The following is a 113846-nucleotide window of genomic DNA, read 5'->3' as shown; positions in this document are numbered from 1 at the left end:
GCCTCGACTTGCAGAATGCCTTCCGAGTTTCCCTGGCATCCACGTTTTCTGCCGAGAAGAAGCGTTGCCTTCAATGGTTGAAGCGCATCAATGAACTGGTCGAACGGCTGGAGTCAGGGGCGGCACGTTGATGGCAGGCCTTCCCTTGGCGCCGATTGACAGGTGCGCGCACACAGCCGAACCCTCTCCCGCAACTCGCGGGGAGGGAAATCTCCCTTCCGATTTTCACCCGTTGAGCCCCACGATGGACTGTTGCCCACGACACTTTCACCGCTGCCTGTGCGTGGGCGAAGACAGCGGGTTGCGCGGCATGGCATCTGCGGGCGAGATTTTCGTTTAAAGAAACTGAAAAAATGAAGCGCACTCGAACATCCATCGCTTGTTTCGTCATCATGGCCGCCGCCGGAGCCCATGCCCAGGCCGGTGTCCATCATGGGTATCTTGCCCCATCGGAGGCGCCGGACAGCCTGTTTATCCTGCCGCCCCCTCCGGCGGCGGATTCGGCGGCATTTTTGAACGATGAGGCGCATTACAGACGTGACAACGTGCGTGCTGGCCGGTCGCGAATGGCGATGGCGATCAAGGACGCGGACTATCTGCATATCGGCGCAATATTTTCCCAGGCGTTCGGCCATACTATCGACCGGAATGCACTGCCGGCGCTTTCCGCTCTGATGGAAAAAATGCTCGCCGACAGCCACGACGCCGCGGTTTCTTCCGCCAAGAAGCATTACCGGCGTATCAGGCCGTTTGTTTTCTATAATGCCCATTCCTGCACGCCGCAGCGCGACGCGAAGCTCGCCCGGGGCGGTTCCTATCCGTCAGGCCACGCGACATACGGGTGGGCGATAGCGCTGGTATTGGCGGAAATCAACCCGGCGCGGCAGGATGCATTGCTAAAGAGAGGATATGACTACGGCGAGAGCCGTGTGGTATGCGGCGCGCACTGGCAAAGCGACGTGGAGGCCGGCCGTGTGATGGGGAGCGCCATCGTGGCAGCCTTGCATGGCAACCAAGAGTTCATGGCCGCGTTGGCCGCGGCCAAGCAGGAGTTCGCGGCGATCAGGGCGCGGTAATGGAATGTCATAATGGCACGTTGATGAGGGATTCGGCCTGCTGGATCGCTAGTGCGGCCGCAAAGCGAGGAAAAATGATTATCGGTATATTGGAAGACATCGAGTTGCAGGCGACGGCGGTTGCGCAGTGGGTCACCAAGGCCGGCCATCATGCAGAGGTGTGCCATGACGGGGACAGCTTCATCGACCTGGTGCGCAGGCAGCGCATCGACTTGCTCATGCTCGATTGGGACGTGCCAGGTAAATCGGGGATCGAAGTGCTGAAATGGGTTCGCGCTTCGTTTGCGGACGTGATGCCGGTCATCATGGTGACGCAACATGACAGCGAGGTTGACATTGTCCATGGCCTCAACTCCGGCGCGGATGACTATGTGATCAAACCGCTGCGTGAGCGGGAGCTGATGGCCCGCGTGCAGGCGCAATTGCGCAAATATTATCCGCAGGAGCAGGCCTCACAAGTGATCCGGGTCGGCATGTTCGCCATCGACATCGGAGCCCGAACCGTTTCGGTCGGAGGGGAGGCGGTCGAGTTGGCCCAGCGTGAGTTCGACCTGGCCACGATGCTGTTTTCGAACGCCGGCCGTATCGTGACCAAGGATGTCCTGATGAAAAAGATATGGGGATCGGTCGACCGGAAGTACGACGCGACCTTGGCCACTTATGTCAGCAAACTGCGCAGCCAGTTGGGATTGCGGGCCAAAAATGGGATGGTGATATCTACCATCTATAATTATGGTTACCGCCTTGAGTTCGCCTGAAAGGGGAGCATGTCGATGTTGATGTTGAGGTCTGTGACGGGGGCGGCGGCGCCACATTTTTCTGTGGATTAGCTCCGCAAATGGCAGAGCGAGGGTGTCAGGGAAGATCCCTTTCTAATTCTAAAAAATGCCAACTCCCCCTTATTTTTTGTTGCAATTTTTGCAAAGAATCGCCCGTGGCGGATGGAGGCTCATTTCGGTGACGGCGCTGCTGTCCATCGTCGCCGTCCTGCCGATGACCGAGGCGGCTTTCGCGCCGCTGGACCGACTCTATCGCCAGTCCGTCGCCACCAACGCCATTCATAGCGGCCTCAGCCAGACGGCGGTGATTATTATCGACAAGAAAACGGTCGATGCACTGGGTGCCGGCAAATGTTTCATCAACTATTCGCATGCCCAGGTACTCGATCGATTGCAAGGCGCGGCAAGTGTCGTGCTCGATCTGGTCATTCCTTGTGCCGGCGAAAGCGAGAAGGTGCTGGTCGATGCGATCGCGCGCCGAGGGCGAGTGGTATTGCCGGTGCACATCCTGCCTCATACGCTGGAGCCGGAGATCGCGCAGTTCCCGGCTCAGGAATTGCAGGCCGCCGCCGCGGCTGTCGGGCAGCGGGCGATCGTTATCGGCAGCGATCACCTGGTGCAAGGCATCTTGCCTTATGTGAAACTGCCGGGAACGGGCGCTGAATTGCCGCATATTGTGCTGCAGGCGATCCGGCAAGCGGGGATGGCCTTGCCGTTCGGGGACGTGCGGGACTACATACAGAATAGCGTCTCCAGATTGGGGCAGGTCAAGCAGGGTGTGCTTTCGGTGTTTATGCCGCCGCGTATCGACGTTGACCGGTATTCCTATATCGACGTGCTGCAAGGGCGCGTGCCCGACACCGCATGGAAGGGACGCATCGTCTATATCGGCGACGGCGTCTCCGACAGTGCCGGCACCTTCAACCTTTCCCTCGATCCCGGCACCCGTGTGCGCGGCACCGAAGCCAGCGCCATGCTTACGGAGGCCCTGTTGGACGGGCACGTATTGCGCAATCCTTCTTTCTTGGTGAAATTTGCGGTTAATGCGGGGGTGTTGGTGGGGATGCTATTGATTTGCGTCCTGCTGACCGGCTGGCCGATGTATGCCATGGCCGTGATTTGGCTGGCCTTGTTTACGTTTGGCGAGCTGGCGTTCCTGTTGTACTGGAGGTATTGGTTTTCGCCTGGTGCGGTGATCGCCGGTTGTTGCTGCATCTTCGGATTGTGCGGTTGGCAGCGCGCCCATGGCTGGCGTAATTTCCTTAACGATGAATATGCGGTATTGAAGGGAAAGATAGGCACCGGCAGATTTGCCGCCATGGCGCCGGCGCCGCAGCAAGATGCAGTGACTTTCGTCGATGAACAGAAGGCGGTTGCGCAGGTGATGCAGCAGATCTGGGGGTGGCAGTCCGGCTACATCGAGATGATCGAAACCTTGCCCTACGCCGTGTTCGTCGAGGAGAGGGGGCAACTTGTCCTGTGTAACGAAAAAGGACGAATCCTGCTAGAGTCGCTCGGGATTCACGCTACGGCGCCTATCCGCTACCCCCCCGACCTTGCCAATGTCCTGCAGGAGATAGTCGAGGCGAAGGTCGGCGGCACGGTGCGCTCGTTCGAGCGCGAGCTCAATGGGCGGATGCGCATGGTGATTGTGACGCCTTTCATGAATGGAGAACGCTACGATTCCGACGCCAGCATGATCAGCGTGGTGGATATCCATGATATTCACTCCGCGGCGCAGAGCGATCGCCTGACCTTGCGGCATATGGCGCATGACTTGAGGAGCCCGCTCGCTACCGTGTTGTCTCTGCTGGAAGAGCGCCTCAAGGCAGGCGTGGCGGCCGATCCAAGCCTCTTTGAGAACATTCACAAGCTTGTCGATTACAGCCTGAGCGTGGCCCAGAATTTTACCCAGCTCTCCCAGGCGGGGCACCTGGACCGTAGCACGTATGTCCCGGTTTCCGTGAATGACTTGGTGTCCGAAGCCGTCGACCATGCATGGCATCAGGCGCTGGCGAAGAAAATAGAAATCGATGCCCCCGCCGTCTCCGACGAGCTATTCATATGCGGCAACCGGCATATGCTGCTGCGCGCGCTGGCCAACCTGCTCGATAACGCGATCAAATACTCCGGCAACGGCACCGTGATTGCCATCGGTCTTTCAACGATGGCCGGGCAGGTCAGGATATCTGTCCGGGATCAAGGCATCGGCATACCGGAAGCGGCCATCCCGCGGCTGTTCGAGCCGTTCTTCCAGGTTGATGGCGGCCACGGCGATCCGAGCCGCGGCGTCGGGTTGGGGCTGCCCTTCGTCATGGAAGTGGTCAGGCAGCATGATGGCGCGGTCGATGTCGAATCGACGCCGGATGCGGGAAGTTGCTTTACCATCAGTTTTCCGGTGATCGTTCCCGCCTGGCCCGATGCCGGGGAAAATCATGATGAAATGACATGAAGTCTTTCAATGGAAGGGCCTTGGAGTAACGCCAGCCCTGTACCAGGTCCACGCCATTTTCGATCAGGTAGTTTTCCTGCCAGCCTTCTTCGACGCCCTCGGCCACGATGTGCAGCTCCAGGCTCCTGGCCATGCCAATGATGTGTTCGATCAATGGCGTATCGCTCTTGCCGATCATGCCGACGAATGACTTGTCGATTTTCAGGATGTCCACCGGCAGGGTCTGCAAATACTGCAGGCTGGAATAGCCGGTGCCGAAATCGTCGATGGCGATGACGTAGCCTTGTTCCTTGGCCGCCGCGAGGGTTCTTCGCGCCTCGTCGATATTGATGAAGCCGCGTTCGGTGGCTTCCAGCCAGATCTGCCGCGCCTCGATTGCAGTGTTTTCCAAGGCACGGGCCAGGGTCGCCAGCATTCTTCCGGATTTCAGGTCGTCCGCGCTGATGTTGAGCGAAACGTGAAACGAGCGATCGCTTGAAAGCAGCGGTTCAAGATCGCGAACGGCGCTTTCGATGGCGTGCTCCGTAAGATCCTCAATCATTCCGTTGTCCTCCGCCATCGGAATGAAAATATCGGGCTGGACCATCTCCCCATTCGATCTTTTCCACCGTACCAACGCTTCTGCACCCAGGCAGCGTCCGGTGCGCAAATCGATAATGGGTTGGTAGTGGAGCATCACGTTTTTCGTCCTGATCGCGGCGCGCAGTTCTTCCTTCGGGGAAGGGGTCTTGTTGGAGAAACGGACGAACAGGATGGCGAGCGCACAGGCGATCAAGGCGCCAATGGGCAGGATCCATTTGGCTTCGGCCCTGACTTGCCCATTCACTATGTGCCTGGGGAAGGCGGCGATGGCGGTCCAGTCGCCGAGTGCCCTGGTGACGATCAAATAATCCTTCCGCAGGTCGCCCAAGCGAGTGGGGTTGAGGGCTATCGGCGCTCCTTGGGAACTCTTGAGAACTGAATTCTCGATCAGCAATCCATCCTTGCGCGCCAGCGCCAGATGAACGCCGCCTTTCACCGGGATATTCAGCAGTTCCCGGGCATTGATCAGTGCGTTGTAGTTTCCATACCTTATGGCCACCACCTGGTCGATCCCAAGCAATTGCGTTCGCAGGGGCGTCACCGCCGGTTCGCCATCCTGTATGGGCGACTCGGAACGTCTGGCGCGAATATGTTGGTCGACTGCGCCCCACGTCGTGCATTGCAGGACGTCGTCTCGGTCAAAATAGCCGATCTCCCTGACCGCATCAATGTCGAACATGGCCTTGCGCATGGCGATGATGTGCCGCGGCGAACATGCGTTGAAGGAGTCGGCCGAGAGTTTCGTCAATGTGCGAGTTATCTCGGCGACTGCACTCTGGGTATGGATAAGCGCCTGGCTTGTGTAGGAATCGAGATGGGTATCGAGATCCCGGGACTTGACGTGCCATGACAGCCAGGTCATGGTCAGCATTGAAACGGCACCGACGAAAATGCCAAGGAGGATGCCGAGCGCAATGTTCCTGGAATTTGCCGTCGGCATGATTGGGCTCAATCGCATGCTGTGAATTTAGATTGAAAATAAAAATAGATAACTTCTAAAAAAACGAACCCTAACCGAATTCGGGTTTCTGCAGTTATATGAAAGGCGGAAGAATTTCAAAGACACGCCAATAGAACTCCAAGAAGAATTGAACTTCGTGGAGCTGATCTCGTCCATGGATACGCATTTTCTTGCAGATGCGATGTCCGTCGTACATGTGCGCAGGCTGGAGGGAGTTGGCCGTGTATCAGTCTAATACGGCGCCCTGTCCCGTGCCTGAGATGAATCCCGGGCAGCAGCGATTAATAAAAATTTAGTGATATCGCTTGTCTAATTTTAGGTGTTTGGCCTATTCGCTGGCTTTCCGTGAATCGATAAACTGACTCCAGGCTTAGTTATATTGGTAACGCGCTCCAGGTAAATCGTGTAGTACAGCTTTGCCCACTACCCCACCCCTCCCTACGGGTAAAGTTGTTTCGCCGCTGCCGCGAGCCTTTCGTGGCAGCGGCTTTTTTGAGGGACTCAGGCGGAGAGGCGTATTCCGTTTTCACCTTTTTCGATAGAAGTTGGGGGTGCCATTCTTGGCGTGGCGGCTAAATCATGGAGTCAATTTTTATCGAGTTTGATTGTCTCGAATCTTCTTTCCAGGGCCAATATTTCTTAATTATTTCTTAACGAGCTTCCTGCGTCTTTGGCATGGCAAGCTGCAATAATCCGGTCGGCCGGGTGGGCGAGGAGCCGTCATGCATTCGCAGTCGAGTGAATGGCAATAATGCACAGGGGGGGGGGCTGCTTGCATCACGTTGTCCATCGCTATCATCGTGAAGGTCATTGCAACGACCGTGCTGAAATCGTTAAACGACTTCAGCCGCGCTTTCAGCGGCTTTCGTTGCTGGGGGATATGCCATTCCTTCTATTGCCTGTCCCATGCCTTGAAGCCAATCGGCGCCGCTTACGCGATCTGGGCCGGGGGGGGTGTTCTCATTACCCTTGCCGCCCGGTTTTCGCACAAGCAGAAGCTTGATGCGTATGTCATGTCGGGAATTGCCTTGAATGTGATCGATGTATTGATCATCAATATTTTCTCTAAAGGTATTTCCCGCTAATTGGTGCGCATAAGGGGAGCGATGGCGTGTCCGGACCTGGTTCCGCTGGCCGGGGAGTCGTCTGCGTTTTAATCCTTCGCATAAGCCATTCAAAAAAATTAGGAAAATAGCCCGTTCATTTTGGGAGGGTGGCCTATTTCCCGGTTTTCGGGTAATCGCTAGACTGGTGCCAAGTTTCAAGGATTTCTAACTTGTTTGCGCGAGATTCTCTTGGTGATGTCGCTGCGGCTTCCAGCATTTCTCCATTTTTTCTCCTTCTTTAAGGGCGGGCATTGCGAAAGACGCGATGAAATTGCCGGGCAGATTCGGTCGCGCTTCTGGCGGTTGCCGTTCAACGAAGCAAGCTTGATTGGGTGGCTCTCCAAGCGCCTCGGGAAATCCGGTCGTCCGTAGAGCAAGTTCTTCTTCGAAGTAATGATGCGCTGCAAATCGCCGGGTTTGGCTGCGGCAGCGATGGCATTTTGAAAAGATGCCTCCGGCATCGGGCCCTGCGACGTTGAATGCGCGCTCAATAATGGGCGTTCGTCTCAAAGAATGGGCATGCTTTTCCTTCCTGTCGGATTGGCCCCGGATGAGCGCCGCGTGGGCCGCGCAGATGTTACTTGTATTGATCTTATTGTGTTGATTGGATATTCGTTCGGGCCGTGTTGCCTGATGGTCTCTTGCGGCATGAGGTGCTGTCTGTCCGGGTTGAGGTGGCGCGTGATGGATCTGACGCATTTGATCTGCCGCCTTGGGAGGGCGCGATGGCTTCTTGCCTGCGGTTTGGCGCTGGCATTTTCTCCTTTGTTGGCTCATGCCGATTGCTTTGAAGCGGCGGGGAAGAAATATGCCATCGACCCGCTCATGCTCAGAGCCATCGCTGCGGTGGAGTCTTCAATGAATTCGCGGGCGCTTCATCACAATGGCAATGGCAGCGAGGATGTGGGACTGATGCAGATAAACAGCATGCATTTTCCATATCTGGCGCAACGAGGCATCACGCGGGCGCGCTTGAAGAAAGACGCCTGCCTGTCTGTCATGGTGGGAGCGGAGATACTGGCCGGTTTCATCGCGCGGTTCGGCTATACCTGGCGCGCCGTTGGGGCATATAACGCCGGCGGCGGCCAGGCGCGCGAGGGATTGCGAGAACGCTATGCCGCGCGCGTGGTACGCCGTTATCGGTCCCTGGTGCTGCATGCAGCCGCCGTGCGCATGGAAGGGCGAGGTCGGCCGAAGCGAGGAGTTTCCCACGCGAGCCTTTGCCCCCATCCCGATTGATTGACGTTTGCTTTGGTTCGGGTTTTATCTTGGATAGGTCGGGGCCGAATACATTTTTTCATTTCGGGGCATGTAATGAACCGCGCCACTTATTACGGAGGTTGTCCCATGAATGGCCCGGAAATCAGGGCTCTGGCCAAGTTACAAGTGTTTATCGATCATGCTTTTGGCATCCCGTCCAACTCGGGTGAAGGGGAGGAGGACGGCGGCTTTGCCGACGGGCTGCTGGATGGCAATCCGAAGCGGCTTACCGCAGGTTTCCTGCGCATGGCCATCGAGGATACGCCTGAGTATCGGTGCATCGCCGCCGGTCTGCGTCGCACAGAGGTTTATTCCATGGTGTCGTTCTTGTTGCAGCAGGGAAAAGATGAAAAGCTGGCGGCCTTGAGCGAGCGATATGGTATCTCCGCAGGGCATTTTCGCAGGATCTTTCGCGCCAGCCTGGGCGACAGTCCGAAGGCGACTCTCACGGGCTGGCGCCTGGCCAGCGCGGTGCTCGATGTGATCGAGCGCCGCCAATCCGTCACTGATGTGGCCATGGCCCACGGTTATGCATCCCCTTCGCATTTCTCCAGCGAGGTCAAGAAATTGACCGGTCTGAGCCTAACGCGTCTGTTCGACGCGCAAATCAAAAAATAGAGGAAGTTGGTGTGAAAAAATGGAGTTGGTTGAGCCCTGTATGGTGGCTCGGGGTAGTGTTTTTTCTGTCGATCTGCCAGGTCTCGCTTGCGCAGGACCTGGGCAAGACCAAGGGGGCCGGCTATGTAGCGCATCAAGAAGGCCTGCGCGCTTTCTTTGGCGGCGTCTCCGCCTATCTTGGCAAACCTATCATCGTCAGCAAGCTCGCTGCGGGCATGCAGGTGTCGGGCGAGTTCGACTTCGAGGACGGTGACATTGTCGGCAAGATCAGCCGGCAGTTGGGGCTGATCACCTATTACGATGGCAATGCCATTTATGTCTATGACGCCAGCGAGACCAGAAACAGCATCATCCGGCTGCACCATATTTCAACCCGGACCCTGGCCGACTTCCTGAAGAAGTCCGGCTTGTCCGATGGGCGCTATTCCTTGCGTTCGGACGACATCCGTACCTTCTATGTCGCCGGTCCGCCAATCTATGTCGACCTGGTCACGCAGGCCGCGCAGTTCCTGGATGCGCAGGAAGGCGGCGTGGACGACCAAAGCGTCGAGGTCATCAAGTTGAACAATACCTTCGTCACCGACCGTTCCTATACCCGGCGCGACGATACCATCGTCATTCCCGGCATTGCCACGGTGATCGAGAAACTGCTGGCCGGCGAAGCACGGAAGGCTTCACCCGCGCCGGTTGTGAACAAGACCACCACCGCATCGCCCTGGCTGGATACCCGCATCGACCGAACCGTCATTCCTTCGCCTGAAAGTTCGGCAATCAAGAAGGCAGCCGACGCTACCGCATCTTTGCAGGCCCAACCGCAGGGCACGGGCAATGTTCGCATCCTGGCCTATCCCGAAACCAATAGCTTGCTGGTCAAGGGCAGTTCCGAGCAAATCCGGTTGGTGCGAAACCTGGTCGAGGCGCTGGACGAGGAGAAGCGTCACGTCGAGCTGGCCTTGTGGATCATCGACCTGGAAAAGGATGACCTGGATCAGCTGGGCATAAACTGGCAAGGGTCGGTTTCTCTCGGCAACCGCTTCTCCGCCAGCCTCAACGCGGGTAGCGGCATGGGCGCCTTCAGTACGTTGGAAGGCAACAGCTTCATGGCTACCGTTCTCGCGCTCGCGCAGGAGAACAAGGCCCAGATCGTCTCTCGCCCGATCGTGCTGACCCAGGAAAACACGCCGGCCATGTTCGACAACAGTCGCACCTTCTACACCCCCCTGGTGGCCGAGCGCGCCGTCGATCTGCAGAAGGTTACCTACGGCACGCTGGTGAACGTGCTGCCGCGTTTCACCAGCAAGGGAGAGATTGAACTTTCCCTGAACATCGAGGATGGCAGCGAGGTGCAACGTAACGAGGGCAGCTCCAAAAACGCGCTGCCGACCATTGGCCGCACCAAGATCAGCACGGTGGCCCGCGTGCCAAAGGGCAAGAGCCTGCTGGTAGGCGGATATACGCGCGGCGAGAACGGCGAGCATATCGGCAAGATTCCGCTACTGGGCGATCTTCCCCTGGTGGGCAGCCTCTTTCGTTACCACCAGGCCCTCAGCAAGAACACCGTGCGGGTGTTCCTGATCCGTCCCCGCGAGATCACCGAGGGCATCGACATGAATGCCGACAACCTGCAAGAAGAGATGGAGATGGAAAAGCTCATCCGGGCCAAGGACAAGACGCGCCAAACGGTCAACCAATCTTCGGAGGATTTGTACCATGGTAGCTAATGTACATGGCGGCAGCGTGATCGTCGCTGCGCGCCTGCTGAACGAAATGCGCCACAAGGAAGAGGTCAAGGCCGCCAGCGATACGCAGGCGGCTCCGGACGACGGCGAGATTGCCGATACCGACACGCCGGCTGCCTTGCAGCAGAAGCTGGCCGACATGGCCGATGACATGGCCAGCGTGGCAACCCAGTTTCGCAACCGGCGCGAGTTGGAGAAGAAGGAAGCCGGTTCGGCCGAAGGACTGGAGCGCGTACTCGACGAGGAGGCCGGTCCCAAGGCGCAAAAACTGGTGGCGGTGACGGCGGTGCAGGACCTGGCCATCGATACCTTGCTGGTCCGGGCGCGCAGCCTGTTCCCCGACGACAGCGACCTGGTCGTGGTGCTGCGCGAACTGCTCAGGCGCAGGCAACTCGAGGCGATCCAGCGCCGCCGAATCGAAAAGCTCCTGGAGACGGTGATGGACCAGGCCGATCCCAAGCGGCTCAAGGCCGGTGTCAACTGTGCGATCAAGGCGCGCCTGTTCGGCGCCGCGCTGGGTTTCGAGGCACAGTTGTTACGCCAGACTTACCGCCGCTTCCTCTGCAGCGATGGTCGCGCCATCGACGATTACCAGGAGTGGATCTCCAGCTACGGTTATCGGGTGCGCCACCAGGTACTGGCATTCGTCGAGGAATCCCTGGGCTGCGACATCCGTGCGGAGGACCCCAGTTGCAGCCACGTGGAATTCGGCTACCTGTTGGAGCAGGTGCGCAAGTTGCGCCTGCTGCGCAGTGCCGACCGGGAGTTCGTGGGCGGACTCATGGAACGCAGGCTGGTTCCGCCGCGCGAGGAAGAGGAGGCTGACTGGTTACTGCTGCTGTGCGCGCTGGTGGAGCGCGACATCGTGCCTGAAGAGGTGGTGCGCGAAGCGCTGGATGCCTGCCTGTTGCTGACGCATGCGCAGCGTTCGACCTGGCTTGATGGCGTGCGCAGCGCCTGCAAACGGCTGCCGACCGAGATTTTCTTGCATCCCGGGGAGGCGCCTGACCAGGCCGAGATCATCCGTGACGATATCCAGCATGCCTTCGCGCGCCTGCTCGACCACAGCTATGCGGCCGAACTGGCGCAGCAACGCCGCCAGGCAGAGTGAGCGCTGCATGATTACCCGACTTTTCGAGCAGGTGAGATCCCGGCCTGAATTGATCATCGTCATGCTGATGGTGATGATCATCGCCATGCTGATCGTTCCGTTGCCGACGGTGCTGGTGGATTTCCTGATCGCTCTGAACATCGTTATCGCGATCCTGCTTTTCATGGGGGCGTTCTACGTCGACAAGATCCTTAACTTCTCGACATTCCCGACCATCCTGCTGATCACCACGCTGTTCCGGCTCGCGCTCTCGATCAGCACCAGCCGCCTGATCCTGACCCAGGCCGATGCCGGCCAGATCATCGCGACCTTCGGCCAATACATCATCGGCGATATGCTCATCGTCGGTTTCGTGATCTTTGCCATCGTCACCATTGTCCAGTTCATCGTCATCACCAAGGGCTCGGAGCGAGTGGCTGAAGTGGCTGCGCGCTTTTCCCTGGATGGCATGCCCGGCAAGCAGATGAGTATCGACGGCGACCTCAAGGCAGGCGTCATCGATGCCGAGGGCGCGCGCGAACGGCGCAGCATCCTGGAACGCGAGAGCCAGCTGTACGGTTCCTTCGACGGCGCCATGAAATTCATCAAGGGCGACGCCATCGCCGGGATCATCATCATCCTGGTGAACCTGCTGGGCGGCATTACGGTAGGGATGGTGCAGCATCATATGGATGCCTCGGAGGCGCTGCAGACCTACACCATGCTGACCATCGGCGATGGGCTGGTGGCGCAGATCCCGGCCTTGCTCATTTCGATCAGCGCGGGCTTCATCGTCACCCGCATCAGCGGCGACGACGCCAATCTGGGGCGCAACATCATGGGCCAGTTGCTGGGGATGCCCTTCGCCGTGGCCATCGCTGCCGTGCTGGCGGTGATAGTGGCCTTCCTGCCGGGGTTCCCGACCGCGGCTTTCCTGGTCCTGGCGCTGGCATTGGGCGTGTTTCTCTACTTTGGCAACCGCCGCAGGAAAGGGATGGATGGGGCGTCCACACCGGGGAAATCGTCCGAGTCGGCGCTCGCGGCCGGCGAAGAGGGACAATCGGCGTCCCGGCAGTTATCCCTGATCAACGATCTGGACAAGGTCGCCCAGGAGACCGTGGAGTTCATCCTGCTGGTGCCGAAGGGGAAGTCGCCGATCTTCGCCGACCAGCAACTGGCGCAGCGCCTGCGCAGCCAGTTCTTCATCGACTATGGCGTGCGGCTACCGGAGTTCATGGTGCGGGAGTCGGCCGTCCAGCAGCACGACAGCGTGAGCCTGCTGATCAACGAGATTCGCACCGAGGTGCTGCAACTGCGTTGGGGCAAGCTGCGCGTGGTCAACATATCTTCGGAGATCGAGCAACTGGGAATCGCTACCGAGATCGTGCCTGATTCCGCGCAACAGGAGGCCCACTGGGTCGATGTCGCGCACCACGAAGCGCTGACGCAACTGGGATTTCAGTTGCGTAGCGCCGAGGACGAACTTTACCAGTGCCTGGCGGCGATCCTGGTCAAGCATGTGCCGGAATTCTTCGGCATCCAGGAAACCAAGAAGATGTTGGACCAGATGGAGTCGCGTGCGCCCGACCTGCTCAAGGAAGTGCTGCGTAACGTCAGCGTGCAGAAGATCGCAGAAGTGTTGCAGCGGTTGCTCTCCGAGCGCATATCGATCCGTAATTTCAAGCTGATCCTGGAAGTGCTGGCGCAATGGGGCGGCCGCGAGAAGGATGTCATCGCGCTGGTGGAACACGTGCGCGGCGCGATGGCCCGTTACATCTCGCACAAGTTTGCCGTGGACAACAAACTGCGCGTGGTGATGCTCTCGGCCGAGATGGAAGAACAGGTCCGCCAAGGCATTCGCCAGAACTCCAGCGGCGCTTTCCTCAATGTGGAACCTGCCGTATCCGATGACATCATCGACAAGTTCGCGATGGTGTTCCAGAGCTTCCCGATCGCGCAGAAGGACCTGATCGTACTGACCGCCGTGGACGTACGTCGCTTCGTGAAGAAACTCCTGGAGGTGCGGTTCCGCGACCTGGAAGTCATCTCGTTCGGCGAGGTCGCCAGCAACGTCGAGGTCAATGTCCTCAAGGTCATCTGACTTATTTTAAGGAAAGGAATATCCCATGATCCCGCAAGACACCTGGGTGAAACTGGTCAGGAAAACATTGGTTGAAAGCGGTTGCAATCCAGCATTGATTCGCCCGCTCGACCCTGGCGCCACCGTGGAGATCACACTCAAGGATGGGCCCCCCTTGTTCATCACTTGCCTGGAGGAGCAGGTCATGCTCTGGAGCGACCTGTGCGAATTCCATGTCAGTCTCGTGAGATTGCGCTCGGAGGCGCTGCAGCAGGAAGTGATGACGCCGTTTCCCTACAGTGCCAGCAAGCAGCTCGCATTGCGCGAAAGTGAAGGAAATTTGCAGCTCTACACCGACCTGGACGACATCGACCTGAGCGATACCAAGGATCTGGGCCAGGCGCTGGAAGCCTTCCTGACCCGCCAATTGCGCCTGCTGGACATCATACGGCAATGAGTTCGCAGCCACTCCGATTGCTGCGCCGCTTCGTGCATCCGCATTGCCTGTCCGGCCCCATCATCGAAGCGCCGTTACGCGACGTCGCGGTAGGCGAAGTCTGCGAGGTGCGGCGCCACTGGCAAGACGATGCCTCGGCCGCGCGCGCGCAGGTCGTCGGCTTTCGCGGCGATATGGCGGTGTTGAGCCTGTTGGGCAATCCGCGCGGGTTGTCGCGCCAGTCGCTGCTGCTGCCCACCGGCGCCTCTCTCACGGTGCCGCTGGACGACAGCGTGCTCGGCGCCGTGCTCGATGCCAACGGCCAGCAGGAGGCCCGCATGGCGCCGGTTGTTGCGTCCGGTCTCGCGCCGCATTGGCGCGCGCTGGATGCGGCGCCGCCGTCCCTGGCGCAGCGCCGGCCCATCAGCGAGGTCTTCCACAGCGGTATTCGCGTGCTCGACGGGCTGATTACTTGCGGCGTGGGCCAGCGCATGGGCATCTTCGCCCCGGCCGGCACCGGCAAGACCAGCCTGGTCTCGATGCTCATGCGACAGGCGCGCGCCGATGTGTTTGTGGTCGGCCTGATTGGCGAGCGGGGACGCGAAGTGACCGAGTTCGTCGAGCAGATGAAGTCCTCCGCCCACTGCGCCCGTAGCGTGGTGGTCTATGCGACCTCGGATGCCTCGTCCATCGATCGCAGCAATGCAGCCTTGCTCGCTACCACGGTGGCGGAGCATTACCGTGACCAAGGCTGCCAGGTCGTGCTGATCCAGGATTCGCTGACCCGCTATGCGCGGGCCTTGCGGGACGTCGGGCTGGCCGCCGGCGAGCCGCCGGCGCGCCGCGGCTACCCCGCATCGGTATTTGAAGCCTTGCCCCGCTTGCTGGAGCGGCCGGGCGTCACCGCCGAAGGCAGCATCACCGCCTTTTACACGGTACTGATGGAAAGCGATGAGGAAGTCGATCCCATTGCCGAGGAAATCCGCTCCATCCTCGATGGCCACGTCTACCTGAGCCGCAAGCTTGCGGCGCGTAACTATTACCCGGCCGTGGATGTGCTGCGCAGTCTGAGCCGTGTGGCTGGTCAGATATGTTCGCCAGGCCAGTTGCGGGCCGCAGGCGTCTTGCGCGAGAAGCTGGCCCGGCTGGAGGAGTTGCAGATGATGCTCGATCTGGGGGAGTACCGTCCCGGCGAGCACGCAGGCAATGATCGCCTGCTGGAGCAGCGGCCCGCGCTGGAGGATTGGCTGCGACAGGGCAGCGGGCAGGTCGTGCAGCACGAGGCCATGTTGACGGAGATGATGAATCTTGCCGCATAAATACCACGCACTGTTGCGGCGCCGCCAGCAGCGCCTGCGGACCAGCTTGCAACACCTGGCAGGCGAGCGCCAGCGGCTGGCCTCGATCGAAGATCACTGCCTCCAGCTCCAGGGCCAGTTGCAGCTCCAGGAGCAATTGGCTGGCGCCGGCGATCTGGAGGGAATGAGCCTGGATCGCCAGAAACTGTTCGGCTGGCTGCGCAGCAGCGCCGTCGACCGTCGCCGCAGCCAGGCCCTGCGCCTGGAATTGGGGCAACAGCAGGAGTCCAGGCAGCAATGCCAGCAGCAAGTCGACACGCAACAGGTGCTGTGCCGGAAGCAGGAACAGCAGCTGGAGCGCTACCGCGAGTTCATGAAGGAAAGAAGCCGCAAGCAGCATTTGCGGCAGTTGGAAACCGAAGAATGTGAAGTGGAGGAAAGATGGTCATGGCCCCGATAAGGATAGCCCATATCCAACCAATGCAGGACGCCGGCAGGCTCGACGAGGGGCTGCGGGACCTGCACGGTCGCCTGGCCGACAAGCGCGATAGGCGCGATGAGCATATGCACGAGCACGACGAGGTGCGCGAAGTCTTGGCCCAGTATGGCCAGTGGATCTGGGGCATGCCGGAGAACCGGCCGCCATTGACGCCGCTGGCGCAGCCCACCAGGGCGAACGGCAGCATCGATGCGCTAGCCGCCATGCCCGAAGAAGGAGGGCAGGGAACGCGCGGCTCGGCGCAGGATGGTGGGGCGAGGATCTTGTCCGGTTCGAAAAATCCACGGCCGTTGGCGCCATTGACGCCGCTGGCGCGCCCCGCGAAGACGGACGGGGGCATCGGCGCGCTCGTTGCCATGCCCGAAGAAGGGGCGCAGGGAACCCGCGGCTCGGCGCAGGATGGCGGGGACATCGGCGCGCTCGTCGCCTTGCCCGAGGAAGGTACGCGGGGAACGCGCGGCTCGGCGCCCGCACGGGCCGGCGCGACGAGCGCGAGTCTCGTTGCGCATGGTGTCTTGTCCGGGCCGGAAAATCCGCCGTCGTTGGCGTCGGGAGCGCAGCTTGCGAAGGCGAACGACAGTGTTGGCGCGCTCGCCGCCTTGCCGGTTCAGGTAGCGCCGGACAAGAAGAGCGCCGAGGGCGGGGCCGATCGGCCAGACGCGGCACAACACATGGTGGCAACACGCAAGCGCGCGACGGGTGTGGCTGGCGAAGCCGCGCCGGCAGTGCACGCAATGCCGGCAGCCGCGCGCGACGCCAGTCATGGCGCAGCCGCGCCGGCGGCCACGGCGCAGCAAGCCCGCGCCGGGCTCGCCACCGGCACCCACCACGTCGCGGAGCCGGCAGCGCCGGCCCGGCAGGAATGGACCTACAGCTTCCGTTCCTGGGGGCAGCAGCATACCGTCAGCGTGACCGCCGGCACCGGCCAGACGGGCTCAGTGCAGATGGCGAACGCGCCGTTGTTGCTGCATCCCGGCAGCGCTTTGGTCGAACAACGCCTGGGGGCGCATGTCGACACCGCCGGCACGCCGGGACCCTGGCTCGTGCAGGAGCGCGAGCAAGGCGAGCATGGGCATGACCGACGGCATGGCCGGCACGCAAGCCAGGATGAGGAGGCTCAGTGAGCCATCCTCGTCTGCCAAACCTGCGCGCCGTGACGATGCGCGAAGCGATGGCGCGCGCGGCGCTGGCGAATTGGCCCCGGCGCAATCCGGCGCTGGCCGGGAAACTGGCCTATGGGCCCGTTCCGAAGACGCCGGCTTTGGTAGCGCTTCAAGCCTTCGCGGATGGCCTGTGCTGGGAGGGCTTTCTCGACCTGGACGAATGGCTGGCCAGCGTGGCGCCCGAAGTCGCCGCGCTGGCGGTGCGCCAGGGCGATGCCACGCAGTATGCGCGCAGCCTGTTCGAGCTTGCCGAGCAGCCTGTGGAGTTGCCCCTGCCCGAGCTGCGGTACGCCACCTTGTGCTTTTCAGGTACGGAACCGGCGCCGTCCTCTCGACTGTTGTCCGTCAAAACCCCGCAAGGGCGCGTGTGGCTGGACCGCTTCCCGGAAGTCTCGGCCATTCCGGCTGCGCCATTGTCGGCGGCTGCCGGTCAGCTGCCCGTGGCGCTGGCCTGGCGCCTGGGATATAGCCGGGTCAGCGTCGCCCTGCTGGCGCGCCTGGAGCGCGGCGATGTCTTGCTGATCGCCACCGAAACTTTTGAACTGAGTAGCGCCGACAAGGCGATTGCGCGCTACAGCATCAATGAAAATGGAGAAATATTCGTGAATTCAGACAACCCTATCGACAATCCGGCTGCCGCGAGCCAGGACGCGGGCAGTGCGTTCGCCATCGGGCACGATCCCGCACCGCACGCCGAGGCCAGCACTACCAGCCTGAGCGAGATTCCGCTACGGCTGGACTTCATCCTGCAACGCCGCGTATACACCGTTGCGCAGCTGGACGCCTTCTATCGTGGCCAAGTGCTGCAGCTCGATCCGCAAGCGGAAAAACAGGTGGAGATCGTGGCCAATGGCATGCGCCTGGCCATGGGGGAACTGGTCGAGATCAATGGCCGCCTGGGGGTGGAGTTGCATGAGCTTGGGGGTAAGCAGGCATTGTCCGGGGCGCCTCGTGTCTAATGACATTTCGCTCATTGGGTTGCTGGCATTTGCCACACTGCTGCCTTTCCTGATGGCGGCCGGCACCTGCTACCTGAAATTCTCCATCGTCTTCGTGATGGTGCGCAATGCGATGGGCTTGCAACAGGTTCCTTCCAACCTGGTGCTCAATGCGGTGGCGCTGATGATGTCGGCCTTCGTGATGCTGCCGGTGGCGCAGAAAGTCTATGACTACCAGCGTGAGAATCCGGTTGATTATTCCAGTCTGGCATCGGTTGGTTCCTTCGTCGACAACGGTCTGGATGCTTATCGCGACTATCTGAAGAAGTACAGCGACCTCCAGCTGACCGAGTTCTTCGATCGCATCCAGTCGGACCGTCAGCTGGAGCAGGGAGACCCGCGCATGCAAACGGAGCGCGTCTCGGTGTTCGCGCTGCTGCCGGCTTATGCGCTCAGCGAGATCAAGAGCGCCTTCAAGATCGCCTTCTACCTGTACCTGCCCTTCGTTGTGATCGATCTGGTGATTTCCAGCATCCTGTTGTCGCTGGGCATGATGATGATGAGTCCGGTGGTGATCTCGGTGCCGATCAAGCTGATCCTGTTCGTGGCGCTGGACGGCTGGTCCATCCTGAGCCAGGGATTGCTGCTGCAATACATCAAGCCGGCGGCGGGAGGCTGACTGATGGGCGATATCGTTTATGCCGGTAACAAGAGCCTGTACCTGGTGCTCATGCTGGTCCTGTGGCCGGTCGTGGTCGCCACTGTGGTGGGCTTGCTGGTCGGCCTGTTTCAGACGGTGACGCAGTTGCAGGAGCAGACGCTGCCGTTCGGCATCAAGCTGCTGTGCGTGAGCTTGTGTCTGTTCCTGCTCTCAGGCTGGTACGGCGAGGTCCTGGTCAATTTCGGGCGCGAAGTCATCCGCCTGGCGCTGAATTGAGGCAAGCGTAGCGGCAACATGCGGACCTCCCTGTTTTTCGACGTACACACCTGGATGTTGGGTGCGACGCTGGGTTTCGCCCGGCTGGCGCCCGTCTTCTTCATGCTGCCGTTCTTCAATAGCAGCGTGTTGAACGGCGTCGCCCGCAGCGCCGTCATCATGCTCGTGGCGCTGGCCTTCTGGCCGGTTCCCATCGAGGCCATGGCGCGCATCGAGACCGCAAGCTATCTTGCGGCCATCGTCCAGGAAGTGCTGGTGGGCGTGATCCTGGGCGCGCTGTTGGCCTGGCCCTTCTGGATTTTTCATGCGGTGGGCAACTTTATCGATAATCAGCGCGGGGCCACGCTGAGCAGCAGCATCGACCCCGCCAATGGCGTGGATACGTCCGATCTGTCCAATCTCTTCAATCTTTTCGCGGGTGTGGTCTATCTGCAAGGCGGGGGACTGATGGCCTTCGTACGGACCATTGGAGACAGCTACCGGCTGTGCGATCCGCTGCAGGGATGCCGGTTTTCCGAGGCGCCCTTGCTGAGCATGATCACCGGCCTGGTCACGCATATGGTGGTGCTGTCCAGTCCGGTGATTGCCGTGATGCTGTTGTGTGAATTCATCCTGGGGCTGCTGTCGCGCTTCGCGCCGCAGCTCAATGCCTTCTCGGTGTCGCTCACGGTCAAGAGCCTGGTGGCCATGGTGGTGCTGCTGATCTACTTCGGACCGATCTTCCCGGACGAGATCCTGCGTCTGGGCGAGATGGCGCGCAGCTTGCCCGACTGGTTCCGGAGCAACTGAGCATGGCCGAGAGCAAGACCGAGAAAGCCACGCCCAAGAAACGCCGCGACGCCGGCCGCCGCGGGCAATCCTTCAAGGCGCGTGACCTGGTGGTGGCCGCGCTGATGTTGTGCGGGGTACTGGCAGTGGTGTGGCTGGGCTCCCTGTTGCGACTGGGGGCGGCCTTCATCGGCGCCACCCGCAGCGGCTTTACGCTGGACCTGCATGACTATGTGGCCGAGGTGCTGTTGTTGGGCCTGCAGGTCATTCTGCCCATTCTGGCGGTGAGCGTGGCGGCCACGGTTTCGGTTTCGTTGCTGCAAAGCCGCGGCATGTTGGCCACGCAGGCCATCAGGTTCGATCTGGGCGTGCTGAACCCGATGAAGGGATTCAAGAAGATCTTCAGCGTGCGCACGGTCAAGGAACTCGTCAAGACCCTGTTGTACCTGGCCGCTTTCTGCGCCGCCATCGTGCTGGTGTGGAACGAACATCGCGAGCAGATATTCGCCCAGGTCCATGCATCGGTCCCGGCCATTATCGCGCTGTGGCGCAAGATGATCGTGGACATGGTGTTGGCGTGCCTGGGCTGCATCGCGGCCATCCTGGTTCTGGATGCGCTTGTCGAATTGTTCATTTACCTGCGCGACCTGCGCATGGACAAGCAGGAGGTCAAGCGCGAGCGCAAGGAGAACGAGGGGGACCCGATGATCAAGGAAAAGCGCAAGGAAGTGCGCATGGAATTGCTCACGGCGCAGGACAAGTACGACATCGAGAACTCGCGCATGGTCATCGCCAACCCGACCCACGTGGCCATTGGCATCTACTTCAAGCCCGAGCTCAGCCCCATTCCGCTGGTGTCGGTGCGTGAGCGCAACCAGCGGGCCCTGGCCGTGCGTCGCTATGCCGAGCAGGTCGGCGTGCCGGTGATCGTGGACGTGCCGCTGGCGCGTCGTCTGTATCGCACGCACCGACTCTACGACATGGTCAGCCTGAAGGAGATCCATGCTGTGGTGCACCTGCTGCTTTGGCTGCAGGAGGTGGAACAGGCCGGCATGGGCGAGGAAAGTTGAGTGTGGCGGAGAAGGAATTTTTTGGAGCCGTCCGCATGCGCGTTTTTTTAATGCGCGGCGCGGACGGTCATTTGATACTGACGTTGTCGTTTGATGACGCGAAAGGAGCAGCAACATGAGTCATCAATATGGCCAGGCCGAAGAGAAAGACCTGGAAGTCATTCTCGATGCGGTCAACCAGGGAGTCACGCTCAAGGAAATCCATGGGATCTCCGACGAGCAAATGGACGGGCTATACCGCCTGGCCTACGACTTCTACCAGCAGGGGCGGCTGGATGAGGCGGAGAAGTTTTTCCGTTTCCTGTGCATCTACGACTTTTATTGCGTCGATTTTCTCATGGGACTGGCCGCGGTCTACCAGTTGAAGGAGATGCACCAGAAAGCCGCCGATTTGTATGCCGTCGCCTTCGCCCAGGGGCATGACGACTACCGGCCGATGCTATACGCCGGCCAATGCCAGCTGGCGATGGGTAAATCGGGAAAGGCCAGTCAATGCTTCAAGGCGGTGCTGGAGCAGGCCGACGACGAGGCATTGAAGGACGCAGCCCAAGCCTATCTGACGGTCTTGAAGCGCTACCGGTCCGGTGGGGCGGCAACCAAAAAACACAAGGAAAAGTGAGATGAGTACGGTCAACGCAAGGGCGCAGGGAAGCATCGATTTCCTCGCCAATCACGTCATGAATGAACGCGCCGGTCAGCTGGGGAAGATACCGCCCACAGTGCTTTGGAAGGCGCAGGAGGTTACCGCGGAACTGGCCGCGGTGGTTGCCGACGCGGCCGCTGAAACTGGCGGCACATCAACGCAGCACCGCGTCCAGGCCGGCGCCATGATCGATCGCCCGCAACTGGCGGCGCCCCGGTCTGGTGGCGGCGCCGCGACCGATACCCGGCAGGCTGGGCAGCTGCTGGCTTCGATGGCGAAGGCGCTGGAAAGCGCCAATCTGAGCAAGCTGGCCTTCAATGCGCATTCGGCCGCCGTGCGCGATGCCGTGCGCAACGCCGGCAGCGCGCGGCTGGCGATGGAATACGAGGCCGCCCAAGGCAAGGTGGCAGAGGCGCTCGATCAGCTCGAAGCGCTGAGCAGCAAGCTGGAGCAATCCGGCCAAGCCCTCGAGGAGGCGCAGCAGGAGCTGCTCAAGGCCGAGGCGCAACTGGCGGCGATGGATCCTGAGGCGCCCGGGTACGAGGCCGTTCGCCAGCATCGGGATGCCTTGCGCGAATCGGTGGCCGCGGCCATGGTTGACGTGACGCATGGCAAGCAAGCGGTGCAGGCTCAGCAGGGCCATGTCCTGGCTTTGCAATCGAAGGTCGACGAGTTGCTGGAAAAGGCCAATGTGCAGAAGGTTGCCGTGCGCGGCGAGACCATGAAGAGCGACGCCAGCAACATCGCCCGCATGCTGCGCTTGATGACGAAACTGGGAGAGCTTCTTTTCAAGGCTGGCGAGACCCGTTCGGAGGCACAACGGGAACTGCTCCAGGTGCAGGCGGACATCCGCTCCAAGAAATTGCTCAAGGATGCCGAGAAGGCCGAGAAGGATCTGGCCAAGGCCGAGGCGATGAACAAGGCGATGGGATGTGTCGGCAAGATCCTGGGCGCGGTGGTGACGGCGGTGGCCTTCATCGGCGCTGCCTTCACCGGCGGCGCCAGCCTGGCCCTTGCCGGCATCGGCCTGGCGCTGATGGTGGCGGACGGGATTTATCAGGCGGTCACCGACAAGTCCTTCATGCAGGAAGCGATGGCACCCGTGATGAAATTGCTGCAGCCTGTGCTGCAGTTCGTCATGGACAAGGTCGCGGGCATCATGACGGGCCTGGGGGTGGACGAGCAGACGGCCCGCATGGCAGCCATGATCGTGGTCTCGGTGGTGATGGCCGCCGCCGTGGTGGCATTGGCGGTGACCGGCGCGGGCAGCGCCGTGGCCAGCGCGGTTTCCAACGTGGTTGGCCGGTTGGGCTCGGTGCTCGGCAAGGTGATGGAAAAGACCATCGGCAAGCTGATTCCGGAGATGCTGAAGAAAGCGGTCACGCAAATGGCGCGCCAGGCATCCAATGGGGCGAGCCGCATGTTCGATGCCGTCAGCCAGCGCCTGGGCTTGTCCACCGATGGGGTCAGCAAGCAGATATATTCCCAGAATCTTGGGCGCCTCGCGGCTGGCGTCAACTTCGGCAAGACCGTCATTACCAGTGGCCTGGATGTCGGCGTGCAGGTGGATAACCGCAAGGTCGCCGAGATTGTCGCCAGCATGAAGCTGACGATGAGCGAGCAGGAACTGATCAACGACATGTCTGCCAATCTGCTCGAAGCCCTCAAGAAATCATTCGAGTCTTCGCAACACTTCTTCGCTTACGCCAGTCAAGTCATCAAGCAATATGCCGACACCGGCGTCGTCGCCGCGCGCGCCGTGCGCGGCGCTCATGCGGCCTGAGCGCCGTACTTTACGAAAAGGAGTTCATCATGGAAATTACATCGCAATCGGCCGTTTTGCGCGCCTCCCTGAATCTGACGGATGTATCCATCCAGGGAAAACAAGCGCAGGACTTGCACCCGATGTCGGAATTTCTCCAGGATCTGGAGTTGGACGATACCGCTCAATCGGCGCAGAGGCGCGAGTCGCTCAAGAATGATCTGGTCGGCATGTCGTCGGAGCAGCGCACCGAGCTCATCGGTATGCTCAAGCAACTGGCCGACGAGACCAAAGGCACGAAGATCGGCCAGATGCTCGACAGCAAGCTGCCTGGCGTGGAGGATGAATCGCGCAAGGGATCGGGTGTGGATCGCCTGTTGGAGCTGCTGTTCATGCTGATGGTTCTGCTGGGGCAGGTCAACACCTCCCGCAGCCATACCGCGGCCGAGTTCGGCAAGATTTCGGTGCAGCAGGCCCAAGCCTCGGGCGCCAATGGCATCAGTGCCGCCAATGCCAACCTGGGAGGGGCGATCAGCGGAATGTTGCTCAGTACGGCTATGTCTGGCGTCGGACTTTTCCAGCACGCCAAGGGTACGACGGAGCAGATAAAAAATCTCTCCAAAAATGGCCGAAGCTTGCGGCAGATGCACCAAGAGAATGCCGAGTTGAACAATGCGCTGAACCGTCAGGCCTCGCCCCTCAATAACGTCAACGCGCCGGGGCACGTGAACAAGCTCAATACCAACGGCAAGATCGCCTCATTGACGGACCAACAGCGCCATCTGACCGCAGAAGAACACGCGGTGCTGCGCCAACCGGGTTTGAGCCAGGAACCACATGCAGGCGAATTGGGGATAGCGCAGTACGAAAATCAGCAAAAGCACGGGCATCAGCAATTCAGCGGCCAGGTCGTCACTTCATTCGGACAGCCATTGTCCAGCACGGCGCAGGCCGGAGCGGGTACCGCCGCGGCTGCGGATAATGCCGTGGCCAAGCGCAACGACGCCGAAGGCGGCGTGGCCACGAATGTACAGCACAACGAAGAGCAGGCAGCGGAACGCTCGCAACAACTGTTGTCCAGGATATTGTCTTTGGTCGATACGGCATCGAATCGAAATCTCAGCACGATTGATTCGATCGTTCAGGCGATCAGGGTCTGACGGACGCGCATATGGAAATCACACAACACGCGCAACGATACATATCGCCCGCCAAGAACGATGCTGTCGACCCCGATTCGGTTGGTCAGGAAAAAATCGAGGCCGGCGAATCGCTTGCCAGCGGCGCTGATGGCACTCGGGCAGCCAGCTACAAGACTTTGTTGGGGGCTGCCCTGGCTATGCAGGCAGCTTTTGAGAAACCCGGCCATGCGCGTACCAAGGTTCATGAGGCGATCCAGTCCGCACTGAAGAGAGGGCCAGCCGGCGGCATAGATCAACGTAAGCTGCCGGCCCTGCGGGAGGCGCTGGCGGACGCCATGCTGAGCGACAAGCTGGACCTTCCGCGCACAAAGGCGGCCGTGCAGCGTTTCGCCGGCCTGATGCAAAACGACGGCGCCGGCGATTCCAATGAACGGCTTCAGTCATTTGGCGCGTCGGCCGGGCCGGGGCAAGCAGGCACAGGCAACAGTCTCAACGAAATATGGAAGCAGTTGTCGGACGCGATTAGCCAGTGGGAAAACGGCAATCAGGACAAATATGCCGCCGCACTGGATCAATACACCAAGATGTACCAGGGAATCTCGGACATCCTCGGCAAATTCGGTCAATGGGTGCATTCCGATAACGAAAACTACATGAAGGTCGACTTCGGCGATATCAAGAAGGCGCTTGAGGGCCTGCTCAAGAAGTACGATCCGCCGTCGCAGAGCCAGCTCATCGCCGGCAAGGCGCCCAGGGGCGGGTTGACCCAGGACGAGGCCAAGGCGGTGTGCAAGCTCCTTGGCCTGGATGAGGGGCAGTGCTGTTACAAGAACTCCGCCGACGGCACATATTGCGTCATCCCCGATCTTAGCCAGGTGCGCAAGATGCGCGATGGCCTGCCTGCGCAGGAAAATGGCCACCGTATTTCGATTGCGTCCTATAACGCATGGAAAGCAGGCTTCGATTCGCAGATGAGTCGCGTGGAGGACAGTTTGCAGGCCCGCGGCCAGAAGGAGAACAATGACTATGGCAATTTCCAGAATTTCCAGAAGACCATCGTTGAGCTCATCAAGTCCATGACCGACATGCTGCGCCAGTTCCTGCAATTCTGATCCATCTTTTAAGGAGTCTTTCCATGTTCCCTTGGATTACTAATGGTGTGTCCATCAACATAGGGGATACCCCATATCAAACGGTTTCGTCGAATACGATGCTGGCTGCGCAGATCGTCGGGCTTGAAAGTTCGAATCGTCGGTATGAGGAGATGAAGACGACCTGGCCGGGTTCGAATTTTGAGCAAACGGGGCCGCAATTTCCCGCGGTTCGTCCTGCCTTTGAGCAATGGGTGATGGGAGCCACGGCAGGCCCGTACCCTGAGCGAAGGGGGACGGCGTCCACGGCAGGTCCGGCCCTTGCGCGAAGGGGGACGGCATCCACGGCAGGTCCGGCCCTTGAGCGAAGAGCGACGGCAGCCACGGCAGCCACGGCAACCACGGCAACCACGGCAACCACGGCAACCACGGCAGGCGCAGTTCTTGAGCAAAAAGGAGCGGGACTCGACCTGAATAAGGCGATGGATTCCCTCTTCACCGACCCCGTCCAACTGCGGAGGGTGCGCGATATGTGCGAACGAAGCACACCGAAAGCGCTTGGCGTTTTCGAGAAAATGGTCAACCGCCTGCTAGATATACGCAAGAGCGTCAATGGATCCGACACTTGTGATGCGCTCACACATGAACTGTACGCCCTGGTAATGCACGAGGGGCTGGGGAAGTATTCGGGTTTTGCCGGCGACAGGTCAGGCAATCTCCATGACGAGGTAGTGAAATTGGGTAAGCGCATTGCCAAGGCCCGGGAAGGCCACTCAAGGAGCAAGTCCTTCTGGAAATGGCGATGAAGCGCGATAGCCGTTTCGAGGATTTCCGCAAGATATTTGCTTGAATCACCAAGGGCATGCCGGGCATGCGGTTCAACTTCCTGCAATTCTGATTAATTTTTTTTAAGTTTATTTTTATGACACCTTTGAGTTCTGTTGGCACGTCCCCTGTTGAAAGCATTTTTATGCGTGGAGCGGATGAGCCGCCTACGCTATTGGGGCAGCAGTTCATTGGCGCCGGCAGTTCGAGCCGTTCGGCGGAAATCCAGGCCAGTAAGCCAGGCGTGCTGAGACTCTTTGATACGGTCCGGGATGAGGCAGTGGCCGCTCTCTTCGACAGCGCCGCCGATGGCGGGAAGGCGCGCCAGATTTACGACGCCGCATACGACGTTGCGCGTACCTCTGTCGAGGACATCGCCCTGGTCTTGTTGGCGCTGCGCCAGGAAGGCAATGACTCCGTCAATTGTGACGAGCTTGGGCGTAAGCTGTGCGCCCTGATGGTCAAGGATAAATTGGGGGCTGGATCGGGTTTTATCGCATACCGCCAAGGAAATCGCTATGACAAGGTGCAGGCCGCGCTTGCTCCCATCAACCGCGCCGTGCAGGGCGACAAGGCGATCTACGACAGGTTCCTGACGTCCCGTCTGGAGCCGGCCCTTCGCCAGTGTCTGGAAGCCGGCTCAGATGGCGCCAGCCAAAACGAGGAACAGCGCACTTTGGAGATATCGACACGCGCAGCCTATGCGGTCGAAAGCATGAGCGCCCCTTCTCTTCGCAAAGTCGGGAGCAGCGAGGCCGATATCCTGCGCGGAGCGGCTACCCGGTTGCGCGTGCTGCTGTACTCGGCCGAACTATACAAATTCCCCGCTGCGGTCGCGGCAAAGCCCCCGACGTTTGCCGATGCGGAAACGAACACGGCAGCCATGCCGCGGCAGGGTATAAGGCGTGGCGATAGCTATGGCTCGGATGGCGGCACGCTGTCCGATCAATCAGACGTAGCGTCTGAGATTGGGGAGGAACGCAATGGGCCAGGCGTATTCTCGCAGAGGGACTCTTCTTCCAAAATTACGATTAACTGGCCCGGAGATCCCAAATTTCCCGAGCAAAAACCCAGTGCCAATGTCAGTCTCAACGTGAATGTCAATGTCAACGTCGAAAACCCTGTTGAGAAGAAAGAGGCGGGGGAACCGGTGCCATCACAGCCCCGCGATAACCTCGCGGGTACGGGCGTTCCTCCAGGAATGGAGAATGTTCGTCATCCGCAGGGTGTAACGGCCGACGCCGGCGATACCAAGGCGCACGGCCCGGCGAGCGAGGCAGCCGCCAGGTTGACGAGTTCATCGGCAGGATCGCCGCCGGATTCTTCGGCCAGTGCCGCAGCTTCCAATTCAGGGTGGGACGAAGTTGTCCAGAAGTACGAAGCTGACCATCGCGGTGAGGAAGACAATGCTGCCGGTTTTAGCAAGTTTGCCCGGGAGTTCGTACGTGACAATCCCGGGAAGTTGAAAGAAATTTCCAAGGAGTTTCAAGCTGTCCGATCCGGGGTGGATGTTTCGGATGAGTTCCAACGGGTGCGCGATAAGTGGGAGAGCCTTGGTGGCGGTGCGCCGGATTTAAAGAATATCGCATTCCAGGGGCCCAATGGCACGCTAAAGCGTGGCGCGTCGACGCCTCATGCACGACTGTCCACGACCAATCGGCCGGTGCTGGTCGGTCCCGCCTTCTATCCGACAAGTCACGAAGAGGGCGCCAACGGGACGGGGGGAGCCGAACCGGTTCCAGCACACTCCGACGAGATCGTCATGCAGGCGAGGCAGGATGTCCAAGGGCCGCAAGTGGCCGTGGTCAAGGCGGAAAACGCCATGGGGCACGGCGCGGTGAACGAGGCATCAGACACAGCGTCGCAGACGGCTTCTCAAGAACGCAGCGCGTCGCTCGAAATACCACAAACATCAGCGCAGCCGGTTTTGCCGCCGAAAGCCGAGGTGCCGACAGACGCGCCACAGGAGGTTTCTTCGTCGGAATCCATGATTGGCTCGCCTGGCGTTTCCGACTCTGGCGTTTCCGACTTTGCCGCGCAACAACGCAATGCCCGCCCTGGCGATCTCAAAGCGGAAATCAATAAGATGCTCGATGAGGCGGAGTCACTTCAGCGAGACAGTGCGCTGTTCAAGGCGCAAGCAAGATCAGCGCAGCCGGTCTTGCCGCCGAAAGCTGAGGTACCGACAGAAGCGCCGCAGGAGGTTTCTTCGTCGGAATCCATGATTGGCACGCCCGACCTTTCCGATTTTTCCTGGCAACAAATCAGTGCTCGCCGTGCGGGTCTCAAAGAGGCAGTCAATAAGATGCTCTATGGGGAAGAGCCATCCCAGGGGATCAGCACGCTGGACAAGGCACAAGAAACGCCAGCGCAGCCGGATTTGCGGCAGAACACCGAGGCGCCGACAGAAGCGCCGCGGGAAGTTCTTTCATCGGAATCCACGGCTAGCTTTCCTGGCGCTCTCGGCACTTCCGTGGAGCAACGGCGCACGACTCCGGCCAGTTCCGAAGAGCTTGCCAAGAAGACAGAGGTTGATGAACCGGTTCCGGCACCCCGCCGCCAGAACAGCGGGAATACGGGCGTTTCGTCCGCGATGGCGAATAACTTCCATCCGCAGCAGGCTGTCATCCAGGCGCTGGGCACGGAGACTGAGGTAGCGGGCACCTATGAGATGCTCACTCCGCTTCAGTTAAGCATGCCGCTCAAGGCGCAAGCAACAGCGGTACAGGTGGATTCTCGGCCGGCAGCCGAGGAACAAGTAGCTGCGTCGTCGCAGGTTCCTTTGGCGGAATCTTCGGTTGGCTTGCCTTACGTTTCCGGTACTGTTGAGGAACAGCGCCTCGATAAGGTCAATCTGGATCATCAGAAAAGCTTCGAACGGCTTGACGGGTTCTTGGACGAGGGGCTGAAGGAAACGAAGAAGATCGATGCGGATCTCCAAGAGATGATCGATGAGTTCGAGTCACTCAAGGAACGCACCAAGCCGGTCGAGGAAGAGAAAGGCTCTGCGCGGTCGGATTTCCAGCCGGAAGCTGAGGTAGCAACAGCAGCGTCGCCAAAGTATGCTGAGCCGGTGCCTGCACCGCGCTTGTCACCCGCCACATTGTCACTGACGCAACCAGAGTTGCTCTTGACAGGGGGGGCGACTATGTTCAGGAACATGCTTCCCAGGAACTTGTCGGAAACCAGTTCCCGGCTCGAACCGCCAGCGGAATCCCTCTCGACGAGGGCCATGGCTACGCTCCGAGCCAGCGCGCTTCGCCAGGACTTCTCGCAAGGAAGCCCGCAGTTCGAACCACGAGCAACATCTTCGCAGGTGAGTTCCCCGCGGGAGCCTTTGGATACCGAGCCTGGCGCTCGCGGCCTTTCCGGGCACCCATTGCAAGCAGGCCCTGTCCCGAGCGTTTCTGAAGGTCGCGACATCGTCGGACGTGACGCCAAGACAATTGATGGCAAGCGTCCCGGGATGCCGGCTTATGTGCCGCTGTCCACGACCAACCGGCCGATACAGATCAGTCCCTCCATCCGTGCGTTCGAAGTTCCCGCTCCCACGTTCCAATATGACAAGTGGAAGGCGGCGGTATCGAGTACACCCAGAGGCCGCGATGGCGCGATCGGAAGTGACGCGCCGCTGCCGGAGGATGCCAATGCGACGCTGGAGCCTGACCAGTTCCAGTCGTTGTCTCCCGAGGGCTACTATAAGCTCGACCAAGGCCATGAGATGGAAGTGCGGGAGGATGGCAGTGTCGAATGGCGGCGATAAAAGCGGGAGGGGCCAGGCGTCGCCTTATCTAACGTGGCCCACGGTCGCCCGGCCGGCGTTGGCCGGCTCCGCCTCGAGGTGGGTGTCCGGCGCCGGGAATGAGCCAGCGGTCGCTGGAGGAACATGATGCCTTGCGGTGAATTTTGCCCCTAAGTGCGCGGCTTTCCGCGGGTATGTTTCATGACCGCCGGGCTGTCGGCCGTACAGGCGTAACCGGTCTATGACCTGGGCGCTGACCGGCCGGATCTGCTGCAGGTCGCGCACATGCGTAAGTCGCAATGCCTGTGGCCGTTCGGGAATGATCGCAAGAGCATTATTTCCATGGGTGACATGCGCCGGGCCCAGCAATTTTGATTAATTTTTTAAAGAGGCTTTGCATGAGCGCTTTGAATAATGTTGATGTATCCCTTGTCTCAATGAAAGCCAGGTATCAGGCGACTGAGCCATCTACGTTAGTGGCTGAGTTGCTCTGTAATGTCGGGAGTACGAGATGTCGGTTCGAGAAATCTTTGGATGAGAGCCTTGATGGCGCTGGCAGTACGAGCCCTTTGTGTAAGGATTTTCTGGAAAAGTACCATGGTGGCCCTGGCGGTTCTAGCCGTTCGTCGGAGGCCGTTTTGGCGAGGTACGCCAGTAGCAACGTCGCTCGCAATAACCGCGCGTTATTGGTTGGGTTTGGCCTGGAAGATGGATCGGACGGTTTCAACCGAGGCGTTCTTGGCCATGCAGGCGAGGAGCGTCCCGGCATGGCGATTTCGTCGGATGGCGCAGCCAATCCAGTCGAACGTCTGATCGCCGATTGGCGTCGCGATGTTCCGAGCAGCGTTGCAGAGCAGCGGCGCGTGACCGAAGACCTGAGCAGCATTGCAGAGCAGCAGCGCGTGACCGATGACCTTCCGAAAGTGGTAGGCGTTGTTCTAAAACCTTTTGCACCGATGGTTGTCGATGCAGAGGCGATGATGAAGACCGTCCAACCAAAGAACGTCATGGGCGACGAGGGAAATGTCTGGCGCGATATCCAGATGGTCGAGATGCGGTCAGCATCGCCTCAGACGGATTCTCAGCCGGAACCTGCAGCCAGCTTGCCTGGCGCTTCCGGCTTTTCCGGATTTTCCGGGCAAAAGATCGAAGGGGGCAATGTCGCCAAATCCAAGGCCGGCAGGAATGTTTCTCCTCTGATCCAGAAATTGACGGCCGATCTTGAGGCCCTCGGTGTCAATGCATCGGATTCGGCACCTGCCAAAAAGATCGGAGGGGGCAATGCCACCAATATCAATGCCGGCCGGAATGGTTCGGATACGATCCAAAGAACGATCGCGAGGCTCAAGGCTCTTGGTGTCGGTGCGCCGGATTCGGCATCCGCCAAAAAGATCGGAGGGAGCAATGTCGCCAATATCAATGCCGAAAGAAATGTTTCGGATGGAATCAGAAACGAGAACCGTGCCTCGAGTGGCAGCGTGCTGCTCAATGACTCAGGCATATTGTCGCTGAGCGGGTCGGAAGGCGATGAATCAGACATATCGTCGCTGGGCGAGGCGGAAAACGCTGAATCAGACATAGTGTGGCTAATGCCGCTGTCGAACCCCATGAATGTCCCCCCGGTTTCTCAGCAACACCTCCAGGACGATGGGCGTATCCCGGAGGGCAGCGGGTTGGGCGAGACAGGAGCAACATCGTCGCAGACAGGGTCTCCGCACGCGCTTGAGGTTGGCTTGCATAGCATTTCCGACTCTTCCGGACAACGAGGCAATGACGATGGGCCGCATCTGGAAACGCGTCAACAAGAGTTCTCAAGCTCTGATCGGATCACTGAAATTCTTCGTGGTTGGCAGCCGGGTGTAATGGGCTCCAAGGGATATCGCTCAGAGGGCAACATGCCGCCCAATGAGCCGGACAGAGTGTCTCTGAGTGGGGAGAAAAGCATTGGGCCATACATAAACCTCAGGAATGTATCTGGGGTGCTCCGGCCATACCTCCTGGAACACTACGATATCTCGATCGGAGAGGGCGGTATCCATCACATCAATGCCGGCAGGAAGGTTTTGAACAGGATCCGAAAATCGTTCAAGGTTCTCTGGCAGCGGATTCGGCACGTATCCCAAAGGATATGGCATCCCAAGGCCACAAACGGCGCGGCCGAACGTGGGCGCTGACACTTTGTACACCGTGGTCCACGACCGCCCGGCCCCGGCTCGGGGAGGGGCGGCGCCGGGGAGTGAACCAGGTGCATTCGCGGGAGGAGCATGATGACTCGCGATGAATTGCGCACTCAGGTGCGCAGCTTTCTGGGGGAATATTTCATGACCGCAGGGCTGCCGGACGAACAGGCGCTATTGGTCGATGACCTGGGCGCTGACTCGCTGGATCTGCTGCAAGTCGCGTACATGCTCAACGACATGTTCGATATAGAGATCGATGCCGAGGCGTTGCCCCAGCTGCTCACGGTGAGCGGCGCCTGCGACGTGGTGGAGCGTTTGCGCGGTAAGACGATTATGGTAACGAGGGAGTAAGCATGATCACCATCGCCGAAAAAGAAGTGCCTGCCAGGGAATTGGCCGGCGCGCAGGCGGATGCGAAGTTTGAACCAAAGATTGAAGCAGCTGCCAAACGGGCTGTCTTGCGGCTATTGAATGGCCCCTTGTGCGGCTGCGAGTACGCGTTGCCGGAAGGCGCGACACTTGTGATCGTGGGGCCGTCGGACAAGCTGATGGAGCAAGGGGGCGATTTCCCAGAAGGCACGATCGTTTTGCCGATGGAGGGCGGTAGCAATTTTGAGGTACTCATTGATGCCGATGCGGGCGATGGCTTTCGCCTGCGCACGCTGCATCCGCAGCCGCAGGAGCGGGCTCAGGACTTTCAGCAGATCTGCCATGTCGGTCCGCTGGATTTCGCGGTGCGCGCTGCGGACAGCGAATGGGAGCCTGGCATCGTTGGCGCCGAAGCATCGCTGGCGGAGGTCGCCGCCACAAAGCCGCGTCGTCAATCCAGGCTGTTGACCGCGCTGGCGGGCTTCATCGTGCTGGCCGCGCTGTTGGCTTCCGGCCTGCTGTACTGGATGCATCTCCAGGGTGAGCGGCGTGTGGCTGATGCGGCGACCGTCGTGGCGGGCAATAGTGGCCAGTATCGCTTGCTTAAAGGGCATGACGATTTGGTTTATCTGTTCGCGCAGAACGAACGAGATGCCTTGTGGGCCCGGCAGGCGCTCGCTCGCGAGGGCATGGCTGCCTCGGTTCAGGTGGCCACGCTGCGGACGGAGGAGCAGCGCATCGACAAGCTGTTGCGGGAAAACTGTCCTTCCTTGGTTTTCCATCGTCTCAAGCTGGACGATCCGGCGCGGCCGCTGCTGATACTGAGCCAGGAGCGCACCCACCTCGACCAGCAGACGCAGAAATCACTGCTAGGCAGCCTGCGCAGTTGGATGCCTTATGCCCAGAGCATCGGCATGGCCAACTGGTCCGATGAGCTGATTGACAACCAGGCCCGCAGCGGCCTGGACCGCTTCGGGATCGACTACCGACGCCAAAGCAATGCCGACAGCGTCACATACACGATCGCCAGCGGGCTGAGCGACGTCGACCTGGCCCGGCTGCAGGAATTCACCGAGGCGTTTTACCACGACTTCGGTCATCGCTATGTCCATTTCTCGGTGGTACTCAAGGACAAGCAATTCAAGGGCAAGTCATTCAAGTATGGCGGCCCGGAGTATTTCAAGCTGACTCGTCAGCATTGGTTTTTCCCACATACACTTTAAACAGGAGGTTTTATATGGCAGATGCAACAACGCCTTACCAAGGCGGCGGATTGATGGTGGAAACGGCAGAGAGCTTTGAGAAGGGGGGCAGTCTGCTCTTTGCCCGGGAGAAGGACCTGCGTAGCCAATTGGCCGGCAACGGCACTACAGGTTCCGGCAGCACCGACCCGGCTTTGCTGGCAGAGTACCAGGCGGTGATTTCCGAAGTCAGTATCTTGCGCAATGCCCAATCGTCCACGGTAAAGGCGTTCAAGGACACGGACGCCACCATCCTGGCTAACTTCCGCTGATATCGGAAGGCCATTCAAGTATGCATCAGACAGTTATTACAGCAATCCAGCCCGGCGACTCCCCGCAGGCGGTCGATATCACGCCGGAAGAGGTCTCGACGACCTCGCTGGACGATCGCCTGCGCGACGCCTATGCCTCCACCTCGGTGCAGGTGCAGGCCGAATACGCTCACATCCTGGCCAAGGCCAACGACCCCGTCTACCTGTCCGAGCCGGGAAGCTTGTTTGCACTGCAGGTGCGCGTGGGTGAATACAGCCAGAAGGTGCAAACCATCGGCGTTATCACGCACAAGGTGACGGGTACCGCTGAGACCCTCATGCGAGCATGAAGCGGCTGGCCATTTCCGTACTGTTGTGCCTGCTGCTGGCGGCCTGCGGGCGCGAAGGATTGCTGCAGGCGCTGGACCAAGGACAGGCCAACGAGGTGTTGGCGGTCCTGTATCGCCACAACATCGATGCGACCAAACGGGACAATGGCAAGAACGGCTACAGCATTGAGGTCGACAAGCCCGACTTTGCGGCGGCCGTCGATATCCTCAAGGCCTATGACCTGCCTTCGCGCAAGACCGTGCAGATCGCCGACATGTTCCCGGCCGACAGCCTGGTGACTTCGCCGCGTGCCGAGAAGGCCCGGCTCTATTCCGGGATCGAGCAACGACTGGAGCAGTCGCTCCTGACCATGACCGGCGTGGTCACTGCGCGGGTGCATGTAAGCTATGACATGGATGCCGGAGAGGGCGGCCGCAAGGCACAGCCCATTCATCTGTCGGCCCTGGCCAGCTATGAAGGGGAGGTCGATTCGCCGACGCTGATCAACGATATCAAGCGCTTCCTCAAGAACAGTTTCGCAGAGGTCGAGTACGACAATATCTCGGTCGTGCTTTCTCGACGAGGCGAGTTGCAGCATGAAGCGCCGCGCTTGGCGAGCAAGCCTGGTCAGCCGCTGCCCGTCATGATCGCTGCACTGGCGGCGGCGATCTTGGGTGTGCTGGCATGGTTGGGCTGGCGCTATCGCGGGCCGCTTGCCAACCTGCGGCCGCAAAGACCATCCGGTAGAGACCAATGAATCTTCAGTTGCCTGATCGGCCTGCGTTGCACGACGCTCCGGCGCGGCTCTTGCTGGATCCGTTGGCCTATGTGCATCCCGATCGCATGCGCCTGGCGGCCGGGTTGGGAAATCCGCGCCAGCGCGCCGTGGTCAATCGCCTGCTGCTGGACCAGGTAGCGACCGTGGGCAGCATCCGGGACGTGCCGGACCATCTCTTGCTGCGGCACTGGCAGCAATGGCCCTACATCTGCGCGCTGCTGGGGGCCCAGGTGCTGAAGGCAGAACTGGTCTGGCGTGGGAGATTGCTGCGCCTGCCGTTGCCGGTGCGCCGGTTCATGGCCTTGTCATGGCCGGTCATGCCGTCCACTCCGATGGCCGCGGGCGGCGCGAGCATGGGAGGCGACTCGCTGCTGGCGGTTCAGGCTACGGGCCTGGCGTTGGTATTGGCATGGCAGCAGCAGGCGCCGGCCGACTTGCAGGCGTGCATGCGGTTATTGTTTCCCCCGGATCTGGACGCTTGTTTCGATGCGCCGCGCCGGCCTGTGACGGTGGGCGAGCTGTTCCTGATTTCTCAAGCAATTGACTATGCCAAAAATTATCCATACCGTCTGTGAAGTCATTCCTGAAGAAGGAGTGCGCATCCGCAGCGCTTATTTGCGCAATAATCTGCGCGCCTCGGCGGTGCTGGACCATGCCCGTCGGGCAGCCGGCGATCTGGTGGCGCAGGCACAGGAGGAGGTCGCCGACCGATACCGGGAGGCGCGCGCCGAAGGTTACGCGGCGGGAATCTTGCAAAGCCTGACGGTGGTGGCGGATTACCTGGCCGACCACGCCGTGCTGGCGGCACGGCTGCAAGAGCGGCTGCGCGATGAAACCGAACGCTTGCTCAGGTGCAGCGTAGACGACCCGGAAGTGGTGATGGCGGCCTTCGAGGAATGCCTGCGCGAGCAGTCCGGCGGCACGGCGGAAAACGTCCCGCTGGAACTGTTGCTGCCCGATACCTTGCGCGCCGGGCATCGCTGCCTGATGGCACGGTTGCAGCAGCGTATCTCGGCGCCGATCGGCATCGACTATCACCCTCACGATCGCTTCGTGTTACGGCATGGCGACTACGTCGCCGAATTCTCTGCGGAGGACTTTGTGGCTAGCGCCAGCTCCCGCGTCATGGCCAGACTACAGTCGCTGCACGCTGCCTGCGCCGCTGCCGCCGACATCGGCCAGGAACGCTTGGCGGCGATGCTCGAACCGGCATCCTCACCTATTCCAAGATCGTCACCGGAGCATCCATGATTTCCCCATTGTCTGGACCCCATCAGAGTATCCTGTCGACCAATGAGCCGTCGCCGGTCAGCCTGGAAAGCCGTCTGGCCAACCAGGCGCAGCCCGAGGCCGAGGATGGCGCCATCGATCAGCTTTATGCGGAGCTGAAACAGCGGTGGGAGGCCAATCCTGCCTTGAGCAGCAATGAGATCATCGATTGCCTGCGCAATTTTGTGGCTGCCGATGGCAGCACGCCCTACAAGGCAATTCCTACCCACATGAAGGCGCTCAGGGCTGTAATGGAGCGGCTCAAGGAAGACGGCGGGGAGGGCAGCGAGGCCTATGCTGCGCTGTACAAAGGCATGGGCCTGGCAGTGGTGTCGAACGGGATTTTCAACAACTTTATGATAAAGATGATCTTGCAGCCGGAAACCCCCGAGGCGTGGTAAGCCATCATTGCGCCACTTTGAATTGATGAGAGCGCGCGACAGGACCAGCGCGGCCAAACCGTTCTTGCCGCAGCAGTTTGCTGATGATCATCAGGGTATACAGCCGCGGGCAAGCGCGGCTGTATTGTTTTGGGAATCGTATTTGTTGTCAGGGAAGGGATGCCAAAACCAGGTTCGAAGGCAGCTCTTCAGTCATCTCGTCCCAAGAAGAGCTCAAGCGTCTTCTCCCTCACTCACTCACTCACTCACTCACTCACTCACTCACTCACTCACTCACTCACTCACTCACTCACTTACTCACTTACTCACTTACTCACTTACTCACTTACTCACTTACTCACTTACTTGCTGCATTCACCGGACTTTGCTGATACATGACCGTACGCGGCTCATATGGCCGTCCATTGATGCGCCGCAAGCCATTGACGAAATCCTGGCTGTGAAAATTCTCGCTGAGGATATCCCGCGAGGCTTCGTAGTAAATCGAGCGCACGCCGAGAAGGCCCAGCACGGTGTGCTCGAAATGGTCGGTCTGGTAGGCGCGATGTTCGAGCATGGCTTTCTCTTCCGGATTTTTTCCGGCAAAAGACTTGGTCCACAATAGCATGGGGATTTCGTAGCCGGTGGCGTCCGAAATGGATTGGCCGGCATGGTTTCTCGTGTGGCCGACTTCCTGGCCGTGGTCTGAGCTAAAGACCAGGCTGGCGTGATCCTGGTGCGTCATCTTCATCGTCAACTGGAGCATGCTGCCGACAACATAGTCGTTGTATGCGATGGCGTTGTCGTATTCATTGCGCAGCTGGCGAATCCACACCGGGCGCTCGGCCCTGGCGAGTTGTTCTGAAATGTGGTCGAGGGCGCCATCGAACTTCGCATATTCCCTGGGGTAGCGCATGTCGTACGTTGGGTGAGCGCCCAGGAGATGGACCACGATCAGCTTTTTCGGGGCGGGATTCTTTAATGCGGCTTCCAAGCCAGGCAGCAGGTTGCCATCGAAATTGTTTTCGCCGCGCCCGGCGCCCTTGTTGATGAAGAGCTTTTCGCTGGCGCGGTTCGACACCAATCCCAGCCAGCCATCGTTGGGGACCTGGTTGGAAATCCAAAACGTCTTGAAGCCGGCTTCCTGGGCCAGCATCAGCACGTCGGGTTTGCGATTCCACTCGTCTGGGTCATCGATGTCGGCCGGCGTGAACATCTTCATTAGCGAAGCCATGGTCGCCGGCTCTGACGACACGACATCCCGGAAAACGATCAGCTCCTTGCGCATCGAGTTCAGCAACGGTGTCGTGTTGCGCGGATAACCGTACAGGGACATGTTGGCGCGGTTGATGCTTTCTCCAATCACCCACACTACGGTGTTGCGATCCGGTCCCGCGTACTGAACCTGCCAGTCGGATTTCTTGGCCATGTTGCGCTCGATGTCCCTCGACATGTTCTCGGCCCGGACTACCTGTGCGCGATAGTCCAGGTAGCGAAGCGGCCAGAACAGGAGCGGATTTTCCTTGGCCATCGTGGGATTGAAGTGCAGCGCAAGGAACACCGTGAGAAGCGCGCCAATGCCGACGAGGCTGCGCCGTTTCAGCGGCGCGGCGCTGGTATCGGGCTCGATGCCGGCAAGTTTTCGTTGGGCCAGGAATGCCAGGAAACAGGATGCGAGAAAGACGAGTGCGGCCTCTACCACGTTGCGCCAGTTGTGCCGAAAGAATTCCCCTGTTTCACTCGGATTCGAGTTGAAGATGGCCTGTAAGACCAGGATCGGATTGGGGCGCAGTCCAAAGTAATCGCGCAAAAATCCTTTCAGCGTCGCATCGAGGAAAAAAAGCAGGAGGATCAGGAACGTGCTCGCCGACAACCAATGGGGGCGCCGACGGAAATAGGGGATGGCGATGAACATTCCCGTAATGCCGGGCAGGGCGCTCGCCATCAGGATGCTGCTCTTGGCCAGCTCATTCGTGCTCACCATGCCAAGCATCCAGAACATGCCCAGGCCGACCAGACCGATGCAAAGCCGATTGCGCAATTGTTTCAATTTTGCTCTTTCTGCCGCCCTCGTCGGCAAATCCGTCATGCGCCTTGGGCGCATCCCTTCGAACCCTGGTTTCTGTTGTGCGGCCTCGTTCTGGAAAGCGATTTATTGTCGGGACGTTGTGCAGTGAACGCAGGCTGCGCGGTATGACACGCTAACCGCTAATTTGTTTCGTTGAAACCGCAAGTCTTGGGATGGGTGACAGGGCGGATCACTTGCCCGACGCAACACGTTGCCCCTGCGCGTCGATGACGGCTTCACCGTCTTCTTTCGTGAAGGCTCCCTGTTGCGGATGCGGCAGGATCTCCAGCACCACTTCGGATGGCCGGCACAGGCGCGTTCCCTTGGAGGTCACCACAAACGGCCGGTTGATCAGGATCGGGTGGGCCAGCATGGCATCGAGCAACTGCTCGTCGGTCAGCGCCGGGTTGTCCAGGCCCAGCTCGGCATAGGGCGTTCCCTTTTGGCGCATCGCCTCGCGCACGCCCAGGCCGGCATCCTGGATCAGTTTGGCCAGGGTTTCGCGCGAAGGGGGATGCTGGAGATAGTCGATGACAATCGGTTCTTCGCCGCTGTTGCGGATCATCGCCAGGGTGTTGCGGGAGGTTCCGCAGGCAGGGTTGTGGTAGATCGTGGTCATGGTGTCATCCTTGTGTGAAATCGGCTTGGAGCCCGTCGGCCGGGGAGCGTCGCCAATGGGAAAGCGGCCGGGGCCGTCTCAACCGCCCAACCGGAGCGCCAGGGCGCATAGCGTCGCCAGCAGCACCGGCAGCGTCAGCATGGCGCCCACCCGGAAATAATAACCCCAGGAGATGTGGATGCTCTTCTTGTCGAGGACGTGCAGCCAGAGCAGGGTGGCCAGGCTGCCGATCGGCGTGATCTTGGGGCCGAGGTCGCTGCCGATGACGTTGGCGTACACCATGGCTTCCTTCACGACGCCCTGGGCGCTGGCGGCGTCGATCGACAAGGCGCCGACCAGCACGGTGGGCATGTTGTTCATGACCGAGGACAGGAACGCGGTCAGCAAGCCGGTGCCGATGGCGGCGCCCCAGACGCCATGCTGGGCGAAGCCATTCAATACGCCCGTGAGATAGCCTGTCAGGCCGGCATTGCGCAATCCGTACACCACCAGGTACATCCCCAGCGAGAAGAAGACGATCTGCCAGGGCGCGCCTTTGACGACTTCGCGGGTGGAGATGATGTGGCCGCGGCCGGCCACGGCCAGCAAGATCAGCGCCCCGACGGCGGCCACCGCGCTGATCGGCACGCCCAGGCCTTCCAGCCAGAAGAAGCCGGCCAGCAGCAGGGCCAGCACCCACCAGCCGGCAACGAAGGTGGCGCGGTCGCGGATGGCTGCGGCCGGCGACTGGAGCTGCGCCAGGTCATAGCTTGCGGGAATGTCGCGCCGGAAGCAGGCGAAAAGCGCCAGGAGCGTGGCCAGCACCGAGACGATATTGACCGGGACCATGATGGACGCGTACTCGGCGAAACCGATCTTGAAGAAATCGGCCGAGACGATGTTGACCAGGTTCGATACCACCAGCGGCAAGCTGGCCGTATCGGCGATGAAGCCGGCCGCCATCACGAAGGCCAGGGTCGCCCGGGGCGGGAAGCGCAATGCCAGCAGAATGGCGATGACGATGGGCGTGAGGATCAGGGCCGCGCCATCGTTGGCGAACAGCGCGGAGACGGCGGCGCCCAGCAAGACCAGCAAGCCGAACAGGAACCGGCCCCGGCCGCCGCCCCAGCGGGCCACGTGCAGGGCCGCCCATTCGAAGAAGCCGGCCTTGTCCAGCAGCAGGCTGCTGATGATGATGGCGATGAAGGTGCCGGTGGCATTCCAGACAATATGCCACACCGCCGGGATATCCGACCAATGGACTACGCCGCAGAGCAGCGCCACGGCGGCGCCGGCACATGCGCTCCAGCCGATGCCCAGCCCCCTGGGCTGCCAGATCACGAATATCAGGGTAAGCAGGAAAATGAGAAATGCCGCAAGCACGTCGGGTCCTTGATGGTGAGTGGGAGGTCGGCGCGCCTGAAAGCGGCCGTTGTAAGGTCAGTTCGATGAAGTCGCCGGCTGGCAGCGCACGCCCGCGGGTGCGCAGGCATTGCCGCCGCAGCAGTTGTCGGTGAGGAAGCCGAGCACCTGGTTCATGGCGGCGTAGTTGGCGGTGTAGATCACAAACCGGCCTTCCTGCCGCGCAGTCACCAATGAAGCGTGCGCCAGTTCTTTCAAGTGGAACGAGAGCGAGGACGGCGCAATGTCGAGATGCTCGCCGATCTTGCTGGCGGCACTGCCTTCAGGCCCGAGCTGCACCAAATGGCGGAAGATGGCCAGGCGCGACTCTTGGGCCAGCGCGGCCAGGGCGGTGATGACGGCTTTGGTTTCCATGGCGGTATTTAATGATTCAACATTTCAATTATTATTGAAATGTTTGGCCGGCGCAAGTCGTTGCCCTTGCTCGCGGTGCCGGGCGCCCCACAACCCGCTGCATCATGCCAAGCATCCCCCTTGAGCCGCCGCAGGTTCCAATGTGGGGCAGGCATGGCGATGCCGCACCACGAAGGACGCGTCTTGAACGCGCCATGGCCCGGATTTGAGGCATGGTGGTCGCCAAACCTGAATACAGATATGGCACGAAAGCTGCATACAGGTTGGGCATGACCACATCAACCGATATCAGCGCATGCATCCTGGAAGCGGTTCTCGCCAGGAAGCTGCTGCCCGGCCACAAGTTGAGCGAGCAGCAGTTGGCCAGCCTGTTCGGCTGCAGCCGCACCATCGTGCGCGAAGCATTGACCCGGTTGGCGGTGCGCCGGCTGGTCACCTCCAGCGTCGGCAGCGGCTGGTATGTCGCGCAGCCCAGCCGGGAAGAGGCGTTCCAGACGTTCGAAGCGCGCCGCGTCATCGAAACCGGCTTGCTGCGCCTGCGCACGGCGCTGGATAAAGCCACGCTGCGCAAGTTGCGCCAGCATCTCAAGCGGCAAAAACTGGCATTGCAAGGCGGCGATATTGCGCAGCGCAGTTTCCTGCTGGGGGATTTCCATGTTTGCCTGGCCGATTGCCTGGGCAATCCGGTGCTGGCTGAAACGCTGCGCGACCTCACCGCGCGCACCACGCTGATCGCGCTGCATCACCAATCCGACGAGGATGCGCTGCACTCATATACCGAGCACACGGCGATCGTCGCGGCCCTGGAAGCGGGCGACCTGGCCAGGGCACAGGCGCTGCTGGACAGCCACCTGGATACCTGGGACCGCAAGCTCCCCCTCGATGGCGAGCCCCATGCCGCCGCCAGCGCCGATCCCGTAGCGCGGCTGCGCCGCATCCTGCAGCCCTTGCCCGCGGGCATCGGTTGGCAGGCCCCGCCGATTTTGCAGCACTGACCGGCACGCCTGCCGCGTCGGGCGGCGGGGTGTTTTCTATTGACGCAGCCAACAGGGAGAGTGAAATGAAAACTTGGAAAATCAAGGTATTGGCCAGCCTGCTGCTGGCCGCCACGGCTTGCGCGGCGACCGCGCAGAGCATGCTGGAGGATATTCAGAAGTCGCGCCAGATCCGGATCGCGGTGCCGACCGACTTCGCTCCCTATGGTTTTGTCGACGCCGACATGCAGCCGAAGGGCCTGGACATCGACATGGCCAACCTGGTGGCGGCCAAACTGGGCGCCAAGGCGGTCCTGGTGCCGGTCACCAGCGCCAACCGCATTCCCTACCTGCAGACGCACAAGGTGGATATTGTCATCTCGACCCTGGGCAAGAACGCCGAGCGCGAGAAGGTGGTCGATTTCACCGCGGCGTACTCGCCCTTTTTCATCGGCGTGTTCGGGCCCAGGGCGATGGCGGTCAAAGGCGGCCCCGACCTGGCCGGCAAGAGCATCGGCGTGACCCGCGGTTCGATGGATGACATGGAACTGAGCAAGGTCGCGCCGTCCAGCGCCACCTTGCGCCGTTTCGAAGACAACAACAGCACCATCGCCGCCTTCGCCGCGGGCCAGACCCAACTGGTGGCGACCAGCGTGCAGGTGGCCGACGTGCTGATGAAGAACAATCCCCAGCTCAACACCGAATTCAAGTTCGTGCTGAAGGTCTCGCCCAATTTCATCGGCCTTCCGAAAAACGAAGACAAGCTGCGGGCCCGCCTCAATGACATCCTGGCCGCAGCCAAGGCCAGCGGCGAACTCGACAAGCTGTCGCAAAAATGGCTGGGACGTCCGGCCGGCGAACTGCCCGAGTAAATGGAGCCCTCTGCGCAAATGGATGCCGCCGGCGACCTGTGTCGCCTGGGCGCGGCGGCGCTGGCCGACGGATACCGGCGCGGGGCGTTCACGCCGGTCGACGCCGCGCTGGCGTGCCTGGCGCGCATCGAGCAATGCCAGCCGACCATCAATGCCATGACCGCGGTGGCCGTCCATAGTGCGCTGGAGGCGGCGCATGCCAGCGCGCGCCGCTGGGCTGCCGGCGCAGCATGGGGAATGCTGGACGGGATACCGCTGACCGTGAAGGACAATCTTCACGTGCGCGGCATGCCGACCACCTGGGGAAGCCGGCTCTACGGCGCCGGCCCGGAGGCGGCAGATGAACTGCCGGTGGCGCGCCTGCGTGCGGCGGGCGCGGTCTTGCTCGGCAAGAGCAATCTTCCCGAGTTCGCCATGCAGGGCTATACCTCCAATCTGCGCTTCGGTACCACCCGCAATCCCTGGGATGTGCGCCTGACGCCCGGCGGTTCCTCGGGAGGCGCCGCCGCGGCAGTGGCTTCCGGCTGCGGCCCGCTGGCGCTGGCAACCGACGGCGGCGGTTCGATCAGGCGGCCGGCGGCGCATTGCGGCCTGTTCGGTTTCAAGCCGTCGGCAGGCCTGGTGCCGCGGCAGGGCGGCCTGCCCGAGATTTTCCTGGAATACGAAAGCGTCGGCGGGCTGGGCCGGTCGGTCCAGGATGTGCGGATCATGATGGAAGTCCTGGCCGCGCACCCGCTGCGCTCGCCGCCCTCCGAGGTCGCAGCGGCGCGCCGCATTCTTTACCTGCCGCGGTTTGCCGGCGTCGAGGTCGATCCCGGTATTGCGGCCAATGCGCAGGCGGTTGCACGCTGCCTGTCCAGGCTCGGGCATGTGGTGGTCGAGCAGGCCACGTTCAATCTGGCCGATGCCGTCAACGAGTTGTGGCCATCCCTGTCGGCGGCCGGCCTGGCGTGGCTGGCGCAGGCACAGCCCGGCGCGCCGGATCGGGCCAACGCCTTTGAACAGCAGTGCGGCGCGGCGGCGCGCGCGACCTTGATGGCCGGCCGTGCGTTGCCCGGCAGCGCGCTGTATGCGCTGCAGCGCGAAGTGATGCTGCTGCGGCGCGCGATGGCGCAGCTGTGGCATGCGCATGATTTCATTCTCACGCCCGCCACGGCCGCCTTGCCGTGGGCGGCGGATGAGGCTTTCCCGGCGATCATCGGCGGCCGGCCCGCCGGGCCGCGCGACCACGCGGTCTTCACCGCGCTGGCCAACGCGGTCGGGCTGCCTGCCATCGTCATTCCCACCGGGCTGGTCGCCGGCCTGCCCACCGGGATGCAACTGATCGCGCCGCACGGCGCCGACGCCGCGCTATTGGCGTTCGCCGAACATATTGCAATGGAACTGCCCGCCCTGGGCATGGCCATGCCGCCATCTCTGGCGCCTGATTGAGGCAGAACCGATGCAAGCACACGACATCGCCCGGCTATTGCGGCAGGCCCGGGAAAGCCGCATTCCCCTGGATTATCGGCAAGTGCCGGTCGACAGCAGAGAGCAGGCCTACGCGGTGCAGGATGCCTGCCTGGATTTCCTGGGGCCTGTCGGCGGCTGGAAGGTCGGGCACAAGGGGGCGGGGCATGAGCCGCACTGCGCGCCGCTGCCCGCGCTCGGCATCCTTGGCGACGGCGCCGCATTCACGCTGAGCCAGTGGCCGCTGTGCGGTGTGGAGGTCGAGCTGGCCCTGCGCCTGCGCGCCGATGTCGGGCCGGGCGAGCTGGCGGCATCGGGCATCGATATCGGCGAAATATTCGACGCCGCAATGCCGGCTTTCGAGATTGTCGAAACCAGGCTGGCGCCATTTCCTAGCCCCAATCCCAACGCGGCATTGGCCGACCTGCAGAGCCATGGCGCCATCGTCCTCGGCCCGGAAATCCCGATCGAATCGATGGGCCGGATCGATTTTTCCGGGCTCGAGGCCAGCCTGGAGGTCGGCGGTGCATTGGTCGCCCAGGCCAAGGGCGGCAACCCCATGCGCGATCTGGAGATGGTCGTCGCCTGGCTGGCCAGGCATGCGCAGCGACGCGGCATGCCCTTGCAAAAAGGTCAGGTCGTCATGACCGGCTCGTGCACCGGCATGCATTTCATTGGAAGTCCGGCCGCGGTGATCGGGCGGCTGGGACGATTGAATGCGGTGATGTGTACATTTGGCGTGTAGCAACCTGGCCAAGGCATGCCGGGGAGGCCGGGCATCCATGGCGTGGTGGCCGAGCCTTTGGGCAGTGAAACGATGCAAGGGGGAGGCGGTGGAGGGCGCGACAGGAAAACGGCGCAAATGGATTCGCTGAGCATTTTTTTGCGAAATGATATATGATGGTCATCATGAAATCGAAAGCCATTGGGCAAAAAACCGCCAGCCGCAAGGAAATCACGCATGAGCGCATCGTTGAGGTCGCCGCGCGCGCGATTCGGCGCAGCGGTTATCACGGCACCGGAGTGGCCGACATCATGAAGGAAGCCGGGCTGACGCACGGCGGCTTCTACGCCCACTTCGCGTCGCGTGAAGCGTTGCTGGCGGAAGCGGCGGATCGTGCCGGCGCGGAAGCCGTCGGTCTGTCGGAACGCATCGCTGCCGCGGTTCCGCCCGGGCAGGCTTTGCCGGCAATGATCCAGGCCTACCTGTCGGCGGAGCATTTTGCCGGGATTGAAACCGGCTGTCCGATTTCCGCGCTGGGTTCGGAAATGCCGCGCCAGGCGCCAGAGGTGCGGCACGCCGCGACCCGCCGCATCAAAGAGATGATCGATGTGGTCGCGCGCGAGCTGCCCGGCTGGGGAACCCCGGCTGGACATGAAGAAGCGCTCATGATCGTCGCTTCGATTGTCGGCGCCATGATCATGGCGCGGGCTGTCGACGACCCCAGGTTGTCTGAAAGTTTTCTCGAGGCGGCACGGAAAAAACTGGCACCGTCCGATTCCTGACTTCAGGGGTACGAGCATGCGTGCCTGTTTTTTTGATTATAAATATGATGATCGTAATATTTTTTGTGGAAAAACCTGGTTTAAAGCCGCCGAAGGCTTGCTGATGAAAGTTGGGAGAACATGATGGACAGGAAAATCGCACTGGTGACCGGAGCCTCTTCGGGGATTGGCGAAGCAAGCGCGTTGCGGCTTGCACAAGCCGGCTATAAGGTTTACGGCACGAGTCGGCGCGGGGCTCAGGGCCAACAGCCGTTCGACATGCTATCGCTCGATGTGACCAGCGACGATTCGGTCGACGCTGCCGTCGACGCAGTGATGAAGCAAAGCGGCCGAATCGATCTGCTGGTGAACAATGCCGGTTTCGGCGTTGCTCCGGCTGCGGCGGAGGAGAGCTCGCTTGAGCAGGCCCGCTCGATCTTTGAAACCAACTTTTTCGGGCTGGTTCGAATGACGCGCGCCGTGGTTCCTCACATGCGCCGGCAGCGTGCCGGGCGTATCCTCAATATCGGTTCGGTGCTGGGTTTTCTGCCCATGCCGTACATGGCGCTTTACTCCGCGACCAAGCATGCCGTAGCGGGGTATTCGGAATCGCTCGACCACGAATTGCGCACGATGGGCATTCGCGTCTCGGTTATCGAGCCTGGTTATATCCATACCCGGTTCGATGTGAATTCCATGGAGCCCGACAATGCGCTCGACCTGTACAGTGAAATTCGCGCGGCCCTGAAACAGCGCGTAAAAGAGCTGGTGAGCGGCGCAGACGGCCCGGAGGTCGTGGCTGACACCGTGCTCAAAGCGGCAAGTGCCCGCCGCCCCATGCTGCGTTATTCCGCCGGCGGGTTGGCGAGGCGCCTGCGCTTTTTGCATAGATTCGCTCCGGCGGCCCTGGTCGATGCCGGTATCAGAAAAGACTTGCGGCTGGAATCATGAAGATACCGGTTCGCTGCCAAATCAGGCGGCGTGACGCAGAGCAGGAAAGCGGTCGATTGGAAAACGCTGCGGAAGCGGAATGTCCTGCCGTCGCCGCCGCGACCCGGCATGCGGCAGCCGCGAAAGCCATGCATCCGGAGGTTGAGGCCATGGCGATTTTCACTGGCGACGACATGCGCCTGCGCGCATATTTGGGAATCATGTGAGAGCGTTTCGATGGCGTCGGCATCGGGAAAATCCAGGCAGTCAATATTTTGCAGCGAGCCATGAAACCACGGCCAGCATGCAGGAACACCTAAACAGAATCGGGAAAGACATCATGAAGGCATTCATCATCAAACGCTATGGCCGCAATAACCGTCTGCATCCTGCCGACATGCCGGAGCCGGATGTGCGTGACGATGATGTATTGGTCCAAGTCCACGCCGCAGGCGTCAATCTGCTTGATGCCAAAATCAGGAACGGAGAATTCAAACTCATTTTGCCCTATGGATTGCCTTTGATTTTAGGTAACGATGTGGCCGGCGTGGTGATCAAGACAGGGGCCAAGGTAAGCCGGTTCAAGCCCGGGGATGAAGTCTATGCCCGCCCAGACAAAGGCAGGATCGGCACATTCGCGGAGTTCATCTCGATGAATGAAAAAGACGTTTCCTTGAAACCGGAATCGATCTCGATGGAAGAAGCCGCCTCGCTGCCGCTGGTCGGTTTAACTGCGTGGCAGGCGTTGGTCGAAAAAGCGGGATTGAAGAAGGGGCAGAAGGTCTTCATCCAGGCCGGCTCCGGCGGGGTTGGGACATTTGCCATCCAGCTGGCGAAGCACCTGGGCGCAACGGTGGCGGCCAGTACCAGTGCCGCCAATGCAGATTGGGTGAGGCGCCTTGGCGCAGATATTGTGATCGACTACAAGCGGGATGACGTTGAAAAGATCTTGTCGGACTATGACGTTGTCTTGCATAGCCAGGATGGCAAGACGATGGAGAAATCCATGCGCATCCTGAAAAAGGGCGGGACATTGGTCTCCATCTCCGGGCCGCCGGATTCGGATTTTGCAAAAGAGATCGGGGCTTCGTGGCTGGTCGCATCGATCATGCGGATTTTAAGCTTTGGCGCCAAAAGAAAGGCAAGGCAGTGCAATGTCAATTTTTCATTTCTTTTCATGCGGGCCAATGGCGAACAATTGAAAAGAATTGCGTCGCTGGTTGATTCCGGCGCGATACGTCCGGTCGTGGATAAAGTCTTTGCGTTCGACGCGGCCAATGATGCGCTGGATTATGTCGAGGCCGGACGTGCCAAGGGCAAGGTCGTTATCAAGGTCAAATAGATGCGCCGCGGGGCGGCAGCCGCAAGAGGCCGTCAGCCCCGGATGGCGGCGCACTTTCCGCGGCCCCGGCCCCGCTCCTGCCCGTCATGATGAGCGGCCTTGTCGGCTTGCCAAGAACGCGGGACAGGGAATCGGCTTGCGCAGACAGGCGGATTCCCGCCGCGCCAAATGATATCGATTAGGGCATTAAGCCCGCGATTTAATTCATTGGAAAGACATCCCCCGAATATTTAATATTCATCCCGGCCTCGCTTTGTCGAGTGGCCTCGGGGGAGGTGGCGCACGTGTCGAGCCAGGACGCATTTCACTCCTGCTGATGAAATGGGGGCTGGTCGTCTCCACGAGATCCCCATTCCTTAACGCCGGTATCGCATCTCCTCCTGGCGCTTCCGACGGTCACACCCAGGTTCGTGTGCGCGCGATCCGGCATTTCGCCAACAATGACCGGATCCGGTTTCGATATCGCTTCGCTGTCGATCCGTTCCTCCCCCCCCAAAAAAAAACGATACAAACCGGAATTTGAGGATGACATGAACTGGTTTTTGAATCTGAATATCGCAAGAAAACTCGCCTTTTCCTTCGGCCTGATGATCGCCTTGACGGTGATGGTCGGCTTGTTCTCCGTCAGCCAGCTCAAGGAAGTGAACAAGGCATCGGCGGAAATCGTCAGCAAATGGATGCCCTCGATCGAGGCGGCCAGGGAGATACAACGTTCGCTGCCGCTCATGCGCATCGCCGAGCTGGAGTTGGTGACGGCGGTGCAACCGGCTGAGCGCGCTGCCGCCAACCAGGCCATCCAGGCGCGCCTGGGCATGCTTGCCAAGCAGCGCGCCATTTACGAGCAGCGCATCTCGGAACCGGAAGAGAAAGCCCAATACGCGCAGTTCAGCAAGAGTTTCGCCGCTTATGTCGAGATGGATAAGCAATTGTCCGAGATGGCGGCCAATCAGCAATACGACGAGACGCGGGCCTTGTTCAACGGCGAATCCGGCAAAGTGTTCCGCAGCATGGTGGCCAATCTTGAGGCGATCGTGAAAATCAACGGCGAAGGCAGCGCGCGCGCCGACCGGGCCGCGTATCGCGTATATACCGTGGCCGAGATCTGGATCTTCGGCTTGCTGGGCGCCACCGTCTTGATCGCATGCGTGCTGGCGTTTGCCGTGGGGCGCAATGTGTCCCGTCCGCTCAAGGCGGCGGTCGAGGTGGCGCAACGGGTGGCCAGGGGAGATTTGACGGTGTATATCCGGCCCAGGGGGCGCGACGAGACCGGCCGTTTGATGGAAGCGCTGCGCGCGATGAACGAGAGCCTGCGCAATATCGTCAGCGAAGTGCGCCAGCGCACCGACACCATCGGCACGGCCACGTCCGAGATTGCCAGCGGCAACCTCGATTTGTCCTCGCGCACCGAACAGCAGGCCGGCTCGCTGGAAGAGACCGCCTCGGCCATGGAGCAGTTGACCTCCACCGTCAGGCAAAACGCCGACAACGCGCGCCAGGCCAACCAGTTGGCCGAATCGGCCTCCGACGTAGCGATCCAGGGCGGCAGCGTGGTCGGCCAGGTGGTGCAGACCATGGAAGGCATCACCGAGAGCTCGCGCAAGATTGCCGACATCATCGGTGTGATCGACGGCATCGCCTTCCAGACCAATATCCTGGCGCTCAATGCCGCCGTCGAAGCGGCGCGCGCCGGCGAGCAGGGCCGCGGCTTCGCGGTGGTGGCGTCGGAGGTGCGTTCGCTGGCGCAGCGTTCGGCCGCGGCCGCCAGGGAGATCAAGGCGCTGATCGACGATTCCGTGGAGAAGGTGGGCGCCGGCAGCAAGCTGGTCGAACAAGCGGGCGCGACCATGACCGAGGTGGTCGCCAGCGTCAGGCGCGTGACCGGCATCGTCGGCGAAATCACGGCCGCTACGCAAGAACAGAGCAGCGGGCTCAATGAGGTCAACCAGGCCATCGCCCAGATGGACCAGACCACCCAACAGAACGCGGCATTGGTCGAACAGGCCGCCGCCGCGGCCGATTCATTGAAAGGGCAAGCCAGCGAGCTGGCGCTGGTGGTCGGGACCTTCAAGCTCGGATGACGGTGTTTGACCGGGCGCATGGCAGCCGTTGCTGGCAGCGCTGGATTGACCTGAATTAGGTCTAAGTTACGACTTGATAAGCCAAAGCCGACCACATAGTATTCCTGCAAGCGTCCGACATGAGGCGCTACGACCGGAGACAAATCTTGGCACGCTGGCACAACTGCGGCACGGAAGACCTCGACGTCTTGCAGACCATCTTCTGGTCGGCCGGCGCATCGCGCAACGCGCTGGCGCAGCGGCTGGCCTATTCCAAGAGCAAGGCCAACGCCATGGTGGCGGCCTTGCTGGACGAGGGTTTGCTCGACGAGGTGGGGCTGCAGGAATCGTCCGGCGGCCGCCGCGCCGAGACCTTGCGCCTGAGCGAGACGCTGGGCGTGGTGATCGGCGTCGACCTGGGCGCCACCAGCATGCAGGTGGCCGTCATGCGGCCGGACATGGCCGTGCTGGCGCGCCACCGCGAACCCATCGACGTGCGCCAGGGGCCGGGCGTGATCCTGGCGCGGCTGCGCGGCCTGATGCGGGAGCTGCTCACGCGCTGCCGGCGGCCGGCGACACAGCTCATCGCCATCGGCGTGGGCGTGCCGGGGCCGGTGGACTTCGCCAGCGGCCAGCTGGTCAATCCGCCGCTGATGCCCGACTGGGACGGTTTTTCCATCCGCGATTACCTGCGCGAGGCGTTCGCCGCGCCGGTGTTCGTGGACAACGATGTCAACCTGATGGCGCTCGGCGAAATGTACCGGCTGCAGCGCAACCTGCCCAATTTTCTGGTCATCAAGGTCGGCACCGGCATCGGTTGCGGCATCGTGTGCCACGGCCAGGTCTATCGCGGCGCCAACGGCTCGGCCGGCGACGTCGGCCATATCTGCGTGGACCAGTCCGGCCCGCGTTGCCATTGCGGCAACCAGGGTTGCGTGGAGGCGATGGCGGCGGCGCCGGCGATGGCCCGCATGGCGGTGCAGGCCGCGCAGCGCGGCGAGAGCGCGCTGCTGGTCGAACGCCTGCAGGCGACCGGCGCGCTGACGCTGGAAGACGTGGCCCAGGCCAGCCGGGCCGGGGATGTGGCGGCCAATGCCATCATCCAGCGCGCGGGCAACCTGGTGGGGCAGATGCTGGCTTCGGTGGTCAATTTCTTCAATCCTTCGCACGTGTTCATTGCCGGGCGGGTCGCCGACATGGGGCCGCTGTTCCTGGCCTCGGTGCGCCAGAGCGTGTACCACCGCTCGCTGGCGCTCTCCACCCGCCATCTTGAAATTCAGTACGCGCCCCTGGCCGACGATGCCGGCGTGGTGGGCGCGGGGGTGCTGGCCATGCAGCAGAGCATGGTCAGCGCCGCGGGAGATGCGCCATGAGCGTGGCCGTCGAATTCCGCAACGTGACCAAGGCATTCGGTCCGGTGCGCGTGCTGCATGGCGTGGATTTCGCGCTGCAGCCGGGCCGCGTGTACGGTTTGCTGGGCGAGAACGGCGCCGGCAAGTCGACGCTGATGAAGATCCTGGCCGGCTACGAGAGCCCGAGCGGCGGCGCGGTGGCGATCGACGGCGCCGTGCGCGCGCCGGGCGGCGGTCCGCGCGCGGCCGAGGCGCAGGGCATCGTGCTGATCCACCAGGAATTCAATCTGGCGGACGATCTCACGATCATGCAGAACATCTTCCTCGGGCATGAGATCCGCAAGGGCCCGTTCCTCGACGACCGCGCGATGCGCGAGCAGACCCGCGCGGCGCTGGCCAAGGTCGGGCTGCCGCTGGATCCCGACACGCGCGTGCGCAAGCTGATCGTGGCCGAGAAGCAGCTGGTGGAGATTGCCCGCGCGCTGGCCCGCCGCGCGCGCCTGCTCATCATGGATGAGCCCACCGCCACGCTGACGCCGGGCGAAACCGAGCGCCTGTTCGCGTTGATGGCCGAATTCAAGGCCGCGGGCGTGACCATCATCTATATCTCCCACAAGCTGGACGAGGTGGAACGGACTACCGACGAGGTGATCGTGATGCGCGACGGCTTGCTGGTGGCGCGGGAACCCACGGCGTCGCTCACGCGGCGGCAGATGGCCAACCTGATGGTGGGGCGCGAGCTGGCCGACCTGTTCCCGGCCAAGCTGCCGGCGCCGGATGGCGCACCGGCGATCCGGGTGCGCGGCATGACGGTGCCGGGCTGGGCCGAGGATATCGATTTCGAGGTGCGGCGCGGCGAGATACTGGGCTTTGCCGGCCTGGTCGGCGCCGGGCGCACCGAATTGTTCGAGGGCCTGCTCGGCCTGCGCCCGCGCGCCGGCGGCGTGCTGGAGCTGGCGGGCAAGTCGGTGCAGATCAGGAACCCGCGCGATGCGGCGCGCCACGGCCTCACCTATCTCAGCGAAGACCGCAAGGGCAAGGGCTTGCATGTGCACTTGGGGCTGCGTCCCAACCTCACGTTGATGGCCCTGGAGCGCTACGCCAGGCCCTGGCTCGACCCGGCCGCCGAACAGGCCGCGCTGCGCGCCGCGGTGCAGGAGTTCGGCATCCGCGCCGGCGCGCTGGAGGTGCGCGCATCTGCGCTGTCCGGCGGTAACCAGCAAAAGCTGGCGCTGGCCAAGGTGCTGCATCCGGAGCCGTCGGTGGTAGTGCTCGACGAGCCCACGCGCGGCGTGGACGTGGGCGCCAAGCGCGAGATCTACCACCTGGTGCAACGCCTGGCGGCGCAGGGCCTGGCGGTGATCGTGATTTCGTCCGAACTGATGGAGCTGATCGGCCTGTGCCACCGCGTGGCGGTGATGCGCGCCGGTCGCCTGCAAACTACGCTGCAAGAGTCGCACCTGACCGAAGAGGAGTTGATCGTCCATGCCACAGGTACCCGCTGAAAACGCCGCCGCCGCGCGCCCCGGCGGCAGTCCCCGCACCGCCGCCATGTCCGCCTGGTGGAGCCGGCTGCACGGGTTTGGGCCGGTCATCGGCCTGGTGCTGTTGTGCATTGCCGGCACCCTGCTCAACAGTAATTTCGCCACCTACGACAACGTGATGAACGTGCTCACGCGCACCGCCTTCATCGGCATCATCGCAGTGGGCATGTGCTTCGTCATCATTTCCGGCGGCATCGACTTGTCGGTGGGCTCGATGGCGGCGTTGATCGCGGGCTCGGTGATCCTGTTCATGAATGCCATGGCGCCCGTGCTGGGTTCGCCCATCGCGGCCGTGGCCGCGGGCATGCTGCTGGCGGTGGCGCTGGGGGCGGTGTTCGGGCTGGTGCACGGCCTGCTCATTACCAAGGGGCGCATCGAGCCTTTCATCGTGACGCTGGGCACGCTGGGCATCTTCCGCGCCTACCTGACTTATTTTTCCAACGGCGGCGCCATCACGCTGGAGAACGACCTCTCCGACATCTACAGCCCGGTGTACTACGCCAATCTGCTGGGCGTGCCGGTGCCGGTGTGGGTGTTCCTGCTGGTGGCGCTGCTGGGCGGCGTGATCCTCAACCGCACCGCCTACGGCCGCTACGTGCAGGCGATCGGCTCCAATGAGCAGGTGGCGCAGTACGCCGCGGTGGATGTGCACAAGGTCAAGATCCTCACCTACATGCTGCTGGGCGTCTGCGTGGGCATCGCCACGCTGCTCTACGTGCCGCGCCTGGGATCGGCATCGCCGACCACCGGCCTGCTGTGGGAGCTGGAGGCGATCGCCGCGGTGATCGTGGGCGGCACGGTGTTGAAGGGCGGCGCGGGCAGCATCGCCGGCACGGTGGTGGGCGCGATCCTGCTCTCGGTGATCAGCAACATCCTCAACCTGACCAGCATCATCAGCGTGTACCTGAACGCGGCGGTGCAGGGCTTCGTGATCATCGCGGTGGCCTTCATGCAGCGCGGCAGGAAGTGAAGCCGGGGCGTTCCCTGAATGATTTCCGTGAATGGTTTCCGTGATCGGTTCCAGTTATCGGTTGCAGTTTGCAGTGTGTTCCCCAACCGGCCGGTTTGCCCGGCCTTTTCATAAGACAACAGGAGACAACGCATGAACAGCAAGCTTTCTTTGAGCCGCCGCCTGGCCCTGTCGGCCATGGGCGTCGCAGCGGCGCTGGCGCTGGCTGGGCCGGCCCTGGCGCAAGCCGACAAGGTAGTGGTCGGTGTCGCCATTCCGTCGGCTACGCACAGCTTCACGGCCGGTATCGTGTACTGGGCCAACCAGGCCAAGAAGGATCTGGAAAAGGCCCATCCGGGCCTGCAGGTCATCGTCAAGACCGCCGGCGGCGCGCCTGAGCAGGCCAACCAGTTGCAGGACCTGGTCACGGTCAACAAGATCACCACGCTGGTGGTCTTTCCCTTCGAATCGGCGGCGCTGACCAAGCCGGTGGCCCAGGTCAAGGCCAAAGGCGTCTATGTGACGGTGGTCGACCGCGGCCTGACCGACGCCAGCGCGCAGGACGCCTATGTCGCCGGCGATAACACGGCCTTCGGCAAGATCCCGGCCGAGTACATCGCCAAGGCGCTCAACGGCCGTGGCAATGTGGTGGCCATGCGCGGCATCGCCACCACGCTCGACAACGAGCGCATGGATGCCTTCAACGCCGTGCTCAAGCAGCATCCCGACATCAAGCTGCTCGATGCCAAGTATGCCAACTGGAACCGCGACGATGCCTTCAAGGTGATGCAGGACTACCTGACGCGCTTCCCGCAGATCGACGCCGTATGGGCCGCCGACGATGACATGGCGGTGGGCGCGCTCAAGGCCATCGAGCAGTCCAGGCGCAAGGACATCAAGCTGGTGTTCGGCGGCGCCGGCGCCAAGGGCATGATCAAGACGCTGATCGACGGCAGCAATCCGTTGATCCAGGCCAACGTGTCGTATAGCCCCAAGTTCATCTACGACGCCATCAAGCTCACCGCCGAGGCGCGCATCAAGGGCGACAAGCTGCCGTCCACGACCATCATCCCTTCGGTGCTGATCACCAGGGACAACGCGAAGAGCTTCTATTTCCCGGACTCGCCGTTCTGATGACCGGCCCGGTCCCGCTCCGATGCGGGGCGGGACGCTTTCCTTGCGCGGCGGCCGGGATCGGGCCGCGCGCTCAACGCATCGCGCAACACGCGCAACAGGAGTCCGGCATATGCCAAGACCCGTCACTCTTTTCACCGGCCAATGGGCCGACCTGCCCCTGGCGGAACTGGCGCCGCTGGCCCGGAAGATGGGCTACGACGGCCTGGAGCTGGCTTGCTGGGGCGACCACTTCAATGTGCAGCAGGCGCTGGCGTCCGAGCAGTATGTCAAGGACCTGCGCGCGCTGCTGGCCCGGCACGGGCTGCAATGCCTGGCCATCGGCAACCACCTCGTGGGGCAGGCGGTGTGCGACCGCATCGACGAACGCCACCAGTCCATCCTGCCGTCCCATGTGTGGGGCGATGGCGACCCCGAAGGCGTGCGCCAGCGCGCCGCGCGCGAGCTGGCCGACACCGCGCTGGCCGCCGCCAGGTTCGGCGTGAAGACGGTCACCGGCTTCACCGGTTCCTCGGTCTGGCATGCCATCTATGCCTTCCCGCCGACCACGCAAGCCTACTGGGACAAGGGCTTTGCCGACTTCGCGCAGCGCTTTGGTCCAATCCTTGATGCATTCGAACGGCACGACATCAACTTCGCGCTGGAAGTGCACCCGACCGAAATCGCCTTCGACATCGCCTCGGCCGAACGCGCCATCGCCGCGGTGAACGGGCACCGGCGCTTCGGCTTCAACTTCGATCCCAGCCACCTGGCCTACCAGGGCGTGGACTATGTGAAGTTCATCCGCCAGTTCGCCGACCGCATCTACAACGTCCACATGAAGGATGTCTGGTGGGGCAAGGGCGATGGCAGCGTGGGCGTGTTCGGCGGCCACACCAGCTTCGGCGACGCCCGCCGGCATTGGGATTTCCGCAGCGTGGGGCGGGGCATGGTCGATTTCGAATCGATCATCGTCGCCCTCAACGATATCGGCTACCAGGGGCCGCTCTCGGTGGAGTGGGAGGATAGCCGCATGGATCGCGTGCACGGCGCCACCGAGAGCGCGGCCTTTTGCCGGCGGCTCGATTTCAAGCCCGCGGCCGGCGCGTTCGACGCCGTGTTTGCCAGGGACCGGCAGGCCTGATCCGGCCGGACCGCCACGACGACCAACACCAACAAGGGCTCCAGGTATGTCCAATCAAAGAAAACTACGCTACGCCATGGTGGGCGGCGGCCACGGCGCCTTCATCGGCGCCGTGCATCGCAAGGCCATGGCGCTGGATGGGCAGTTCGAGCTGGTGGCCGGCGCGCTCTCGTCCTCGCCTGAGCGCGCGCGCGAATCGGGCGCCGCGCTGGGCCTTGCCGACGGCCGCAACCATGGCAGTTGGCAGGAACTGCTGGCCGACGAGTTGCGCCGCGGCCCCGACGAGCGCATCGACCTGGTCAGCATCGTCACGCCCAACCATGTGCATCACCCAGTGGCGCTGGCCTTCGTGCAAGCGGGGTTCCATGTCGTATGCGACAAGCCGCTGGTGCACACCGGAGCCCAGGCCGATGAGCTGGTGGCCGCGGTGCGCAAGGCCGGCACCGTGTTCGGCGTGACCTACAACTACACCGGCTACCCGATGGTGCGCGAAGCGCGCCACCTGGTGCGCAGCGGCGCGCTGGGCACGCTGCGCAAGATCGCCGTGGAATACAACCAGGGCTGGCTGGCCGCCGCGGTGGACGGCGGCAACAAGCAGGCCGACTGGCGGCTGGACCCGCTGCGCAGCGGCAGCGCCGGCACCATGGCCGACATCGGTTCGCATGCCGAGAACCTGGCCGCCACCGTCACCGGCCTGCGGCCGGACGCGCTGTGCGCCGATCTCACCGTCTTCGGCGCCGGCCGCCGCCTGGACGACGATGCGCAATTGCTGCTGCGCTATGCCGAAGGCGCGCGCGGCATCATCGTGGCGTCGCAAGTGGCGGCGGGACTGGAGAACGATCTGCGGCTGCAGGTCTCCGGCACACTGGGCACGCTGGTATGGCGCCAGGAGGAGCCGAACCAGCTGGTCCATTCCCCGCTGGACGGGCCGCGCCGCATCCTGACGCGCGGCTCGCCATGGCTGAGCGAATCGGCCCGGCGCGCGGGCCGGATTCCGGCCGGCCATCCCGAGGCTTTCATCGAAGCCTTTGCGAATGTCTACCTGGGCGTGGCGGCCGACATCCGCGCGCGCGCGGATGGCCGCATCGCCGACCCGTTGGAGGCCGACTATCCCCGTGTGGAAGACGGCAGGCAGGGCGTGCGCTTTATCGAGAAGGTGGTGGAGTCGGCGGCGAGCAGCCGGAAGTGGACGGCGCTGGGGTAACTCCGGCTTGTCCGCCAGGCAGCGGCCATGCAACCCGGGAGCCATGCCGCGCCGTCCATATCGCCTATGAACGCGGTTGCGGATCGTCAGCCTTGCACGTCGCCCGCCAGGATGGCCCGGATTTGCTGTTCAAACACTTCCGGCGGTTGGCCTCCCGAGATCAGGTAGCGGTCGTTTACGACGATTGCCGGGACGCTGTTGATGCCGCGCTGGACCCACAGCGCTTCTTCTTCCCGCACTTGTTGCCGGAACTGGTCCGATGCCAGCATCGCACCCGCCTCCATGCCATCCAGGCCGGCCTGCCGGGCGATATCGGCCAGCACATCCCGGTCTGCGATGTTCTTTCCATCGGTGAAATAGGCGGTGAACAGGGCTGCCTTGAGTGCCGCCTGCGCGCCCCTTTCTTGCGCCCAGGCCAACAGGCGATGGGCATCGAAGGTGTTGTAGACGAGGCTGGCATCGTCCCGGTTCATCGTGAAGCCGACCGCGGCCGCCCTGGCCCGGATCTGCTCGCGATTGGCGCGGGCCTGGTCGGCCGTGATGCCGTATTTTTCGGTGATGTGTTCGAGTTGGGACTGGCCTGCCGCGGGCAAGTTCGGGTTGAGTTCGAAGGGATGGAAGGCGATCTCGGTTTGCGCCGCCGGGCCGATGCGTTCGAGCGCGGTGTTGAGGCTGGCCAGGCCAATCGCGCACCAGGGGCATACGATGTCGGAGACGAAGTCGATTTTCAGGGCGTTAGTCATATTAGTCATGGTGGATGAGCCTCATGCGTGAGACCTGTGGACTGGTCGGCAGGTGGTGTTGATGAATGAGGCTATTGTAAATCCGATGCGCGGATGCCATGCGCGGATGTCATGCGGCGGCCCCGGCGGGGCATGTGCCGCCGGCCGGGGATGGGCAGGGCCATGGATACTCCAGCTGCAGCGCCACCAGGTCGGCGGTGCCATGTCCGTAGCGCGCTGCGATTGCCGTCAGGCTGGTGTCAAGCTGCTTGGCCGGAGGCGCGCCGGCGTCAAGCGGGACTACCAGGTCGGCGCGCGCTTCGTCCATCCGGGCATCGATATGCAAGTCCAGTCCGTCGCGGGTGGGTACCGAGGGGGACGCCCCCAATGCCAGCGCCCGGGAGCGATAGGTGCGGGACCATGGATCGGCCGCTAGCGCCAAGGCGATGCCATCCACGCCGGGCTCGGCCGGAATGCCGATCGTTTCGTGCCGCCATACGGCGGCGCTGTTGGATAGCGCGTTCCAGACATGGGCGGCGCCCAGGCGGTAGCGGTCGCTGTCATGCGCGTCGCCATAGTCGGCCACGCCAAGGCTTGCTGCCAGCGCCTGGGCGGCGCCGCTGCCCCCGATTGCTTCCACCAGTTTCAGGGAAACCGGCAGGGAGGCGGATACACCCGTGGTGGTGACGATGCCGTGGTCGACAACGTAGCGGCGATGGGGCGTCCACCGCAGCGTCGGATGCCTGGAGCGCAACTCCCCGGCGGCATACCAGTGCGTGGTGGCGTTGCGGCCGTCCAGCAGGCCGGCCCGTCCCAGCACTTTGGCGCCCTCGCAAATTCCCGCGATGATGGCGCGTGACGCCGCCTGGCGTTTGATCCAGTCGATGATGGGGCCTTTGCTGTCGTCGTGGTGGAAGGCGGGCACGATGACATAGTCGGCGCCCTCGGGATAGGCAAGGTCGAAGGCCGCGAGGGTGCTTTGCGCGGCGATGGCAAGCGCAGGCATCAGCGCAATGTTGCCGGGCTCGGGGGCGACCACGATGACCTCGGCCAGGCCCGAACGGGCCAGTACCGCCTGAGGGATCATGAGGTCGGTGGTTTCGGTTCCGCGATTGTCGGCAACGATGGCGACCAGCGGTCGCGCCCGTTTCGGCGGGCGCAAGGCCGACATCGGATCATCCCGGTCATTTGATGTTGATGTCGATGTCGATGCCGCATCCAGGCCTCGGCCGGGCGACGCCAATACAATAGTCGCCATCGACATGCCCAAGGCTGTCATCCCGGATAAGAATAATCGTCTTTCCATGCTGCGTCCGTGTCGCCAGAGTGGTGGAGGCAGTATCGTAGGTCGATCATCATAGGATTGCCATGACAAAGAAATCTGATTTTCTGCCAACGCCGGCCCATCGCCATGCTGCCAGGCAGATTGTCTTCGTTGCTTTCGAGGGAACTGAACCGCTCGATCTGACGGGGCCGATCGGCGTATTCACGCGGGCCGAGGAACAGGTTCCCGGTACTTACCGCATCCGCGTGGCATCAGTCGATGGCGCGGCCATCCGTACCCGCTCGCCCTTGATGCTGGCCGGCATCGAGCCGTTGTCCGGCATTTCCGCGGACATCGACACCTTGCTCGTCGCCGGCGGTCATGAACCGGCGATACGCCGCGCCGCCATTGATCCGGCCTTGATCGGCTGGCTGCGGGAGCATGCCGGGCGGGCGCGGAGAATCGGCAGCATCTGTACCGGAGCGTTCGTGCTCGGGGCCGCGGGCCTGTTGGACGGCCGCTCGGTGACGACGCACTGGGCAGCCGTCGAGGCATTGCAGGAATATTTTCCGCAAGCGCGGGTGGACGCCGATGCCATCTACCGGATCGACGGCAGGCTCCACACTTCGGCCGGCGTGACGGCCGGCATCGACCTCGCATTGGCAATGGTCAAGGCTGATCTCGGGCATGCGGTGGCCGCCGCCATCGCCCGCGATCTGGTGTTGTTCCTGCATCGTCCGGGCGGACAACGGCAGTTCAGCGCAACGTTGGCGGGACAGGATGCGGAAAGCGACCTGTTCGCCGATTTGCTGGCGTGGATGCTGGAGCATCCGCAGCACGATTTGCGCGTGGCCGCGCTGGCCGAACGCGCGGCCATGAGTCCGCGCAATTTCGCGCGGCAGTTTCAGCTGAAGGTGGGCAAGACCCCGGCGCGTTACGTATTGGACATGCGGCTCGACCATGCATGCCGCCATCTGGAAAATACCGCATGGACGATTGAGCGCGTGGCGGAGAAAAGCGGATTGAAGAGCGCGGACACAATGCATCGGCTGTTCCGGGAAAAATTGGGAGTGACGCCGTCCGACTATCGGGCGCGATTTGCGGCGGGCGGCCCTGCGCGGTAGGGGGATGCCCTCGGGCCATTGATGAAAATGGGTTCTATAATGGCCGCTTCCGCCTGGCGGGTTTGGGCGGCGCGATATCGGCTCATCCATTAGTAAATCATCAAGAAAAGGGGCATCTCATGCGGGCGCGGCCTGTTTCTGGATTCGTTTGCCATTTGTCATCCGTGGCGATGGTGGTAGCGGCGCTGGCCTGCGCCGCATCAGGTGCGCAGGCCCAGGAGAACCGCTTCGCCGGCATCATGAAGGTGGTGCGCGGCGATGTGCAGGTGCAGCGGCAGGAGCAGAAGCTGCCGGCCCAGGTCGGGGACAAGTTGTATTCCGGCGATCGCATCGTCACCGCCGCCGATGCGGCTGCCGGCATCACCTTGCGCGATGACACGCTGATGTCGCTCGGCCCCAAGACCAGTTTTGTGCTGGAAGACTTCAAATTCAACGAGAGTTCCGGCGACGGCAACATTGCCGTGCGGGTGGCCAAGGGCACCTTGCGCTATGTCTCGGGCCTGATCGGCAAGCATGCGCCGGAGCGTCAGCAGGTGGCCACGCCGACGGCCACCATCGGCATCCGCGGCACCGACTTCATCGTGGAGGTGGGCGATGAATAAGTCGTTGGCCCTGTGCCTTGCCGTGCTGGCGCTGGCCGGTTGCGCCGGCCCCACGGAGCGCTTCGTGCTGCTGCCGCAGCCGGATGGTTCTAACAGCAGCATCGTCGTCAAGACGGCGGCCGGCGAGGCGGCGCTGGCGACGCCTTATGCTTCGGTGGAGAGCGCGTCCGGCAAGATCGGCAAAGCCGCGACCCTGAGCGAGTCCGAAGTGCAGGCGCGCTACGCGCCGGTGATGCAGAGCCTGCCATTGCGGCCGCGCACTTACGAGTTGCTGTTCGAATTGGGCAGCGACCGCTTGACGCCTGCCTCGCGCAAGCTGCTGGAAGAGGCCATCGAGGAGTTCCGCACATTCCCTGCCGGCGAATTCATCCTGGTCGGGCATGCCGACAATATCGGCAGCGATGCCATCAACGAGAGCCTGTCGGTGCGGCGCGCGCAATTGGTCGAGCGCGAGCTGATCCGCGCCAGGATCGCGCCGTTGAGCATCGAGGTGGTCGGCAAGGGCGCGCGCGAGCCGCGCATACCGCAAAAGAAGGGCGTGCCGGAACCGCGCAACCGTTTCGTCGAGATCCGTATCCGCTAAGCGCGGCAGCACAGCCGCGGCGCGTTGCCGGTCAGGACAGCGCCCGCGTGCTCAGCAACTGCATGGCGTCGAGATGGCTCAGGCGCGCCCACTCCTCGCCGCCGCGCGCGACGATGTTGTCGGCGTTTGGCGTGGCCAGCAGGTCGAGGATCTCGGTATCGCTGACGCCCCGGTCGTTGTTGTAGTTGAATACCTTGAGCACCGGGCGCGTCAGGTCCTTGTCGTTTTGCCGGATCACGAAGCCCGAGCGTCCCGATTCCAGCTTGACGATCGAGCCCACCGGATAGATGCCCAGCGTCTTGACGAAAGCCAGGAACATGGCGCGGTCGAAATGACCGGTCCAGGTTGCCATCGAAGAGATCGCTTCGGCCGGATCCCAGGCGTGCTTGTAGCGGCGCTCGGAGGTGAGCGCATCGTACACGTCGCAGATCGCCGCCATGCGCGCGTAAAGCGAGATCGTTGCGCCGCGCAGGTTTTCCGGATAGCCGTTGCCGTCGATCTTTTCATGGTGGTGCAGGCAAACGTCGCGCGCATAGTCGGGCACGTTGGTATCCTGGCTCAGGTATTTGTGGCCCAGCTCCGGATGCTTGCGCACGATCGCGAATTCTTCCTCGGTCAGCTTGCCGGGTTTGTTCAGGATGTCATGCGGGATGAAGGCCTTGCCGATGTCGTGCAGGAATCCGCCCAGGCCGGCTTCGCGGCAGGAAGTCTCGTCCATGCCCAGGGTGCGGCCCAGCGCCACCATCAGCGCGCACACCGCCACCGAGTGCAGGTAGGTATATTCGTCGGCCAGTTTCAGGCGCACCACGCTCACCAGCGCATTGGGGTTTTGCAGCACCGAATTGGCGATTTCCTCGACCACGCTGACGCAGCGCTCCATGTCCAGCACCTTGCCCATGCGTACCTCGGCGAACATGGCCTGGGTCGCCTTCTTGGCGGTTTCGCATAGTTTTTGCGCATCGACCAGCGCCGGGTCCAGCGCCGGCGTTGCCGGCTCCGGGGCTGCGGCCGCTGCGGCGGTGGCCGCGGGTTCGTCCGGCGCGCCATCCTCATCTTCTTCGGGGGCGACGACATCCTTGCCCTTGGCGGTGTCGATCCAGCAATATGCGATGCCGCTGGCGCGGGCCTGCTTCAGTTCGTTGGGATTCTTGATGAGGAACTTGTTCTTCCAGAACGGGTGGTTCATCCACGCGGCATCGTCGAAGCCGGCGAAATACATCCCGAGGACCAGTTCCTCCACTTTGATTTTCTTCAGCATGTCTGCGCTTCTTTCCTCCGGGCGCCGGGGGAAAAGGTATATCGGTTTTTATCGTGTCGGGAGCGGGAGCCCACGCGGACCATCCCGGGATTGCCGCACGCCAATCATCTCATATGGCAGCCCGGAAGGGAACGGGCGGGGCCGCCGCCCCACATCATGTAAAGACGGCGGGGCAACCCCGGGCGATGGCGGCGGGCGGCGCAGCTTGCGGCCATGCGCAAGCATGCGGGAGGAAGGGAAGAAGGGCGGAGCCCGGGAACCGGGCCCGCGAGAACAGAGGGAGAGAGGCCTGTCGGCGCTGCCCGGCCGTGGGCGCTTAGCCGCGCTGCTCCTTGAGGTCGGGCAGGAACACAGTGAGCAAGCCCGCCAGCGGCAGGAAGGCGCACAGGCCGTAGACCCAGGCGATGCCATACAGGTCGGCCAGGTGGCCCAGCAAGGCCGCGCCGATGCCGCCGAAACCGAACATCAGGCCGAAGAACACGCCGGCGATCATGCCCACCTTGCCCGGCACCAGTTCCTGCGCATATACCACGATGGCCGAGAAGGCCGAGGCGATCACCAGGCCGATCACCACCGACAGCGCGCCGGTCCAGAACAGGTTGGCGTGCGGCAGCAGCAAGGCGAACGGAGCGGCGCCGAGGATCGAGATCCAGATCACCAGCTTGCGCCCGATCCTGTCGCCGATGGGGCCGCCGACAAAGGTGCCGACCGCCACCGCGCCGAGGAACAGGAACAGGTAGAGCTGCGAATTCGCCACCGACAGGTGGAAGCGGTCGATCAGGTAGAAGGTGAAATAGCTGGTGAAGCTGGCCATGTAGAAGTACTTGGAAAACACCAGCAGCGCCAGCACCAGCAAGGCGCGCCGCACGGTCGAGGCCGGCAGCGCCTGGGCCGGGCGCGGCCGGGCTTTGCCCTTGTTGGCGGCAAGGTGGCGGCGATACCAGCCCGAGACCAGCGACAGCACCACGATAGCCAGCAGCACGAACCAGGCCACGTTGCCCTGGCCGTAAGGCACCACGATGGCGGCCGCCAGCAGCGGGCCGAACGCCGAACCGGCATTGCCGCCGACCTGGAAGGTCGACTGTGCCAGGCCGAAGCGCCCGCCCGATGCCATGCGCGCGATGCGCGAGGCTTCCGGGTGAAAGGTCGAGGAGCCGATGCCGATCAGCGCCGCCGCCAGCAGGAAGGCCGGGAAGCTGCCGACCATCGACAGCATCACAATGCCGACCAGCGTGGCGACCGCGCCGCTGGGCAACAGCCAGGGTTGGGGATGCCGGTCGGTGTACATGCCGATCCAGGGTTGCAGCAGCGAGGCGGTGACCTGGAAGGTCAGCGTGATCAGGCCGACCTGGGTGAAGCTGAGGTGGTAGTTGGCCTTGAGCATCGGGTAGATCGAGGGCAGCAACGCCTGGATCATGTCGTTGATCAGGTGGGCGCCGCCGGCGGCCAGGATGATGCTCATCACCAGCGGCTGGGCCGCGCCGGCAGGGGGCAAGGATGTCGCGCCGGTATCGGCCGGCGCCGCTGTCGTGGTATCGGTTGTCATTGCGAAAACGTCTTCGGTTGTAGTGTGGGGATGCGCAAGCGTATCATTGGCATCTATTCATTTTCATGACAATTTTTATCGATTAAGTGCCATGGTGGCCCGATTACGTCCCGTCAGCCCCAGCAGCGAGGCCGAAGCGCTGCAATCGGTGCCTTGCCCGGTGGTGGCCTTTTCCCGTGAACTGGCGCATCGCGACTTGCTGAGCGCCCATTCGCATCCGCGCGGGCAATTGCTGTATGCGGTCGATGGCGTCATGCAGGTGCGTACGCCGCACGGCGTATGGGTCGTGCCGCCGCAGCGCGCGCTGTGGGTGCCGCCGCATGTCGAGCATGAGATACGCATGCTCAGCCACGTCAGCATGCGCACGCTCTATATCGCAGCCGGGCCGGCCGATGCCTTGGGCGAGCGCTGCCGGCTGCTGGAAGTGTCGGTGCTGCTGCGGGAGCTGATCCTGGCGCTGCTGGCCGAGCCCACCGATTATGCCGCCGGCAGCCGCGGCGGCCATGTGGCAGAACTGATCCTGTCCGAGCTGACGCGCGCGCCGGCCATTCCCATCGAGATTCCCTGGCCGGACGACCGGCGGCTGGTGGCGATTTGCGAGGCCATCCTGGACGATCCGGGCCGGCAGTTTTCATTGGCCGACTGGGCCGGCGTGGGCGGCGCCAGCGTGCGCACGGTGATCCGCCTGTTCCCGAAAGAGACCGGCTTGCAGTTTAGGCACTGGGTGCAGCAAGTGCATCTGAGCGAAGCGCTGGTGCGCCTGTCCCATGGCGAGGCCGTCGGCGTGGTGGCGCAGGCGCTCGGCTACAAGAGCCAGAGCGCCTTCGGCAACATGTTCCGCAAGGCGTTGCGGGCGTCGCCCAACCGATACCTGCTGCGCCAGGAAAAGCGGCGCATGGCGTCGGGCGCGACGCAGGCTTGAGCGAGGACGCCTGGCCCGGCACGACATCACGACGAAAAATGGCGACAAATGTTGCGATACGCTCGCCGCATGATCGTGCCGTTCCAGGGCATTTCATTGGTGTACGTCAGCGCGCTGGCCGATTTCTGCGGGCGCGCCTGCAGCATCGGCCAGCGCAACGGTCGCAGCGCTCCGATACGGGTGGTATCGATACGCGACGGATCGGACATGCACGCGGGCAACAGCCGCCGGAAAAATTATCCCTATTTTTTCCGTCCGCTCTTTTCAACTGTAAAGATTGCTTGCCATCGTCCGTAACCAAGTCATGAGAATCCCGATCAGGGAAATGACATGGCCATCGAAACCGGTATAGCCGTGGCGGCGCGCGAAGCGTTGTCGCGCTTCACATCGCAGGCCTCGCCCGGCAACGACGACGCCGACAATACGGCAAGCACCGGAAGTACGCAGCCAGCGGCGCCGGAAGAGGGCGTGACGCTGACGCTGTCGGCGCAGGGTCGCCTGCTGGCGGCTTTCGCCAGCGTGCTGGACGCGGCGGCGGCCGCGCAGCCGGCATCGTCCTCGGCATCGTCCGCATCGGCTGCGGCATCTGCCGATGCGCTCTCCACCGATCCGCTCCCCATCACGCGCGCCACGCTGTATGCGATCGAGGCGCGCCTGGTGGCCGCGCGCCGCGGCGCCGAGGCCATCGCGCAAGCCGACCGCGAACGTCCGGACTCCGCCGATCCGGCTCGCCTCAGGCAGGCCGAACAAGCAACCGCGTCGCTGTACGGCCGCGCCGCCAATCCCTTTGCCGGGCGCAGCCGCGCCGAACTCTCCACCATCGTCTACGACGAAAGCGGCGCCTATACCGTCAACGAGCGCTATGCCGCGGCCAACCAGCGCGTCGAACTCGACCACCGCTTCTGGGCGCCGATATTCCAGCGCGCCATGACGAGCGGCGACTGGCGTCCGGTGATCGAAGCCGGGTTGGCGTTCTATGCCAGCCTGTCGCCGCTGGAGCGTACTGCGTATCCGCCCAACTATGTGCAATTGATGCAGCAATACCTGGCGCTGGACAGCCTCAGGCCCGGGGCGCCGTTGCCGCCGCAGCAGCAGGCCGACCTGGTGCGCATGCTGGAGTCGCTGGTGCTGCCGTCCGGCCCGCTGGCGCTGGCCGGCGGTGGCGTCCGGGGACTGGCGCTGGCGCGCATTACGCCATCGGCCTTGGCGCTGATGGCCGCGGCGCCGAAGCTGGTGGATATCCTGCCGGTATCGGGCATGGTGCGCGCGGCGCAGGACGATGCCTATCAGACATTGTTGCAGCGCGTGTTCGGCGTGAGCCGGCGCGAGGATGAGCCGATGGTCGCCCGCTCCAGCGGCATGTCGATGCACAGCTGCGACTTTCTTGGTTTCGGTGACCGGCGCTATCTGGCGCAAGCCTATGCCTACGCCGCGGCCAATGGGCTGGCATTGGAAGAGGTGGATGCGCTGGCCGACGACCTGGCCGCCTATCGTTTTTCCCGCGCCAATGGCGGCGATGGGCCGGCGCAGCCGGCGGTGTCGATACGCGCTGTCGCCAGTCCGCAGTATTACCGCATGAGCGATGAAGACAAGGTGCTGGCCCGGCGCATCCTGGGCAGCCGGGCGGCGCGGGATACCGGGCTGGATCATGCCTTCCTCGCCTGGCTGCTCAGTCCGCGCGGCGGCGGCTGGCGCTCGGAGGAAGGGCGCGGCCATGCGGTCGGCTTCTCTGCGCTGGAAAAGCTGCTCGCCGGGCTGGCCGGCGTAGGCATCGGGGAACGGGCCGGCGACGAAGCGTCGCTGGAACCGGACTACCGCTACACGCTGTACCGGATCGGCCTGCAGGATATGCAGGAGTTGCCCGAATTGAAGAGCGCCGGGCCATCGGCCGACAACGCCATCGGCGCGCGCGTGCTGGCATTGGCCGCGCAACTGGCCGCCCTGGCGCGCAGCGAGGCGGCCGATCTGGCGTTCATGGGCAATGCGCTGATGCTGCTGAGGATGTACCGCTTCTCGCTCAGGATGAGCAATGCCGAACAGCGCACGCTCTCCGAACTGGTCTATGCCAGGCTGCGCAAGCGCCGCATCCGCCCGCGCCGCCATAAGCTGTTTGTGGCATGGGGCGAGCGCAGCCCTTCGATGCCGCCCTTGTTCCCCTGAAGAGCGTATTGCATCTCATGGCAGGTTCTCGCGCAGGATCACGCTGATGCGCACCGCTTCCACGCCGGCCAGCGCGTCGCGCCGCTCGCGCAGGTTGCTGAAGATGCGCACGCAATTCATCACCATGTTTTGCGGGTGCTGCGTGAGCACCGCATCCATGGTGCCGTCGATCAGCAGGCCGCGGGTGTCGGGCGTGAGGCCGTGGCCGATGAACACCACTTTCTGGTCGCGCCCGCATTCCTTCAATGCGCGTCCCACGCCGTCGGAGGCGCCGCCGATGTTGTACATGCCGGCCAGGTCCGGATACTGCTCCAGCAGGATGCGCGCCTGCTTGTAGTTGGCGTCGGCGTCGTCGTGGCCTTCGCGCAGGCCCACCACCTGCACTTGCGGGCACATCTCTTCCAGCACATGCTGGAATCCCATTTCCCTTTCCTCGTGGCCGCGATAGCTGAGGCTGCCGGCGATCATGGCGATCTTGCCGGGTTTGCGCCCGCTGCCCGGATGGGCCAGGTCCCGGTTCAGGAAGCGCGCCAGCAGGTAGCCGGCGGTGCGGCCGGCGGCGCGGTTGTCCATGCCGACATAGGCGGCGCGGCGCGAGTTGGAAAGGTCGGAAATCAGCGTCACCACATGCACGCCTTCCTCCACCAGGGTATTGACGGCTTCGCGCACCAGCGGATGTTCCAGCGCCATGAAGGCCACGCCATCGGCTTGCCGCCCGTAATGCAGCAGGCGTTGCGCCAGCACGCGCGGATTGAAGCCTTCGATGTGGTGGCATTTGCAGCGCACGTTGAAGGGCGCCAGATGGTCCTCGGCAAAGCCGATGTAGTCGCCCAGCATCTGCATGTAGCGATTGCTGCGCGGCGGCAGCAGGAACACCAGTTGCATGGGGCGCGGCCGCATGGCCTTGTAGAGATCCGACTCGGGCAGGTAGTCGAGCGCGGCGGCGGCCTTCATCACCTTTTGCAGGGTCGCCGCGCGCACGCCGGGGCGCTGGTTCAGCACACGGTCGACCGTGGCAGTGGAGACGCCGGCGGCGGCCGCGATATCGGTGACGCGCGCGCGTCCCGGGGGAGCGTTGCGAGGAGTGTCGGACATGGCTTGCCTGGATCTTTTAGTTTGCATCAAAAACCATCAAAAAACTGCTTTGACCTCTGGGATTCGGCGGCGATATTCTTCGCCATGCCTTGATTTGACCGGGATATTTTGCTGCGGCGTGCAGGAAAGTCTAAATCAAATCGAATCAGAAAACATCATCAAAACAAGCCGCGCAAGGTCATGCGCCGGATACAACACCAAGGAGACGACGATGAGCAAGCCCGAGCAGAACTTCCGTTCCAGCCGCCGCGATTTTCTGAAGCAGGCTTCGCTCGCCTCCGCGGCGGTGGCGGGCGGTTTTTACGCGGGGTCGGCGCATGCCGCCGAGTTCACGCTGAAGTACGGCAACAACCTACCGATGACGCACCCGATGAATGTGCGCGCCAAGGAGATGGCCGAAAAGATCGCCGCCGAATCGAAGGGCAGGGTGGATTTGCAGGTCTATTCCAACGGCCAGCTCGGCACCGATACCGACATGCTGTCGCAGGTGCGCTCGGGCGCCATCGATTTCTTCACCATTTCGCCCGAGGTGCTGGGCACGCTGGTGTCGGCCGGGCAGATCAGCGGCGTCGGCTTTGCGTTCCGCGATTACAGCCAGGTGTGGGCGGCGATGGACGGCGACCTGGGCGCGTATGTGCGGCGCGAACTGGCGGCGAAGACCTCGCTGTTCGCCTTCGAGAAGTGCTGGGACAACGGCTACCGCCAGGTGACCACCAGTACCCGCCCGATCGCCAAACCGGAAGACTTCAAGGGCATGAAGCTGCGCGTGCCGCCCAGCCCGCTGGCGACCTCGTTGTTCCGCGGCTTCGACGCCTCGCCTACCAGCATCAACTTCGCCGAGGTGTATTCGGCGCTGCAGACCAGGATCGTCGAGGGGCAGGAGAACCCGCTGGCGGTGATCTCCACCGTGAAGTTCTATGAGGTGCAGAAGTTCTGCTCGATGACCAACCATGTCTGGAGCGGTTTCTGGTTCATGGGCAACAAGAAGTCGTTCGAACGCATGCCCAAGGAGCTGCAGGAGATCGTCGCGCGCAACATCAACGAGGCCGGCCTGAAGCAGCGTATCGACGTCAAGGCGCTCAACGAGTCGCTGGTGGCGGATATGAAAGCCAAGGGGCTGCAGTTCAACAATATCGACAACGACGCCTTCCGCGCCAAGCTGCGCAGCGCCGGGTTCTATGCCGAGTGGCACAAGAAATTCGGCGAAGAGGCCTGGAGCCTGCTGGAAAAATACACCGGTAAGCTGGCCTGAGGCGTGCAATATCAACCAGAATAAAAAGGAAGAACATGAGCCGGTTTCTCGGAGAGATCAAACAGCTTGGCTATGTGGTGGAAGACATCGACGCCGCCATGAAATACTGGACCGAAGTGCTCGGCGTCGGGCCGTTCTATTACATGGAACGCGTGCCGCTGAAGAACTACCGCTACCGGGGCCAGGCCTACGATATCCACAACTCGGTGGCGCTGGCCAATTCCGGCGGCGTGCAGGTGGAGCTGATCCAGCAGCGCAGCGATACGCCCTCGATGTATCGCGACTTCATGCGCGGCGGACGCACCGGGCTGCAACACCTGGCGTACTGGACCGAAGATTTCGACCGCGACCTGCAAAGCCTGCTCGACCGGGGATGGAAGGTCGGCATGAGCGGCGAGGTGGGCGAGCGCGGCCGTTTCGTCTACTTCGAGACCGAATACCATCCCGGTACCGTGATCGAACTGTCGGAAGTGGCCGGCCCCAAGGGCAAGGTATTCCGCATCATCCGCGAGGCGGCCGAGCAGTGGGACGGCAGCGAACCGGTGCGCGCCTTCCCCGACCTGGGCAAGATGTGACGATGGGGCCCGCACACCTGGCGCTGCCGGCCGACGGCAGCCGTTTCATCGCCGATTACCTGATCGAGACGCCGCTGGATCCGGCCCAGGTGGCGGAAGTGATGGCGGGCGAGCAGTCCTGCGGCACCTTCGTCCGGGTCGAGGGTGAGACCGACCGCTTGCGCGAACGCGCGCGCGCCGTGGTGATGGGAATCGACGCGTTGGAAACGGTCGCTGAACCCAGCCTGCCCAATGCATGGCAGCAGCGCCAGAAGATCACCGGCCCTTATCGCCGTGCGCGCGTGCGCATTTCCTTCCCGGTGGAGAACGTCGGCCCCAACCTGCCGACCCTGGCCGCCACCGTCGCCGGCAACCTGTTCGACCTGGGCCAGGTGACCGGCCTGCGTTTGCTGGATGTGGCATTACCGCCGGCCTATCGCCGCCAGTTCGATATGCCGCGCCACGGCATCGCCGGCACGCGCCGGCTGGCCGGCGTGGACGGAGTAGATGATGCGCCGCTGCTGGGCACGATCATCAAGCCCAACGTCGGCCTCTCGGCGGAAGAAACGGCGGCATTGGTGGGGCGGCTGTGCGAGGCCGGCGTCGACTTCATCAAGGATGACGAGGTGTGCGCCAACCCTGGCCATGCGCCGCTGGAGCAGCGGGTGCGGGCGGTCATGCGGCGCGTGCGCGATTACCAGGACAAGAGCGGGCGGCGGGTGATGGTGGCCTTCAACATCACCGACGAGCTCGACGCCATGCGTCGCCACGCCGAGCTGGTGGAACGCGAGGGCGGCAGCTGCGTGATGGTGGGGCTGAACTGGTGCGGCTTCTCCGCCGTGCAAAGCCTGCGCCGCAGTACGCCGCTGGCGCTGCATGGGCACCGCAACGGTTTCGGCATGATGTCGCGCGAGCCGCTCCTGGGCATGTCGTTTGCCGCCTATCAGGCGATGTGGCGCCTGGCCGGAGTCGACCACCTGCATGTGCATGGCTTGAACGGCAAGTTCTCCGAATCCAATGACGAGGTGGTGGAGTCGGCGCGCGCCTGCCTGGCGCCCATGGCCGGCGACGACGCCGTCATGCCGGTGTTCTCCAACGGGCAATGGGCCGGCACCGTGCGGCCGACCTTCGATGCCATCGGCAGCGGCGATGTGATCTTCCTGTCCGGCGGCGGCATCCTGGCCCATCCGGACGGCGCCGCCGCCGGCGTGGCCAGCCTGCGCCAGGCGTGGGCGGCGGCGCGCGCCGGCATCGCGCTGGAAGAGTACGCGCGGGAGGCGCCGGAGCTGCGGCGCGCCATCGCCTTCTACGGCGCCAAGCTGAAGTGACGTGATGTGAATACGCGTTTTCTCGACGGCCGGCCCAAGGTCGCCTTCTACGGCGACGACTTCACCGGCGCCACCGACACGCTGGCCACGGCAGCGCTGGCCGGCTTGCGCAGCATCCTGTTCTTGCGCGTGCCCACCGCGGCACAGCTTCATGCGGCCGGGGAACTGGACTGCCTGGGCATCGCCGGCGCCGCGCGTTCCATGGATCCTGGCCAGATGCGCGCCGAACTGGAACCGGTGGCCGCGTTCTTTGGCGAACTGCGCGTGCCGGTGACGCATTACAAGATCTGCTCTACCTTCGACAGCGCGCCGCACATCGGCAGCATCGGCGCCGCCCTGCGCATCTGGCGCCAACGCATCCCCAACCGTTTCGTGCCCATCGTCGGCGGCCAGCCGAACCTGCGGCGCTTCTGCCTGTTCAGCCAGCTCTACGCCGCGGAGAAGGCCGGCGGCGAGGTGGTGCGCATCGACCGCCATCCGACCATGCGCTGCCATCCGGTCACGCCGATGCATGAGGCTGACATGCGTGCGCATCTCCGGCAGCAGGAGTTGGCGGTGGCGGGGCTGCATTATCCGTTGTACGCCGAACCGGCGCAGCTCGATGCGCATGTCGACGCGGCCCTGGACGGCGGCGCCGATGCGGTGCTGTTCGACGTTGCCGGCGAGAGCGACCTGGCCGTGATCGGCAGTGTGATCTGGCGCCGCGCCTTGCAGCAGGAATTGCTGGCCATCGGCGCCAGCAGCGTGGCGCAAAGTCTCGCCGCATGGTGGCGCATCCAGGGATGGCTGCCGCCGGCGACGCCGATCGATGCGGCCCGGATCGGGGCCGCGGCCGGCCCGGTCTTTGTGCTGGCTGGCAGCCTCTCAGGCGCTGGATATCTGGGGGCTGTCGTATCTCGGCAATGTGTCGGCCGGCGTGGCGCTGTGCCGCGCGCATGCCGATGCCGCCCATCTCGACGGCATCGAGCTGATGTTGAAGGGCGGGCAGATGGGGGCGGCCGACCTGTTCGAATTGCTGGCCGGGGGGAACGGCTGAACGCCGTTTGCTATGGAAGCGGCCATGCCCGCAGCAAGATGTTTTCTTGCGCCGCCACCGTCGATGCGCCCAGGGTGCCGTATACCCGGCCGCCATCTGCCTCGCAGCGGCCGGCAAGGAAGGCGTCGGCGCTGGCCGCGGGCGCGTGCTGGAGCATCAGCATGCCTTGCAGCGCCAGCACCAGCTGCTGCACCAAGCGGCGCGCCAGGGCTTCGCGCTGCGTCGGCGGGACCGAGAGCAGCGCTTTCAACGTTTGCACGCGCGCTTGCAGCAGCACATGGTCGGCGGCGGCCTGTTCCAGGCTGTCCAGCAGCAGGGTGAAACCTTGCGCTTCGCGTTCGATGGCGCGCAGTACGTCCAGGCACATCACGTTGCCCGAACCTTCCCAGATCGAGTTGACCGGCGCTTCGCGGTACAGGCGCGCCATCGGGCCGGTTTCGACGTAGCCGTTGCCGCCCCAGACTTCCATGCATTCGCCGGTGAATTCGAGCGCGCGCTTGCAGATCCAGAATTTGGCGGCGGGCGTGACGATGCGTTTCCAGGCGCGCGCCAGCGGATCGTCCGGCGCGTCGAAGGCATGCGCCAGCTTGAGCATGAGCAGCGTGGCCGCTTCGCTTTCCAGCGCCAGGTCGGCCAGCACGTTGCGCATCAGCGGCTGCTCGGCCAGGCGGCGGCCGAAGGCGCTGCGGTGGCGCGCATGGTGGATGGCCTGCACCAGCGCCTGGCGCATCAGCGCGGCGCTGCCGATGACGCAATCCAGGCGCGTATGGTTGGCCATCTCGATGATGGTGGGGATGCCGCGGCCTTCCTCGCCGACCATGATGCCCAGCGCCTCGCTGAACTCGACTTCGCTGCTGGAGTTGGAGCGGTTGCCCAGCTTGTCTTTCAGGCGCTGGATCAGGATCGGGTTCTTGCCGCCGTCAGGCAGCCAGCGCGGCACGAAGAAGCAGGACAGGCCGTTGCCGGTGCGCGCCAGTATCATGTGGGCATCGCACATGGGCGCCGAGAAGAACCACTTGTGGCCGGACAGCAGGTAAGAGGCGCCGCGCCCTTGCGCCTGCATGTCCATCGGCATGGCGCTCGAGGCGTTGCTGCGCACGTCCGAGCCGCCCTGTTTCTCGGTCATGCCCATGCCGATCAGGATCGAGCGCTTGTGCCGGATGGGCAGGTCGCGCCCGTCATGCTCGCGCGCCAGCAGCTGCGGGCGCAATTGTTCGAACAGCATGGGTTCCTGTTGCAGCACCGGGATGGCGGCGAAGGTCATGGTGGTGGGGCAAAGCGAGCCGGCCTCCACCTGCGCATGCATGAAGTAGCCGGCGGCGCGCGCCACATGGGCGCCATCGCCGGGCTGGATCCAGGGCAGGGCGTGCAGGCCGGCGCGGCGCAGCAGTTCCAGCAGCGCATGCCAGGAAGGATGGAAGTTCACCACGTCGATGCGGCGGCCGATGCGGTCGTGGGTCTGCAGCTCGGGCGTATGGCGGTTGGCCAGTTCCGCCAGTTCCAGCACTTCGGCGCTGCCCAGTTCGGCGCCGTGGCTGGCGAGCGCGCAGGCGTGCCAGCCGGCGGCTTCGCGCCGGACGCCTTCGCTCAGGGCGGCGTCGCTGGTGTAGAGGTTGTAATCCCTCAGGTCGGGAACCTGGTTGACGATGTCGTGGGTGTGCATGTTGTCTCCGTGGCGCATCTCGGGTCATTGGCCGAGGATCCCTTTTGCCGTTTTTTGTTTGCCGGGTATCCCTTTGCGCAGTGTAGGCCATGTAGGAGGCGGGCCGCGGGCTTAAATGAATTGGCTATATCTATATAAGCATCTTGTTGGGTTGGCTTGCCAGCACATGATAAAGAGTCATATTAAAATGACTCTTTCGACCAAAGACCGATCCCACCGGGGATTGCGCAAGGAAGCCAAACAGATGTCTTATCCGACCATCGAGTCCACCATCGGCAATACGCCGCTGATCCAGCTGCCGCGTATCGGCGGCGAGGAAGCCAAGCGCCGCAACAACATCATCCTCGGCAAGCTGGAAGGCAACAACCCGGCCGGTTCGGTCAAGGATCGCGCCGCGTATTCGATGATCACCCGCGCCGAGGCGCGCGGCCAGATCAAGCCGGGCGACACCCTGATCGAGGCCACCAGCGGCAACACCGGTATTGCGCTGGCGATGGTGGCTGCCATGCGCGGCTACAAGATGGTGCTGTTGATGCCGGAAAACCTTTCCGAGGAACGCCGCCAGAGCATGGCCGCCTACGGCGCCAAGATCGTGCTCACGCCCAAGAGCGGCGGCATGGAATACGCGCGCGACCTGGCGGAGCAAATGCAGAAGGAGGGTCAGGGCCTGATCCTCGACCAGTTCGCCAATCCGGACAATCCGCTGGCGCATTATGAAACCACCGGCCCAGAGATCTGGCGCGACACCCAGGGCAGGATCACCCATTTCGTCAGCGCCATGGGCACCACGGGCACCATCATGGGCGTGTCGCAATACCTGAAGGAGCAAAACCCCGGGGTGCAAGTGATTGGCGTGCAGCCGGCCGAAGGCTCCTCCATTCCCGGCATCCGCAAATGGCCGGAAGCCTATCTGCCCAAGATCTTCGACAAGTCGCGCGTGGACCAGACCGAATCGGTCAGCCAGGCCGATGCCGAGAACATGGCGCGCAAACTGGCGGTGACCGAAGGGCTGTTCTGCGGCATTTCGGCAGCGGGTGCGTGCCAGGTGGCGGTGCGCCTGTCGCACCAGGTGGAGAACGCCACCATCGTTTTCGTGGTGTGCGACCGCGGCGACCGTTATTTGTCGACCGGCGTGTTTCCGGCCTGATGGAGCATCGTCAGCGGTAATGCATCAAGGCCTCCGCGGCCCAGGCGTTCAGGCTGAGGCCGCGGGCTTCGGCCATGGTCGCGGCATGCGCATGCACTTCGGGAGTGACCCGCAGCATGAACTTGCCGGAGTAGGGCTTTTGCGGCGCTTTGCCGATTTTTTCGCAGGTTGCGAGATAGTCGTCTACCGCCTCTTCGAACGCAGCCTTGAGCTCGGCGACGGAATTGCCGTGAAAGCCAACCACGTCACGGATGCCTGCGATGTGGCCGATGAAGCTTTCGTCTTCATCGCTGTATTCGATGCGGGCTGCGTATCCCTTGTAAGTCATCGTTCCCATTCCCTTATTCCTTTCCCGGATCAACACCGGCATTCTGCAGAAAAAACCTGGCGTCGCGTACCTGATACGGCTTGGCCTCTTTGTGCGGATGCGGCCGGTGAAACGTGCCGATTTCTCCATTGAGAACGAAACGCACGCGGGAGCCATTGCCTTCGATGGTGTCGGCTCCCAACGCCATGAATAGCGCTTCGATCTTGCGCCACTCCATTGATGATGGAAGCGGGTTGGCGAAGAGGGCGGCCAGTGTTTTTTGATGAGCGCTTTTCAGACTGGAAATGATATCAAATTTTGATATCAATTTGCTGGTGCGCCTGTGCGCTCTTCAATACGGATGCGGTCTGCTCAGAACAGAGGGGGGATGGGTTGTACAAACAAAAATGCCGTTCAGTTCTTCACTGAACGGCATTGGCGGTAGAGGCTCCGTTTTCTTATTCAGCGCCGCCTGCGGCCGGCGCGGCCGCGGGGGCGGCGCCTGGCTTCGGCTTGAATTGCTTGTCGCTGATGCGGAATTTCTCGCGGCGGTCGCCCATCAGTTCACGCAGTTCGCGGATCGACAGTTCGCTGACCTCATGCATGCGGATCAGCAGCGAAGCGCCCACCGGCAAGCGGCGGTGGCGGATCTTGCTGATGACTGGCGGCGCCACTTCCAGGGCGCGCGACAAGGCGGCATCGTTTTTCAGGTGCAGCTTTTCGATCAACGCATCAAGCAGGTGGTTCGGATCGTAGTTGACGTTGTCGGAAACGGAATTGGTTTCAGCAGTATCGGTAGTTGTAGTCATGATCGGGACGTTCCATTATGCAGATGTTTGTGAAGGCTTGACCGCCTAAGCATTAATTGTTGGTAAAACTGCAAAACGCGACTAACTCTATCTGAGGCGAAGGCTTTGGGCCTTTTTTCTGCAAGATAAAAGACTAGTCCTATCAAAGAACGACTTCAACACTGGGCATTGAGTTCTCTGACCGGTGCACTTGATTCCTCCGCGCCACATAACTGATTCTATGTCTGCGTAGAAATAATTGCACAAATTTCATGAGGTCAGAAAATACTATTCCACAATAGTTGCAGAAACTCATTTCGAATTTGTAACAGATATTAACAGGAATTTTTCGAGATTTGTTAGTGTTGTTTATCTGACACGACAAACGGTAAGGCATTCCAGCCGGATAGGCCCAGTTTGCGCAAGGTAGCCATGTTTTTCTCGAAAATTGCACTGGCATCGGGGTAGGCTGCGACGGCGCGGTCGATGCTGCTTTCTCGCAACAGGTGCAGGATGGGAAAAGGCGAGCGGTTGCTGTAGTTCTCGATATCGTCCGGTTGCGCGTCGGCAAACTGGTAGGCCGGGTGGAAACTGGCGATCTGCAGTTCTCCATCGAGCTCCAGGCGCGCCAGGAGGCGGTCTGCCCAGTCCAGGAAGTCGTTGTACTCCAGAAAGTCGGCCAATGCGAGCGGGATGATCAGCAGCGTGGTATCGATCTGTTCGGGATCGGCCTGGGCCAGCAGTTCAAGCTCCTGTTCCAGCTCCCGGGACAGCGCCTCCCATTCGGTGGCATGGCTGACCTGGTAACGGATCTGCTGCTTGACGTGCACGGCCTTGGCGAACGGGCACAGGTTCAGGCCGATCACGGCCTGTTCCAGCCAGGCCTGGGTGAGGGCGACGACATCGGCGTCGCTGCGCGGGGAAGATGGGGTGTCCATGCGATATTGTCGCATGGCCGCCGTGGCGCATAGTGGCGCATAGTGGCGAGAGGAGGCGAGAAGTGACGTGAAGGGGCGCGAAACTCGCCGCCCATTCGCCGCGCGGATGGGCTATGCTTGCCAACCTTTGGCGGCGGCGATGGCAGCCGCTGCACCATCCGTATCCGTCTACCTCGAGATTTCCCCATGGCGCTCAAATCCACCATCTTCAAGGCCGACCTGCAGATCTCCGACATGGATCGGCACTATTACGAAAACCATGCGCTGACCATTGCGCGCCATCCGTCCGAAACCGATGAGCGCATGATGATCCGGGTGCTGGCTTTCGCCCTCAACGCCAGCCAGGCGCTGGCCTTCGGCAAGGGCTTGTCCGATACCGACGAGCCCGACCTGTGGCAGAAGGACCTGACCGGCGCCATCGAGCTGTGGATCGAAGTCGGCCAGCCCGACGACCGCGCCATCCTCAAGGCCTGCGGCCGTTCCGGGCGCGTGCTGGTATACAGCTACAGCAGCGTTTCCAACATCTGGTGGAACCAGACCGGCAGCCGCGTCGAGCGCGCCAAGAACCTCAAGGTGGTGAATATCCCGGCCGAAGCCAGCCAGGCGCTGGCGGCGCTGGCGCAGCGTTCGATGCAATTGCAATGCACCATCCAGGATGGCCAGGTGTGGCTGGGCGCCAATGAGAACATGGTGCTGATCGAACCGGAGACGATCAAGGATTTCGCCTGAGGCGCCCATCCCTTGTTCGCGTTACCCGGTCGTCCTGGCGCAAGTCAGGGCTTGGCGCCGCACAACCGCCATGGCGGCATGCCGGCAGCCGGCGCTTCACGCCTGCAGCGCATCGGCCCGCCGTTGCAGGTGATCCAGCAGCCGCTGCCCTTCCGGGGTGTTGAACCAGGCGGCGTGGCCCAGCAGGTAAGTATCGTAAGCCAGCGCGGCGTTCTGCGGCGAATGCGTGACGCCATGGAAGTAATCCAGCTCGGCCAGCGCGAACTCGGCATGCACTAGCGGCAACAGCGCCGCCAGCGCGCGCGTCTGGCGCGCCGTCAGCGGCAGCTGCGAGGCATAGCCGTCCAATAGCGCATCGAGCAGGTCGAGGTGGATCAACTGGTCGGGCCGGTGCGGGATCGCCAGCCATTCGACGATGTTGCGTTCGATCGCGGTGGCCACGTCGTGCAGCGCGCAGGTGCGGTCCGACAGCCCGAAGTCCAGCACCGTCTGCGCCTGCGCCAGTGCGCTGCCGTCGCTCCACAGCAGGTTCGATGCATGCCAGTCGTTGTGCGTCCACAGCGGCGTCATCTCATCCAGGTAGGGTTTCAGGCGGGCATGGAACGGCAGCAGGTGCTGTGCCACTTCACCGCGCCAGGGCCGGTCATGCAGGTAGTCGGCGATCGCCGGGCGTTGCTCGATGTAGGCCTGCAGCGGGCGCACCGGATCTTCCTGCGAGAAAATCGTGAAGCTGGAAATCAGCGGCCGCGCGGCGCGCGCCGGCGCATCGTAACCTTGCGAGGCCTGGTGCAGCCGCGCCAGCATGGCGCCGGCCGAAAACGCATGGGTACGGCTGGAGAACGGCGTCCATGACATGGCGTCGCGGTACAGGTCCACGCCCGGCGCCAGCCAGAACACTTCATAGGTCCAATGCTCGTCGGCCAGCGCGCTGGCGCCGTCCACCGTCCGCAGCGCGGTGCTGACCGGCAGGCCGTTGGCGTGCAGGTGCGCCACGAAACGGTGCTCCTCGGCCAGCGCGGCGATGTCGCGCACGCGTACATGATGGCGCTTGATAAAAATCTCGCCGGCATCGGTATGCATGACGCAGGCCGCCGAGAACGGGCGCGGGCTGTGCCACTCCAGGCGCTGCGGCGTGCCGGCCTGCGGATAATGCCGCAACACGCGCGCGACCTCGGCCGAGGTCAGCGCGGGCCAGTCGGAAATCACCGTCTCGGCATTCATGCCGTGGCTGATGACGCGCGTGAGGTGGTGGGAAGCCGCGTCCATGATGTTCAGAAATCGTATTGCAGCGACAGGCGCGCGGTGCGCGGCGCGCCCAGGTGCAGGTAGCTGTCGCCCAGGTATTGGCCGGCATCCTTCCAGTAGCGCTTGTCGAAGAGGTTGTCGACGTTCAGGCGCAGCGTGGTCTCATGTCCGGCCAGGCGCAGCTTGTAGCGCAGGCCGGCGTTGAACACGTGCACGGCCGGCAGGCTTACGCTGCCGTCGCGGGTGGCCGGCTTGCTGCCGCTGTAAAGCCAGCTGCCCATCACATTCAGGCCCTCCGCGCCGGGCACCGCATAGTCGGCGTAGACCGCGCTGCGCAGGCGCGGCACGTTGACCGCCTGCTGGCCATCGTAGGCGGCGGTGCCGGTATCGCTGGCGCGCGCGCGGGTGACGGCCATGCTGGCGCCGACCTGCAGGCGCGGCGTGAGCTTGCCGCTGGCGCCGAGTTCGATGCCGGTGTTGGTTTGCTGGCCTTGCTGGACGTAGGTGAAGCCGAAGGGGCTATTGTCGGGTTGTTGATATTCGTAGGCCTTGCGGATGCGGAACACTGCGGCAGTCAGGTTCAGGTCGGGCGAGACGTCGTATTTGACGCCGGCTTCCAGTTGGCGCGCCACCGAGGGCGGCAGCGTGGTTGGGTAATTGCTGACCCAGAACGGCGCCGAGGTACCCAGCGACAGCGTCTCTGCATAGCTGCCGTAGATCGACATGTCGTGCATCGGCTTGAAGATCAGCGCCAGTTGCGGCAGGAAGATATTGCGGCCGGTATGGCGGGAGATGCTGCCGTCGCTGTTGAACGCATCTTCGTTGAGCCACACCTGGCGGCCGCCGGCGATGGCTTGCCAGCGTTCCGAGAACTGCAGGCGGTCGCTGAAGAACAAGGCCTTCTGGCGGCTGTCCAGGTTGCGGTAGGCCGGGGCCGGCGTATCGGTCGAGGCCGGCAGAGCGGGCGTGCCGGTATAGATGTTGCCGCTGCCGACCCAACTGCTGATGCCGTCGGACTTGTCCACCACGCGGCGCGACATGGCCGCGCCCACGGTCAGCTCGTGGCGCAGGAAGCCGGTGGAGAATTTGCCGGTGACGGCGGCCTGCACTTCATCGTTGCGGCGTGTGTCGTCAGGGCTGCGATAGTCGTACACATCGAAATCGCCGTTGGCCGTGAAATACGGCGAAGCGCCGCTGCCGTAAGGGAACGCCAGGTAATCGTCGATCACCGCGCGGCTGCGGCCGGCCGTGATGTAGCCGCGCCAGTCGCTGTTGAATTCGGTGTCCAGGCGCAGGTTGTAGTTCAGCGAGGTATCGCGCACCGGCTGCGCCCAGGATTGCGGCGTGAGCATGGTCGAGGGCGACACGCCGGACGGGATCGTAGCGCCGCCCAGCAACTGGTAGCCGGCCACCGAGCGCTGCGACTTTTGCTGGTATTCGGCATTGAACTGCAGCAGCGTCCTGGCGCTGATGGCCCAGGAGGCCGCCAGCGAAGCGAAGTCGCGCCAGCCGTCGGCGTGGTCGACATACGAATGGATGTCTTCGTGCGCGGCATTGATGCGCAAGCCGAACTGCTTTTGCGCGCCGAACAGGGCGCCAAGGTCGGTGGCGAGGTAGCGCGAACCGTTGGAGTCGGTGCCCAGCATCACCGAGCGCACGTCGGCAGGGCGCTTGGTGACATAGTTCACCAGCCCGCCGGCGGCGACCACGCCGGCCTGCAGGCCGGCCACGCCCTTCAGGAATTCCACGCGCTCCTTATTCTCCAGCGCGATGGTCTGTTCGCCGGCCACGGTCAGGCCATCGATGCGATAGGCGCTGGCCGGATCGAGCGTAAAGCCGCGCACGCTGAAGTTTTCGTAATAGCCCACCGGCGCATAGTTCTCGCCGATCGACGCATCGTTCTTGATGACGTCCGACAGCAGGTGCGACTGCTGGTCGCGCATCTGCTGGCCGGTGACCACCGATACCGAGGCCGGGGTGTCGAGCAGCGGCGCGTCGTCGAAGCCGGCGACGGCCGCCGAGCGGGCGCGCGTTTCCGATTTGCCGGCGCCGCTGGCGGTGACGTTCACCGTCGGCAGGCTGTCGCCGGATTCATCGCGGCCGTCGGCGGCGCGGGCGGCGCTGGAGATGCCAAGGGAAGTGCCGGCCAGCGTCAGCATCAGCGTCGAGGCCAGAGGAGCAATACGTTTCATCTTTACTGAGGTCATGAAGCGCCGGGGACGTTGCCCGGCGCCGTTTGTTATCGGATCTGGATTCGGATCAGCGGTTGCGCGCGGCGGCGACGGCGCGACCCAGTTCGGCCACCGACATCGCGTAGAAGTAGCTGCGATTGTAATGCGTGATGGCGAAGAAGTTATTGGTCGCCAGCCAGTACTCGGTCGGGCCGGTGCCGTTTTGCAGGTCGACCAGGCCGAAGCGCATGCCGGCCGGCAGCGTGGGGGCGCTCACGGTCGCGCCGGCGGCTTGCAGTTGCTCTTCGGTGTATTTGGCTTCCAGGCCCTGGTTCAGCAGGCCTTCCCACTGGCGGTTGTCGGACGACACCGTGGCCGGGAACGCCACCGGCTCGCCGCGCTGCCAGCCATGCACGGCGAGGTAGTGCGCCACGCTGCCGATGGCGTCCACCGGCGAATTGCGCAGGTCGATCTTGCCGTCGCCGTCGAAATCGACCGCATATTCGCGGATGCTGCCCGGCATGAACTGGGGCCAGCCGATGGCGCCGGCGTAGGAGCCGCGCAGCGACAGCGGGTCGATGTGGGCGTCGCGCGCCAGCAGCAGGGTGTTTTCCAGCTCGCCGCGGAAGAAGGCCATGCGGGCATCGCGGTTGGGCGTGTTCGGATAGTCGAAGGCCAGCGTTGTGATCGCATCCATTACGCGGAAGTTGCCGGTGTTGCGGCCGTAGACGGTTTCCACGCCGATGATGCCGACGATGATTTCCATCGGCACGCCGTACTGCGCCTCGGCGCGCGCCAGGGCGACGCCATGGGTGTTCCAGAACTCGACGCCGGCGTTGATGCGCACCGGGTCGATGAAGCGCGCGCGGTAAGCCGCCCAGTTCTTGGGTTTGTTGCTGGGCGCCGGCTTGATCAGCTGGATCGCGGTGTCGAGGTAGCGCGTCTGCGCCAGCAGCTTGTTGAGTTCGGCGCGGTCGAAGCCGTTGCGCTCGACCATCTCATCGATGAAGCGCCTGACGTCCTTCCACTCATTGAAATTGACGAACTCGCCCTGTTCTTCCGGCAGGGCCTTTTTTTTCACCGGGGCCTTCCTGGCCTGCTGGGCCTTGGGGGCCGTCTTGCGCTCGCCTGGCTTGGCGTGCTGCTTGTCCTTGGCCGGCTTGCTTTTGTTCTGGGGCTTGGCCGGCGGCGTCGCGGACTGGGCATGCAGGGCCGGCGGCAAGGCACACAAGGCGGAAAACAGCAGGGCGGAGGTCAGGACGGGCAAGCGGCGAAGCGATGTGATCGGCATGAGGCGGCAGTCTGGAAGGAGGGGCGAAACAAGCCTGGAAGTATACCGCATCGGGCCTCGCGCCCCGGACTGGTGCGTGGCCGGCCAGCCGCCGCCGCGCAGCGCGATGTACACTAGCCGCATGAGACATGTTCGGGCCAGCCGCTATCTTGGGCTTGCCTGCCGGATACAAGAGCAACAATGACTACCGCCTTCTATACGCACGCCGATTGCCAGCGCCATGAAATGGGAGACTGGCACCCCGAGACGCCGGCCCGCCTGCAGGCCATCGAGGACCAACTGATCGCCAGCCGCATCGACCAGTTCCTCGACCGCCGCGACGCGCCATTGGCCGACCCGGCCGAACTCGAACGCATCCACAGCGCCGCCGCCGTCGACCGCATCCGCGAGCACAGCCATGCGCTGGCATTGTCGGGCGAGCCGTATTACTCCCTCGACGGCGACACGCTGCTCAACCGCCACAGCTGGCAAGCGGCATTGCGCGCGGCCGGCGCGGCGCTGGCGGCGACCGACGCGGTGCTGGCCGGCGAACTGGATAACGCCTTTTGCTCGGTGCGCCCGCCTGGCCACCATGCCACGCCCGACCAGGCCATGGGTTTTTGCCTGTTCAACAACGTGGCCATCGCCGCGCGCCATGCGCTGGATGTGCATGGGCTGGAGCGGGTGGCGGTGGTGGATTTCGACGTGCACCACGGCAATGGCACCGAGGACGCCTTCGCGCACGATGCCCGCGTGCTGATGGTGAGCTTCTTCCAGCATCCTTTCTACCCGTTCTCGGGAGGCGGTCCGGCCGAGCCGCATATCGTCAACGTGCCGGTGCCGGCCTATACCGACGGCAACGCGGTGCGCCAGCTGGTGACCGACAAATGGCTGCCGGCGCTGCACGCGCATCGCCCGCAGATGATCTTCATCTCGGCCGGTTTCGACGCCCACCGCGAGGACGACATGGGCCAGATGGGGCTGGTGGAGGCGGATTACGCGTGGATGACGCGGCAGATCATGCAGGTCGCCAAGGAGCATGCGCAGGGCCGCATCGTCAGCTGCCTGGAAGGCGGCTACAACCTGTCGGCGCTGGGGCGCAGCGTGGTGGCCCACCTGAAGGTGCTGGCCGATCTGGACTGAACCGGCTCAAGCCGCCTCAAGCCGCCTCAAGCCGCTTCATAAGCCGCGATGATCGTATCGGCCACCGCCCGCACCCGTGCGGTGCGGTTGAGGTCGCTGTGCAGCACCAGCCACATGTCGTACGGCTCGTTGCGCTCGGGCCAGATGCGCACCAGTCCGGGCATGGAGTCGCCGACATGGTCGGGCAGTTCGCCCAATCCCATGCCGGCCGCGACGCATTCGGCCAGCATCAGGCCATTGCTCACTTCTATCGCAATGTTGGCATTGGCACTGGATTCGCCGCAGACCTGGTCGGCCATGTGCGGCGCCAGCGTGCGCTGGTAGGCCACCACGTCGTGCCCCTTGAGCGCGGTGCCGGGTTCCGGCAGGCCGCGCTTTTTCACATACGCCTTGGAGGCATAGATGCCGGTGTATAGGCGCTTCAAGTGGCGCGCGATCAGGTCGGGGCTGTCGGGGCGAACGGTGCGTACCGCGATGTCGGCTTCGCGCTTGGTCAGGTTGGTGATCTGGGTCGAGGTGGAGAGCACCACGCGGATATTCGGATGCGTCTCGCGCAGCTGGTGCAGGGCCGGTATCAGGAAGTGGCGCGCGGCGCTGTCGGTGGCGGCCAGGCGCACCACGCCGCACAAGCGCTCATCGATGCCTTGCATCTGGCGCAACAGCTGCTCGGCCCCTTGCTCCATGCGCTCGGCCGCGCCGGCCGCCAGTTCGCCGGCAGGCGTGGGAACGTAGCCCGAGGGGGTGCGCAGGAACAGGCGCGCGGCCAGCGATTTTTCCATCGCCGCCAGGCGCCGGCCCACCGTGGCCTGGTCGATCTCCAGCTGCTCGGCTGCCGCGCGCAAGGTGCCCTTGCGGTAAAGCGCCAGGAATACCCGCGCATTGTCCCAATCCATCGCTGCCATCATGTGGTCCTTCCATGTGTTCATCATGCAAATTTGCATCAGAGTGCCGATCTTATACCTATTTATTGCATCATGACGGAAGCCTACAATCCGTTGATCGCGCGCATGTCGCGCTATCGCCGAAAGAATCTGATGTCATCCGTGCAATGTTCCAACCCGGCCGTCGCTGCCGTTCCTGTCGTTCCCGCCCCCCGCGCCGGCATGCTGCCGCTGGTGGCGCTGGCCATCGGCTTTGTCATGGCCATGCTGGATGTGACCGTGGTCAACGTCGGCCTGTCCAATATCTCGGAGAACCTGGCCGCGCCATTGTCCACGCTGGTGTGGATCGTCGACGGCTACACGCTCACCTTCGCCGCCATGCTGATGGTGGGCGGCGCGCTGGCCGACCGTTTCGGCGCCAAGCGGCTCTACCTGACCGGCCTGTTCCTGTTCGTGGCGGCGTCGCTGCTGTGCGGCGCCGCGCCCAACGGCCCGTTCCTGGTGGCGGCGCGCCTGCTGCAGGGTTTGGGGGCGGCGTTCTTCATGCCCAGTTCGCTGAGCCTGTTGAGCCACGTCTACGAGGACGACCGGGTGCGTGCCCGCATGCTGGGCGTGTGGTCGGCCACCGTGGGCCTGTCGGCCGCGGTCGGCCCGCTCCTGGGCGGGGTATTGATCCACTGGCTGGGCTGGCGCAGCGTGTTCCTGATCAACGTGCCGGTGGGCATCGTCGGCCTGCTGATGGCGCGTTCGCTGATCCCGCAGGCGCCGCGCCATGAGCGCGCGCTGAACCTCTACAGCCATGTGGTGGGCGTGGCGATGCTGGCCGGCGTGTCCTTCGTGCTGATCCAGGGGCCGGTGTACGGCTGGGGTTCGGCGCGCATCATCGCCGGCATGGCGCTCACGCTGCTGGCGGCCGTCGCGCTGGTGCGGCATGAGCTGCGCGGCATCGCGCCGCTGCTGCCCAAGGCCCTGTTCGCCACGCCGCAGTTCGCCGCCGCCAACGGCATCGGCTTCCTGATCAACTTCAGCGTCTACGGCAACCTGTTTTATTTGGCGCTGTTCCTGCAGCAGGGACGCGGCGCCGATGCGTTGCAGACCGGTTTGCAACTGGTGCCGATGATGGCGGTGATCTTCATCGGCAACCTCACTTCCGGCCGCATGTCGGCGCACTGGGGGCCGCGCGTGCCGCTGCTGCTGGGGTTGTCGGCGGGCGCCGTCTTTACCGCGCTGGCCATGGGGCTCACGCCAGCCACGCCGTACTGGCTGCTGGCGCTGGTTTGCGCGGCCGCAAACCTGGGGGTAAGCACCGCCATCCCGGCCATGACCGCGGTGGTGATGCAGGTGGCCGGACGCGCGCACGCCAACAGCGCCGCCGCCGCGCTCAACGCCAACCGCCAGATCGGCGCGCTGGTCGGCGTGGCGGTGATGGGGGCGGTGCTGCATACCTTCGACGGCTGGGGCGTACGCAATCCGCTGGCCTTCGGCATGATGGCGGCGGCTTACGCGCTGGCGCTGTGGCTGGTCTGGCGCTTTGTCGGGGTTGTCGGAAAGGAATTGGCCGCACGCGGCGCCTGAACGCCGCGTTTGCCGGGAAACCCGCCCGCATCTGTTGCGCGGCGGGTTCTTTTTTGGGGGCTGGGTGCGCGCAAGCCGTAAAATAGCGGCTTATCACTCAAGTGCAAGAAAGAAGAATCCGCATGTCCATCCAATGGTTCCCTGGCCACATGAACGCCGCCCGCAAGAAGGCGGCCGAGGCAATGGAGAAGGTCGACCTGGTCATCGAAGTGGTCGATGCCCGCTTGCCCCAGGCCAGCTGCAACCCGATGATCGAGCAGCTGCGCAACGCCCGCCAGCGGCCCTGCCTGAAGATCCTCAACAAGACCGACATGGCCGACCCGGCCGCGACCCAGGCCTGGATCAACCACTACAACAGCCAGAAGGGCGTCACCGCGGTGGCGCTGTCGTGCAAGAAGCCGTCCGACGTGGCGCGTGTGCCCAAGCTGGCGCTGCAGGTGGCGCCGCACCGCGGCACCGTGCTCAAGCCGCTGCGCATGATGATCATGGGCATCCCCAACGTCGGCAAGTCCACGCTGATGAACGCGCTGCTGAAAAAGCGCGTGGCCGCGGTGGGCGACGAGCCGGCCGTGACCAAGACCCAGCAGCGCCTCTACCTGGGCAACAACATGGTGCTGATCGATACCCCCGGCATGCTGTGGCCCAAGATCGAACACCCCAGCGACGGCCTGATGCTGGCCGCCAGCCATGCGGTGGGCAGCAACGCGCTGATCGAGGAAGAGGTCGCGACCTTCCTGGCCGACCTGCTGCTGCAGCGCTATGCGCAACTGCTCAAGGCGCGCTACGGCTTCCAGACCGAGGGCATGGATGGCGTGGCGGTGATCGAGGGGGTGGCGGCCAAGCGCGGTTTCCGCCTCAAGGGCGGCGACTACGATTTCGAAAAGGCCGCGCATACCTTCCTGCAGGACTACCGCAGCGGCGCGCTCGGCCGCATCTCGCTGGAAACGCCGGCCTCGCGCGCCGAACTGCTGGCCAGCTACCAGCCCACCGACAATCCCGATGCGCTGTCGGAAGACGACGAGGATGAAGAGGAAGAATACGACTGGCGCAACGCGCCGGATCCTCGCGGCAGCCGCGATTAGATCAGGCCTGAGCGTCGCCCCATGAAAAAAAGCCACCTTGGTGGCTTTTTTTCATGGGCGTCCGGCAGCGCCGGACGCTTTAAGCGATTACCCGATTACCTGGTGACTGATTACCACGAGGTGATCACCGAACCCTTGTACTTTTCCAGCACGAACTTCTTCACTTCCGGGCTGTGGTAAGCCTTGACCAGCTTGGAGACCCAGGGCTTGTCCTTGTCGGCGGTGCGGATGGCCAGCACGTTGGCGTAGGGGCCGGTCGAGGCTTCCACGGCGATGGCGTCCTTGGTCGGCGACAGGCCGGCCGATTCGGCGAAGTTGCCGTTGATCACGGCGGCGTCGAAGTCATCCAGCGAGCGCGGCAGCTGGGCGGCGTCCAGTTCGATGATCTTGACCTTCTTCGGGTTCTCGACGATGTCCAGCGGGGTTGCCTTCAGGCCGGCGTCGGCCTTGAGCTTGATCACGCCCTTGGCTTGCAGCACCAGCAGCGCGCGGCCGCCGTTGGTCGGGTCGTTGGGCACGCCGACGCGGGCGCCTTGCTTGAGTTCATCCAGCGACTTGATCTTCTTGGAGTACACGCCCATCGGGAAGGTGATGGTGGTGCCCACGCTCACGAACTTGTAGCCGCGATCCTTGATCTGGGCGTCCAGGTAGGGCTGGTGCTGGTAGGAGTTGGCATCCAGGTCGCCGCCGGCCAGCGCCGCATTGGGCTGGATGTAGTCGGTGAATTCGATGATCTGCAGCTTCAGGCCATCCTTCTCGGCCAGCTTCTTGACCTGTTCCATGATCTCGGCGTGCGGGCCGGCGGTCACGCCGATCTTGATCGGCTTGTCCTGCGCCAGCACGGGCGCGGAGATCAGGCTGGCAGCGATACCCAGGCCTGCGACGAATTGAATCAACTGACGACGGTTCATGACTTTCCTTTCAAGCTTTTTTAATGATCGCAGCGGGTAGCTGCGGTTTGTCTTCCATACTGCGCGCTGTGGTTTAGCGATGGCTCAGCTTGCGCACCAGCAGGTCTCCCAGGGACTGCACCAGCTGCACGAAAACGATCAGGATCAGCACCACCGCCACCATCACTTCCGGCAGGAAGCGCTGGTAGCCGTAGCGGATGCCCAGGTCGCCCAGGCCGCCGCCGCCGATCGCGCCGGCCATGGCCGAATAGCCGACCAGGCTGACGAAGGTGATCGTGAGACCGGCGACGATACCAGCAAACGCCTCGGGCACCAATACCTTGTAAATGATTTGCCCGGTGGTCGCACCCATGGCTTGGGCCGCTTCCACCAGGCCGCGGTCGACTTCGCGCAGGGCCGACTCGACCAGGCGCGCGATGAAGGGCGCGGCGGCAATCGTCAGCGGCACGATGGCCGCGGCGGTGCCGATCGAGGTGCCGACGAAAAAGCGCGTGAACGGGATCACCGCCACCAGCAAAATGATGAAAGGCGTCGAACGCACCGCGTTGACCAGGAGGCCGGCGATGCGGTTGAAGGCCGCGTTGGGCAGGATGCCGTTGCGGTCGGTCAGGTGCAGGGCGATGCCCAGCGGCACGCCCAGCACCGAACCCAGCACGCCCGAGATGCCGACCATCATCAGGGTTTCGCCGAAGGAGCTGATAAACAGATCGATCAATTCAGATGACATGGTTCAGCTCCTCCACGACGACGCCCTGCGAGCGCAGGTATTGCATTGCATTGTTGATGTTTTCCTGGGTGCCGTTGGCGAGGATCGCCAGCGAGCCGAAGGCCTGGCCCTGGATCTCGTCGATCTGGCCGTGCAGGATGTTGAAGTCCAGGCTGTAGCGGCGCACCGCTTCCGACAGGTGAGGCTGGTCCACGCCCGAACCGGTGAAGGCGAAGCGGAACAGGTGGTCGGTGCCCTTGGTGGCGTCATTTTCCGCTTCGGCCTTGGCCAGGCGCGCGCGCAGGCGCTCCACCACGCCCTTGGGCAGCTCATGGGCGATCACGTCGCCGATCAGGGCGCGTGTGACTTCATGCTTGGGCTGGCGGAATACATCCAGCACCTCGCCCTGTTCGATCACCTGGCCGGCTTCCATCACCGCCACGCGGTCGCAGATGACCTTGATCACTTCCATCTGGTGGGTGATCAGCACGATGGTCAGGCCCAGTTCCTGGTTGATCTTGCGCAGCAGCTCCAGGATCGAACGGGTGGTTTCCGGGTCCAGCGCCGACGTGGCTTCGTCCGACAGCAACACCTTGGGATCGTTGGCCAGGGCGCGGGCGATGCCCACGCGCTGTTTCTGGCCGCCCGAGATCTGCGCCGGATAGCGGTCCTTCAGCGCCGACAGGCCGACCAGTTCCAGCAGCGGCTCGACCTTCTGCGCGATCTCGGCCTTGGATTTGCCGGCCAGCTCCAGCGGCAGCGCGATGTTGTCGTACACCGTGCGCGAAGAAAGCAGGTTGAAGTGCTGGAAGATCATGCCGATGCCGCGGCGCGCCTCGCGCAATTGTTGCGCGGAGAGGGCGGTCAGGTCTTGGCCGTCGAGCAGGATGCGGCCGGAAGTGGGGCGGTTGAGCAGGTTCAGGGTGCGCACCAGGGTGCTTTTGCCGGCGCCGCTGCGGCCGATGATGCCGAAGACTTCGCCCTTGCGGATCGACAGATCGACATTGCGCACCGCCTCGACACTGCCAAAGCGCTGGGTAACAGCTTGGATTTCGATCATGATGGGAATAGAAATGGCAGCGGGCCCGTGCTTCCGACCCGCCGCCATGGGAGCCTTCGCTGTTCAGGAAGACGCCGCAGGCGGGGACAAAACCACAAGTCTCCACTGCCATCGATATTTTTATAAGAAGCCGCTATTTTAAGGCGGCGGGGTTATAAGGGGAAAATAAATTTTCGCTTATGCATATAACCCAGGCGTCTTACGACGCCCCCCAAAGAGCAGGCCGCGCATGGGTTTGCGCGGCACCGGGCAACGCCGGGGGAGGGCATTTTTCCATGCGGCGAGATTGCATCCCGTCAATGATGCGGGGGGCGACGATGCCGGCGATTGCCCTCGCCGTACCGGTCTTTGCGGCCTCGTTCCGCCTTCTCGTCCATTGACTGGATTGCTTGCTTCTTTTCAGGCTTCCCCATCTCCACCGGCTCCGGCCCTCCCCAAACGCGAGCCAGGTGCGTCAATACCTTAATTATTTCTTTTCTTGAAATTATCACTTGCAGACGACGGCATTTTTCAATGTTTTGGTAAAGATTAAAGTGCATGTGCGGCCCGGAAGGCAGCCAGATTCTTCCGGCGCTACCGGCGCCTTATGCCGATTCATGCAAATGCAGCGAGGCGCAGAACAAGACCAAATTTGCATCAAGCCGTCTGAAAGAAAGTAAGAAAGCACATCATGAATACCCGTCATCTCCTCATCGCCCTCGCACTGGCCGCCACAAGCGGCGCCGTGCTGGCGCAAAACGTTTCGGTCCAAGCCCAGAACGTGCAAGGCAAGACCCGCGCCCAGGTTATCGAAGAACTCAAGCAGGCCCGTGCCGATGGCACCCTGACCGTGAGCGACTACGACTACCCCAGGCTGCCCGCTTTCGTTTCCACCAAGACCCGTGCGCAAGTGATCGAAGAATTGAAAGTGGCCAATGCCCAGGGCCTGGTCACGGTCGGCGACGCCGACTACCCGAAGCTGCCGGCATTCGTCTCCACCAAGAGCCGCGCGCAAGTGCAGGCCGAACTGGTCGAATACCAGAAGCATCCCGATCCGCAGGGCCTCTACCGCGGCTATTGATGGATCGCTCCGGGCGGCGCGAGAGCGCGCATTGCGCGCGCCGCCTGTGCGCTTGACGTTCATTGCAACAAGAGGATCCCATGTATTCCTTCAGCGCCAAGCAACTGGCCAGCCGGCTTTCCGAGCTCATCGAGCTGGCCGATATCGATGAAGTCGTCATCACCCGCGACAGCGGCGAGAACCTGGTCATCGTCAAGGAATCGGTCTGGCGGGCCATGCAGGACACGGCCCACCTGTTCGCCACCGATATCAATTCCGACCGCCTGCTGCGCAGCCTGCAGCAGTTGCGCGCCGACTTGCTGTCCGAGCCGGAGGTCGAATGAAACTGCTGATGACCCCATTGGCACAGGAAGACTTCGCCTTCTGGCGCCGCCAGGACAGCGAATTGGCGCGGCGCATCACCCGCTTGCTGCGCAGCCTGCGCGATGGCGCCAATCTGCCGGCGCAGCAGGTGGCGGTCTTGCCGTTGCGCTTGCCGGGGCTGAACTCGGTGCGCCTGTCATCCGAGCATCGTCTGGTATTCGAGCGCCTGCGCGACCGTATCGTCGTGCACCAGTGCCGGTTCCACTACTGAACCGCTGATACGGGTGCTTTGCGACGGGCTGGAGCGGCCGTGCGCAGTATCGACTGCGTGCGCTGGCCGGGGCCGGGTGTTCATGTGAGAGAGGCCCATTCTCCAGGCTTGTCCTCCTGCGGGACGGTTGGCGTTTTCCTTGCGCCTGCCGTGTGCCGCAGGTTTTTGCCGACCGCGTTCTGTGCGGGAACGAGAAATAAGATGTTGTTTATTTGCATCGTTTCTTGGTTTCATCCTGCCGAATGAATCGCGAGTCGGCATTTTTTGTTTGCATTGTCATGTTGCTTTATAGTTGCAATAAAGAGACATTAACAATACAAAAAACAAGAAAAATAAAAAGTTAAATTGTTTGTGGAAATAAATTTTGATTAAATAAATTAAGTCTTCTTGATGTTTCTTTCTGGAAGCCTGGGTGTCTTCCCTGTCTGGACAGGTAGCGGAACCACCAATAATCAAATAGCAATTCAACAACTTTTGGAGTTCCTATGAAAAAGTCCCTCTTGGCACTGGCAATGCTGGGCGCCTTCGCCGGTGCCGCACATGCGCAAAGCTCGGTCACCATCTACGGCATCATCGACGCCAGCCTGTCGTACAACAGCAAGGTGGCAACCACCGGTACCGGCAACGGCAACCGCACCGGCATCGACTCCGGTGCGATCAAGGGTTCGCGCATCGGCTTCAAGGGCAGCGAAGACCTGGGCGGCGGCTTGAAGGCGCTGTTCAACCTGGAAAACGGCTTCACGCTGGATAACGGCGCCGCCGCCCAAGGTAACACCCTGTTCGGCCGCACCGCCACCGTCGGTCTGTCGGGCAACTTCGGCGCCGTGCTGCTGGGCCGCCAGAAGGACTTCACCGACGACATCGCCGCCTTCACCTCGGTCAACGACTTCGGCGGCATGGTCAGCCAGGTCCACGCACGCGACCTGGACCGCACCAACGGCGAACGCGTCAACAACTCGATCCGCTATAACACCCCCAACGTCAACGGCTTCTACGGCAGCCTGATCTACGGCTTCGGCGAGCAGGCCGGCGAGAACACCTCCGGCCAGTCCTTCGGCATCGGCGGCGCCTACTCCAACGGCCCGTTCAATGTCGGCGTGTCGTACTTCCAGGCCAAGAAGGCCGGCACCGTGGCCTCCAGCGACGTCAACTCCAGCAACGCCACCACATGCACCAACGGCGCCGGTTCCTCGGGCGACACTTGCCTGAAGACCTGGACCCTGGCCACTTCCTACCAGTTCGGCCCGGCCAAGGTATACGGTTCGTGGTCGCGCGTGAAGCTGCCGCTGGCCACCGGCGGTTCGGCTTCCTCGTTCTCCGCAGCGTCGGCCGCCAGCTATACGGCTGATTCCACCGGCCAATACCTGGTGGGCGGCGTCAACAACGAGAAGAACGACATCTTCGACGTCGGCGTCAACTACGGCCTGAGCCCTGCGCTGTCGCTGCTGGGCAGCGTGCAGTACACCCGCGCCGACTTCGTCAATGCGTCCAACGGCCGCCTGATCCAGTTGAACCTGGGCGCCAAGTACGCACTCTCCAAGCGCACCAGCCTGTACGCGATCTACCGCAACCTGCGCGCTTCCGACACCTACAGCCCGGGCGTGACCAACGGCCAGGCTCCTGGTTCGGACAGCAGCCAGAACGCGTTCAACGCCGGCATCATCCACAACTTCTGATGATGCGCGCATGAGCGCGAGATGAGCCAGCCACGGCGCCGCCTCCACCGCTGCAAGCGGATGCGGCGCCGTCGACGACTCCCTGTAGTATCCGCAGTGCCCGCAGCGCCCCAAGCTTTCCCCGGCGGATGGCCTGCACGGCCCGCGTTCCTTTTGGGACGCGGGCTTTTTGCGTTTTGGGCCACGGCTTGTGCGGCTTCCTATAATGTCAGTCTGATCCAACTCCGGGGACTTCCCATGCATATCGACTGGGCGCATTTCACGCCGGCATTCTCGCTGGCCGGCGGCATCGCCATCGGCCTGGCAGCGGCGGCCTTGATCCTGCTCAACGGCCGCATCGCCGGCATCAGCGGCATTCTCGGCGGCTGGTTGCGGGCGGGGGCCGGCGAACGCTCATGGCGCGCGGCCTTCATCGCCGGACTGGTGGCCGCGCCGCTGGCGGCAGCGGCCCTGGGCTGGCAGGCGCCGTTGCATATCGATGCCGGCTGGCCGGCGGTGATCGCGGCCGGATTCATGGTCGGACTGGGCACGCGCTATGCCGGCGGTTGCACCAGCGGCCATGGCGTGTGCGGGATATCGCGCGGGGCGCTGCGCTCCATCGCGGCCACGGCGACTTTCATGGCGGCGGGGTTCGTCACCGTGTTCGTGCTACGGCATGTCCTGGGAGGCTGACATGCGTGCGCCTGCCATCCTCGTTTGCTTCGCCAGCGGTTTGCTGTTCGGGCTCGGCCTGATGTTGTCCGGCATGGCCGATCCGGCCAAGGTGCTGGGCTTCCTCGATCTCGCCGGCCACTGGGATCCCTCGCTGGCTTTCGTCATGATCGGCGCCATCGGCGTGGGCGTGTTCGCCTTCGCCGCGGCGCGCCGGCGCAAGTCGTCCTGGCTGGGCTTGCCCATGCAACTGCCTGCGGCTGCCGGCATCACGCCGCGCCTGCCGGCGGGCAGCGCGCTGTTCGGCATCGGCTGGGGCGTGGCCGGTTTTTGTCCGGGGCCGGCATTGGTGGCGCTGGGCATGGGGGAGGGCAAGGCGATCGCCTTCGTGCTGGCCATGCTGGCCGGGATGCTGGTCTTTGAATGGCTGGAAGCGCGCCGGCATTAGAACAGAGTCAGCCGGGCCGTTGAAAACAAAAATCCCCGCAGCGTTGCCGCTGCGGGGATTTTTTTCGGTCGTCGGCCGCCGCACGGGGCGACGGCCAGCGGGCCGACGGCAATTACATCATGCCGTCCATACCGCCCATGCCGCCCATACCACCCATGCCGCCAGGCATGCCGGCCGGCTTGTCTTCAGCCACTTCTGCCACCAGTGCGTCGGTGGTCAGGATCAGGGCTGCCACGGAAGCGGCGTTCTGCAGGGCCGAACGGGTCACCTTGGCCGGATCCAGCACGCCCAGTTCAACCAGGTCACCGTAGGTGCCGTTGGACGCGTTGTAGCCGAAGTTGCCGGTGCCTTCCAGCACCTTGTTGATGACCACCGAAGGTTCATCGCCGGCGTTGAACACGATCTGGCGCAGCGGTTCTTCGATAGCGCGCAGGACGATCTTGATGCCGGCTTCCTGGTCGGGAGTGTCGCCCTTCAGGTTCTTGATGTTGGCGCGGGCGCGCAGCAGGGCCACGCCGCCGCCAGGCACAACGCCTTCTTCAACGGCTGCGCGGGTTGCGTGCAGCGCATCTTCGACGCGGGCCTTCTTTTCCTTCATTTCGACTTCGGTGGCAGCGCCAACCTTGATCAGTGCAACACCGCCGGCCAGCTTGGCCACGCGCTCTTGCAGCTTTTCACGGTCGTAGTCGGAAGTGGCTTCTTCGATTTGCGCGCGGATTTGCTTGACGCGTGCCTCGATGCCGGTAGCATCGCCGGCGCCGTCGATGATGGTGGTGTTTTCCTTGCCGATTTCAACGCGCTTGGCTTGGCCCAGTTCAGCCAGGGTAGCCTTTTCCAGGGTCAGGCCGACTTCTTCGGCGATCACTTGGCCGCCGGTCAGGATGGCGATGTCTTCCAGCATGGCCTTGCGACGGTCGCCGAAGCCAGGAGCCTTGACAGCGGCGGTCTTCAGGATGCCGCGGATGTTGTTGACCACCAGGGTTGCCAGCGCTTCGCCTTCGACATCTTCAGCGATGATCAGCAGCGGACGGCCAGCCTTGGCGACTTGTTCCAGCACCGGCAGCAGGTCGCGGATGTTGGAAACCTTCTTGTCGAACAGCAGGATGAACGGGTTGTCCAGGGCGACAACTTGCTTTTCCTGGTTGTTGATGAAGTACGGCGACAGGTAGCCGCGGTCGAATTGCATGCCTTCGACGATTTCCAGTTCGTTTTCCAGCGACTTGCCGTCTTCAACGGTGATTACGCCTTCCTTGCCGACCTTGTCCATGGCCTTGGCGATGATGTCGCCGATGTCCTGGTCGGAGTTGGCCGAGATCGAACCGACCTGGGCGATTTCCTTGCTGGTGGTGGTGGGCTTGGCCAGGTTCTTGACTTCGCCGACGATGGCGGTGACAGCCTTGTCGATGCCGCGCTTGAGGTCGGTCGGGTTGAAGCCTGCCGCAACGTACTTGAAGCCTTCGCGAACGATCGCCTGGGCCAGCACGGTAGCGGTGGTGGTGCCGTCACCGGCGTTGTCGGAGGTCTTGGAAGCGACTTCCTTGACCAGCTGGGCACCCATGTTTTCCAGCTTGTCCTTCAGTTCGATTTCCTTGGCGACGGAAACGCCGTCCTTGGTCACGGTCGGGGCGCCGAAGCTGCGCTCCAGAACCACGTTACGGCCCTTGGGGCCCAGGGTCACCTTGACTGCGTTAGCCAGGATGTTGACGCCGTTGACGATCTTGGCGCGTGCTTCATCGCCGAAAATAACTTGCTTTGCTGCCATGTTGGATTCTCCAGAAATTCGGTTGAATTCGTTTCACCGTGGTGGCCGCCGCCTGGGCGGCCGGTGCATCTGCACTACCTGTGCGGCAGCCTGGCGGCTGCCCGGGCCGGGAATTACTTCTCGACGACGGCGAACAGGTCTTCTTCGCGCATGACCAGCAGTTCCTGGCCATCGATCTTCACAGCCTGGCCGGAATACTTGCCGAACAGGACGCGGTCGCCGACCTTCACGGCCAGTTGGCGAACCTTGCCGTCTTCCAGGATCTTGCCGTTGCCAACAGCCAGGACTTCACCCTGGTCAGGCTTTTCGGTCGCTGCATCAGGCAGAACGATACCGGAAGCGGTCTTGGTTTCCTGGTCGAGGCGCTTGACGATAACGCGATCGTGCAAAGGGCGAAGATTCATGAGAACTCCTTAAAATTCAATAAGTTGGTCTTGATTGCGGCAATGGCTGCAATGGTTTTTCTTCCAAATGCAGCAAACGTCACCGCATGAAAAAGGGGTATCAGCCAGGGAGGATTGTTAGCACTCTCCCGTGACGAGTGCTAAGTATAGGGACGGAGGGGGGAATTTTCAAGGCGGGGTTGCTGACTTCGCCCCTCCAGCACCGAAAAATGCTGGCCGCAGGGAAGATGATGGAAGATAGAGTTGCCTGAAATCAATGACTTAGCCGGTTTCTGTGGATGACGGCCTGGCTTCAATTTGCTCCGACCGGGCTTCGCCGCATACCTGGCGCACCACCTCGCGCAACCACCGGTGCGCGGGATCGAGCTCCAGCCGCGGATGCCACATCTGCGAAATGGTGATCTGCCCGGTGGCCACCGGCAGTTCGAAGACGAAGGTGTTGACCAGGCGTTCGGCGGCCAGGTAGGAGGCCGGCACCAGCGCCACCAGGTCCGAGCCGCGTGCCACGGCCAGCGCGGCCGGGAAGCTCGGCACCATGGCCAGCACCTGGCGTTCCACGCCGGCCGCGGCCAGGGCTGCATCGACCGGTCCGTCGGTGCGCCCGTGCCGCGAAGCCGCGACATGGCCGAATTTGACGTAGCGCAGCAGACTCATCTTGCCTTTCGCCAGCGGGTGGCCGCTGCGCACCACGCCGACGAAGTGGTCGCGATACAGCGCCTGTATACGTACTTCCGGCCCCATGTCGCTGACTACGCCGATTTCCAGGTCAGCCGTTCCTTCCCTCAGATAGTTGGGACTCTTGTCGACCTTGGGCGCGAAATATAGTCGCACCAGCGGCGCTTCGGCATTGACCGCGCCGATCAGGCGCGCGCCCAGGGCTTCGACGAAGCCTTCGTTGGCGCGGATGGTGAAGGTGCGCCGCAGCGTCGCCAGGTCCGGCTCCGGCGCGGCCGGGCGCAGTACCGACCGCGCTTCGTGCACCACGTTGCGCGCGCGCTCGCGCAAGGCTTCGGCGCAGGGAGTGAGCACCATGCGGCGTCCGGCCCGAACCAGCAAGGGGTCGTCGGCTTCCGCGCGCAGCCGGGCCAGCGTGCGGCTCATGGCCGAGGCGCTCAGTCCCAGGCGGCGCGCGGCGCCGGCCACGCTTTCTTCGGTCAGCAAGGCATCCAGGGCGATGAGCAGGTTGAGGTCGGGTTCGGACATATGTTCCATCCTAAATAAATGCAGTGTTTGCCGCCAAGCGCCAAACACTACACCAAGATATGGCGTTTGGTGCAGTTATCAGTTGCAATCCATGCGCCTTCCGCCATGCATGCCGTCTCGCTATAGTCTGTGCATCATTCTTTGAGCGGAGCAAGCGGACATGGAATTGTTTTCAGACCAGCCAGGCGATGAAGGGCTGCCGGGGGCCGAGCGCCGCCTGGCGATGATCGCCGTGATGATGGCCACCACGATGGCGGTGTTCGACGGCACCATCGTCAATGTGGCCTTGCCGCAAATCACCCGCGAGCTGGGGGCCACGGTGGGCTCTGCCATCTGGGTGACCAACGGTTACCTGCTGGCCATGGCGATGACGCTGGCCACTTTCGCCTCGTTGTCCAGCCGGGTCGGTTTCCGGACCTTGTTCAGCGCCGGGCTGGCGGTGTTCACGCTGGCGTCGCTGGGCTGCGCCTTGTCGCCCACGGTGGAGGTGCTCATTGCCATGCGGGTGCTGCAGGGCTTGGGCGGCGCGGCCATGCTGAGCATCGCACCGGCCATCCACCGCACGGTGTTTCCCAACCGCCTGCTGGGGCGCATCCTCGGCCTCAATGCCGTGCTCATCGCCACCAGTACGGCGGTGGGGCCGGCCCTGGGCGGAACCCTGCTGGCGGCCCTGAGCTGGCAATGGCTGTTCGCCATCAATGTGCCGCTGGGACTGGCGGCGGTATGGTTGTCGCTGCGCGTGATACCGGGCGCCCGGGTGCGCACCGGCGAACCCTTCGATATGGCTGGCGCGGTACTGTCGGCCATCGCCATGGGCGCCATGATCCTGGCGGCGGAGGCCTGTGCGCAGTTGGCCCACGGCGCGCAGGCGGGCCAGCCCTTGCTGGGCGCCGTCGGGTTCGGGCTGGCCAGCGTGGTCGCGGCGGTGGCCTTCGTGCGGGTGCAGCGGCGTGCGCGGCAACCCTTGCTGCCGCTGGATATCTTTGCCTCGGTGCGGTTCTCGCTGGCGGCCCTGACCTCTCTGGCCTCGTTCGTGGGGCAGGGCATCGCCTTCGTCGCGCTGCCGTTCCTGTTCCAGAATGCGTATGGCTACAGCGCCTTCGAATCGGCCTTGTTGTTTACCCCGTGGCCGATCGGCATCGTGCTGGTGGCGCCGCATGCCGGGCGTCTCGCCGACCGCCATTCGCCGGCCTTGCTGTCGACCGCCGGTCTGGCCTTGTTCACCGTCGGCCTGGCGCTGCTGGCCTTGCTGCCCGACCAGGCGCAGGCCTGGGACATCGGCTGGCGCGCGCTGGTCTGCGGCATGGGCTTCGGTTTCTTCCAGAGCCCCAACAACCGGGAAATGCTGGGCAATGTCTCGCGCGAGCGCAGCGGCAATGCCTCCGGCGTGCTGGCCATCATGCGTACCTTCGGCCAATGCATGGGCGCGGCCTTGCTGGGGATCGTGCTGTCGGTCTACACGGCCGCGGCGCTGTCGCAAGGCCATGCGCAGATGAATGCGGCCGAAGATGCGGTGGCGATCCGGGTGGCCTTATGGGTGGCCGTGGCGGCGACGGCGGTGGCGACCTTTGTCAGCATTAGCCGGATTCGCGCCGCGCGGAGCGCGCTCAGCGGCTGAACCGGAGGCGCCGCAAAAAGGAATTGCAATGGCTGCGTCCCGGGCATATAGTTGCAGCGTACAACTAATTGGGAAGCGACGTGGCCAGCAATCCTCAAATTGTCGAAGGCATCCGGGCGGCATCGCGCGCCTTGGTGCGCGAACTGGGCTTCATGGGCGGCGACTTCGCCGGCACCTCCCTGTCGCCTTCCGCCGTGCACACCCTGATCGAACTGGATCGCACGCCCGGCATGAGCGCCGGCGAACTGGGCGCCATGCTGCGCCTGGAAAAATCCAGCGTCAGTCGGATGCTGCACAAGCTGATTGCGGCGGGCGACATCGTCGAGGCCGTGGATGAGGCGGACGCCCGGGCCAAGAAACTCTACCTGACCGCAGCCGGCCAGGCCCGGGCGCGCGCAATCCATGCGTTCGGCCGGCGCCAGGTGAATACGGCCCTGGCCCGCCTGGGGCCCGGCGAAGACCAACTGGTGCTGGATGGCCTGCGCCTGTACGCCGGCGCCTTTGCCGACGATGCGGGATCGCCATCCGCGCCGCCATGCAAGATCGTACGCGGCTACCAGCCCGGCATCATCGCCAGGATCACGCAGATGCACGCCCTGTACTACGCGCGCACGGCCGGTTTTGGCCAGCATTTCGAGTCCGTGGTGGCCAAGGGGCTGGCCGAATTCTGCGACCGCCTGGCCAATCCCTCCAATGCCATCTGGGTCGCGATGCGAGGCGCACAGATGGTTGGTTCGATTGCCATCGATGGCGAAGACCTGGGCGGCAATATTGCCCACTTGCGCTGGTTCATCCTGGACGACACCGCGCGCGGCGCCGGCCTCGGCCGCCAGCTGCTGGCCGCGGCCCTGGCGCACGCCGACGAATGCCGGTTCGATGCAACGCACTTGTGGACGTTTTCCGGCCTGCAGGCCGCACGCCATCTCTATGAGGCGAATGGATTTTCGTGTGTTGAAGAGACCCCCGGCAGCCAGTGGGGGCGGGAGGTCATGGAACAGCGCTTCGTCAGGAAGCGCCCGCGGCCTCCGTCGCCAGGCCTGAATGCGCTTTCCCCCGGAACGCGGGCAACACGGGACTCACAGCGGCGGTAGCCGTTGGCCCGGATATTTGTCTTTCATCCCCATCATCCGTTATCTGTTCCAGGAGCCAAACATGGACGCCAAGAGCATGCTTTCCCGCATCGGTTTCGTTGGCGCCGGCCGCGTGGCGCAGACCCTGGCAGGCGCATTCTCCGGCGCGGGTTATCCGGTCGTCGCGGTGAGCAGCCGCAGCGCGGCCAACCTGGCGGACTTTCGCGCGCGCTGCCCCGCTGCGCAAGTCATGGAGACGCCGCAGGAGGCGGCAGACAAATCGACCATCGTGTTCCTGACCGTGAGCGACGACGCCATCGCCCCGGTTTGCGCCGGTGTGCGGTGGCGGCCCGGTTGCGCAGTGGTGCATTGCTCCGGGGCCACCGAGGTCGCGGCCCTGGCCGCCGCTGCGGATGCCGGGGCATGGGTTGGCGGCTTTCATCCGATGCAGATGTTCGCCAATCCGGACGTCGCGCTGGCGGGGCTGCCGGGATGCACTGTCGGTATCGAGGCGCAAGGCCCGCTGTTGGAGGCGCTGCGGCAGTTGGCGCAAGCCATTGGCTGCGTGCCGTTTTCCCTGCCGGCCGGGGTACGTCCGCTTTACCATGCGTCGGCCTATTACGTCGGCCCGTTCCTGATCGCGCTGCTCAAGGAAGGCGCCGAACTCTGGGCGCGCTTTGGCGCCACCGAACGACAAGCCATGGAGGCCATGCTGCCCCTGTTGCGGGGCACCGTGGCGGCGGCGATGGATGGGGGGCTGGCGCGCGGAATGGGCGGCTGCGTGGCGCGCGGCGACATCGGGACGATCCGGAAGCATCTCGATGCGCTTGAGAGCATCGACCTGGCGATGGCCAATCTGTACCGGGAGCTGGCCGTGCGCAACATCCCGCTGGCCGTGCAGCGCGGAACGCTGCCGCCGTCCCGGGCTGCGGAAATCGCGGCGTTATTGCAGGGTGCGCCGGCCCAGGAGCCGGCGGCATGATCTTCCTTCAAGCTTGGGTATCCTTGGAGGGAAACGGGCCGCCAGCCGGCATTTCAACGCCGGCTTTGCGGAAGTTGCTTGCGCCTCAGGTGCGCAAGGCCATCTCCGGATAGCTGCCGAAACCATCCGGCCACGGCGTCAGGATTTCATAGCCGCTGGCAGTCACGACGATCATATGCTCCCACTGCGCCGACAGCGATCCGTCGGCGGTGATCACGGTCCAGCCGTCGTCAAGCTGGCGGGTATGGCGTTTGCCGGCGTTGAGCATCGGTTCGATGGTGAAGATCATGCCTTCCTTCAGCGGCAGGCCGGTGCCGCGCTGGCCGTAATGCAGCACCTGCGGTTCGTCGTGGTAGACGGTGCCGATGCCGTGGCCGCAATATTCGCGCACCACCGAGAAGCCGTCGCGCTGCGCCACCGACTGGATCGCGTGGCCGACGTCGCCCAGCGTGGCGCCGGGGCGCACCGCCATGATGCCGGCGCACATCGCCTCATAGGTGGTCTCGACCAGTTTCTTGGCGGCGGCGCTCGGCTGGCCGACGAAATACATGCGGCTGCAGTCGCCGTACCAGCCATCCTTGATCACGGTCACGTCGATGTTGATGATGTCGCCATCCTGCAGTGTCTGGCGCGAAGGGATGCCGTGGCAGATCACCTCGTTGACCGAGCTGCAGATGGTCTTGGGGAAGCCGTGGTAGCCGATGTTGGCGGGCTTGGCCTTTTGCACCTTGACGATATGGTCGTGACAGATGCGGTCCAGCTCGTCGGTCGTGACGCCGGCCTTCACATGTTCGGCCACCACTTGCAGCACTTCGGCAGCCAGTTTCCCGGCCGCGCGCGCCTGGGCGATTTCGGCGGGGCCGCGCAGTTTTACTTTTCTCATGCGTACTCTTTCCTTGTCTTGCGGGGCGCCGCGGGCGCATCCTTTCCTTTTGCCTTGTCCTGGCCTGCCGGGGCGCGCCCGGCATCGGCCAGTTCCCGTATCGAGAGCACGCCGCCATGCTCGCGCGCCAACTGGTCGTGCACCAGCATTTGCGAGATCTCGCTGTGGGCCAGCCCGGGGTGCAGTTCCGAGAGCATGCCCAGCAGCATCCAGTGCTCGGCCTGGGCGTTGATGGAGCGGTTCAGGGCGCTGCTGGCGATGCGCACGTTATCGTGCATCTGGTCCGATATCTTGACGATTCCCATGGTGCAGTGAATATATGTTGTGTATACGTTTCGTATATTCTAGCCGTTTCGCGGGATTTTCGCAGGAAATTTGCACGCGGTGCATTTGCAATATAAAAAAGCCCGGCCGACAAAGTCGGAACCGGGCTTGAAGGTACTACCGAGGAGAGGTTACCGGACGCGCGTCACCATTCGGCGAAGCTGCCGTCCTTGTGGCGCCAGATCGGGTTGCGCCAGCGGTGGCCGACTTCGGCGCGCTGGCGCACGTAGTCTTCGTTGATCTCGATGCCCAGGCCCGGGCCTTGCGGGATCTTGACGTAGCCGTCTTCGTAGGCGAACACATCTTTGTCCTTGATGTAGTCGAGCAGGTCGTTGCTTTCGTTGTAGTGGATGCCCAGGCTCTGTTCCTGGATGAAGGCGTTGTAGCTGCCGGCGTCGACCTGCAGGCAGGCGGCCAGGGCGATCGGGCCGAGCGGGCAGTGCAGGGCCAGCGCCACGTCGTAGGCTTCGGCCATGGCAGCGATCTTGCGCGTTTCGGTGATGCCGCCGGCGTGCGAGACGTCGGGCTGGATGATGTCCACATAGCCTTCGGACAGGATGCGCTTGAAGTCCCAGCGCGAATACAGGCGCTCGCCCAGCGCGATCGGGGTCGAGGTCAGGTGGGCGATTTCCTCGAGCGCTTCGGCGTTTTCCGACAAGACCGGCTCTTCGATGAACATCAGCTTGTACGGCTCCAGCTCCTTGACCAGCACCTTGGCCATGGGCTTGTGCACGCGGCCGTGGAAGTCCACGCCGATGCCGATGTTGGGGCCGACCGCTTCGCGCACCGCCTGCACGTTGGCCAGCGTCAGTTCGATCTTGTCGTGGCTGTCGATGAATTGCAGTTCTTCGGTGCCGTTCATCTTGACCGCGGTAAAGCCGCGCGCCACGGCGTTCTTTGCCGCCTCGGCGGTGACCGAGGGGCGGTCGCCGCCGATCCACGAATACACGCGGATAGAGTCGCGCACCGCGCCGCCCAGCAATTGGTGCACCGGCACCCCGAGCGCCTTGCCCTTGATGTCCCACAAGGCCTGGTCGATTCCGGCCAGCGCGCTCATGTGGATGGCGCCGCCGCGGTAGAAGCCGCCGCGGTAGAGGATGGTCCAGTGGTCTTCGATATTGCGCGGATCCTTGCCGACCAGGTAGTCGGCGAGTTCATCGACTGTCGCCGCCACGCTGTGCGCGCGGCCTTCGACCACCGGTTCGCCCCAGCCGACGATGCCCTCGTCGGTCTCGATCTTCAGGAAGCACCAGCGCGGCGGGACGATGAAGGTGCTGATCTTGGTGATTTTCATTGCTTTGTCCGTTCAGGGTAAATCTGCCAAGGCCGCTTCCGAGCGGCCAGGTCGTTGAAGTAATGGCGAGGCGCGCAATGCCTCAGGCCAGCGCCTGCCAGGCGGCGGTGAAGGCTTGCGCGCGCTGGCGCACCTCGTCGGCCGACAGGCCCGGCGAGTACAGCGCCGAACCCAGGCCGAAGCCGGAAGCGCCGGCTTCGCGGAACGCGCCCATGCCGTGCGGCGCGATGCCGCCGACCGGCAGCAGCGCAATCTCGCGCGGCACCACGGCGCGCCAAGCCTTGACCACCTGCGGGCCGAGCTGCTCGGCCGGGAACATCTTGAGCACGTCGGCGCCGGCGGCCAATGCGGCGAAGGCTTCGGTCACGGTCGCCACGCCCGGCGCGCAATACAGGCCTGCGCTTTTGGCCGCGCCGATCACCGCGCCGTCGCTGTGCGGCATGACGATCAGTTCGCCGCCCGCGGCCTTGACCTGTTCCACCTGCGCCGGCTTCAGCACGGTGCCGGCGCCGACGATGCAGTCGGCCGGCAGGCTGCGGCGCAAGGCGGCGATGCTGGCCAGCGGCTCGGGGGAGTTGAGCGGCACTTCGATGATGCGAAAGCCGCTGTCATACAGTGCCGCGCCGATGGCTTCGGCCTCGGTGTGGCGCACGCCGCGCAGGATGGCGATCAGGCCGGTGCGGCGCAGGTTGTCTTCGAGTAGCTGGGGATGGCTGTTCATGTTGTCCTTGTTGATGCGGATGGGCTTTAGCCGACCAGGCCGGCATGCTGCGCCAGTATCCACAGGCCGGCTTCGGTGGCCTGTTCGGCCTCGCTGACCGGTCCCATGCCGTACAGCTCCAGCGCCAGCCGGTAGCGGCGGCACAGGGCCGGGTCGCCGATCAGGCCGATGCGTTGCGGATGATGGCTGGCCATGTCCTTGAGCGCGGCGATCTCGTGGCCGATCAGGAGGCCTGACAGGTAGTCGGGCTGCGCTTGCGGCTCCAGTTCGCCGGTCAGCCCGAGCGTGCGGCAGCTGAAGATGTTGGAGAGCACGCCGGCCAGGCCTTCGGCGCTTTGCGCCACCCGGGCGCCGCGCATGAAGGCGGCATCGTCAGGCACGTCGGGCTTGTGCATGGTGCGGCCGAGGATGGTGTGCGCCGACAGAGCGCCATAGACTTCGCCGGTCATGAAGGTATCGAAGTGCTGGATGCGGCCATGGGTGACACGCACCCATTTCGAATGCGTGCCGGGCAGGCCGATCAGCAGCTCGTCATCGCGCCATTGTTGCAGCGCGCCGATGACCTGGGTTTCTTCCCCGCGCATCACATTGGGCAGCGCCGATACCTGCAGCAGGCCGGGCACGATGTAAAGCGGGCGCGCCAGGCCGGTGTCGATGCGCAGCAGCTTGCGGCCGATGCGGTCGGGCGCCAGCGGCACGGTCAGGTAAGGCGCTTCGCGCCAGCCCTGCTTGCTGCCCACCATGCCGGCGGCGATCAGCGGCGCATCCGGCGCGGCCGCCATCCAGTCGCCGCAGGCCGCTTCCAGCGCGCTGCGAAAGGCCAGCGCGGGATTGGCCGCGGCGCCCTCCACCACCGGCAGGTTCATGATGCCCCAGGGATGGCCGCGGCGTTCGGCCACGCTGCCGTGGGCATCGAAACGGTAGCAGCGCAGCGAAGACGTGCCCCAGTCCAGCGCGATCAGGGCGCAGTCGTTCTCGGTTGGCTTGCTCATCGGGGCCTCACAGGTCGCACACCGAAAAACGGGTCAGCAGCACCATGTCCTCGCCCGGCGCGAGGTCGATCAGGCCGGGACGGTTCGGCATGTGGAAGGCGTCGATCGGGTGCGTGATCGGTTCCAGGCAGAAGTAGCCCAGCCCCGGCGGCCGGTACAACAGGGTATAGCCGCTGCGGTCCTGGGTGTGCATTTGCAGGCGCAAGCCGCGCGCGGGGTCTTCGATCATGGCCAGGCCATCCCAGCCTTCGTAGCAGTTGTCGATCAGCGGGCCGTCCAGCGCCGCCGGGCGGTTGTAGTCCCAGCCCGGCGGCAACTTGCGGGTAAAGCCGGTGGGAATGGGATCGGCGCCGGACATCCATGCGCCGCGCGAGCGGAATTGCAGGCGCGTCCTGGCGTCGCAGAGAAAATAAGGATGCAGTCCCAGGCCGAAGGGCAAGGCCGCGTCGCCGGCATTGGTCACGCGCAGTTCTATCTCCAGCGCATTGTCGCGCAGCGTGAACAGCTGGCGGGCGTGATAGACGTACGGGTTGCCGTCGAAATGCCGGGAATCGAGTTCCAGCGTCATGCGGTCTTGCGCATGCGAAGCGACCCGCCAGGCTTGCAGCCAGCTGTCGCCATGGATCGGGTAGGGCTCGCCGGCGCGGTTGGGTTTGACCGGGTACTGCTTGCCGCCGAACGCGAAGCCGCCTTCGGTGATGCGGTTGGACCAGGGCAGCAGCGGAAAGCAGGCCGTACTGTAGAGGTCGCGCGAAGCGGCATCCCAGGGGCGCAGCAGCGGCAGCCAGCGGCTGCCCTTGTGCCAGTCCCAGGCCGCGATGCTGCCGCCCAGTTCAGGCATGACATGCAGGCGCTGGCGGCCGGATTGCAAGGTGTGGATTTCCGGCAGCGCCTGGGCGCTGGCACGGGTGGCGTCGGTTGCGCGGGAAGGCATGGTGTCTCGTATGTTGTTATGAAATGCGACGGATGGAAGGCATCGTGTGCCTACCCCGGCAGAAGCCATCCCACAAGAAGATAAAGGGTTAAGCGCCGCTGATAAAACGCCGCCGGCAGCGTTTTGTTAGCGGCTTCAAGAACCTGTTCGCGATCTCGAACAGGTTCCTGGAAACGCCACCCTCATCTCTTCATGCAATGCGCTTCAAAAAAAACAGGCCGATGCTATCACCGGCCCTCCACGCGGAATAATGAAAAAAAGAGCGCTAGCGATATCAAAATTGTGAGCGGCCGGTTGTTGAAAACTGTTTTCGCGCGGCTCGCATCTTCTCCCTTCAACGATGCGCGAAACGATATCGGATTCCATTAAAAATTCATTGGATAGATATTTTTCGCTCTCCTAATATTGAGCGCGAATTGACGGGATGGGTTTTTCTCCAATTCGAGACCGAACGCGGGGCCTGGAAAAGTACATAACACGCACCAACAAGTCAAAAGTACTGCCGGCGCAGCGCACGCACTTCTTGCACATAACAAGGAAATCCGAGGATTTCCAGCCAACGGAGACAAACAATGAAAATCAAGAGAAGAGCGCTTCTGGGCGCAGCCATTTGCATGAGCCTGGGCAGCACCATCGCGGGCCTGCCCGCATTCGCGGCCGACAAGCCGCTGACCATGGGCTTCTCGCAGGTGGGCGCCGAAAGCGAATGGCGCACCGCCAACACCGTGTCGATCAAGGACGCGGCCAAGCAGGCCGGCGTCAACCTGAAGTTCGCCGATGCGCAGCAGAAGCAGGAAAACCAGGTCAAGGCGATCCGCTCCTTCATCGCGCAAAAGGTCGACGTGATCGCCTTCTCGCCGGTGGTCGAATCCGGCTGGGAAACCGTGCTGCGCGAAGCCAAGGCCGCCAAGATCCCGGTGATCCTGACCGACCGCGCCGTCAACGTCTCCGACAAGTCGCTGTACGTGACCTTCATCGGCTCGGATTTCGTGGAAGAGGGCCGCCGCGCCGCGCGCTGGCTGCTGGAGCGCGCCAAGTCGCTGCCGGCCGGCGACATCAACATCGTCGAGCTGCAAGGCACCGTCGGCTCGGCCCCGGCGATCGACCGCAAGGCCGGTTTCGAGGAAATCATCAAGTCCGAGCCGCGCCTGAAGATCATCCGTTCGCAGACCGGCGACTTCACCCGCGCCAAGGGCAAGGAAGTGATGGAAGCCTTCCTCAAGGCCGACGGCAAGAAGATCAACGTACTCTACGCGCATAACGACGATATGGCCATCGGCGCCATCCAGGCGATTGAAGAAGCCGGCCTGAAACCGGGCAAGGACATCCTGGTCATTTCCATCGATGGCGTGAAGGGCGCGTTCGAGGCCATGATGGCCGGCAAGCTCAACGTGACCGTCGAGTGCAGCCCGCTGTTGGGCCCGCAGCTGATGCAGATCGCCAAGGACGTGAAGGCCGGCAAGGAAGTGCCCAAGCGCATTACGACCGAAGAAGGCGTGTTCCCGGCCGAAGTCGCGGCCAAGGAATTCCCGAACCGCAAGTATTGAGCGTGGCGGCATGATGCGCTGATGCCGTTGCAATTCCCCTGTCATCCCGGCGCAGGCCGGGATCCAGTGGCTTTCGTCGTGTCTCGATGGCTGTTGAACGACGCTGGATCCTGACTTTCGTCAGGACGACGGGGAATTGCGGTTTGGCGGATCTGGTTTCTTATGGCAGGAGTTGTGATGACGATGGCTGTCGGGGCGCAGGCGCGCCCCATGTTGGAACTGAGCGGTATCCATAAGGCTTTTGCCGGCGTAAAAGCGCTGACCGATGTGGGTCTGCGCTTGTTTCCCGGGGAAGTGCATACCTTGATGGGGCAGAACGGCGCGGGCAAGTCCACGCTGATCAAGGTGCTGACCGGCGTCTACGAACCCGATGCCGGGCGCATCGCGCTGGACGGGCGCGAGATCGCCCCGGCCTCCACCCTGCAGGCGCAGGAACTGGGCATCAGCACCGTCTACCAGGAAGTCAACCTCTGCCCCAATCTCTCGGTGGCGGAAAACATTTTCATCGGCCGCTATCCGCGCCGCTTCGGCCGCATCGACTGGAAGACGGTGCACGCCGAGTCGCGCCGCCTGCTGCAGCAGCTGCAGATCGAGATCGACGTGACCGCGCAGCTGTCATCCTATCCGCTGGCGATCCAGCAGATGGTGGCGATTTCGCGCGCGTTGTCGGTGTCGGCCAAGATACTGATCCTGGACGAGCCGACTTCCAGCCTCGACGAGGCGGAGGTGCAGCAACTGTTCAAGGTATTGCGCCACCTGCGCGCGCAGGGCATGGCGATCCTGTTCGTCACCCATTTCCTCGACCAGACCTACGAGATATCGGACCGCATCACGGTGCTGCGCAACGGCGTGCGCGAGGGCGAATATCCGGTGGCGGAGTTGTCGCGCCTGGAGCTGGTCAACAAGATGGTCGGCGCGGTTGCGGTCGACCAGCGCAAGGTGGAAGCCGGCGCCGAGGCGCTGGCCGCCGAACTGTCGGCCGATGCCGCGGGCAAGGGCGAGGTGTTCCTGCAGGCGCGCGGTTTCGGCCGCAAGGGGATGCTGGCGCCGCAGGATCTCGATATCCGGCGCGGCGAAGTGTTCGGCCTGTGCGGCCTGCTCGGCTCGGGGCGTACCGAGATGGCGCGCCTGCTGTTCGGCGTCGAGCGCGCCGACAGCGGCACATTGAGCATCGGCGGCCGCGATGTCAGGCTGGCCGTGCCGCGCGACGCCATCGCCGCCGGTATCGGTTTCTGCTCGGAAGACCGCAAGAAGGAAGGCGCGATCCTGGAACTGTCGGTGCGCGAGAACATCATCCTCGCGCTGCAGGCGCGCCAGGGCCTGTTCCGTGTGCTGCCGAGAAAGCGCCAGAACCAGCTCGCCGCCGACTACGTGAAGTGGCTCGGCATCAAGACCGCCGACCTCGAAACCCCGATCGGCTTGCTCTCCGGCGGCAACCAGCAAAAGGCGCTCTTGGCGCGCTGGCTGGCCACCGACCCCGGCATGCTGATCCTGGATGAACCCACGCGCGGCATCGACGTGCGCGCCAAGCAGGAGATCATGGATTTCGTCATCGCGATGTGCCGCAAGGGCATGGCCATCCTGTTTATCTCTTCCGAAATCCCGGAAGTCATCCGCTGCAGCGACCGCATGCTGGTGCTGCGCGACCGCCACGCCTGCGGCGAATACAAGCGCGGCGAACTCGACGAGCATTCGGTGCTGCAGGTGATCGCGGGAGAGGCCGCATGAGCGCATCCATGGATTCCAAACTAATACCTGACGCGGCCGCCGGATCGGGCGGACTGCAAGCCTTGCTGGGCTGGGCCGGGCGCCATCCGCTGCTGCGTCCGCTGGCCGCGCTGGCGGCATTGCTGCTGATCGACTTTTTCCTGGTGCCGGGCTTCTTCCGGCTGGAGATCAAGGACGGCCACCTCTACGGCGCGCTGGTCGACATCGTCAACCGCGCCGCGCCGCTGATGCTGGCGGCGCTGGGCATGACGCTGGTGATCGCCACGCGCGGCGTGGACATTTCGGTGGGGGCGGTGGTGGCCATCTCCGGCGCGGTCGCGGCATTGCTCATCGGCGGCAAGATGGTGGTGGTCGACGGCGTCTCGCAATACGTCAGCAACGTGCCGATGGCCTGGGCGCTGGCGGCGGCGATCGGCGCGGCGCTGCTGTGCGGCGCCTGGAACGGGCTGCTGGTGGCGGTGCTCGGCCTGCAGCCCATCATTGCCACGCTGATCCTGATGGTGGCCGGACGCGGGCTGGCGCAGTTGCTGACCGACGGCCAGATCATCACGGTCTATTACAAGCCGTTCTTCTTCATCGGCGGCGGCTACCTGTTCGGCCTGCCGTTCTCGCTCTATATCGCGCTGGGCATGTTCGTGCTGCTGGCGGTGCTGATGAGGAAGACCGCGCTGGGCCTGTTCATCCAGTCGGTCGGCATCAACCCGGTGGCGTCGCGCCTGGCCGGCATCCGCACCGCCGCGCTGATCTTCTTCGTCTATATCTTCTGCAGCTTCTGCGCCGGGCTGGCCGGGCTGATGGTGGCCTCCAACATCAAGAGCGCCGACGCCAACAATGCCGGCCTGCTGCTGGAGCTGGACGCCATCCTGGCCGTCACCCTGGGCGGCACGTCGCTGGCCGGCGGCAAGTTCAGCCTGGTGGGCAGCGTGATCGGCGCGCTCATCATCCAGACCCTGACCTACACCATCTATTCGCTGGGCGTGCCGCCCGAGGTGAACATGGTGGTCAAGTCCCTGGTGGTGTTCCTGGTCTGCCTGTCGCAATCGCCGGAATTCCGCCGCATCTTCAAGGCAGCCAAATCATGAGCACAATCGATTCCCTGCGCCGCGCTTCCCATGCGCCGTGGTTCACTTCGGCGGTGACAGTGGCGTTGCTGGCGCTCATGCTGCTGCTGGGCGCGGCGGGCTATGACGGCTTCCTGTCGCCGCAGGTGATGCTGAACCTGCTGATCGACAACGGCTTTTTGCTGGTGGTAGCCATCGGCATGACCTTCGTCATCCTGTCCGGCGGCATCGACCTGTCGGTGGGATCGGTGCTGGCGCTGTCGACCATGGTCGCGGCCTGGCTGCTGCAGACGGCGCATTGGCATCCGCTGCTGGTGATCGTCACCGTGCTGGCGCTGGGGGCGGCCTTCGGCGCGGCCATGGGCGCGCTGATCCATTACTTCAAATTGCAGGCCTTCATCGTCACGCTGGCCGGCATGTTCCTGGCGCGCGGCCTGTGCTACCTGATCAGCATCAGTTCCATCACCATCGACGATCCCTGGTTCGTCGCCATGTCCCAGACCCGCATCGAGTTCGGCGAGCTGTTCATCTCGCCCAGCGTGGTGGTGGCGCTGGCGATGCTGGCGCTGGGCATCTGGCTGGCCCACTGCACGCGCTTCGGCCGCGCGGTGTACGCCATTGGCGGCAGCGAGCAATCGGCCCTGCTGATGGGCTTGCCGGTGGGCCGCACCAAGGTGCTGGTGTATGCCTTCTCCGGCTTTTGCGCGGCGCTGGGCGGCGTGCTGTTTTCGTTCTACATGCTGTCGGGCTACGGCCTGCACGCGCAGGGCGCCGAGCTCGACGCGATTGCCGCGGTGGTGATCGGCGGCACGCTGCTGACCGGCGGTTACGGTTACGTCGCCGGGACGCTGACCGGCGTGCTCATCCTTGGCGTGATCCAGACCCTGATCGCTTTCGACGGCACGCTCAGCTCATGGTGGACCAAGATCTTCATCGGCGCCTTGCTGTTCGTATTCTGCGTGGCGCAGAGGGTGATCTCGCTGGGCGCCTTGCGGGGCAAACCGGTGGCCGCGGAGAAGGCGGCGGCAGCGGGCTGAAAAGGAAGGTTTTCCGGAACGCGTTTGACGCCTGTTTGTAAAACGGATTCAGATAACTTAAAAGTTCTTTACATAGGGAGAAACATACTGAAAAGCATATCCATTACGCTGAAAAAATCATTAGAAATGTATTGGTAAAGACATTATTGTAGAGGCCGCAAAACATGAGGCCTGAGCTTCTGCATGAGCCGGGTTGACGAGTCGGATGATCGCGGCAGTGCGCGGCGGTGTTTTGAGAAGAACAACACGCCATTTATAAACTGGAGACATACAACATGAAGATCAAATCGGTATTGACCGGGCTGGCGCTCGGCCTGGGCGTCACCCTGATGTCCATCAGCGCGCAAGTGAGCGCACAGAGCAAGGCGCTGGTCGGCGTGGCCATGCCCACCAAGTCCTCGGCACGCTGGATCGCCGACGGCAACAACATGGTCAAGGTCCTGAAGGAAAAGGGCTACAACACTGACCTGCAATACGCTGAAGACGATATCCCCAACCAGCTGTCGCAAATCGAGAACATGCTGACCAAGGGCGCCAAGGTGCTGGTGATCGCCGCCATCGACGGCACCACCCTGACCGACGTGCTGCAAAAAGCCGCCGACAAGGGCGTCAAGGTCATCGCCTATGACCGCCTGATCCGCGGCTCCAAGAACGTCGACTACTACGCCACCTTCGACAACTTCCAGGTCGGCGTGTTGCAGGCGCAGTCGCTGGAAAAGGGCCTGGGCCTGAAGGATGGCAAGGGTCCGTTCAACATCGAACTGTTCGGCGGTTCGGCTGACGACAACAACGCCTTCTTCTTCTACAACGGCGCCATGTCGGTGCTCAAGCCTTACATCGACAGCGGCAAGCTGGTGGTGCGCAGCAAGCAGATGGGCATGGACAAGGTCGCCACCCTGCGCTGGGATGGCGCCACCGCCCAGGCCCGCATGGACAACCTGCTGTCGGCCTACTACAGCAACGCCAAGGTAAATGCGGTGCTGTCGCCGTATGACGGCATCTCGATCGGCATCCTGTCCTCGCTGCGCGGCGTCGGCTACGGCACCCCGCAACAGCCGTTCCCGTACGTGTCCGGCCAGGATGCGGAAGTGCCATCGGTCAAG

The 113846-nt window shown here is 63.0% G+C and carries 109 protein-coding genes and 2 pseudogenes (2 of these 111 running past the window's edge); 79 read left to right on the top strand and 32 right to left on the bottom strand.

Features of this window, described 5'->3' with window-relative positions; genetic code table 11:
* From FB597_RS13360 to FB597_RS13345, 4 genes are all read left to right on the top strand, one after another.
* Positions 1–131: the final stretch of a hybrid sensor histidine kinase/response regulator gene (locus tag FB597_RS13360; RefSeq protein WP_141913556.1), read on the top strand. 3199 nt of this gene lie to the left of the window's left edge; the window shows 131 of its 3330 coding nt (coding positions 3200–3330); the start codon falls outside the window, past its left edge; it ends in the stop codon at positions 129–131.
* Between the two features lie 222 nt (positions 132–353).
* Positions 354–1076 carry a phosphatase PAP2 family protein gene (locus FB597_RS13355; protein ID WP_144769819.1) on the top strand — a complete coding sequence of 241 codons (723 nt, stop codon included), beginning with the start codon at positions 354–356 and terminating at the stop codon, positions 1074–1076.
* 74 nt (positions 1077–1150) lie between these two features.
* Entirely contained in the window at positions 1151–1834 is a 684-nt protein-coding gene (locus FB597_RS13350) for a response regulator transcription factor (RefSeq protein ID WP_141913555.1), read from the top strand.
* A 199-nt stretch (positions 1835–2033) separates the two neighbouring features.
* Positions 2034–4307 carry a CHASE2 and HATPase_c domain-containing protein gene (locus FB597_RS13345; protein ID WP_255517168.1) on the top strand — a complete coding sequence of 758 codons (2274 nt, stop codon included), beginning with the start codon at positions 2034–2036 and terminating at the stop codon, positions 4305–4307.
* Here the strand turns inward: FB597_RS13345 and FB597_RS13340 are convergent.
* Complete coding sequence (locus tag FB597_RS13340; protein WP_186442785.1) at positions 4243–5829, bottom strand: EAL domain-containing protein; 1587 nt, start codon at positions 5827–5829, stop codon at positions 4243–4245. The genes FB597_RS13345 and FB597_RS13340 overlap by 65 nt on opposite strands.
* A 797-nt stretch (positions 5830–6626) precedes the next feature.
* Here FB597_RS13340 and FB597_RS13335 point away from each other — a divergent pair.
* Positions 6627–6935 carry a multidrug efflux SMR transporter gene (locus tag FB597_RS13335; protein ID WP_144769816.1) on the top strand — a complete coding sequence of 103 codons (309 nt, stop codon included), beginning with the start codon at positions 6627–6629 and terminating at the stop codon, positions 6933–6935.
* 176 nt (positions 6936–7111) lie between these two features.
* On the opposite strand, the gene FB597_RS13330 is transcribed toward FB597_RS13335, so the two are convergent.
* The gene (locus FB597_RS13330) at positions 7112–7417 is read right to left on the bottom strand and encodes a hypothetical protein (protein ID WP_144769815.1); all 306 of its coding nucleotides are present in this window, start codon (positions 7415–7417) and stop codon (positions 7112–7114) included.
* Positions 7418–7640: 223 nt separating this feature from the next.
* Here FB597_RS13330 and FB597_RS13325 point away from each other — a divergent pair, with 223 nt between their 5' ends.
* The 29 genes from FB597_RS13325 to FB597_RS13185 all read left to right on the top strand — a co-directional run bounded on the left by FB597_RS13325 (position 7641) and on the right by FB597_RS13185 (position 36876).
* Entirely contained in the window at positions 7641–8195 is a 555-nt protein-coding gene (locus tag FB597_RS13325) for a lytic transglycosylase domain-containing protein (protein WP_141913550.1), read from the top strand.
* A 108-nt stretch (positions 8196–8303) separates the two neighbouring features.
* Positions 8304–8834, top strand: a complete 531-nt coding sequence (locus tag FB597_RS13320; protein WP_183405717.1) for a helix-turn-helix domain-containing protein — start codon at positions 8304–8306, stop codon at positions 8832–8834.
* Positions 8835–8845: 11 nt separating this feature from the next.
* Entirely contained in the window at positions 8846–10555 is a 1710-nt protein-coding gene (gene sctC / locus FB597_RS13315) for a type III secretion system outer membrane ring subunit SctC (protein ID WP_183405718.1), read from the top strand.
* Positions 10545–11684 carry a type III secretion system gatekeeper subunit SctW gene (gene sctW, locus FB597_RS13310; protein ID WP_183405719.1) on the top strand — a complete coding sequence of 380 codons (1140 nt, stop codon included), beginning with the start codon at positions 10545–10547 and terminating at the stop codon, positions 11682–11684. Before sctC ends, sctW begins: the two co-directional genes overlap by 11 nt.
* 7 nt (positions 11685–11691) lie before the next feature.
* Entirely contained in the window at positions 11692–13764 is a 2073-nt protein-coding gene (locus FB597_RS13305; RefSeq protein ID WP_144769814.1) for an EscV/YscV/HrcV family type III secretion system export apparatus protein, read from the top strand.
* 25 nt (positions 13765–13789) lie between these two features.
* Complete coding sequence (locus FB597_RS13300; RefSeq protein WP_144769813.1) at positions 13790–14200, top strand: hypothetical protein; 411 nt, start codon at positions 13790–13792, stop codon at positions 14198–14200.
* Positions 14197–15498 carry a type III secretion system ATPase SctN gene (sctN, locus tag FB597_RS13295; RefSeq protein ID WP_144769812.1) on the top strand — a complete coding sequence of 434 codons (1302 nt, stop codon included), beginning with the start codon at positions 14197–14199 and terminating at the stop codon, positions 15496–15498. The genes FB597_RS13300 and sctN overlap by 4 nt, the downstream gene beginning before the upstream one ends.
* Positions 15488–15937 carry a hypothetical protein gene (locus FB597_RS13290; protein ID WP_144769811.1) on the top strand — a complete coding sequence of 150 codons (450 nt, stop codon included), beginning with the start codon at positions 15488–15490 and terminating at the stop codon, positions 15935–15937. Before sctN ends, FB597_RS13290 begins: the two co-directional genes overlap by 11 nt.
* Positions 15919–17100, top strand: coding sequence for a hypothetical protein (locus FB597_RS13285; RefSeq protein WP_144769810.1), 1182 nt, complete (start codon positions 15919–15921; stop codon positions 17098–17100). The genes FB597_RS13290 and FB597_RS13285 overlap by 19 nt, the downstream gene beginning before the upstream one ends.
* Positions 17097–18098, top strand: a complete 1002-nt coding sequence (locus FB597_RS13280; RefSeq protein ID WP_144769809.1) for a FliM/FliN family flagellar motor switch protein — start codon at positions 17097–17099, stop codon at positions 18096–18098. Before FB597_RS13285 ends, FB597_RS13280 begins: the two co-directional genes overlap by 4 nt.
* Positions 18052–18756: an EscR/YscR/HrcR family type III secretion system export apparatus protein gene (locus FB597_RS13275; protein ID WP_304599191.1), complete on the top strand. Its 705-nt coding sequence runs from the start codon at positions 18052–18054 to the stop codon at positions 18754–18756. Before FB597_RS13280 ends, FB597_RS13275 begins: the two co-directional genes overlap by 47 nt.
* Before the next feature lie 3 nt (positions 18757–18759).
* On the top strand, positions 18760–19014 hold the full coding sequence (locus FB597_RS13270) for an EscS/YscS/HrcS family type III secretion system export apparatus protein (protein ID WP_141913539.1): 255 nt from the start codon (positions 18760–18762) through the stop codon (positions 19012–19014).
* An 18-nt stretch (positions 19015–19032) separates the two neighbouring features.
* The gene (sctT, locus tag FB597_RS13265) at positions 19033–19803 is read left to right on the top strand and encodes a type III secretion system export apparatus subunit SctT (RefSeq protein WP_141913538.1); all 771 of its coding nucleotides are present in this window, start codon (positions 19033–19035) and stop codon (positions 19801–19803) included.
* Positions 19804–19805: 2 nt separating this feature from the next.
* Positions 19806–20852: an EscU/YscU/HrcU family type III secretion system export apparatus switch protein gene (locus FB597_RS13260; RefSeq protein ID WP_144769807.1), complete on the top strand. Its 1047-nt coding sequence runs from the start codon at positions 19806–19808 to the stop codon at positions 20850–20852.
* Between the two features lie 115 nt (positions 20853–20967).
* On the top strand, positions 20968–21471 hold the full coding sequence (sicA, locus tag FB597_RS13255; RefSeq protein WP_144769806.1) for a type III secretion system translocator chaperone SicA: 504 nt from the start codon (positions 20968–20970) through the stop codon (positions 21469–21471).
* Positions 21437–23278 (top strand): type III secretion system translocon subunit SctE, encoded by a 1842-nt coding sequence (gene sctE, locus FB597_RS13250; RefSeq protein WP_144769805.1) that lies wholly within the window; start codon positions 21437–21439, stop codon positions 23276–23278. Before sicA ends, sctE begins: the two co-directional genes overlap by 35 nt.
* A gap of 29 nt (positions 23279–23307) precedes the next feature.
* Positions 23308–24417 carry an IpaC/SipC family type III secretion system effector gene (locus FB597_RS13245; protein ID WP_144769804.1) on the top strand — a complete coding sequence of 370 codons (1110 nt, stop codon included), beginning with the start codon at positions 23308–23310 and terminating at the stop codon, positions 24415–24417.
* Positions 24418–24428: 11 nt separating this feature from the next.
* Positions 24429–25511 carry an IpaD/SipD/SspD family type III secretion system needle tip protein gene (locus FB597_RS13240; protein ID WP_144769803.1) on the top strand — a complete coding sequence of 361 codons (1083 nt, stop codon included), beginning with the start codon at positions 24429–24431 and terminating at the stop codon, positions 25509–25511.
* 23 nt (positions 25512–25534) lie between these two features.
* Positions 25535–26296: a hypothetical protein gene (locus FB597_RS13235; protein WP_144769802.1), complete on the top strand. Its 762-nt coding sequence runs from the start codon at positions 25535–25537 to the stop codon at positions 26294–26296.
* A gap of 164 nt (positions 26297–26460) precedes the next feature.
* Positions 26461–30078: a hypothetical protein gene (locus FB597_RS13230; RefSeq protein ID WP_222428646.1), complete on the top strand. Its 3618-nt coding sequence runs from the start codon at positions 26461–26463 to the stop codon at positions 30076–30078.
* Between the two features lie 377 nt (positions 30079–30455).
* On the top strand, positions 30456–32231 hold the full coding sequence (locus FB597_RS13225; RefSeq protein WP_144769800.1) for a hypothetical protein: 1776 nt from the start codon (positions 30456–30458) through the stop codon (positions 32229–32231).
* A 90-nt stretch (positions 32232–32321) separates the two neighbouring features.
* Positions 32322–32588, top strand: coding sequence for an acyl carrier protein (locus FB597_RS13220; RefSeq protein WP_141913529.1), 267 nt, complete (start codon positions 32322–32324; stop codon positions 32586–32588).
* Between the two features lie 2 nt (positions 32589–32590).
* Entirely contained in the window at positions 32591–33829 is a 1239-nt protein-coding gene (locus FB597_RS13215; protein ID WP_144769799.1) for a PrgH/EprH family type III secretion apparatus protein, read from the top strand.
* 14 nt (positions 33830–33843) lie between these two features.
* Complete coding sequence (locus tag FB597_RS13210; RefSeq protein ID WP_304599179.1) at positions 33844–34119, top strand: EscF/YscF/HrpA family type III secretion system needle major subunit; 276 nt, start codon at positions 33844–33846, stop codon at positions 34117–34119.
* A 20-nt stretch (positions 34120–34139) separates the two neighbouring features.
* On the top strand, positions 34140–34448 hold the full coding sequence (gene sctI, locus FB597_RS13205; RefSeq protein ID WP_141913527.1) for a type III secretion system inner rod subunit SctI: 309 nt from the start codon (positions 34140–34142) through the stop codon (positions 34446–34448).
* Positions 34445–35185 (top strand): EscJ/YscJ/HrcJ family type III secretion inner membrane ring protein, encoded by a 741-nt coding sequence (locus FB597_RS13200; RefSeq protein ID WP_141913526.1) that lies wholly within the window; start codon positions 34445–34447, stop codon positions 35183–35185. Before sctI ends, FB597_RS13200 begins: the two co-directional genes overlap by 4 nt.
* Before the next feature lie 71 nt (positions 35186–35256).
* Positions 35257–35781 carry a hypothetical protein gene (locus tag FB597_RS13195; RefSeq protein WP_255517175.1) on the top strand — a complete coding sequence of 175 codons (525 nt, stop codon included), beginning with the start codon at positions 35257–35259 and terminating at the stop codon, positions 35779–35781.
* Complete coding sequence (locus tag FB597_RS13190) at positions 35753–36457, top strand: hypothetical protein (protein ID WP_141913524.1); 705 nt, start codon at positions 35753–35755, stop codon at positions 36455–36457. The genes FB597_RS13195 and FB597_RS13190 overlap by 29 nt, the downstream gene beginning before the upstream one ends.
* A complete protein-coding gene (locus tag FB597_RS13185; RefSeq protein WP_141913523.1) occupies positions 36454–36876 on the top strand; it encodes a hypothetical protein in 423 nt (140 codons plus the stop codon). Before FB597_RS13190 ends, FB597_RS13185 begins: the two co-directional genes overlap by 4 nt.
* Positions 36877–37213: 337 nt before the next feature.
* Here FB597_RS13185 and FB597_RS13180 read toward each other — a convergent pair whose 3' ends face one another.
* From FB597_RS13180 to FB597_RS13165, 4 genes are all read right to left on the bottom strand, one after another.
* Positions 37214–38905 (bottom strand): phosphoethanolamine transferase, encoded by a 1692-nt coding sequence (locus tag FB597_RS13180; protein WP_144769797.1) that lies wholly within the window; start codon positions 38903–38905, stop codon positions 37214–37216.
* 208 nt (positions 38906–39113) lie between these two features.
* Positions 39114–39542 (bottom strand): arsenate reductase (glutaredoxin), encoded by a 429-nt coding sequence (gene arsC / locus FB597_RS13175; RefSeq protein WP_141913521.1) that lies wholly within the window; start codon positions 39540–39542, stop codon positions 39114–39116.
* Positions 39543–39620: 78 nt separating this feature from the next.
* Positions 39621–40904: an arsenic transporter gene (locus FB597_RS13170; protein WP_141913520.1), complete on the bottom strand. Its 1284-nt coding sequence runs from the start codon at positions 40902–40904 to the stop codon at positions 39621–39623.
* Positions 40905–40961: 57 nt separating this feature from the next.
* On the bottom strand, positions 40962–41297 hold the full coding sequence (locus FB597_RS13165) for a helix-turn-helix transcriptional regulator (RefSeq protein WP_141913519.1): 336 nt from the start codon (positions 41295–41297) through the stop codon (positions 40962–40964).
* Positions 41298–41566: 269 nt separating this feature from the next.
* Between FB597_RS13165 and FB597_RS13160 the strand changes: the two genes are divergently transcribed.
* The 15 genes from FB597_RS13160 (at position 41567) to FB597_RS13090 (ending at position 57712) form a co-directional block, all read left to right on the top strand.
* Entirely contained in the window at positions 41567–42292 is a 726-nt protein-coding gene (locus tag FB597_RS13160; RefSeq protein WP_144769796.1) for a GntR family transcriptional regulator, read from the top strand.
* Between the two features lie 65 nt (positions 42293–42357).
* Entirely contained in the window at positions 42358–43143 is a 786-nt protein-coding gene (locus FB597_RS13155; RefSeq protein ID WP_144769795.1) for a transporter substrate-binding domain-containing protein, read from the top strand.
* Positions 43144–44574: an amidase gene (locus FB597_RS13150; RefSeq protein ID WP_144769794.1), complete on the top strand. Its 1431-nt coding sequence runs from the start codon at positions 43144–43146 to the stop codon at positions 44572–44574.
* Between the two features lie 10 nt (positions 44575–44584).
* Positions 44585–45337, top strand: a complete 753-nt coding sequence (locus FB597_RS13145; protein WP_144769793.1) for a 2-keto-4-pentenoate hydratase — start codon at positions 44585–44587, stop codon at positions 45335–45337.
* 152 nt (positions 45338–45489) lie between these two features.
* Entirely contained in the window at positions 45490–46098 is a 609-nt protein-coding gene (locus FB597_RS13140; RefSeq protein ID WP_141913514.1) for a TetR/AcrR family transcriptional regulator, read from the top strand.
* Positions 46099–46221: 123 nt separating this feature from the next.
* A complete protein-coding gene (locus FB597_RS13135; RefSeq protein WP_144769849.1) occupies positions 46222–47028 on the top strand; it encodes an oxidoreductase in 807 nt (268 codons plus the stop codon).
* Positions 47025–47234: a hypothetical protein gene (locus FB597_RS13130; protein WP_144769792.1), complete on the top strand. Its 210-nt coding sequence runs from the start codon at positions 47025–47027 to the stop codon at positions 47232–47234. Before FB597_RS13135 ends, FB597_RS13130 begins: the two co-directional genes overlap by 4 nt.
* 113 nt (positions 47235–47347) lie before the next feature.
* Positions 47348–48349 carry an NADP-dependent oxidoreductase gene (locus FB597_RS13125; RefSeq protein WP_144769791.1) on the top strand — a complete coding sequence of 334 codons (1002 nt, stop codon included), beginning with the start codon at positions 47348–47350 and terminating at the stop codon, positions 48347–48349.
* Between the two features lie 530 nt (positions 48350–48879).
* The gene (locus FB597_RS13120; RefSeq protein WP_144769790.1) at positions 48880–50427 is read left to right on the top strand and encodes a methyl-accepting chemotaxis protein; all 1548 of its coding nucleotides are present in this window, start codon (positions 48880–48882) and stop codon (positions 50425–50427) included.
* Positions 50428–50573: 146 nt separating this feature from the next.
* Positions 50574–51779: an ROK family transcriptional regulator gene (locus tag FB597_RS13115; RefSeq protein WP_255517167.1), complete on the top strand. Its 1206-nt coding sequence runs from the start codon at positions 50574–50576 to the stop codon at positions 51777–51779.
* Positions 51776–53263, top strand: coding sequence for a sugar ABC transporter ATP-binding protein (locus FB597_RS13110; protein ID WP_144769788.1), 1488 nt, complete (start codon positions 51776–51778; stop codon positions 53261–53263). Before FB597_RS13115 ends, FB597_RS13110 begins: the two co-directional genes overlap by 4 nt.
* Entirely contained in the window at positions 53244–54272 is a 1029-nt protein-coding gene (locus FB597_RS13105) for an ABC transporter permease (RefSeq protein ID WP_186442784.1), read from the top strand. The genes FB597_RS13110 and FB597_RS13105 overlap by 20 nt, the downstream gene beginning before the upstream one ends.
* Before the next feature lie 177 nt (positions 54273–54449).
* Positions 54450–55385 (top strand): substrate-binding domain-containing protein, encoded by a 936-nt coding sequence (locus tag FB597_RS13100; RefSeq protein WP_144769847.1) that lies wholly within the window; start codon positions 54450–54452, stop codon positions 55383–55385.
* A 112-nt stretch (positions 55386–55497) separates the two neighbouring features.
* Positions 55498–56508: a sugar phosphate isomerase/epimerase gene (locus tag FB597_RS13095; protein ID WP_144769787.1), complete on the top strand. Its 1011-nt coding sequence runs from the start codon at positions 55498–55500 to the stop codon at positions 56506–56508.
* Between the two features lie 46 nt (positions 56509–56554).
* Complete coding sequence (locus FB597_RS13090; RefSeq protein WP_144769786.1) at positions 56555–57712, top strand: Gfo/Idh/MocA family protein; 1158 nt, start codon at positions 56555–56557, stop codon at positions 57710–57712.
* Between the two features lie 86 nt (positions 57713–57798).
* On the opposite strand, the gene FB597_RS13085 is transcribed toward FB597_RS13090, so the two are convergent.
* Positions 57799–58455: a DsbA family oxidoreductase gene (locus tag FB597_RS13085; protein WP_141914182.1), complete on the bottom strand. Its 657-nt coding sequence runs from the start codon at positions 58453–58455 to the stop codon at positions 57799–57801.
* 109 nt (positions 58456–58564) lie between these two features.
* Positions 58565–59740, bottom strand: coding sequence for a DJ-1/PfpI family protein (locus FB597_RS13080; RefSeq protein WP_255517166.1), 1176 nt, complete (start codon positions 59738–59740; stop codon positions 58565–58567).
* A 62-nt stretch (positions 59741–59802) separates the two neighbouring features.
* On the opposite strand from FB597_RS13080, the gene FB597_RS13075 reads away from it, so the two are divergent.
* The 3 genes from FB597_RS13075 to FB597_RS13065 all read left to right on the top strand — a co-directional run bounded on the left by FB597_RS13075 (position 59803) and on the right by FB597_RS13065 (position 62007).
* Positions 59803–60822 (top strand): GlxA family transcriptional regulator, encoded by a 1020-nt coding sequence (locus tag FB597_RS13075; protein WP_144769785.1) that lies wholly within the window; start codon positions 59803–59805, stop codon positions 60820–60822.
* Between the two features lie 164 nt (positions 60823–60986).
* Complete coding sequence (locus FB597_RS13070; RefSeq protein WP_255517174.1) at positions 60987–61424, top strand: FecR domain-containing protein; 438 nt, start codon at positions 60987–60989, stop codon at positions 61422–61424.
* A complete protein-coding gene (locus tag FB597_RS13065) occupies positions 61417–62007 on the top strand; it encodes an OmpA family protein (RefSeq protein WP_144769783.1) in 591 nt (196 codons plus the stop codon). The genes FB597_RS13070 and FB597_RS13065 overlap by 8 nt, the downstream gene beginning before the upstream one ends.
* A 31-nt stretch (positions 62008–62038) precedes the next feature.
* On the opposite strand, the gene FB597_RS13060 is transcribed toward FB597_RS13065, so the two are convergent.
* Together FB597_RS13060 and FB597_RS13055 are read right to left on the bottom strand one after the other, a co-directional pair.
* A complete protein-coding gene (locus FB597_RS13060; RefSeq protein ID WP_144769782.1) occupies positions 62039–63265 on the bottom strand; it encodes an HD-GYP domain-containing protein in 1227 nt (408 codons plus the stop codon).
* A gap of 316 nt (positions 63266–63581) precedes the next feature.
* A complete protein-coding gene (locus tag FB597_RS13055) occupies positions 63582–64811 on the bottom strand; it encodes an MFS transporter (protein ID WP_144769781.1) in 1230 nt (409 codons plus the stop codon).
* A 91-nt stretch (positions 64812–64902) separates the two neighbouring features.
* Between FB597_RS13055 and FB597_RS13050 the strand changes: the two genes are divergently transcribed.
* The 3 genes and pseudogenes from FB597_RS13050 to FB597_RS20280 all read left to right on the top strand — a co-directional run bounded on the left by FB597_RS13050 (position 64903) and on the right by FB597_RS20280 (position 67893).
* On the top strand, positions 64903–65733 hold the full coding sequence (locus FB597_RS13050; RefSeq protein ID WP_144769780.1) for a helix-turn-helix domain-containing protein: 831 nt from the start codon (positions 64903–64905) through the stop codon (positions 65731–65733).
* A 72-nt stretch (positions 65734–65805) separates the two neighbouring features.
* Positions 65806–65898, top strand: a pseudogene (locus FB597_RS20595) (amino acid ABC transporter permease); the annotation flags it as partial.
* A 165-nt stretch (positions 65899–66063) separates the two neighbouring features.
* Positions 66064–67893, top strand: a complete 1830-nt coding sequence (locus tag FB597_RS20280; RefSeq protein ID WP_186442782.1) for a hypothetical protein — start codon at positions 66064–66066, stop codon at positions 67891–67893.
* Positions 67894–67908: 15 nt separating this feature from the next.
* On the opposite strand, the gene FB597_RS13035 is transcribed toward FB597_RS20280, so the two are convergent.
* Positions 67909–68988, bottom strand: coding sequence for a LacI family DNA-binding transcriptional regulator (locus tag FB597_RS13035; protein WP_144769779.1), 1080 nt, complete (start codon positions 68986–68988; stop codon positions 67909–67911).
* A gap of 211 nt (positions 68989–69199) precedes the next feature.
* Between FB597_RS13035 and FB597_RS13030 the strand changes: the two genes are divergently transcribed.
* The 5 genes and pseudogenes from FB597_RS13030 to FB597_RS20585 all read left to right on the top strand — a co-directional run bounded on the left by FB597_RS13030 (position 69200) and on the right by FB597_RS20585 (position 73158).
* The gene (locus FB597_RS13030) at positions 69200–70240 is read left to right on the top strand and encodes a TRAP transporter substrate-binding protein (protein WP_144769778.1); all 1041 of its coding nucleotides are present in this window, start codon (positions 69200–69202) and stop codon (positions 70238–70240) included.
* A gap of 35 nt (positions 70241–70275) precedes the next feature.
* The gene (locus tag FB597_RS13025) at positions 70276–70815 is read left to right on the top strand and encodes a VOC family protein (RefSeq protein WP_144769777.1); all 540 of its coding nucleotides are present in this window, start codon (positions 70276–70278) and stop codon (positions 70813–70815) included.
* Positions 70816–70817: 2 nt separating this feature from the next.
* A complete protein-coding gene (locus FB597_RS13020) occupies positions 70818–72122 on the top strand; it encodes a ribulose-bisphosphate carboxylase large subunit family protein (protein WP_144769776.1) in 1305 nt (434 codons plus the stop codon).
* A gap of 96 nt (positions 72123–72218) precedes the next feature.
* A pseudogene (locus FB597_RS20590) lies at positions 72219–72821 on the top strand (four-carbon acid sugar kinase family protein); the annotation flags it as partial.
* Between the two features lie 145 nt (positions 72822–72966).
* Positions 72967–73158 (top strand): nucleotide-binding domain containing protein, encoded by a 192-nt coding sequence (locus FB597_RS20585; protein WP_370454695.1) that lies wholly within the window; start codon positions 72967–72969, stop codon positions 73156–73158.
* A gap of 10 nt (positions 73159–73168) precedes the next feature.
* Here FB597_RS20585 and FB597_RS13010 read toward each other — a convergent pair whose 3' ends face one another.
* Positions 73169–74821: an isovaleryl-CoA dehydrogenase gene (locus FB597_RS13010; protein WP_144769775.1), complete on the bottom strand. Its 1653-nt coding sequence runs from the start codon at positions 74819–74821 to the stop codon at positions 73169–73171.
* Between the two features lie 244 nt (positions 74822–75065).
* On the opposite strand from FB597_RS13010, the gene cysM reads away from it, so the two are divergent.
* Positions 75066–75968: a cysteine synthase CysM gene (gene cysM / locus FB597_RS13005; protein ID WP_144769774.1), complete on the top strand. Its 903-nt coding sequence runs from the start codon at positions 75066–75068 to the stop codon at positions 75966–75968.
* A gap of 10 nt (positions 75969–75978) precedes the next feature.
* On the opposite strand, the gene FB597_RS13000 is transcribed toward cysM, so the two are convergent.
* From FB597_RS13000 to FB597_RS12985, 4 genes are all read right to left on the bottom strand, one after another.
* Complete coding sequence (locus tag FB597_RS13000; RefSeq protein ID WP_255517165.1) at positions 75979–76296, bottom strand: type II toxin-antitoxin system HicB family antitoxin; 318 nt, start codon at positions 76294–76296, stop codon at positions 75979–75981.
* Between the two features lie 13 nt (positions 76297–76309).
* Positions 76310–76603, bottom strand: a complete 294-nt coding sequence (locus tag FB597_RS12995) for a type II toxin-antitoxin system HicA family toxin (protein ID WP_370454694.1) — start codon at positions 76601–76603, stop codon at positions 76310–76312.
* A gap of 130 nt (positions 76604–76733) precedes the next feature.
* Positions 76734–77084 (bottom strand): hypothetical protein, encoded by a 351-nt coding sequence (locus tag FB597_RS12990; protein ID WP_141913488.1) that lies wholly within the window; start codon positions 77082–77084, stop codon positions 76734–76736.
* Positions 77085–77422: 338 nt separating this feature from the next.
* Positions 77423–78001, bottom strand: a complete 579-nt coding sequence (locus FB597_RS12985; protein ID WP_144769772.1) for a DUF1415 domain-containing protein — start codon at positions 77999–78001, stop codon at positions 77423–77425.
* Between the two features lie 186 nt (positions 78002–78187).
* On the opposite strand from FB597_RS12985, the gene FB597_RS12980 reads away from it, so the two are divergent.
* Positions 78188–78730 (top strand): YaeQ family protein, encoded by a 543-nt coding sequence (locus tag FB597_RS12980; protein ID WP_141913486.1) that lies wholly within the window; start codon positions 78188–78190, stop codon positions 78728–78730.
* Positions 78731–78826: 96 nt separating this feature from the next.
* Here the strand turns inward: FB597_RS12980 and FB597_RS12975 are convergent, their stop codons facing one another.
* The 3 genes from FB597_RS12975 to mltB all read right to left on the bottom strand — a co-directional run bounded on the left by FB597_RS12975 (position 78827) and on the right by mltB (position 83437).
* A complete protein-coding gene (locus FB597_RS12975; protein ID WP_144769771.1) occupies positions 78827–79996 on the bottom strand; it encodes a phosphotransferase enzyme family protein in 1170 nt (389 codons plus the stop codon).
* 5 nt (positions 79997–80001) lie between these two features.
* Positions 80002–82167, bottom strand: a complete 2166-nt coding sequence (locus FB597_RS12970; RefSeq protein ID WP_144769770.1) for a TonB-dependent siderophore receptor — start codon at positions 82165–82167, stop codon at positions 80002–80004.
* A 67-nt stretch (positions 82168–82234) separates the two neighbouring features.
* Positions 82235–83437, bottom strand: coding sequence for a lytic murein transglycosylase B (mltB, locus tag FB597_RS12965; protein ID WP_144769769.1), 1203 nt, complete (start codon positions 83435–83437; stop codon positions 82235–82237).
* Positions 83438–83617: 180 nt separating this feature from the next.
* Between mltB and FB597_RS12960 the strand changes: the two genes are divergently transcribed.
* On the top strand, positions 83618–84559 hold the full coding sequence (locus FB597_RS12960; RefSeq protein ID WP_144769768.1) for a histone deacetylase family protein: 942 nt from the start codon (positions 83618–83620) through the stop codon (positions 84557–84559).
* A gap of 26 nt (positions 84560–84585) precedes the next feature.
* Here FB597_RS12960 and FB597_RS12955 read toward each other — a convergent pair whose 3' ends face one another.
* Positions 84586–85452: a LysR family transcriptional regulator gene (locus FB597_RS12955; protein ID WP_144769844.1), complete on the bottom strand. Its 867-nt coding sequence runs from the start codon at positions 85450–85452 to the stop codon at positions 84586–84588.
* Positions 85453–85593: 141 nt separating this feature from the next.
* On the opposite strand from FB597_RS12955, the gene FB597_RS12950 reads away from it, so the two are divergent.
* Entirely contained in the window at positions 85594–87015 is a 1422-nt protein-coding gene (locus FB597_RS12950) for an MFS transporter (RefSeq protein ID WP_141913481.1), read from the top strand.
* A gap of 122 nt (positions 87016–87137) precedes the next feature.
* Complete coding sequence (gene ylqF, locus FB597_RS12945) at positions 87138–88097, top strand: ribosome biogenesis GTPase YlqF (RefSeq protein ID WP_141913480.1); 960 nt, start codon at positions 87138–87140, stop codon at positions 88095–88097.
* A 110-nt stretch (positions 88098–88207) separates the two neighbouring features.
* Here the strand turns inward: ylqF and FB597_RS12940 are convergent, their stop codons facing one another.
* The 3 genes from FB597_RS12940 to FB597_RS12930 all read right to left on the bottom strand — a co-directional run bounded on the left by FB597_RS12940 (position 88208) and on the right by FB597_RS12930 (position 90774).
* A complete protein-coding gene (locus tag FB597_RS12940) occupies positions 88208–89008 on the bottom strand; it encodes a MetQ/NlpA family ABC transporter substrate-binding protein (protein ID WP_144769767.1) in 801 nt (266 codons plus the stop codon).
* A gap of 73 nt (positions 89009–89081) precedes the next feature.
* Positions 89082–89735, bottom strand: a complete 654-nt coding sequence (locus FB597_RS12935; RefSeq protein WP_141913478.1) for a methionine ABC transporter permease — start codon at positions 89733–89735, stop codon at positions 89082–89084.
* Positions 89725–90774 (bottom strand): methionine ABC transporter ATP-binding protein, encoded by a 1050-nt coding sequence (locus FB597_RS12930; RefSeq protein ID WP_141913477.1) that lies wholly within the window; start codon positions 90772–90774, stop codon positions 89725–89727. The genes FB597_RS12935 and FB597_RS12930 overlap by 11 nt, the downstream gene beginning before the upstream one ends.
* A gap of 670 nt (positions 90775–91444) precedes the next feature.
* Between FB597_RS12930 and FB597_RS12925 the strand changes: the two genes are divergently transcribed.
* The 6 genes from FB597_RS12925 (at position 91445) to FB597_RS12900 (ending at position 95183) form a co-directional block, all read left to right on the top strand.
* Positions 91445–91834, top strand: coding sequence for a DUF4148 domain-containing protein (locus FB597_RS12925; protein ID WP_141913476.1), 390 nt, complete (start codon positions 91445–91447; stop codon positions 91832–91834).
* 80 nt (positions 91835–91914) lie between these two features.
* Positions 91915–92157, top strand: a complete 243-nt coding sequence (locus FB597_RS12920) for a type II toxin-antitoxin system Phd/YefM family antitoxin (protein ID WP_141913475.1) — start codon at positions 91915–91917, stop codon at positions 92155–92157.
* Entirely contained in the window at positions 92154–92408 is a 255-nt protein-coding gene (locus tag FB597_RS12915; protein WP_144769766.1) for a type II toxin-antitoxin system YoeB family toxin, read from the top strand. Before FB597_RS12920 ends, FB597_RS12915 begins: the two co-directional genes overlap by 4 nt.
* 485 nt (positions 92409–92893) lie before the next feature.
* Positions 92894–94084 (top strand): porin, encoded by a 1191-nt coding sequence (locus FB597_RS12910; RefSeq protein ID WP_144769765.1) that lies wholly within the window; start codon positions 92894–92896, stop codon positions 94082–94084.
* 237 nt (positions 94085–94321) lie between these two features.
* Positions 94322–94756 (top strand): YeeE/YedE family protein, encoded by a 435-nt coding sequence (locus FB597_RS12905; RefSeq protein WP_144769764.1) that lies wholly within the window; start codon positions 94322–94324, stop codon positions 94754–94756.
* 1 nt (position 94757) lies between these two features.
* Positions 94758–95183, top strand: a complete 426-nt coding sequence (locus tag FB597_RS12900) for a DUF6691 family protein (RefSeq protein ID WP_144769763.1) — start codon at positions 94758–94760, stop codon at positions 95181–95183.
* Between the two features lie 112 nt (positions 95184–95295).
* Here FB597_RS12900 and groL read toward each other — a convergent pair whose 3' ends face one another.
* The 3 genes from groL to FB597_RS12885 all read right to left on the bottom strand — a co-directional run bounded on the left by groL (position 95296) and on the right by FB597_RS12885 (position 98552).
* Entirely contained in the window at positions 95296–96945 is a 1650-nt protein-coding gene (groL, locus tag FB597_RS12895; protein ID WP_144769762.1) for a chaperonin GroEL, read from the bottom strand.
* 113 nt (positions 96946–97058) lie between these two features.
* Positions 97059–97349, bottom strand: coding sequence for a co-chaperone GroES (groES, locus tag FB597_RS12890; RefSeq protein ID WP_008115200.1), 291 nt, complete (start codon positions 97347–97349; stop codon positions 97059–97061).
* Between the two features lie 261 nt (positions 97350–97610).
* A complete protein-coding gene (locus FB597_RS12885) occupies positions 97611–98552 on the bottom strand; it encodes a LysR family transcriptional regulator (protein ID WP_144769761.1) in 942 nt (313 codons plus the stop codon).
* A gap of 160 nt (positions 98553–98712) precedes the next feature.
* Between FB597_RS12885 and FB597_RS12880 the strand changes: the two genes are divergently transcribed.
* The 3 genes from FB597_RS12880 (at position 98713) to FB597_RS12870 (ending at position 102222) form a co-directional block, all read left to right on the top strand.
* On the top strand, positions 98713–100170 hold the full coding sequence (locus FB597_RS12880) for an MFS transporter (RefSeq protein ID WP_144769760.1): 1458 nt from the start codon (positions 98713–98715) through the stop codon (positions 100168–100170).
* A gap of 80 nt (positions 100171–100250) precedes the next feature.
* Positions 100251–101261 carry a helix-turn-helix domain-containing GNAT family N-acetyltransferase gene (locus tag FB597_RS12875; RefSeq protein ID WP_255517164.1) on the top strand — a complete coding sequence of 337 codons (1011 nt, stop codon included), beginning with the start codon at positions 100251–100253 and terminating at the stop codon, positions 101259–101261.
* Positions 101262–101322: 61 nt separating this feature from the next.
* On the top strand, positions 101323–102222 hold the full coding sequence (locus tag FB597_RS12870) for a Rossmann-like and DUF2520 domain-containing protein (protein ID WP_141913467.1): 900 nt from the start codon (positions 101323–101325) through the stop codon (positions 102220–102222).
* Positions 102223–102307: 85 nt separating this feature from the next.
* Here FB597_RS12870 and map read toward each other — a convergent pair whose 3' ends face one another.
* The 6 genes from map to FB597_RS12840 form a co-directional block, all read right to left on the bottom strand.
* Positions 102308–103105 carry a type I methionyl aminopeptidase gene (gene map / locus FB597_RS12865; RefSeq protein WP_141913466.1) on the bottom strand — a complete coding sequence of 266 codons (798 nt, stop codon included), beginning with the start codon at positions 103103–103105 and terminating at the stop codon, positions 102308–102310.
* The gene (locus FB597_RS12860; RefSeq protein WP_144769759.1) at positions 103102–103410 is read right to left on the bottom strand and encodes a ParD-like family protein; all 309 of its coding nucleotides are present in this window, start codon (positions 103408–103410) and stop codon (positions 103102–103104) included. Before FB597_RS12860 ends, map begins: the two co-directional genes overlap by 4 nt.
* Positions 103411–103574: 164 nt before the next feature.
* Positions 103575–104723, bottom strand: coding sequence for a galactonate dehydratase (gene dgoD, locus FB597_RS12855; protein WP_144769758.1), 1149 nt, complete (start codon positions 104721–104723; stop codon positions 103575–103577).
* A gap of 82 nt (positions 104724–104805) precedes the next feature.
* Positions 104806–105444 (bottom strand): 2-dehydro-3-deoxy-6-phosphogalactonate aldolase, encoded by a 639-nt coding sequence (locus FB597_RS12850; protein ID WP_186442781.1) that lies wholly within the window; start codon positions 105442–105444, stop codon positions 104806–104808.
* A 26-nt stretch (positions 105445–105470) separates the two neighbouring features.
* Positions 105471–106436: a 2-dehydro-3-deoxygalactonokinase gene (locus FB597_RS12845; protein ID WP_141913463.1), complete on the bottom strand. Its 966-nt coding sequence runs from the start codon at positions 106434–106436 to the stop codon at positions 105471–105473.
* Positions 106437–106443: 7 nt separating this feature from the next.
* The gene (locus FB597_RS12840) at positions 106444–107370 is read right to left on the bottom strand and encodes an aldose 1-epimerase (RefSeq protein ID WP_144769757.1); all 927 of its coding nucleotides are present in this window, start codon (positions 107368–107370) and stop codon (positions 106444–106446) included.
* 572 nt (positions 107371–107942) lie between these two features.
* Between FB597_RS12840 and FB597_RS12835 the strand changes: the two genes are divergently transcribed.
* The 5 genes from FB597_RS12835 to chvE form a co-directional block, all read left to right on the top strand.
* Positions 107943–108917, top strand: coding sequence for an ABC transporter substrate-binding protein (locus tag FB597_RS12835; RefSeq protein WP_141913461.1), 975 nt, complete (start codon positions 107943–107945; stop codon positions 108915–108917).
* Positions 108918–109094: 177 nt separating this feature from the next.
* Positions 109095–110645 (top strand): sugar ABC transporter ATP-binding protein, encoded by a 1551-nt coding sequence (locus FB597_RS12830; RefSeq protein WP_144769756.1) that lies wholly within the window; start codon positions 109095–109097, stop codon positions 110643–110645.
* Positions 110642–111727 (top strand): ABC transporter permease, encoded by a 1086-nt coding sequence (locus tag FB597_RS12825; protein WP_141913459.1) that lies wholly within the window; start codon positions 110642–110644, stop codon positions 111725–111727. The genes FB597_RS12830 and FB597_RS12825 overlap by 4 nt, the downstream gene beginning before the upstream one ends.
* Entirely contained in the window at positions 111724–112743 is a 1020-nt protein-coding gene (gene yjfF, locus FB597_RS12820) for a galactofuranose ABC transporter, permease protein YjfF (RefSeq protein WP_141913458.1), read from the top strand. The genes FB597_RS12825 and yjfF overlap by 4 nt, the downstream gene beginning before the upstream one ends.
* Positions 112744–113018: 275 nt before the next feature.
* Positions 113019–113846, top strand: the 5' portion of a protein-coding gene (chvE, locus tag FB597_RS12815) for a multiple monosaccharide ABC transporter substrate-binding protein (protein WP_141913457.1). 246 nt of this gene lie beyond the right edge of the window; the window shows 828 of its 1074 coding nt (coding positions 1–828); the start codon lies at positions 113019–113021; its stop codon lies beyond the right edge, outside the window.

It is taken from the genome of Herbaspirillum sp. SJZ099, assembly GCF_007828355.1.
GTDB lineage: Bacteria > Pseudomonadota > Gammaproteobacteria > Burkholderiales > Burkholderiaceae_D > Herbaspirillum.
Note: the sequence above shows the minus strand (reverse complement) of the source record. Positions and strands in the feature narration are given on the sequence as shown.

Excerpts from the sequence above, each read along its gene's own strand:
- FB597_RS13355 (WP_144769819.1), top strand. The coding sequence starts at position 354 with ATGAAGCGCACTCGAACATCCATCGCTTGTTTCGTCATCATGGCCGCC.
- FB597_RS13350 (WP_141913555.1), top strand. The coding sequence starts at position 1,151 with ATGATTATCGGTATATTGGAAGACATCGAGTTGCAGGCGACGGCGGTT.
- FB597_RS13340 (WP_186442785.1), bottom strand. The coding sequence starts at position 5,829 with ATGCCGACGGCAAATTCCAGGAACATTGCGCTCGGCATCCTCCTTGGC.
- FB597_RS13330 (WP_144769815.1), bottom strand. The coding sequence starts at position 7,417 with ATGCCGGAGGCATCTTTTCAAAATGCCATCGCTGCCGCAGCCAAACCC.
- FB597_RS13325 (WP_141913550.1), top strand. The coding sequence starts at position 7,641 with ATGGATCTGACGCATTTGATCTGCCGCCTTGGGAGGGCGCGATGGCTT.
- FB597_RS13320 (WP_183405717.1), top strand. The coding sequence starts at position 8,304 with ATGAATGGCCCGGAAATCAGGGCTCTGGCCAAGTTACAAGTGTTTATC.
- sctW (WP_183405719.1), top strand. The coding sequence starts at position 10,545 with ATGGTAGCTAATGTACATGGCGGCAGCGTGATCGTCGCTGCGCGCCTG.
- FB597_RS13305 (WP_144769814.1), top strand. The coding sequence starts at position 11,692 with ATGATTACCCGACTTTTCGAGCAGGTGAGATCCCGGCCTGAATTGATC.
- FB597_RS13300 (WP_144769813.1), top strand. The coding sequence starts at position 13,790 with ATGATCCCGCAAGACACCTGGGTGAAACTGGTCAGGAAAACATTGGTT.
- sctN (WP_144769812.1), top strand. The coding sequence starts at position 14,197 with ATGAGTTCGCAGCCACTCCGATTGCTGCGCCGCTTCGTGCATCCGCAT.
- FB597_RS13285 (WP_144769810.1), top strand. The coding sequence starts at position 15,919 with ATGGTCATGGCCCCGATAAGGATAGCCCATATCCAACCAATGCAGGAC.
- FB597_RS13275 (WP_304599191.1), top strand. The coding sequence starts at position 18,052 with ATGAGCTTGGGGGTAAGCAGGCATTGTCCGGGGCGCCTCGTGTCTAAT.
- FB597_RS13270 (WP_141913539.1), top strand. The coding sequence starts at position 18,760 with ATGGGCGATATCGTTTATGCCGGTAACAAGAGCCTGTACCTGGTGCTC.
- sctT (WP_141913538.1), top strand. The coding sequence starts at position 19,033 with ATGCGGACCTCCCTGTTTTTCGACGTACACACCTGGATGTTGGGTGCG.
- FB597_RS13260 (WP_144769807.1), top strand. The coding sequence starts at position 19,806 with ATGGCCGAGAGCAAGACCGAGAAAGCCACGCCCAAGAAACGCCGCGAC.
- sicA (WP_144769806.1), top strand. The coding sequence starts at position 20,968 with ATGAGTCATCAATATGGCCAGGCCGAAGAGAAAGACCTGGAAGTCATT.
- FB597_RS13245 (WP_144769804.1), top strand. The coding sequence starts at position 23,308 with ATGGAAATTACATCGCAATCGGCCGTTTTGCGCGCCTCCCTGAATCTG.
- FB597_RS13240 (WP_144769803.1), top strand. The coding sequence starts at position 24,429 with ATGGAAATCACACAACACGCGCAACGATACATATCGCCCGCCAAGAAC.
- FB597_RS13235 (WP_144769802.1), top strand. The coding sequence starts at position 25,535 with ATGTTCCCTTGGATTACTAATGGTGTGTCCATCAACATAGGGGATACC.
- FB597_RS13230 (WP_222428646.1), top strand. The coding sequence starts at position 26,461 with ATGCGTGGAGCGGATGAGCCGCCTACGCTATTGGGGCAGCAGTTCATT.
- FB597_RS13225 (WP_144769800.1), top strand. The coding sequence starts at position 30,456 with ATGAGCGCTTTGAATAATGTTGATGTATCCCTTGTCTCAATGAAAGCC.
- FB597_RS13220 (WP_141913529.1), top strand. The coding sequence starts at position 32,322 with ATGATGACTCGCGATGAATTGCGCACTCAGGTGCGCAGCTTTCTGGGG.
- FB597_RS13215 (WP_144769799.1), top strand. The coding sequence starts at position 32,591 with ATGATCACCATCGCCGAAAAAGAAGTGCCTGCCAGGGAATTGGCCGGC.
- FB597_RS13210 (WP_304599179.1), top strand. The coding sequence starts at position 33,844 with ATGGCAGATGCAACAACGCCTTACCAAGGCGGCGGATTGATGGTGGAA.
- sctI (WP_141913527.1), top strand. The coding sequence starts at position 34,140 with ATGCATCAGACAGTTATTACAGCAATCCAGCCCGGCGACTCCCCGCAG.
- FB597_RS13200 (WP_141913526.1), top strand. The coding sequence starts at position 34,445 with ATGAAGCGGCTGGCCATTTCCGTACTGTTGTGCCTGCTGCTGGCGGCC.
- FB597_RS13190 (WP_141913524.1), top strand. The coding sequence starts at position 35,753 with ATGCCAAAAATTATCCATACCGTCTGTGAAGTCATTCCTGAAGAAGGA.
- FB597_RS13185 (WP_141913523.1), top strand. The coding sequence starts at position 36,454 with ATGATTTCCCCATTGTCTGGACCCCATCAGAGTATCCTGTCGACCAAT.
- arsC (WP_141913521.1), bottom strand. The coding sequence starts at position 39,542 with ATGACCACGATCTACCACAACCCTGCCTGCGGAACCTCCCGCAACACC.
- FB597_RS13165 (WP_141913519.1), bottom strand. The coding sequence starts at position 41,297 with ATGGAAACCAAAGCCGTCATCACCGCCCTGGCCGCGCTGGCCCAAGAG.
- FB597_RS13160 (WP_144769796.1), top strand. The coding sequence starts at position 41,567 with ATGACCACATCAACCGATATCAGCGCATGCATCCTGGAAGCGGTTCTC.
- FB597_RS13155 (WP_144769795.1), top strand. The coding sequence starts at position 42,358 with ATGAAAACTTGGAAAATCAAGGTATTGGCCAGCCTGCTGCTGGCCGCC.
- FB597_RS13150 (WP_144769794.1), top strand. The coding sequence starts at position 43,144 with ATGGAGCCCTCTGCGCAAATGGATGCCGCCGGCGACCTGTGTCGCCTG.
- FB597_RS13145 (WP_144769793.1), top strand. The coding sequence starts at position 44,585 with ATGCAAGCACACGACATCGCCCGGCTATTGCGGCAGGCCCGGGAAAGC.
- FB597_RS13140 (WP_141913514.1), top strand. The coding sequence starts at position 45,490 with ATGATGGTCATCATGAAATCGAAAGCCATTGGGCAAAAAACCGCCAGC.
- FB597_RS13135 (WP_144769849.1), top strand. The coding sequence starts at position 46,222 with ATGGACAGGAAAATCGCACTGGTGACCGGAGCCTCTTCGGGGATTGGC.
- FB597_RS13130 (WP_144769792.1), top strand. The coding sequence starts at position 47,025 with ATGAAGATACCGGTTCGCTGCCAAATCAGGCGGCGTGACGCAGAGCAG.
- FB597_RS13125 (WP_144769791.1), top strand. The coding sequence starts at position 47,348 with ATGAAGGCATTCATCATCAAACGCTATGGCCGCAATAACCGTCTGCAT.
- FB597_RS13120 (WP_144769790.1), top strand. The coding sequence starts at position 48,880 with ATGAACTGGTTTTTGAATCTGAATATCGCAAGAAAACTCGCCTTTTCC.
- FB597_RS13110 (WP_144769788.1), top strand. The coding sequence starts at position 51,776 with ATGAGCGTGGCCGTCGAATTCCGCAACGTGACCAAGGCATTCGGTCCG.
- FB597_RS13105 (WP_186442784.1), top strand. The coding sequence starts at position 53,244 with ATGCCACAGGTACCCGCTGAAAACGCCGCCGCCGCGCGCCCCGGCGGC.
- FB597_RS13100 (WP_144769847.1), top strand. The coding sequence starts at position 54,450 with ATGGGCGTCGCAGCGGCGCTGGCGCTGGCTGGGCCGGCCCTGGCGCAA.
- FB597_RS13095 (WP_144769787.1), top strand. The coding sequence starts at position 55,498 with ATGCCAAGACCCGTCACTCTTTTCACCGGCCAATGGGCCGACCTGCCC.
- FB597_RS13090 (WP_144769786.1), top strand. The coding sequence starts at position 56,555 with ATGTCCAATCAAAGAAAACTACGCTACGCCATGGTGGGCGGCGGCCAC.
- FB597_RS13085 (WP_141914182.1), bottom strand. The coding sequence starts at position 58,455 with ATGACTAACGCCCTGAAAATCGACTTCGTCTCCGACATCGTATGCCCC.
- FB597_RS13080 (WP_255517166.1), bottom strand. The coding sequence starts at position 59,740 with ATGGAAAGACGATTATTCTTATCCGGGATGACAGCCTTGGGCATGTCG.
- FB597_RS13075 (WP_144769785.1), top strand. The coding sequence starts at position 59,803 with ATGACAAAGAAATCTGATTTTCTGCCAACGCCGGCCCATCGCCATGCT.
- FB597_RS13065 (WP_144769783.1), top strand. The coding sequence starts at position 61,417 with ATGAATAAGTCGTTGGCCCTGTGCCTTGCCGTGCTGGCGCTGGCCGGT.
- FB597_RS13060 (WP_144769782.1), bottom strand. The coding sequence starts at position 63,265 with ATGCTGAAGAAAATCAAAGTGGAGGAACTGGTCCTCGGGATGTATTTC.
- FB597_RS13055 (WP_144769781.1), bottom strand. The coding sequence starts at position 64,811 with ATGACAACCGATACCACGACAGCGGCGCCGGCCGATACCGGCGCGACA.
- FB597_RS13050 (WP_144769780.1), top strand. The coding sequence starts at position 64,903 with ATGGTGGCCCGATTACGTCCCGTCAGCCCCAGCAGCGAGGCCGAAGCG.
- FB597_RS20280 (WP_186442782.1), top strand. The coding sequence starts at position 66,064 with ATGGCCATCGAAACCGGTATAGCCGTGGCGGCGCGCGAAGCGTTGTCG.
- FB597_RS13035 (WP_144769779.1), bottom strand. The coding sequence starts at position 68,988 with ATGTCCGACACTCCTCGCAACGCTCCCCCGGGACGCGCGCGCGTCACC.
- FB597_RS13030 (WP_144769778.1), top strand. The coding sequence starts at position 69,200 with ATGAGCAAGCCCGAGCAGAACTTCCGTTCCAGCCGCCGCGATTTTCTG.
- FB597_RS13025 (WP_144769777.1), top strand. The coding sequence starts at position 70,276 with ATGAGCCGGTTTCTCGGAGAGATCAAACAGCTTGGCTATGTGGTGGAA.
- FB597_RS13020 (WP_144769776.1), top strand. The coding sequence starts at position 70,818 with ATGGGGCCCGCACACCTGGCGCTGCCGGCCGACGGCAGCCGTTTCATC.
- FB597_RS13010 (WP_144769775.1), bottom strand. The coding sequence starts at position 74,821 with ATGCACACCCACGACATCGTCAACCAGGTTCCCGACCTGAGGGATTAC.
- cysM (WP_144769774.1), top strand. The coding sequence starts at position 75,066 with ATGTCTTATCCGACCATCGAGTCCACCATCGGCAATACGCCGCTGATC.
- FB597_RS13000 (WP_255517165.1), bottom strand. The coding sequence starts at position 76,296 with ATGACTTACAAGGGATACGCAGCCCGCATCGAATACAGCGATGAAGAC.
- FB597_RS12990 (WP_141913488.1), bottom strand. The coding sequence starts at position 77,084 with ATGACTACAACTACCGATACTGCTGAAACCAATTCCGTTTCCGACAAC.
- FB597_RS12985 (WP_144769772.1), bottom strand. The coding sequence starts at position 78,001 with ATGGACACCCCATCTTCCCCGCGCAGCGACGCCGATGTCGTCGCCCTC.
- FB597_RS12980 (WP_141913486.1), top strand. The coding sequence starts at position 78,188 with ATGGCGCTCAAATCCACCATCTTCAAGGCCGACCTGCAGATCTCCGAC.
- FB597_RS12975 (WP_144769771.1), bottom strand. The coding sequence starts at position 79,996 with ATGGACGCGGCTTCCCACCACCTCACGCGCGTCATCAGCCACGGCATG.
- FB597_RS12970 (WP_144769770.1), bottom strand. The coding sequence starts at position 82,167 with ATGAAACGTATTGCTCCTCTGGCCTCGACGCTGATGCTGACGCTGGCC.
- mltB (WP_144769769.1), bottom strand. The coding sequence starts at position 83,437 with ATGCCGATCACATCGCTTCGCCGCTTGCCCGTCCTGACCTCCGCCCTG.
- FB597_RS12960 (WP_144769768.1), top strand. The coding sequence starts at position 83,618 with ATGACTACCGCCTTCTATACGCACGCCGATTGCCAGCGCCATGAAATG.
- FB597_RS12955 (WP_144769844.1), bottom strand. The coding sequence starts at position 85,452 with ATGGATTGGGACAATGCGCGGGTATTCCTGGCGCTTTACCGCAAGGGC.
- FB597_RS12950 (WP_141913481.1), top strand. The coding sequence starts at position 85,594 with ATGTCATCCGTGCAATGTTCCAACCCGGCCGTCGCTGCCGTTCCTGTC.
- ylqF (WP_141913480.1), top strand. The coding sequence starts at position 87,138 with ATGTCCATCCAATGGTTCCCTGGCCACATGAACGCCGCCCGCAAGAAG.
- FB597_RS12940 (WP_144769767.1), bottom strand. The coding sequence starts at position 89,008 with ATGAACCGTCGTCAGTTGATTCAATTCGTCGCAGGCCTGGGTATCGCT.
- FB597_RS12935 (WP_141913478.1), bottom strand. The coding sequence starts at position 89,735 with ATGTCATCTGAATTGATCGATCTGTTTATCAGCTCCTTCGGCGAAACC.
- FB597_RS12930 (WP_141913477.1), bottom strand. The coding sequence starts at position 90,774 with ATGATCGAAATCCAAGCTGTTACCCAGCGCTTTGGCAGTGTCGAGGCG.
- FB597_RS12925 (WP_141913476.1), top strand. The coding sequence starts at position 91,445 with ATGAATACCCGTCATCTCCTCATCGCCCTCGCACTGGCCGCCACAAGC.
- FB597_RS12920 (WP_141913475.1), top strand. The coding sequence starts at position 91,915 with ATGTATTCCTTCAGCGCCAAGCAACTGGCCAGCCGGCTTTCCGAGCTC.
- FB597_RS12915 (WP_144769766.1), top strand. The coding sequence starts at position 92,154 with ATGAAACTGCTGATGACCCCATTGGCACAGGAAGACTTCGCCTTCTGG.
- FB597_RS12910 (WP_144769765.1), top strand. The coding sequence starts at position 92,894 with ATGAAAAAGTCCCTCTTGGCACTGGCAATGCTGGGCGCCTTCGCCGGT.
- FB597_RS12905 (WP_144769764.1), top strand. The coding sequence starts at position 94,322 with ATGCATATCGACTGGGCGCATTTCACGCCGGCATTCTCGCTGGCCGGC.
- FB597_RS12900 (WP_144769763.1), top strand. The coding sequence starts at position 94,758 with ATGCGTGCGCCTGCCATCCTCGTTTGCTTCGCCAGCGGTTTGCTGTTC.
- groL (WP_144769762.1), bottom strand. The coding sequence starts at position 96,945 with ATGGCAGCAAAGCAAGTTATTTTCGGCGATGAAGCACGCGCCAAGATC.
- groES (WP_008115200.1), bottom strand. The coding sequence starts at position 97,349 with ATGAATCTTCGCCCTTTGCACGATCGCGTTATCGTCAAGCGCCTCGAC.
- FB597_RS12885 (WP_144769761.1), bottom strand. The coding sequence starts at position 98,552 with ATGTCCGAACCCGACCTCAACCTGCTCATCGCCCTGGATGCCTTGCTG.
- FB597_RS12880 (WP_144769760.1), top strand. The coding sequence starts at position 98,713 with ATGGAATTGTTTTCAGACCAGCCAGGCGATGAAGGGCTGCCGGGGGCC.
- FB597_RS12870 (WP_141913467.1), top strand. The coding sequence starts at position 101,323 with ATGGACGCCAAGAGCATGCTTTCCCGCATCGGTTTCGTTGGCGCCGGC.
- map (WP_141913466.1), bottom strand. The coding sequence starts at position 103,105 with ATGAGAAAAGTAAAACTGCGCGGCCCCGCCGAAATCGCCCAGGCGCGC.
- FB597_RS12860 (WP_144769759.1), bottom strand. The coding sequence starts at position 103,410 with ATGGGAATCGTCAAGATATCGGACCAGATGCACGATAACGTGCGCATC.
- dgoD (WP_144769758.1), bottom strand. The coding sequence starts at position 104,723 with ATGAAAATCACCAAGATCAGCACCTTCATCGTCCCGCCGCGCTGGTGC.
- FB597_RS12850 (WP_186442781.1), bottom strand. The coding sequence starts at position 105,444 with ATGAACAGCCATCCCCAGCTACTCGAAGACAACCTGCGCCGCACCGGC.
- FB597_RS12845 (WP_141913463.1), bottom strand. The coding sequence starts at position 106,436 with ATGAGCAAGCCAACCGAGAACGACTGCGCCCTGATCGCGCTGGACTGG.
- FB597_RS12840 (WP_144769757.1), bottom strand. The coding sequence starts at position 107,370 with ATGCCTTCCCGCGCAACCGACGCCACCCGTGCCAGCGCCCAGGCGCTG.
- FB597_RS12835 (WP_141913461.1), top strand. The coding sequence starts at position 107,943 with ATGAAAATCAAGAGAAGAGCGCTTCTGGGCGCAGCCATTTGCATGAGC.
- FB597_RS12830 (WP_144769756.1), top strand. The coding sequence starts at position 109,095 with ATGACGATGGCTGTCGGGGCGCAGGCGCGCCCCATGTTGGAACTGAGC.
- FB597_RS12825 (WP_141913459.1), top strand. The coding sequence starts at position 110,642 with ATGAGCGCATCCATGGATTCCAAACTAATACCTGACGCGGCCGCCGGA.
- yjfF (WP_141913458.1), top strand. The coding sequence starts at position 111,724 with ATGAGCACAATCGATTCCCTGCGCCGCGCTTCCCATGCGCCGTGGTTC.